93 protein-coding genes, 12 tRNA genes, 1 pseudogene and 2 CRISPR repeat arrays (1 of these 108 running past the window's edge) are annotated in these 114122 nt (G+C 62.2%); of the genes and pseudogenes, 41 read left to right on the top strand and 65 right to left on the bottom strand.

Going from position 1 to position 114122, the window contains the following annotated elements; translation table 11 throughout:
- Positions 1–941 carry the 5' portion of an MFS transporter gene (locus FYK34_RS02425; protein ID WP_149294892.1) on the bottom strand. The gene continues 496 nt to the left of window position 1, outside the view, so the window shows 941 of its 1437 coding nt (coding positions 1–941); it begins with the start codon at positions 939–941; the stop codon falls past the left edge of the window.
- A gap of 124 nt (positions 942–1065) precedes the next feature.
- Here FYK34_RS02425 and FYK34_RS02420 point away from each other — a divergent pair, with 124 nt between their 5' ends.
- The 7 genes from FYK34_RS02420 (at position 1066) to FYK34_RS02390 (ending at position 6566) form a co-directional block, all read left to right on the top strand.
- Positions 1066–1974 (top strand): LysR family transcriptional regulator, encoded by a 909-nt coding sequence (locus FYK34_RS02420; RefSeq protein ID WP_149294891.1) that lies wholly within the window; start codon positions 1066–1068, stop codon positions 1972–1974.
- Positions 1975–2000: 26 nt separating this feature from the next.
- A complete protein-coding gene (locus FYK34_RS02415) occupies positions 2001–2519 on the top strand; it encodes a methylated-DNA--[protein]-cysteine S-methyltransferase (RefSeq protein WP_149294890.1) in 519 nt (172 codons plus the stop codon).
- A 173-nt stretch (positions 2520–2692) separates the two neighbouring features.
- On the top strand, positions 2693–2956 hold the full coding sequence (locus FYK34_RS02410; RefSeq protein ID WP_149294889.1) for a hypothetical protein: 264 nt from the start codon (positions 2693–2695) through the stop codon (positions 2954–2956).
- Positions 2949–3191, top strand: a complete 243-nt coding sequence (locus tag FYK34_RS02405) for a hypothetical protein (RefSeq protein ID WP_149294888.1) — start codon at positions 2949–2951, stop codon at positions 3189–3191. The genes FYK34_RS02410 and FYK34_RS02405 overlap by 8 nt, the downstream gene beginning before the upstream one ends.
- Positions 3184–4086: a sensor histidine kinase gene (locus tag FYK34_RS02400; RefSeq protein WP_149294887.1), complete on the top strand. Its 903-nt coding sequence runs from the start codon at positions 3184–3186 to the stop codon at positions 4084–4086. Before FYK34_RS02405 ends, FYK34_RS02400 begins: the two co-directional genes overlap by 8 nt.
- A gap of 9 nt (positions 4087–4095) precedes the next feature.
- Entirely contained in the window at positions 4096–4845 is a 750-nt protein-coding gene (locus tag FYK34_RS02395) for a LytR/AlgR family response regulator transcription factor (protein WP_149294886.1), read from the top strand.
- Positions 4846–5057: 212 nt separating this feature from the next.
- Positions 5058–6566: a SulP family inorganic anion transporter gene (locus FYK34_RS02390; protein WP_231137352.1), complete on the top strand. Its 1509-nt coding sequence runs from the start codon at positions 5058–5060 to the stop codon at positions 6564–6566.
- Between the two features lie 22 nt (positions 6567–6588).
- On the opposite strand, the gene FYK34_RS02385 is transcribed toward FYK34_RS02390, so the two are convergent.
- Together FYK34_RS02385 and ggt are read right to left on the bottom strand one after the other, a co-directional pair.
- Positions 6589–7011 (bottom strand): GNAT family N-acetyltransferase, encoded by a 423-nt coding sequence (locus tag FYK34_RS02385; protein ID WP_149294885.1) that lies wholly within the window; start codon positions 7009–7011, stop codon positions 6589–6591.
- 58 nt (positions 7012–7069) lie between these two features.
- Positions 7070–8734, bottom strand: a complete 1665-nt coding sequence (ggt, locus tag FYK34_RS02380; RefSeq protein ID WP_149294884.1) for a gamma-glutamyltransferase — start codon at positions 8732–8734, stop codon at positions 7070–7072.
- Positions 8735–8909: 175 nt separating this feature from the next.
- Between ggt and FYK34_RS02375 the strand changes: the two genes are divergently transcribed.
- The gene (locus FYK34_RS02375) at positions 8910–9701 is read left to right on the top strand and encodes a substrate-binding periplasmic protein (protein ID WP_168209621.1); all 792 of its coding nucleotides are present in this window, start codon (positions 8910–8912) and stop codon (positions 9699–9701) included.
- Between the two features lie 58 nt (positions 9702–9759).
- Here FYK34_RS02375 and FYK34_RS02370 read toward each other — a convergent pair whose 3' ends face one another.
- The 5 genes from FYK34_RS02370 to FYK34_RS20380 form a co-directional block, all read right to left on the bottom strand.
- Entirely contained in the window at positions 9760–10503 is a 744-nt protein-coding gene (locus tag FYK34_RS02370) for a copper homeostasis protein CutC (protein ID WP_149294882.1), read from the bottom strand.
- Positions 10504–10626: 123 nt separating this feature from the next.
- On the bottom strand, positions 10627–11406 hold the full coding sequence (gene pflA / locus FYK34_RS02365) for a pyruvate formate-lyase-activating protein (protein ID WP_149294881.1): 780 nt from the start codon (positions 11404–11406) through the stop codon (positions 10627–10629).
- Between the two features lie 124 nt (positions 11407–11530).
- Positions 11531–13861, bottom strand: coding sequence for a formate C-acetyltransferase (gene pflB / locus FYK34_RS02360; RefSeq protein ID WP_149294880.1), 2331 nt, complete (start codon positions 13859–13861; stop codon positions 11531–11533).
- A gap of 273 nt (positions 13862–14134) precedes the next feature.
- A complete protein-coding gene (locus tag FYK34_RS02355; RefSeq protein ID WP_149294879.1) occupies positions 14135–14917 on the bottom strand; it encodes a formate/nitrite transporter family protein in 783 nt (260 codons plus the stop codon).
- Positions 14918–15130: 213 nt separating this feature from the next.
- The gene (locus FYK34_RS20380) at positions 15131–15268 is read right to left on the bottom strand and encodes a hypothetical protein (protein WP_168209620.1); all 138 of its coding nucleotides are present in this window, start codon (positions 15266–15268) and stop codon (positions 15131–15133) included.
- A gap of 705 nt (positions 15269–15973) precedes the next feature.
- On the opposite strand from FYK34_RS20380, the gene FYK34_RS02350 reads away from it, so the two are divergent.
- The 3 genes from FYK34_RS02350 to FYK34_RS02340 all read left to right on the top strand — a co-directional run bounded on the left by FYK34_RS02350 (position 15974) and on the right by FYK34_RS02340 (position 19659).
- Positions 15974–17272, top strand: coding sequence for an HAAAP family serine/threonine permease (locus FYK34_RS02350; protein ID WP_149294878.1), 1299 nt, complete (start codon positions 15974–15976; stop codon positions 17270–17272).
- Between the two features lie 177 nt (positions 17273–17449).
- Positions 17450–18856: an L-serine ammonia-lyase gene (locus FYK34_RS02345; protein WP_149294877.1), complete on the top strand. Its 1407-nt coding sequence runs from the start codon at positions 17450–17452 to the stop codon at positions 18854–18856.
- A gap of 137 nt (positions 18857–18993) precedes the next feature.
- The gene (locus FYK34_RS02340; RefSeq protein WP_196782586.1) at positions 18994–19659 is read left to right on the top strand and encodes an HAD family hydrolase; all 666 of its coding nucleotides are present in this window, start codon (positions 18994–18996) and stop codon (positions 19657–19659) included.
- Between the two features lie 3 nt (positions 19660–19662).
- Here the strand turns inward: FYK34_RS02340 and FYK34_RS02335 are convergent, their stop codons facing one another.
- A complete protein-coding gene (locus FYK34_RS02335; RefSeq protein ID WP_149294876.1) occupies positions 19663–20274 on the bottom strand; it encodes a LysE family translocator in 612 nt (203 codons plus the stop codon).
- A 10-nt stretch (positions 20275–20284) separates the two neighbouring features.
- Positions 20285–20698 carry a DUF2000 domain-containing protein gene (locus tag FYK34_RS02330; RefSeq protein WP_149294875.1) on the bottom strand — a complete coding sequence of 138 codons (414 nt, stop codon included), beginning with the start codon at positions 20696–20698 and terminating at the stop codon, positions 20285–20287.
- A 98-nt stretch (positions 20699–20796) separates the two neighbouring features.
- Between FYK34_RS02330 and FYK34_RS02325 the strand changes: the two genes are divergently transcribed.
- Positions 20797–21708 carry a LysR family transcriptional regulator gene (locus tag FYK34_RS02325; RefSeq protein ID WP_149294874.1) on the top strand — a complete coding sequence of 304 codons (912 nt, stop codon included), beginning with the start codon at positions 20797–20799 and terminating at the stop codon, positions 21706–21708.
- 129 nt (positions 21709–21837) lie between these two features.
- Positions 21838–25036: direct repeats of the CRISPR family, unit length 28 nt; unit sequence TTTCTGAGCTGCCTGTCCGGCAGTGAAC.
- Between the two features lie 37 nt (positions 25037–25073).
- On the opposite strand, the gene FYK34_RS02320 is transcribed toward FYK34_RS02325, so the two are convergent.
- The 8 genes from FYK34_RS02320 to FYK34_RS02285 form a co-directional block, all read right to left on the bottom strand.
- Complete coding sequence (locus FYK34_RS02320) at positions 25074–26150, bottom strand: ISAs1 family transposase (protein WP_149294873.1); 1077 nt, start codon at positions 26148–26150, stop codon at positions 25074–25076.
- Positions 26151–26275: 125 nt separating this feature from the next.
- Positions 26276–28528: a CRISPR direct-repeat array (repeat unit 28 nt; unit sequence TTTCTGAGCTGCCTGTCCGGCAGTGAAC).
- 170 nt (positions 28529–28698) lie between these two features.
- The gene (cas6f, locus tag FYK34_RS02315; protein WP_149294872.1) at positions 28699–29289 is read right to left on the bottom strand and encodes a type I-F CRISPR-associated endoribonuclease Cas6/Csy4; all 591 of its coding nucleotides are present in this window, start codon (positions 29287–29289) and stop codon (positions 28699–28701) included.
- A gap of 3 nt (positions 29290–29292) precedes the next feature.
- A complete protein-coding gene (gene csy3, locus FYK34_RS02310; protein ID WP_149294871.1) occupies positions 29293–30327 on the bottom strand; it encodes a type I-F CRISPR-associated protein Csy3 in 1035 nt (344 codons plus the stop codon).
- Positions 30328–30344: 17 nt separating this feature from the next.
- Entirely contained in the window at positions 30345–31310 is a 966-nt protein-coding gene (csy2, locus tag FYK34_RS02305; protein ID WP_149294870.1) for a type I-F CRISPR-associated protein Csy2, read from the bottom strand.
- The gene (csy1, locus tag FYK34_RS02300; protein ID WP_149294869.1) at positions 31300–32709 is read right to left on the bottom strand and encodes a type I-F CRISPR-associated protein Csy1; all 1410 of its coding nucleotides are present in this window, start codon (positions 32707–32709) and stop codon (positions 31300–31302) included. The genes csy2 and csy1 overlap by 11 nt, the downstream gene beginning before the upstream one ends.
- Positions 32710–33188: 479 nt before the next feature.
- The gene (gene cas3f, locus FYK34_RS02295; protein WP_149294868.1) at positions 33189–36530 is read right to left on the bottom strand and encodes a type I-F CRISPR-associated helicase Cas3f; all 3342 of its coding nucleotides are present in this window, start codon (positions 36528–36530) and stop codon (positions 33189–33191) included.
- The gene (cas1f, locus tag FYK34_RS02290; RefSeq protein WP_149294867.1) at positions 36527–37504 is read right to left on the bottom strand and encodes a type I-F CRISPR-associated endonuclease Cas1f; all 978 of its coding nucleotides are present in this window, start codon (positions 37502–37504) and stop codon (positions 36527–36529) included. The genes cas3f and cas1f overlap by 4 nt, the downstream gene beginning before the upstream one ends.
- A 180-nt stretch (positions 37505–37684) precedes the next feature.
- Positions 37685–39898, bottom strand: a complete 2214-nt coding sequence (locus FYK34_RS02285) for a glycoside hydrolase (RefSeq protein ID WP_231137351.1) — start codon at positions 39896–39898, stop codon at positions 37685–37687.
- Positions 39899–40052: 154 nt separating this feature from the next.
- On the opposite strand from FYK34_RS02285, the gene earP reads away from it, so the two are divergent.
- The 4 genes from earP (at position 40053) to serS (ending at position 44630) form a co-directional block, all read left to right on the top strand.
- Positions 40053–41207, top strand: coding sequence for an elongation factor P maturation arginine rhamnosyltransferase EarP (earP, locus tag FYK34_RS02280; protein WP_149294865.1), 1155 nt, complete (start codon positions 40053–40055; stop codon positions 41205–41207).
- 71 nt (positions 41208–41278) lie between these two features.
- Positions 41279–41842 carry an elongation factor P gene (gene efp, locus FYK34_RS02275; RefSeq protein WP_149294864.1) on the top strand — a complete coding sequence of 188 codons (564 nt, stop codon included), beginning with the start codon at positions 41279–41281 and terminating at the stop codon, positions 41840–41842.
- Between the two features lie 170 nt (positions 41843–42012).
- Entirely contained in the window at positions 42013–43344 is a 1332-nt protein-coding gene (locus FYK34_RS02270) for a replication-associated recombination protein A (RefSeq protein WP_149294863.1), read from the top strand.
- Positions 43345–43346: 2 nt separating this feature from the next.
- Positions 43347–44630: a serine--tRNA ligase gene (serS, locus tag FYK34_RS02265; RefSeq protein WP_149294862.1), complete on the top strand. Its 1284-nt coding sequence runs from the start codon at positions 43347–43349 to the stop codon at positions 44628–44630.
- A gap of 77 nt (positions 44631–44707) precedes the next feature.
- Here serS and FYK34_RS02260 read toward each other — a convergent pair whose 3' ends face one another.
- The gene (locus tag FYK34_RS02260) at positions 44708–47254 is read right to left on the bottom strand and encodes an EAL domain-containing protein (protein WP_231137350.1); all 2547 of its coding nucleotides are present in this window, start codon (positions 47252–47254) and stop codon (positions 44708–44710) included.
- A 117-nt stretch (positions 47255–47371) separates the two neighbouring features.
- Complete coding sequence (gene rimO / locus FYK34_RS02255; protein ID WP_149294861.1) at positions 47372–48688, bottom strand: 30S ribosomal protein S12 methylthiotransferase RimO; 1317 nt, start codon at positions 48686–48688, stop codon at positions 47372–47374.
- A gap of 166 nt (positions 48689–48854) precedes the next feature.
- Between rimO and FYK34_RS02250 the strand changes: the two genes are divergently transcribed.
- Both FYK34_RS02250 and FYK34_RS02245 read left to right on the top strand, forming a co-directional pair.
- Entirely contained in the window at positions 48855–49427 is a 573-nt protein-coding gene (locus tag FYK34_RS02250) for a LemA family protein (protein WP_149294860.1), read from the top strand.
- Positions 49428–49438: 11 nt separating this feature from the next.
- Entirely contained in the window at positions 49439–50341 is a 903-nt protein-coding gene (locus FYK34_RS02245; RefSeq protein WP_149294859.1) for a hypothetical protein, read from the top strand.
- On the opposite strand, the gene FYK34_RS02240 is transcribed toward FYK34_RS02245, so the two are convergent.
- Positions 50288–51652: a tetratricopeptide repeat protein gene (locus FYK34_RS02240; protein ID WP_149294858.1), complete on the bottom strand. Its 1365-nt coding sequence runs from the start codon at positions 51650–51652 to the stop codon at positions 50288–50290. The genes FYK34_RS02245 and FYK34_RS02240 overlap by 54 nt on opposite strands.
- 75 nt (positions 51653–51727) lie before the next feature.
- The gene (gene phaR / locus FYK34_RS02235) at positions 51728–52288 is read right to left on the bottom strand and encodes a polyhydroxyalkanoate synthesis repressor PhaR (RefSeq protein ID WP_149294857.1); all 561 of its coding nucleotides are present in this window, start codon (positions 52286–52288) and stop codon (positions 51728–51730) included.
- Between the two features lie 187 nt (positions 52289–52475).
- Here phaR and FYK34_RS21025 point away from each other — a divergent pair, with 187 nt between their 5' ends.
- Together FYK34_RS21025 and FYK34_RS02225 are read left to right on the top strand one after the other, a co-directional pair.
- Positions 52476–53030, top strand: a complete 555-nt coding sequence (locus FYK34_RS21025; RefSeq protein ID WP_149294856.1) for a phasin family protein — start codon at positions 52476–52478, stop codon at positions 53028–53030.
- Between the two features lie 130 nt (positions 53031–53160).
- Positions 53161–54291 (top strand): M14 family metallopeptidase, encoded by a 1131-nt coding sequence (locus FYK34_RS02225; RefSeq protein ID WP_149294855.1) that lies wholly within the window; start codon positions 53161–53163, stop codon positions 54289–54291.
- A 63-nt stretch (positions 54292–54354) separates the two neighbouring features.
- Here FYK34_RS02225 and FYK34_RS02220 read toward each other — a convergent pair whose 3' ends face one another.
- The 3 genes from FYK34_RS02220 to ygfZ form a co-directional block, all read right to left on the bottom strand.
- Positions 54355–56076, bottom strand: a complete 1722-nt coding sequence (locus FYK34_RS02220) for a hypothetical protein (RefSeq protein WP_149294854.1) — start codon at positions 56074–56076, stop codon at positions 54355–54357.
- 195 nt (positions 56077–56271) lie between these two features.
- Positions 56272–56577, bottom strand: coding sequence for an H-NS histone family protein (locus FYK34_RS02215; protein WP_149294853.1), 306 nt, complete (start codon positions 56575–56577; stop codon positions 56272–56274).
- A 96-nt stretch (positions 56578–56673) separates the two neighbouring features.
- The gene (ygfZ, locus tag FYK34_RS02210) at positions 56674–57807 is read right to left on the bottom strand and encodes a CAF17-like 4Fe-4S cluster assembly/insertion protein YgfZ (protein WP_149294852.1); all 1134 of its coding nucleotides are present in this window, start codon (positions 57805–57807) and stop codon (positions 56674–56676) included.
- Between the two features lie 109 nt (positions 57808–57916).
- Here ygfZ and FYK34_RS02205 point away from each other — a divergent pair.
- From FYK34_RS02205 to FYK34_RS02180, 6 genes are all read left to right on the top strand, one after another.
- A tRNA-Asn gene (locus FYK34_RS02205) sits at positions 57917–57992 on the top strand.
- Between the two features lie 32 nt (positions 57993–58024).
- Positions 58025–58100 (top strand) — tRNA-Asn (locus tag FYK34_RS02200).
- Between the two features lie 33 nt (positions 58101–58133).
- A tRNA-Asn gene (locus FYK34_RS02195) sits at positions 58134–58209 on the top strand.
- A gap of 84 nt (positions 58210–58293) precedes the next feature.
- Complete coding sequence (locus FYK34_RS02190) at positions 58294–59151, top strand: DMT family transporter (protein ID WP_149294851.1); 858 nt, start codon at positions 58294–58296, stop codon at positions 59149–59151.
- Positions 59152–59210: 59 nt separating this feature from the next.
- Entirely contained in the window at positions 59211–59675 is a 465-nt protein-coding gene (mscL, locus tag FYK34_RS02185; protein ID WP_149294850.1) for a large conductance mechanosensitive channel protein MscL, read from the top strand.
- Between the two features lie 212 nt (positions 59676–59887).
- The gene (locus FYK34_RS02180; protein ID WP_149294849.1) at positions 59888–60457 is read left to right on the top strand and encodes a TMEM165/GDT1 family protein; all 570 of its coding nucleotides are present in this window, start codon (positions 59888–59890) and stop codon (positions 60455–60457) included.
- 49 nt (positions 60458–60506) lie between these two features.
- Here the strand turns inward: FYK34_RS02180 and FYK34_RS02175 are convergent, their stop codons facing one another.
- From FYK34_RS02175 to FYK34_RS02115, 13 genes are all read right to left on the bottom strand, one after another.
- Positions 60507–62306: a methyl-accepting chemotaxis protein gene (locus tag FYK34_RS02175; protein WP_149294848.1), complete on the bottom strand. Its 1800-nt coding sequence runs from the start codon at positions 62304–62306 to the stop codon at positions 60507–60509.
- An 80-nt stretch (positions 62307–62386) separates the two neighbouring features.
- Positions 62387–62992 carry a methyltransferase gene (locus FYK34_RS02170; protein WP_149294847.1) on the bottom strand — a complete coding sequence of 202 codons (606 nt, stop codon included), beginning with the start codon at positions 62990–62992 and terminating at the stop codon, positions 62387–62389.
- Between the two features lie 9 nt (positions 62993–63001).
- Complete coding sequence (locus FYK34_RS02165; protein WP_149294846.1) at positions 63002–63382, bottom strand: DUF1289 domain-containing protein; 381 nt, start codon at positions 63380–63382, stop codon at positions 63002–63004.
- A 338-nt stretch (positions 63383–63720) separates the two neighbouring features.
- Positions 63721–63797 (bottom strand) — tRNA-Pro (locus FYK34_RS02160).
- Positions 63798–63827: 30 nt separating this feature from the next.
- Positions 63828–64181: a MerR family transcriptional regulator gene (locus FYK34_RS02155; RefSeq protein WP_149294845.1), complete on the bottom strand. Its 354-nt coding sequence runs from the start codon at positions 64179–64181 to the stop codon at positions 63828–63830.
- Positions 64162–64464, bottom strand: coding sequence for an integration host factor subunit alpha (locus FYK34_RS02150; RefSeq protein WP_011134908.1), 303 nt, complete (start codon positions 64462–64464; stop codon positions 64162–64164). Before FYK34_RS02150 ends, FYK34_RS02155 begins: the two co-directional genes overlap by 20 nt.
- Positions 64465–64523: 59 nt before the next feature.
- Entirely contained in the window at positions 64524–66881 is a 2358-nt protein-coding gene (gene pheT / locus FYK34_RS02145; protein ID WP_149294844.1) for a phenylalanine--tRNA ligase subunit beta, read from the bottom strand.
- Positions 66882–66900: 19 nt separating this feature from the next.
- Positions 66901–67887: a phenylalanine--tRNA ligase subunit alpha gene (locus FYK34_RS02140; protein ID WP_149294843.1), complete on the bottom strand. Its 987-nt coding sequence runs from the start codon at positions 67885–67887 to the stop codon at positions 66901–66903.
- 133 nt (positions 67888–68020) lie between these two features.
- Complete coding sequence (rplT, locus tag FYK34_RS02135; RefSeq protein ID WP_043575501.1) at positions 68021–68380, bottom strand: 50S ribosomal protein L20; 360 nt, start codon at positions 68378–68380, stop codon at positions 68021–68023.
- 12 nt (positions 68381–68392) lie between these two features.
- Positions 68393–68590 (bottom strand): 50S ribosomal protein L35, encoded by a 198-nt coding sequence (rpmI, locus tag FYK34_RS02130; protein WP_043626585.1) that lies wholly within the window; start codon positions 68588–68590, stop codon positions 68393–68395.
- 167 nt (positions 68591–68757) lie between these two features.
- Complete coding sequence (gene infC / locus FYK34_RS02125) at positions 68758–69276, bottom strand: translation initiation factor IF-3 (RefSeq protein WP_174774536.1); 519 nt, start codon at positions 69274–69276, stop codon at positions 68758–68760.
- Between the two features lie 42 nt (positions 69277–69318).
- A complete protein-coding gene (gene thrS, locus FYK34_RS02120; RefSeq protein ID WP_149294841.1) occupies positions 69319–71220 on the bottom strand; it encodes a threonine--tRNA ligase in 1902 nt (633 codons plus the stop codon).
- 183 nt (positions 71221–71403) lie between these two features.
- A tRNA-Val gene (locus FYK34_RS02115) sits at positions 71404–71480 on the bottom strand.
- Positions 71481–71616: 136 nt separating this feature from the next.
- Here FYK34_RS02115 and tgt point away from each other — a divergent pair.
- The 6 genes from tgt (at position 71617) to mutL (ending at position 79023) form a co-directional block, all read left to right on the top strand.
- Positions 71617–72732, top strand: coding sequence for a tRNA guanosine(34) transglycosylase Tgt (tgt, locus tag FYK34_RS02110; RefSeq protein ID WP_149294840.1), 1116 nt, complete (start codon positions 71617–71619; stop codon positions 72730–72732).
- A gap of 185 nt (positions 72733–72917) precedes the next feature.
- Positions 72918–73241, top strand: coding sequence for a preprotein translocase subunit YajC (gene yajC, locus FYK34_RS02105; protein WP_149294839.1), 324 nt, complete (start codon positions 72918–72920; stop codon positions 73239–73241).
- Between the two features lie 67 nt (positions 73242–73308).
- Complete coding sequence (secD, locus tag FYK34_RS02100) at positions 73309–75156, top strand: protein translocase subunit SecD (RefSeq protein ID WP_149294838.1); 1848 nt, start codon at positions 73309–73311, stop codon at positions 75154–75156.
- A 3-nt stretch (positions 75157–75159) separates the two neighbouring features.
- Positions 75160–76095, top strand: a complete 936-nt coding sequence (secF, locus tag FYK34_RS02095) for a protein translocase subunit SecF (RefSeq protein WP_149294837.1) — start codon at positions 75160–75162, stop codon at positions 76093–76095.
- A 278-nt stretch (positions 76096–76373) separates the two neighbouring features.
- Positions 76374–77021 (top strand): DedA family protein, encoded by a 648-nt coding sequence (locus tag FYK34_RS02090; RefSeq protein ID WP_149294836.1) that lies wholly within the window; start codon positions 76374–76376, stop codon positions 77019–77021.
- A 70-nt stretch (positions 77022–77091) separates the two neighbouring features.
- Positions 77092–79023, top strand: coding sequence for a DNA mismatch repair endonuclease MutL (mutL, locus tag FYK34_RS02085; RefSeq protein ID WP_149294835.1), 1932 nt, complete (start codon positions 77092–77094; stop codon positions 79021–79023).
- 24 nt (positions 79024–79047) lie between these two features.
- Here the strand turns inward: mutL and FYK34_RS02080 are convergent, their stop codons facing one another.
- The 4 genes from FYK34_RS02080 to FYK34_RS02065 form a co-directional block, all read right to left on the bottom strand.
- Positions 79048–80442, bottom strand: coding sequence for a B12-binding domain-containing radical SAM protein (locus tag FYK34_RS02080; RefSeq protein ID WP_149294834.1), 1395 nt, complete (start codon positions 80440–80442; stop codon positions 79048–79050).
- Positions 80443–80724: 282 nt separating this feature from the next.
- Positions 80725–82014 (bottom strand): NAD(P)/FAD-dependent oxidoreductase, encoded by a 1290-nt coding sequence (locus FYK34_RS02075; RefSeq protein ID WP_149294833.1) that lies wholly within the window; start codon positions 82012–82014, stop codon positions 80725–80727.
- 45 nt (positions 82015–82059) lie between these two features.
- Positions 82060–83193: an ABC transporter ATP-binding protein gene (locus tag FYK34_RS02070; protein ID WP_149299702.1), complete on the bottom strand. Its 1134-nt coding sequence runs from the start codon at positions 83191–83193 to the stop codon at positions 82060–82062.
- Positions 83194–83625: 432 nt separating this feature from the next.
- On the bottom strand, positions 83626–85452 hold the full coding sequence (locus FYK34_RS02065) for a GGDEF domain-containing protein (protein ID WP_149294832.1): 1827 nt from the start codon (positions 85450–85452) through the stop codon (positions 83626–83628).
- A gap of 154 nt (positions 85453–85606) precedes the next feature.
- On the opposite strand from FYK34_RS02065, the gene FYK34_RS02060 reads away from it, so the two are divergent.
- The 5 genes from FYK34_RS02060 to FYK34_RS02040 all read left to right on the top strand — a co-directional run bounded on the left by FYK34_RS02060 (position 85607) and on the right by FYK34_RS02040 (position 91433).
- Positions 85607–86395 carry an alpha/beta fold hydrolase gene (locus tag FYK34_RS02060; RefSeq protein ID WP_149294831.1) on the top strand — a complete coding sequence of 263 codons (789 nt, stop codon included), beginning with the start codon at positions 85607–85609 and terminating at the stop codon, positions 86393–86395.
- Positions 86396–86422: 27 nt separating this feature from the next.
- Positions 86423–87211, top strand: coding sequence for an enoyl-CoA hydratase-related protein (locus FYK34_RS02055; protein ID WP_149294830.1), 789 nt, complete (start codon positions 86423–86425; stop codon positions 87209–87211).
- Between the two features lie 67 nt (positions 87212–87278).
- Entirely contained in the window at positions 87279–88688 is a 1410-nt protein-coding gene (gene sbcB / locus FYK34_RS02050; RefSeq protein WP_149294829.1) for an exodeoxyribonuclease I, read from the top strand.
- A 122-nt stretch (positions 88689–88810) separates the two neighbouring features.
- Positions 88811–90439, top strand: a complete 1629-nt coding sequence (locus FYK34_RS02045; RefSeq protein WP_149294828.1) for a methyl-accepting chemotaxis protein — start codon at positions 88811–88813, stop codon at positions 90437–90439.
- Between the two features lie 166 nt (positions 90440–90605).
- On the top strand, positions 90606–91433 hold the full coding sequence (locus FYK34_RS02040) for an undecaprenyl-diphosphate phosphatase (RefSeq protein WP_149294827.1): 828 nt from the start codon (positions 90606–90608) through the stop codon (positions 91431–91433).
- Positions 91434–91599: 166 nt separating this feature from the next.
- Here FYK34_RS02040 and FYK34_RS02035 read toward each other — a convergent pair whose 3' ends face one another.
- The 8 genes from FYK34_RS02035 to FYK34_RS02000 all read right to left on the bottom strand — a co-directional run bounded on the left by FYK34_RS02035 (position 91600) and on the right by FYK34_RS02000 (position 97736).
- Positions 91600–92061, bottom strand: a complete 462-nt coding sequence (locus FYK34_RS02035; protein ID WP_149294826.1) for a thioredoxin family protein — start codon at positions 92059–92061, stop codon at positions 91600–91602.
- A 14-nt stretch (positions 92062–92075) separates the two neighbouring features.
- A complete protein-coding gene (locus tag FYK34_RS02030) occupies positions 92076–92543 on the bottom strand; it encodes an OsmC family protein (protein WP_149294825.1) in 468 nt (155 codons plus the stop codon).
- 69 nt (positions 92544–92612) lie between these two features.
- Positions 92613–93422, bottom strand: coding sequence for a carbon-nitrogen hydrolase family protein (locus FYK34_RS02025; protein ID WP_149294824.1), 810 nt, complete (start codon positions 93420–93422; stop codon positions 92613–92615).
- Positions 93419–94267 (bottom strand): segregation and condensation protein A, encoded by an 849-nt coding sequence (locus FYK34_RS02020; RefSeq protein WP_149294823.1) that lies wholly within the window; start codon positions 94265–94267, stop codon positions 93419–93421. Before FYK34_RS02020 ends, FYK34_RS02025 begins: the two co-directional genes overlap by 4 nt.
- Positions 94268–94328: 61 nt before the next feature.
- The gene (locus FYK34_RS02015; protein WP_149294822.1) at positions 94329–94913 is read right to left on the bottom strand and encodes a cysteine hydrolase family protein; all 585 of its coding nucleotides are present in this window, start codon (positions 94911–94913) and stop codon (positions 94329–94331) included.
- A gap of 98 nt (positions 94914–95011) precedes the next feature.
- Entirely contained in the window at positions 95012–96907 is a 1896-nt protein-coding gene (gene htpG / locus FYK34_RS02010; protein WP_149294821.1) for a molecular chaperone HtpG, read from the bottom strand.
- 123 nt (positions 96908–97030) lie between these two features.
- Positions 97031–97471: a ProQ/FINO family protein gene (locus FYK34_RS02005; RefSeq protein WP_149294820.1), complete on the bottom strand. Its 441-nt coding sequence runs from the start codon at positions 97469–97471 to the stop codon at positions 97031–97033.
- A 180-nt stretch (positions 97472–97651) separates the two neighbouring features.
- Positions 97652–97736 (bottom strand) — tRNA-Leu (locus FYK34_RS02000).
- Here FYK34_RS02000 and FYK34_RS01995 point away from each other — a divergent pair.
- Positions 97711–98187 (top strand): hypothetical protein, encoded by a 477-nt coding sequence (locus FYK34_RS01995; RefSeq protein WP_149294819.1) that lies wholly within the window; start codon positions 97711–97713, stop codon positions 98185–98187. The genes FYK34_RS02000 and FYK34_RS01995 overlap by 26 nt on opposite strands.
- A gap of 129 nt (positions 98188–98316) precedes the next feature.
- On the opposite strand, the gene FYK34_RS01990 is transcribed toward FYK34_RS01995, so the two are convergent.
- The 9 genes from FYK34_RS01990 to FYK34_RS01950 form a co-directional block, all read right to left on the bottom strand.
- Positions 98317–98390: transfer RNA gene (locus FYK34_RS01990), tRNA-Cys, on the bottom strand.
- Positions 98391–98436: 46 nt separating this feature from the next.
- Positions 98437–98512 (bottom strand) — tRNA-Gly (locus tag FYK34_RS01985).
- Positions 98513–98542: 30 nt separating this feature from the next.
- Positions 98543–98618 (bottom strand) — tRNA-Gly (locus tag FYK34_RS01980).
- Between the two features lie 21 nt (positions 98619–98639).
- A tRNA-Gly gene (locus FYK34_RS01975) sits at positions 98640–98715 on the bottom strand.
- Between the two features lie 22 nt (positions 98716–98737).
- Positions 98738–98813, bottom strand: a tRNA-Gly gene (locus FYK34_RS01970).
- Positions 98814–98835: 22 nt separating this feature from the next.
- Positions 98836–98911: transfer RNA gene (locus tag FYK34_RS01965), tRNA-Gly, on the bottom strand.
- Between the two features lie 102 nt (positions 98912–99013).
- Positions 99014–99595 carry a CDP-diacylglycerol--glycerol-3-phosphate 3-phosphatidyltransferase gene (gene pgsA, locus FYK34_RS01960; RefSeq protein ID WP_149294818.1) on the bottom strand — a complete coding sequence of 194 codons (582 nt, stop codon included), beginning with the start codon at positions 99593–99595 and terminating at the stop codon, positions 99014–99016.
- A gap of 92 nt (positions 99596–99687) precedes the next feature.
- Positions 99688–101493 (bottom strand): excinuclease ABC subunit UvrC, encoded by a 1806-nt coding sequence (gene uvrC, locus FYK34_RS01955; protein ID WP_149294817.1) that lies wholly within the window; start codon positions 101491–101493, stop codon positions 99688–99690.
- Positions 101494–101925 (bottom strand): DUF4124 domain-containing protein, encoded by a 432-nt coding sequence (locus FYK34_RS01950; protein WP_149294816.1) that lies wholly within the window; start codon positions 101923–101925, stop codon positions 101494–101496.
- A 141-nt stretch (positions 101926–102066) separates the two neighbouring features.
- Between FYK34_RS01950 and guaB the strand changes: the two genes are divergently transcribed.
- Positions 102067–103530, top strand: a complete 1464-nt coding sequence (gene guaB / locus FYK34_RS01945; RefSeq protein ID WP_149294815.1) for an IMP dehydrogenase — start codon at positions 102067–102069, stop codon at positions 103528–103530.
- A gap of 63 nt (positions 103531–103593) precedes the next feature.
- Here the strand turns inward: guaB and FYK34_RS01940 are convergent, their stop codons facing one another.
- Both FYK34_RS01940 and FYK34_RS01935 read right to left on the bottom strand, forming a co-directional pair.
- Positions 103594–104457: an AraC family transcriptional regulator gene (locus FYK34_RS01940; protein ID WP_149294814.1), complete on the bottom strand. Its 864-nt coding sequence runs from the start codon at positions 104455–104457 to the stop codon at positions 103594–103596.
- Positions 104458–104466: 9 nt separating this feature from the next.
- Positions 104467–105390 (bottom strand): LysR family transcriptional regulator, encoded by a 924-nt coding sequence (locus FYK34_RS01935; protein ID WP_149294813.1) that lies wholly within the window; start codon positions 105388–105390, stop codon positions 104467–104469.
- A 145-nt stretch (positions 105391–105535) separates the two neighbouring features.
- Here FYK34_RS01935 and FYK34_RS01930 point away from each other — a divergent pair, with 145 nt between their 5' ends.
- Together FYK34_RS01930 and FYK34_RS21145 are read left to right on the top strand one after the other, a co-directional pair.
- The gene (locus tag FYK34_RS01930; protein ID WP_231137348.1) at positions 105536–107200 is read left to right on the top strand and encodes a GMC family oxidoreductase; all 1665 of its coding nucleotides are present in this window, start codon (positions 105536–105538) and stop codon (positions 107198–107200) included.
- Positions 107197–107976, top strand: a pseudogene (locus FYK34_RS21145) (MFS transporter); the annotation flags it as partial. The gene FYK34_RS01930 and the pseudogene FYK34_RS21145, both read left to right, overlap by 4 nt.
- A gap of 908 nt (positions 107977–108884) precedes the next feature.
- Here FYK34_RS21145 and FYK34_RS01920 read toward each other — a convergent pair.
- The 4 genes from FYK34_RS01920 to FYK34_RS01905 all read right to left on the bottom strand — a co-directional run bounded on the left by FYK34_RS01920 (position 108885) and on the right by FYK34_RS01905 (position 113978).
- Positions 108885–109856 carry a fimbrial protein gene (locus tag FYK34_RS01920; RefSeq protein ID WP_149294811.1) on the bottom strand — a complete coding sequence of 324 codons (972 nt, stop codon included), beginning with the start codon at positions 109854–109856 and terminating at the stop codon, positions 108885–108887.
- 29 nt (positions 109857–109885) lie between these two features.
- On the bottom strand, positions 109886–112450 hold the full coding sequence (locus FYK34_RS01915) for a fimbria/pilus outer membrane usher protein (protein WP_168209619.1): 2565 nt from the start codon (positions 112448–112450) through the stop codon (positions 109886–109888).
- 123 nt (positions 112451–112573) lie between these two features.
- A complete protein-coding gene (locus FYK34_RS01910; protein WP_231137347.1) occupies positions 112574–113314 on the bottom strand; it encodes a fimbrial biogenesis chaperone in 741 nt (246 codons plus the stop codon).
- Between the two features lie 142 nt (positions 113315–113456).
- On the bottom strand, positions 113457–113978 hold the full coding sequence (locus FYK34_RS01905) for a fimbrial protein (RefSeq protein WP_149294808.1): 522 nt from the start codon (positions 113976–113978) through the stop codon (positions 113457–113459).
- Positions 113979–114122 lie beyond the last annotated feature (144 nt).

Raw genomic sequence — 114122 nt, 5'->3', positions numbered from 1 at the left:
AGCAGCGGACCCGCCGACATCGCCAAGCCCACTGCCGCCGTGCCCAGCCCCAGGCCGCGCGCCAGATAAAACGGGCCGACCACCAACGTCGCCATCATCACCGTCGCCACCAGGCCGCTCATCGCCATGCCGCCGCTCAGCGTCGGATCGCGCAGCATGTCCAGCCGCAGCAGCGGCGCTTCGGCCCGCCGCTGCCGCCAGATGAAGAGCATGCCCCCGGCCAGCGCCGCCGCCAGCCAGGCGGCGTTGAGCGCGCCGAAATGGCCGCGTCCAGTGGTCATCGCCATGGCGTAGGCGGTCGCGGCCAGCGCCAGCAAGACGGTGCCGGGACGGTCGAAGCCGCCCGTCCCGCGCGAAGCCACATGGCCCATCTCCGGCAGGCTGCGCCGCGCCAGCGCGTAGGCCAAAACCGCCAACGCGGCCAATAAGAAGAAGATGCTGCGCCAGCCCAGGGCCGCAACCAGCGCGCCGCCCAGCGAAGGCCCCAGCGCCGTGCCCACCGCCGACATGGCGCCCAGCCAGCCCATGGCCCGCCCGATGCGTTCCCTGGGCAGGATGTCGGCGACAAAAGCCATGCTCAACGCCATCATCACGGCCGCGCCCAGGCCTTGCGCGGCGCGGGCCGCGATCAAGGCCGGAAACGAGGCCAGGCCGGCGGCCAAGGAAGCCGCGGCAAACAGCAGCAAGCCGCCCAGCAGCAAGCGTCGCCGCCCCAGCAGATCGCCCAAGCGTCCCGCGCCGACGATCAAGGCGGTGCTGGCCAATAAATACGCCAACACCACCCATTGCACTTGCTGGAAGGACACGCCGAAGCGCAGCGACAAAGTGGGCAGCGCCACATTGGCGATGCTGGTGCCCAGCGCGGCCAACAACACTGCCAGCGACAAGCTGGCCATGCGCCCAAGCGGCGATGCGCCGCCGTGGTTCGAAATATCTTCCATGATGCGCTCCCCTAGGTTCAGATTCCGTCTCAAGCCTAGGCCCGGCATCACACCAGCGGAAGACGCATGGTTTGCACTTAATCAGTGCATGCGACGCCATATGTAACTGTGATAGGGTGAGGCCATGAACCTGCCCGACCTGAACCTGCTGATCGTGCTGGACGCGCTGCTGGCCGAAGGCAGCGTAGCGCGCGCCGCCCGCCGGCTGCGGCTCAGCCCGTCCGCGATGAGCCGCGCCTTGTCGCGGCTGCGCCAGGCCACAGGCGACCCGCTGCTGGTCCGCGCCGGCCGCGGCCTGGCGCCCACGCCGCGCGCGCTGGAATTGCGCGAGCGTACCGGCCCCTTGCTGCGCGAGGCGCTGGCCACGCTAAGCCCCCAGCCCGCGCTGGACCTGGCCACGCTGCGGCGCACGTTCACGCTGCGCGCCACCGACGGTTTCGCCGAAAATTTCGGCCCGCCCCTGCTGGCCAAACTGGCCGCCGAGGCGCCCGGCCTGCGCCTGCGTTTCGTCTTGAAGCTGGACAAGGACAGCGAAGCGCTGCGCAAGGGTGACGTAGACCTGGAAACCGGCGTCATCGGCCACACCGCCGGGCCGGAATTGATTGCGCGCGCGCTGTTCCGCGACCGCTTCGTCGGCGTGGTGCGGCCCTCGCACCCCTTGGCGCGGGGCGCAGTCAGCGCCGAGCGCTTCGCCGCCGGCCGCCACATCCTGGTGGCGCGGCGCGATCAAGGAGACAGCCGCATAGACCTGGCGCTGCAAGCCTTGGGGCTGCAGCGCGACATCGCCGTCACCGTCGGCGGCTTTTCCGCCGCGCTGGCCCTGGCCCGCGCCGACGAGCTGATCGCCACCGTCCCCGCGCGCCACACCGGCTACCTTTTGGAAGGCCTGGTCCGCTTCGAACTGCCGCTGGCCGTGCCGAAGATCACCGTCTCCATGCTGTGGCATCCGCGCATGGACGCGGACCCGGCCCACCAGTGGCTCAGAAACGCCTTGAAACAAGTTTGCGACGAGGCCGTCTCCGGCGGCGCCTAGCCATCAAACAAACGACACGCCCAACCATGCCTCCCTCTTCCCGCACGGCCGTCCACGGCCTGATCGACACCCGCTTCGGCCCGGCAGCCGCCTGGCTGAACCGCGACGGCGCGCTGACCCGGCTGATTTTCAACCCGACGCCGGAGCAGATGGCCGCGCACGGCTGCCCGCGCGACGACGCGGCGCTGGCCGAGACAGCGCGCCAACTGGCGCAATACGAGGCCGGCGAACGCCGCGACTTCGATCTGCCGCTGGCGCCCGTCGGCACGCCGTTCCAGCAACAAGTGTGGGCAGCGCTGCGGCGCATCCCTTACGGCTGCACCATGAGCTACGGCGAGCTGGCGCGCGCGCTGGGCAATCCGGACGGCGCCCGCGCCATAGGCCGCGCCAACGCCGCCAACCCCATCGCGCTGATCGTGCCCTGCCACCGCGTGCTGGGCGCGGACGGCAGCCTCACCGGCTACGCCGGCGGCCTGCCGCTGAAAGCCGCGCTGCTGCGCTTTGAGCTGGAGCGCAGCGATCCGCCCGGATTATTCCATCTTTAGCCCCTGTCACCAGGGTCCCGTCATCGTCCGCGTACAGCCTGCCGTCAATCTAGCCTCGCATTTCATCCGCGCCAAACGCAGCTCATCCTCCCGTTTGCGCAGTCCGTCGCATGCCGATATCGCCCCGGTTTCCGCTCACCTACAGTCACAACACGAACTCACAGGAGAGCATCATGAACTACCAAGATATCGCCGCGCTGTTGGACTCGATCATCCAGCTCTGCCATCATATGCCTTTGTATTTATCCAACAGTCTGCACTGGCTGTCGCAGCTGGACTGGGGCCGCGGCGCCTTGCTGCTGCTGTTGGCCATCCTGGCCTGCAATATGCTGATCGTCCCGGTCGCGCTGGCCTGGCAGGCGCTGGACTACTGCATCGCCAAACCGCTGGCCCGGCTGCACCGCCTGCCGCAACACAAGGAGGCCCATCATGGATAAGCTCGCCGCGCCGCAAACCCATGGCGACCCGCTGCTGCAAGCCCTGCGCGGATATTGGGCGCGCTATGCTGCCTATGTGAAGCAGTTGAGCTGGAAGCGCCTGCTGCTCAGCGCGCTGCCGCTGCAAATACTAGGCGCGCTGCTGCAACTGCCCGTGCTGACCCTGGCGCTGATCCTGACCTCCATCGTGGTCAAGCTGCAAGCAGGCAACGCAGAGGAGGCCGCGCATGAGTGAGCACGGCGCCAACGCGATGTCCAACAGCGATAGACAGTTGCAAAACCTGGAGCGCTACTGGTGGCTGTTCGTCGACCACGTGGCGCGCATAGGCTGGGGCCGCTTGTTCCTGGCAGCCCTGCTGATTCAAATCCTGGGCGGCATCCTCAATGTTCCGCTGCTGTCGCTGACGCTGATCCTGGTCTCCATCCTGGTCAAGATACTAGCCAGCGGCAAACGCCAGGCGGAACAACTGGCCGACCGCGCCATCGCCCGCAGCCAACAGGCGGAACAGCAAGCGGAGCTGGAAGCGCTCAAGCGCCAGCTGGCGGAAACGCGCATGAGCGCGCTGCAGGCGCAGATCGAGCCGCACTTCCTGTTCAACACCCTGTCCTCGGTGTGCCAACTGATGGAAAGCGCGCCGCAACAGGCCATCGCCATGCAGAAGGCGCTGATCCGCTACCTGCGCTCCTCTCTGCCGGAATGGCGCGACTCGCCCGGCGAGACCAGCCTGGGCCAGCAGCTGGAGCTGTCGCGCGCCTATCTGGAAATCATGCAGCTGAGGATGGAAGACCGGCTGCAGGTGCGGCTCAAGGTGCCGGAGTCGCTCTTGGCGGCCCGCTTCCCGGTGATGATGCTGCAGACCCTGGTGGAAAACGCCATCAAGCACGGCCTGGAGCCCAAGGCCGAGGGCGGCGCCATCGAGGTGGACGCCAAGGTGCTGGACGGCAAGCTGCGGCTGGCCGTGTTCGACGACGGCGTGGGCTTCCCGGAATTGCCCGGCCAGGGCATGGGCCTGGCCAATATCCGCGAAAGGCTGGCCATGCTGTACGGACAGCAAGCGGAACTGACACTGGAGGCGCCCGAAACCGGCGGCACGCTCGCCGTCATCGCCCTGCCCTTCGCCCTGACCTGAAAGAGAACCATGTCCAAGCTGACTGCCCTGATCGCCGACGACGAGCGCCTGATGCGCGAACAACTGCGCGCCGCCCTGCTGCGGGTCTGGCCTGAGCTGGAGATCGCGGCGGAGGCCCATGACGGCGGCCAGGCGGTGGAGCTGGCGCGCCGGCACCGGCCGGACATCGCCTTCCTGGACATCACCATGCCGGTGCTGACCGGCATCGCCGCCGCGGTGGAGCTGGACGGACTATGCCCGGTAGTCTTCGTCACCGCCTACGACCAATACGCCATCCGCGCGTTTGAAGAAGGCGCCGTCGATTACCTGCTCAAGCCGGTGGACGATGAGCGCCTGGCGCGCACGCGCCAGCGCTGGCTGCAACGCCGCGCCGAGGCGCCGCAACCGGATTGGCAATCCGCGCTGCAGCAACTGAGCCGCCAGCTGGAAAAGCCGGCCTATCTGCGCTGGATACGCGCCACCGTGGGCAGCGCCATGCGCATGATCGCCACCGAGGAAGTGCTGTTTTTCCAGTCGGATGAGAAATACACGCGGGTGCAGACCGCCGGCGGCGAGGCCTTGATCCGCACGCCCATCAAGGAATTGCTGCCGCAGCTGGACCCGGACGAATTCTGGCAGGTGCACCGCGCTACCCTGGTGCGGGTGGCCGCCATCGAGCAAGTACGCCGCGACGAGCGCGGCCTCCTGCTGCAGCTGCGCGGCTACGCCCAGCCGCTGGAAGTGAGCCGCGGCTACGCCCACTTGTTCCAGCGCATGTAAGCCGCCCGCTTCCCGCCCCTAAACCGCCGCTTCGACAGGGGCGGCGTTTTATTGCACAATGCCGGCCCTCCCCCCAACCGGCCAGACCGATGTAAGTCCTCTCAAGCCCGCTTGCGCCGCGCCGATCGTCCGCGCGCGCCGATCCCGCCGTTTCAGCCTTCGCGCTCCGCCATCATGAGATGGCTGGCGCATTCACCCCATGGAGACTCCGCTTGTCCCGAACCATGAGCCCCCTCGCTGTCAAAACCGACGTTCTCAGCGGCGTCACCGTCGCCCTGGCCCTGGTGCCGGAGGCCATCGCCTTCGCGCTGATCGCCCATGTCAGCCCCTTGACCGGCCTGTACGCCGCTTTCTTCATTTGCCTGATCACCGCGCTGTTCGGCGGCCGGCCCGGCATGATTTCCGGCGCCACCGGCGCGCTGGCCGTGGTCATGGTCAACCTGGTGCTGCAGCACGGCGTGGAATACCTGTTTGCCAGCGTAGTATTGATGGGCGTGTTCCAGATGTTGTTCGGCGCCCTGAGGCTGGGCAAATTCATCCGCATGGTGCCGCACTCGGTGATGCTGGGCTTCGTCAACGGCCTGGCCATCGTGATCTTCCTGGCCCAGTTCGGCCACTTCAAGACCCATGGCGCATGGATGGCGCCGCATCCACTGCTGGCGATGGCCGGGCTGATCGCGCTGACCATCGCCATCATCGAGCTGCTGCCGCGGCTGACCCGCGCCGTGCCGTCCGCGCTGGCCGCCATCCTGATCGTCAGCGCGGTCGTGGCCGGCCTGGGCCTGGAGACCAAGACCGTAGGCGATATGGGCTCCATCGCCGGCGGCCTGCCGCTGCCGCATTGGCCGCAAGTGCCGCTGACGCTGGAAACGCTGCGCGTCATCGTCCCATACTCGCTGATCCTGGCCGCCATCGGCCTGATGGAGTCGCTGCTGACGCTGAATCTGGTGGACGAGATCACCGACAGCCGCGGCCGGCCCAACCGCGAGTCGCTGGCGCAAGGCGCCGCCAACATCGTCGCCGGCTTCTTCGCCACCATGGGCGGCTGCGCCATGATAGGCCAGAGCATGATCAATATCGGCAACGGCGCCCGCCACCGCTTGTCCGGCGTGGTCGCCGCGCTCTTCCTGCTGGGCTTCATCGTGTTGCTGTCCGGCTGGATAGAGAAGATTCCGCTCGCCGCGCTGATCGGCGTGATGTTCGTGGTCTCGGCCAAAACCTTTGAATGGGGCAGCCTGCAGGCCTTGCGCCGCATCCCGCGCCAGGACGCCATCATCGTGGTGGGCGTCACCGTCATCACCGTGCTGACCGATTTGGCCATCGCGGTGCTGTGCGGCGTGATTTTCGCCGCCCTGGTCTTCGCCTGGCAGCACGCCAAGCGGATCGCCGTCCAGACGCGCGTCGACGAGCGCGGCTGGAAAGTGTACGAGCTGGAAGGCAGCCTGTTCTTCGCCTCCACGGCCCGCTTCGCCGAGCTGTTCTCGCCCAAGACCGATCCCGACCAGGTGGTGATCGAGTTCAAGCGCGCCCGCGTGGCGGACCACTCCGCGATCGAGGCCATAGACGCCCTGGCCGCGCGCTATCAGCAGGCCGGCAAGTCGCTGCGCCTGCGCCATCTCAGCCCGGACTGCCTGGCCTTGCTGGACAAGGCTAAAGGCATGGTGGAAGTCGACGCCTTCGAAGACCCGCACTACCGCATCGCGGACGACAGGCTGGACTAAACGCCCGCCACGGCTCGGACGGCTAAGCCAAACGCTTGCGATAGAAGATGCGGCTGTGGCCGGGCGGATAGTCTTCCAGCTCGGCGAAGCGCTGGTAACCCAGCGTTTCGTAAAAGCCCGGCGCCTGGAAGCTGTGGGTGTCCACCCAGGCGTTGGCGCAGCCGCGCGCTCTGGCTTCAGCCTCCGCCTCCTCCATCAGCCTTTGCCCCAGCCCTTGCCCTCTGGCCGCCGCCGGCGCGGCCAAGAGCTGGGTATATAGCCAGCCGAAGCAGGTATAGCCCCACAGGCCTCCCTCTACTTCACCAGCCGCGTTTTGCACGCTGATGACCAGCGGGCGATAGTCTCTCCCGCCTATCTGGCTCTCGTTATACGCGGCCAGCGGCGCGCCTATCGCCGCGCGGACCGCCTCGTCCGCCACATCGCTCAACACGGTGGTGTACTGCATCTGCTTGTTCTTTCTTGCTGTTGCGGAAAATCATCGCGCCCGCGCACCCGTCCCGGCCTCACTCATCCACCACGATGCCCACGCCGCGGCCGCGCGGGTCGGACGCGGTTTCCGCCTTGCCGCCGTCCACTTGCACCGCCTGGATGTCGCCCATGCGCCAGCCCTGGTCCTTCAGCGTGTAGCCCATGGCCCGGAGCTGGTCCGCCACGGGTCCGGACAACGGCGCGTATTCGTCGTAATAAATGGTGTCCTTGGGCAAAAGCTGGTGATGCACGCGCTGCGCCGCCACCGCCAGCTGCAGCGGCATGTCGAAAGCGTAGACATCGTTCAGCACCTGGAAGATGGAGGTGAAGATGCGCGAGCCGCCCGGCGTGCCGATCACCAGCGTCGCCTTGCCGTCGCGGGTGACGATGGTGGGCGTCATCGACGACAGCATGCGCTTGCCCGGCGCGATGGCATTGGCGTCCTTGCCCACCACGCCAAAGGCGTTAGCCACGCCGGGCTTGGCGCTGAAGTCGTCCATCTCGTCGTTGAGCAGGAAGCCCGCGCCCTTGACCACCACGCCGCTGCCGAAGTCGAAGTTCAGGGTATAGGTGTTGGCCACCGCGTTGCCCCAACGATCCACGATGGAGAAGTGGGTGGTCTGATGGTTTTCCAGCCCCGGCCGGATATTGGGCGTGGCGGAGATCGAGGTTGGATGGATCTCCTCGGCGCGGCGCTTCAGATAGGCCGGGCTGATCAGCTCTGCCACCGGCGTTTTGACAAAGTCCGGATCGCCCAAATAGTCGGCGCGGTCGGCGAAGACGCGCTTTTCTATCTCCGCCAGCAGGTGGATGTAGCGCGCGGAGTTCAGCGCTACGCCGGAGAAGTCCGCCGCGCGGTTCTCCTTGATGGCCAGCAGCTGGGCCAGCGCCACGCCGCCGGAACTGGGCGGCGGCGCGGTGTAGATGACGTTGCCGCGCCAGTCTATGCGGATGGGCTCGCGCCAGCGGGCGCGGTAGGTTTTCAAATCATCCGCGGTGATCAGGCCGCCGTCGCGCCGCATCTGCGCCGCCAGCAAGCGCGCGGTCTTGCCCTGGTAAAAGTCCGCCGCGCCGTGGCGCGCGATGCGCTTCAGCGTGGCCGCCAGCTCCGGCTGGCGGAAAGTCTTGCCGGCCTGCATGCCGCCGAAGTACTGGGCGAAATTGGTTTTGCCCGCAAAGGTTTTCACCGCCTCGCCGCGGTACTGGTACTGCCGATCCGCCACGGTGAAGCCCGCCTCCGCATAGCGGATGGCCGGCGCCAGCAGCTGGCTCCACTTAAGCTTGCCGAAGCGGCGATGCGCCTCCCACATGCCCATCACCGTACCCGGCACGCCCACGGCGCGGGGCCCCACCAGGCTGAGATGCGGCATCACCTTGCCGTCCGCGTCCAGATACATGTCGCGGCTGGCGGCCTGCGGCGCGGTCTCGCGGTAATCGAGGAAATACGGCTTGCCATCCTGGTAGAGCGTCATGAAGCCGCCGCCGCCGATATTGCCGGCCTCCGGATAGGTGACGGCCAGAACGAAGGCCGTGGCCACCGCCGCGTCCACCGCGTTGCCGCCGGCTTTCAACACATCGGCCGCCCCCCGGGCGCCGTAACCATCCGGCGCCGCCACCGCGCCTTGGCCGGCCACGGCCGGCAGACAGAACAGGCTCAGGCAGATGCCGCCCCAGGCGACAGGTTTGGACCAATCAAGCATGAGACTCCCCCGGCATGGATCAACATGGCTCTTTTATGCCATTAATCTTGTCATTTCGCCATGCTTTTTACCTCGCATGGGAAACACGGCTTTTGCTCAGATGCCGACACGCGGTTTATAAAGAATGGCGTATCCGTCCTCTCTCCAGGCGGGCATCCCGCCAGAAAGCGCCCGCATGGCCGTGCTCAAACTCGCCGCAAGCAGCCTGGGCCTCCTGCTGGCCTGCGCCATGCCGCAAGCCCAGGCCCAATTGCCGGCCACCATCAAGATTTGCGTGGATGTCGAGGAATGGCCGCCCTTCTTCTATTACCAGCGCCAGAATGGCCAGGCCACCGCCCGCAATATCGGCTACACGGTTGACTATCTGCAAGCCATCTTCGGCGCCGCGCGGCAAAACTACTCGATTACCCGCAAGAGCTGGGTTCGCTGTCTGGCCGATGCGAAGAGCGGCCTGTTCGACATGACGCTGGACGGCGTCAACACGCCGGAACGCGAGCAGGCTTACTGGATCAGCAAGCCTTACTACTACACGACCGGCATCTACTTCTTCGCCCGCGCTCGCCCCCAGCCGCGGGTCAACGCCATGGGCGACCTCAAAAAACTGCGCATCTGCGGTCAGCGAGGCTATGCCTATAAACGGTTTGGGGTGGAGCCAAGCGAAGTAGACACGACGGCCTATACCCTGGCGGCAGCCATGGCCCAGCTGAAAGCCGGCCATTGCGACGTGGTGCCGGAGGAAAAGGAAGTGGCGATAGGCATGGCCAAGATAGGCATGACCAATTATCTGGACCATCCGGACTTCGACTACCGCGAAGTGCCGGGCATGCCGGTATCGCACTACCATATGTTCGTCAGCCGCAAGCTCCCCTACGCCCAGGAACTGCTGAAATTGCTCGACAGCGGCATCAACGAGGAAACCTCGGCCCGGCTGCGCAAGCAAGACCTTGATCCGGTGCTGACGCCCTGACGCCGCTCGCCCAAACCGCGCCGCTGCTGAGCGGAATGCGTGACGGTATCGGCGGCGCTTAGCCGCCATTCAGCGCGGCGCGCAAGGCTCTCACCTCGTCCGCCGAAGTCTCCATCCGCATATATTCATCCATGCCCGGCGCGCCCATGCTGAGGCCGGACCGGCGGTAGCGCATGGCGCTGGCCACGGCGGCGCGAGCGGAAGCGTGGAATTCCTGGCAGCCGCTGCGCCGCGCCAGTTCGGCGATGTTGCCGGCGCGCACGCCGGCCCCCGGCATCACGATCAGGCGCTCGCCGGCCTGTTCGCGCAAACGGGACAGCAAGTCCGCGCCTTGCAGCGCCGTGGCCGCCTGGCCCGAACTGAGCAAGCGATGGCAACCGCAGGCGATCACGGCTTCCAGGGCTAGTTCCGGATCGCGCGCCATGTCGAAGGCGCGGTGGAAGGTCACGCGCATCGGCCCGGCCAGGCCCGCCAGTTCGCGCGTGCCCGGTCCGTCTATCTCGCCGTCCTCGGTCAGCATGCCTATCACCACGCCGTCCACGCCCAGCTTGCGGCACAGCTCGATATCGCGCGCCATGGTCTCGAACTCCAGCGCCGAATACAGAAAATCGCCGCCGCGCGGCCGGATCAGCGCGTTGACTTCTATGCCCAGACTATCGCGCGCCAGCGCCAACAGGCCATAGGACGGCGTGGTGCCGCCCTCCAGCAGGTTGTCGCACAGCTCCACCCGCTGCGCGCCGCCCTGCTGCGCCGCCAGACAGGACGCCAGCGAACCGGCGCAGATTTCCAGAACCTTGCTCATGCGTGCTCCTTTGCTTCTCGATTCCTGACAGACCGCGCCGCCGGCGCAATGGTGCCGCGCATCGATAAAAAAAGCCGCCAGCGCGATACGCGGCGGCGGCCAGGGAGAATGGCTCGATGAAACTCAGGTGACTTTCAGCCCGCGGCTGGCGAACAAGGCGCGCGCATGCGCGGCCTGTTCGGCTGTCGGAATGGGCGTGTCGTTCAGCTGATACTCCATGCCCAGCTGCGCCCATTTGTCCTTGCCCAGCTGGTGGAAGGGCAATACCTCCACCCTTTCCACCACAGCGCCGAGATCGGCCACGAAGTCTGCCAGCTTCTCGATGTCGGCGTCGCCGTCGGTCAGGCCCGGCACCAGCACATAGCGTATCCACATCTTCTTGCCCAGGCGCTTCAGGCGCTGGGCGAAGTCCAGCGTCGGCTGCAGCGGCTGGCCGGTCAGCGCCTGGTACTTTTCCGGGTCGGAATGCTTGATGTCCAGCATTACCAGGTCCACGTCGTCAAACCACTCGTCCGTCACGCGCTCATGCAGGAAACCCTGGGTGTCCAGCGCGGTATGCAGGCCGAAGCGCTGCTTGATCTCGTGGAACAATTCGCCGACGAACTCATGCTGCATCAAAGGCTCGCCGCCGGAAATGGTGACGCCGCCGGCGAACTTGAGGAAGCGCGCGTACGGCGCCACTTCGGCCAGCGCCTGCTCCACCGTCACCTGGCGGCCGTTGTGCAGCTTCCAGGTGTCCGGGTTGTGGCAGTACAGGCAGCGGAACTGGCAGCCCGAGGTGAAAAACACGAAACGCATGCCGGGGCCATCGACGCCGGCGCCGCTCTCGGTGGAATGCAAATAGCCTAGGGTGTCGGTGCTGACAGCTTGAGCGGTGTAGTCTGCGGCGATGGGTGGGGTCATTGCCGTATCTCCGGTGGATCTGGTGAAAAAAGCGGGGCTTTCCTTCCGGACCGCCCCGCCATTGATGCGATGGTGTTTCCGCGCGGGCAAGCCTTGCGGGCTGCCCGCCCTACCCTATTTCAGCTTACATCTTGCCGTGGAAGGTGCGGTTGATCACGTCCAGCTGCTGCTCGCGGGTCAGCTTGATGAAGTTCACGGCATAGCCCGACACGCGGATGGTCAGCTGCGGGTACAGCTCCGGGTGCTCCATCGCGTCCAGCAGGGTTTCGCGCTTGAACACATTGACGTTGACGTGGAAGCCGCCGCCGGCGATGTGGCGCTCGCCGCCTTCGCAATCGAACGGCGTGCAGTTGGCGCTGCTGAACTCGGTGGGGTGCGCGGAGCAGAAGCCGTCCAGGCAGTTGGCCAGGTTCAGGATGCGCTCTTCGGCGGTGTGGCCCAGCGCGTCAGGCGTGGCGGAAGCGGTCCAGCTGATGCCGTCCAGCGCCGAGTCGTACGGCAGCTTGGCCACCGAAGCGCCCGCGGCGACAAAGCCCTTCACGTCGCGGCCGTTCATCGGGTTCGCGCCCGGGGAGAACGGTTCGCCGGCGCGGCGGCCGTCCGGGGTGTTGCCGGTCTTCTTGCCGTACACCACGTTGGAGGTGATGGTCAGCACCGACTGGGTCGGCTTGGAATCGCGGTAGAAGTAGGGCTGGGCCTTGATGCGGTCCATGAAGGACTGGGTCAGCCACACGGCGATGTCGTCCACGCGGTCGTCGTTGTTGCCGAATGCCGGGTAGTCGCCTTCGATCTTGTAGTCGACCGCCAGGCCGTCTTCATTGCGGATGATATGGACCTTGGCGTACTTGACGGCGGACAGCGAGTCGGCGGCCACGGACAGGCCGGCGATGCCGCAAGCCATGGTGCGGACGATGTCGCGATCGTGCAGCGCCATCTCGATGCGCTCGTAGGCGTACTTGTCGTGCATGTAGTGGATACAGTTCAGCGCCTTGACGTAGGTGGCGGCCAGCCAGTCCATCATCTTCTCGAACTTGGGCATCAGTTCTTCGTAGGTCAGCACGTCGCCGGTGATCGGTTCGAAGCCCTTGGCCACCAGCGCGCCGGATTTCTCGTCGCGGCCGCCGTTGATCGCGTACAGCATGGCCTTGGCCAGGTTGGCGCGGGCGCCGAAGAACTGCATCTGCTTGCCGATCTTCATCGCCGACACGCAGCAGGCGATGCCGTAGTCGTCGCCCCAGTAAGGCAGCATCAGATCGTCGTTTTCGTACTGGATGGCGCTGGTGTCGATGGAGACCTTGGCGCAGAAGTTCTTGAAGCCTTGCGGGAAGCGGGTGGACCACAGCACGGTCAGGTTCGGTTCCGGCGCCGGGCCCAGGTTGTACAGGGTGTTCAGGAAGCGGAAGCTGTTCTTGGTCACCAGGGTGCGGCCGTCTTGGCCCATGCCGCCGATGGATTCGGTCACCCAGGTCGGGTCGCCGGAGAACAGTTGATCGTATTCCGGGGTGCGCAGGAAGCGGACGATGCGCAGCTTGATCACCAGGTCGTCGATCATTTCCTGGGCTTCTTCTTCGCTCAGCACGCCGGCGGCGATGTCGCGCTCGATGTACACGTCCAGGAAGGTGGAGACGCGGCCGAAGGACATGGCGGCGCCGTTTTGTTCCTTCACGGCGGCCAGGTAGGCAAAGTACACCCACTGCACGGCTTCGCGGGCGGTGGCGGCCGGGCGGCTGATGTCAAAGCCGTACTTGGCGGCCATCTGCTTCAGTTCGTCCAGGGCGCGGAATTGTTCGGACAGCTCTTCGCGCAGGCGCATCACGTCGTCGGTGAAGGTGGCGTTGTCCAGTTCGTGGAACACTTGCTGGCGCTCGGCGCGCAGGAAGTCGGTGCCGTACAGGGCCACGCGGCGGTAGTCGCCGATGATGCGGCCGCGACCGTAGGCGTCAGGCAGGCCGGTGATCACGCCGGACTTGCGGCAGGCCATGATTTCCGGGGTGTAGACATCGAACACGCCCTGGTTGTGGCTCTTGCGATACTTTTCCCACACTTCCTTGATCATCGGATCCAGCTTGAAGCCAAAGGCTTCCAGGCCGTTTTCGACCATGCGCAGGCCGCCGTTCGGCATGATGGCGCGCTTCAGCGGGGCATCGGTCTGCAAGCCGACGATCACTTCATTGGCCTGGTCGATGTAGCCGGCGTCATGCGCGGTGATGGAGGAGCCGCGGTCGGCGGACACATCCAGCACGCCCTTGGCGCGTTCCTGCTTCAGCAGTTCGCCCAGGGTGTCCCACAGCTTCTTGGTACGTTCGGTGGCGCCAGCCAGGAAGCTGTCGTCGCCTTCGTACGGCTGGTAGTTCAGCTGGATGAAGTTGCGGACATCGACTTTGCTCTGCCAGTCGCCGGCGACGAAATCGCGCCAGGGGTTGGCTTGAGCGGCGTTTTGAGTGATGGCGTCCATCTGGGGCCTCCTTACTTAGGCTGGGTCCGGTAACGTGTTAGATATTGAACACATACTACATTCGGAATCGAAAATTTCGTTTGACTTGGGTCAAGTAGTGCCGCGCTTCGCGCGCGATTTCGGTTCGGCTTCGCCGCGCGTGAAAACGGTGCCATACCCTTAAAATATCAATGTTTTATAGCAAAGTCGGCGCGGTGCCGCTGGCACTGCGCCGACCACATTCGAAAACGAACATTCACATGCCGTTTACTCGCATGCAAACGCCGCTGCAACTCAGACCAACTGCAATGTGTGACGTTCCAGCCGGAACACCACCAGACCGACACCCACTGCCCCGCCCACGATATTGCCCAGCGTCGCCGGCAGCATATTATGCAGGATGTCGGCCCACTCCAGGCCAGCCATGCCCTGCAGCTTGGCCAGCGCGAAAAAGGCCATGTTGGCGATGCTGTGCTCAAAGCCGGAGAAGAAGAATACGAACACCAGCAGCATGATGATCAACAGCCGCGCCGCCTCGTTGGCCAGACGCATCGGCACCCACACCGCCAGACAGATGATCCAATTGCACAATACGCCCTTCCAGAAAATTTCCATCGAGGACGCGCTCACCTTGTGCTCCACCACGCTGAACAACAGGTGATCGGCCGGCAAAGCGCCCATGCCCCCCGCGCCCGCCAGCACCGCGACAAACAGCAACACCCCGATCAGATTGCCCAGGTAAACCATCGCCCAGCTCAGGAACAGGCTGCGAGTGTGACAGCGGCCGCTGAGCCGGCCGACGGTGAAATACATCACATTGCTGGTGAACAGCTCCACTTTGCAAATGATGATGCTGACCAGGGCCACGCCGAAAAAGCCGGAAGTGGCGATGTAGTAGCCGGAATCGCCGGCCGCGAAAAACACCTGGCCCAGCTTCAGGCTGACGGCCAGCACGACGGCGATCAGCGCGCCGGCCATGGCCGCGCTGAGCAGGTAACGGCCGGGTTCGGACAGCAGCACCTTCTGCTTGCTGGCCGCTTCGTCGGCCACGTAGGCGAGTGTGGAGGAGTGGCTCATTTTCTTGCATCTCTACAGTATGGGTAAGGCGGCGTCGCCGGCGACGGCTGCGCCGTTCGCACGAAATGCGACTTCACGAAAATTTTATGTTCGTTTTAGTAAATTCGTGTTTGATAACGATCAACCCGCTGCATTCCCACCACCTCCGGCGTCAGTCTGCTGCCATCGGCGCCATGATACGCCGCCCAGCAAGGACAACCCAGCACAAAACACTCAAAGTTCTCCTATTTTTTCACACATCGCCATTTTTTCCGCCACCCAGCCGCGCTTGGCATGATCGGCGCAGCCGCGCCCCGCCGCTTGCTTCAAGTCTATGAGGCGTTCATGGGTTTCGAAATCGAATATGTTCATTTTTAATCATTATTTTTCACTTTCGAAAATTTGATGCCGAAAATCCTCTCTTTATTTGACACATTTCAACCAAAAAATTTTCCATATCAAACCATCGCCAGAATAGAACCTGTGCGATACCACTCGGCACTGCATGGCCCAAACGCTTACTCATACCTTTAAAATTCAATGCTTTACAATGCATTCACATTATCAACACTTCAAAAATCCAACTCGCCCATCCACGTTATGACGAAACAACACAGCCTGAGCCGGGCCGAAATCGAATGCTCACAACAACAGAGCAAACACTCAAATAGCGCGTCGCATCATCCGCCCAAGCATGGCAGGTTCATATTAGGTTGATTTAAAAAATATTGCTTATTCTTGCTATTTTTAAATATTTAATTCCTATAAAACAATATTTATTGGTGTTTTATTTCAAAATAAAGGCAAAAATAGCCAATCAAACTGCCTGCGCCACTGCCTTTCTCGTGTTCATTTGTTCGTTTTACGACAAATTTATATTGATTAGAATCAACTGATGTTCTTAAATGTGTACCTGCCTGACTACAAAGCCCGTAGGATGGCGACAACTCGGCAAGACAAGGCACGGCGGGCCAGCCCGCTTTGCCGGCGACACGCTCACCCCCGCCTCCCGCCCATGCAGGGACGGAAGGCTGAAAACAGAATTTCCAAAATATCGTTCGAAAAGGCACCTCGATCATGTCACAAACCATCGCTTCCACCGCTCCCCGCTCCGGCTCGTCCGGATGGACCAAGCACGACACCACCTGGATGCTCGGCCTGTATGGCACCGCCATCGGCGCCGGCGTCCTGTTCCTCCCCATCAACGCCGGCATCGGCGGCCTGTGGCCGCTGATGTTGATGGCCATCCTGGCCCTGCCGCTGACCTTCTTCGCCCACCGCGGCCTGACCCGCTTCGTGCTGTCCGGCAGCAAGGAAGGCGCGGACATCACGGAAGTGGTGGAAGAGCACTTCGGCCTCGGCGCCGGCAAGATCATCACCCTGCTGTACTTCTTCGCCATCTACCCGATTCTGTTGATGTACAGCGTGGCCATCACCAATACGGTGCTGTCCTTCCTCAATAACCAGCTGCACATCGACGTGGGCACCGGCACCGCCACCCGCGCCGTGTTCTCGCTGGCGCTGATCCTGGGCCTGATGTCCATCGTGCGCTTGGGCGGCCAGATGATCGTCAAGGCGATGAGCATCCTGGTCTACCCGTTCGTGGTGGTGCTGATGCTGCTGGCCCTGTACCTGATCCCGCAATGGAGCGACACCGCCATCCGCCACGCCGGCAGCCTGGGCGACGCCGTATCCAGCGGCGCTTTCTACAAGACGCTGTGGCTGGCCATCCCGGTGATGGTGTTCTCCTTCAACCACTCGCCCATCATCTCGTCCTTCTCTGTGGACCAACGCAAGCTGCACGGCGACGACGCCGAGCCGGCTTCCAGCCGCGTGCTGATCCGCGCCCACACCATGATGGTGCTGACCGTGATGTTCTTCGTGTTCAGCTGCGTGTTCAGCCTAAGCCCGGCCGACCTGGCCGCCGCCAAGGCCCAGAACATCTCCATCCTGTCCTACCTGGCCAACCACTTCCAAAACCCGGTGATGGAATGGGTTGCCCCTATCATCGCCATGGTCGCCATCAGCAAGTCCTTCCTGGGCCACTACCTGGGCGCCAAGGAAGGCTTCAACGGCCTGGTGATCAAGCAACTGCGCCAGAGCGGCAAGACCATCGAATCGTCCAAGCTGGACCGCTACACCGCCATCTTCATGATCGTGACCTGCTGGATCATCGCCACCATCAACCCGTCCATCCTGGGCATGATTGAAACCCTGGGCGGCCCGGTGATCGCCATGCTGCTGTTCCTGATGCCGATGTACGCCATCCAGAAAGTGCCGGCCATGAAGAAGTACTCCGGCGCCGCCAGCAACATCTTCGTGGTGCTGATCGGCCTGATCGCCATCTCCGCCATCTTCTACGATCTGATCGCCTGATCGTAAGCCAACAGGCCCCCCGCCCTTGCCGGCTGGGGGATTGGGATTCGGCCCACAGACCGCGGATTCCAGCGCTGAAACAGAGCGGCCCGGCCAGTCCGGGTCCTCCCGGCCCCCTCCCAATCGCGCTAGCGGCCTGTTCTTCTTCCAGATTCCAGCATTCAAAGAGGTAGCATCATGTTCAGCATGAGCGACATCTACAAAATCGGCGTCGGCCCCTCCAGCTCCCACACCGTCGGCCCGATGAAGGCCGGCCACCAGTTCCTGGGCGCGCTCAAGGAAACCGGCCGCTTCAACCAAGTCTCCCGCGTCCACGTGGACTGCTACGGCTCGCTGGCCCTCACCGGCAAGGGCCACTGCACCGACCAGGCCATCATCCTGGGCCTGGCCGGCAATCTGCCCGACACCGTGGACCCGGACAATTCCGCCGGCCTGATCGCCGACGTGGAAAAAACCGGCCAGCTGACGCTGGGCCGCACCCACCAGCGCGTGGCCTTCGGCATGGACTTCCATACCGCCAATCTGCCGCGCCACGAAAACGGCATGCAGATCCACGCCTTCGTCGGCGACGAAAAAGTCCTGACCAAGACCTATTACTCGATAGGCGGCGGCTTCATCGTCGACGAGGAGCACTTCGACCAATCCAGCTGCAGCGACACCCCGGTGCCGTATCACTTCGTCACCGCCCAGCAACTGATCGACATGTGCGAGGAAACCGGCCTGTCCATCGCCGCCCTGGTGCTGGAAAACGAGAAGGCCTTCCACGACGTCAAGGACACCCAGGCCCACTTCCGCCGCGTATGGGAAGTCATGAAGGGCAGCATAGAGCGCGGCATGCGCACCGAGGGCAACCTGCCCGGCCCGATGCGCATCCCGCGCCGCGCCCCGGCCCTGCACCGGATGCTGACCAGCTCGCTGACCGTGGCCAAGGACCCGATGAGCGTGATGGACTGGGTCAATATGTACGCCATGGCCATGTCTGAGGAAAACGCGGCCGGCGGCCGCGTAGTGACCGCGCCCACCAACGGCGCCTGCGGCATCGTCCCGGCCGTGCTGGCCTATTACAACCACTTCATCCAGCCGCTGGACGACGACAGCTGCCTGCGCTTCTTCCTGTCCTCCGGCGCCATCGGCTGCCTGTTCAAGCTCAACGCCTCCATCTCCGGCGCGGAAGTGGGCTGCCAGGGCGAAGTGGGCGTGGCCTGTTCCATGGCCGCGGCCGGCCTGACCGAGTTGATGGGCGGCAGCCCGTCCCAGGTGTGCATGGCGGCGGAAATCGCCATGGAGCACAACCTGGGCCTGACCTGCGACCCGGTGGGCGGCCAGGTGCAGATTCCGTGCATCGAGCGCAACGCCATCGCCGCGGTCAAGGCCATCAACGCCGCCCGCATGGCCATGCACCGCGTCAGCAGCCCCAAGGTATCGCTGGACAAGGTCATCGCCGCCATGTACGAAACCGGCAAGGACATGGACGCCAAGTACCGCGAAACCTCCTGCGGCGGCCTCGCCCTGCAGATCAAGGCGGAAAGCAAGGTCGCGCCCAGCCAAGCCATACGCTGGGTGGACGACGCGGCCTGCGCCTGACCTTAGCCTGAGCCATCAAACGCCACCCTAGCGGTGGCGTTTTTGCTGGGCAGATGCCATGATGGGCGCTCAGCAAAACCATACGCACCAGTACAGTTTAGAAAACTGTCCATGCGACTGATAACAAAGGCCTATCCGTGAACGCCAAAGCCGATTTCTGTCTGCTGTTCGATCTGGACGGCACCCTGACCCATACCGACGATCTGCACTTCGACGCCTTCCGCGCCCTGATGGCCGAGCATGGCCGCGCGCTGGATCACGACACGTTCTTGCACCACATCGTCGGCGCCACCAACGAGGCCATCATGGGCCGGCTGTTCCCGGACCTGCCGGAGCGGCACCTGGAGCTGGCCGAATGCAAGGAGCGGCTGTTTCGCGACTCCGTCACCCGGCTGACGCCGACGCCGGGCGCGCCGGAGCTGTTCGACTGGGCCGAGCGCCATGGCGTGGGCATCGCCGTGGTCACCAACGCGCCGCGCGCCAACGCCGAGCTGATGCTGGCCGGGCTGGGCCTGACGGACCGGATAGACGCGTTGGTGATAGGCGACGAGCTGGCGCACGGCAAGCCGCACCCCCTGCCCTACCAGACAGGCTTGGCCCGGCTGGGCGGCCGCGCCGAGCGCGCCTGCGCCTTCGAGGACTCCCCGTCCGGCATGCGCGCCGCCCACGCCGCCGGCATCCACAGCTACGGCATCGCCGGCGCGCTGCCGCCGCAAACGCTGCTAGACGCGGGCGCCGCCGCCGTCATCGCGGACTTTACCGCGCCCGAGCTGTGGCGCTGGCTGGAACGCGCGCTAGGCTAAGCCTCAGCCCAAGGCGGAATACAGGCCGCAGGCGATCAGACTGCAGCCGCACAAACGGGCGGGCCAGCAGCGGCCCTCGCCGGCCACGGCTTCGCCCAGCAGGCGCGCCGCCGCCACGCACAGCAGGAACACCGCCGCCACGCACAGCAGGAACACCGCCAGCACGGTCAGCAGGAACAGCGGCCCCAGCAGCAGCATCTGCCGCGCCGCATCCTGCTCCGGCCGGATGAACTGCGGAAAATACACGATCAGAAACCCGATGATCTTGGGATTGGGCAGCGTAACCATCAGCCCGCGGCGGAACGCGCCGCCGGCCAGAGGCGAGATAGATGAGCCGGCGGCCGGCGCAGCGCGCAGCAGCCCGATGCCCAGCCACAGCAAATAAGCCGCTCCCAGCCACTTCAGCGCCAGCAACAAGGCGGGCGAGGCCTGCGCCAGCGCGCCCAGGCCGCTCAAGGCCGCCAGCAACAGCATGGCGTCCGCCGCCACCACGCCCAGCGACGCCGCCGCGCCGGCCCGCCAGCCCTCGCGCAGGGCCGCGGCCACGATCACCAGCATGGACGGTCCCGGCAGCAGCGTGACCAGGGCGGTGGCGATGATGAAGCTCCAGATCATGGCATCCCCCCTAGCGCAACAGGCCCAGGCTGCCGGTCAGCTGGCGCACCCGCTTGGCCGGACCGCACAAGGCCAGGCCCTGGTACTGCAGCTCATCCTCTGCCGTGGCGGCCAGCGCCGCCGCGTACTCCTGATAACTGCGGGTGCTGCGCGTGGCGCTGATCAGCTCCACCAGGGTCAGTTCGCCGCCATGCGCGCTGGCCGCCGCGCGCAAGGCGCGCAGCTGTTCCGCGCCGCACTTCAAAATGGGAATGGGCAAGGTGGTGATGCCGCTCCTGGCCTCGCCCCGCGCGTCCAATAAATCCTCGCCTATCAGCTCAGGATGGCGGCGGCCCAGGGTCAGCGACAACACGGCCGCGGTATTGGCGATCACCCCAGCCGGCAGCTCGGGATCGACGATGATGGCGCAACGCATATCCTGCATGGCACGCTCCGGTGAATGGGAATGCATGCACTATGCGCCGGCATCAAATACGCTACAATCCAGATCAATTAAAACTGTCTGATCGAAAAAATCGAACAATGATAGACGAACTGCGCGCCCTGGCCGTCTTCGCCAAAACCGTGGAAACCGGATCGTTCCGCGCCGCCGCGCGCGCGCTGCGCTTGTCGCCCTCCGTGGTCAGCCATCATGTATCGCAGCTGGAAGGCAAGCTGGGCGCGGCGCTGCTGTACCGCTCCACCCGCAAGCTGTCGCTGACGCCGGATGGCCAGGCGCTGTACCAGCACGCGCAAGCCATGCTGCAGGCGGCGGAAAGCGGGCTCAACGCGCTGGCCGGCCGCGCGGCGGAACCGGCCGGCTCGCTCAGCGTGACGCTGCCCGCCTTCTTCGCCCGCCACCCGCTGGTGGAGAGGCTGGCCGATTTCGCCCAGCGCCACCCCAAGGTGGAATTGACGCTGGACTTCAGCGACGAAAAGCGCGATTTGATACGCGACGGCATAGACCTGGCCATCCGCATTGGCGAACTGCCGGACAGCGCGCTGAAATCGCGCCGCCTGCTAGACATGCCGCGCATCACCGTGGCCGCGCCCTCGCTGCTGGCGGAACGCGCGGCGCCGCAAACGCCGGCAGCGCTGGCGGACTGGCCCTGGCTGGGCATACGCATGCGGCCCAACCGCAAGACGCTGAGCCTGAGTGCCGGCGAAACCCAAACCTTCGCCTTCCAGCCGCGCCTGACCGTCAACAACATAGACGCCGCCTGCCGGCTGGCCATCGCCGGCTGCGGCCTGGCCACCCCGCCGGCCTTTCTGGTGGAAGACGATATCGCCGCCGGACGGCTGGCAAACGTACTGCCGGAATGGCAAGTGGAAACGCTGGGGGTCTACGCCGTCTGGCCCGCCAACGCCGCGCGAGAAAGCCTAACACTACGGCTGCTAGACCACCTGACCCGCGAAGCCGACCTCCACCGACGAAAGGAACCGCGCAGCCACTAAGCTGGCCCACAGGACACATAAGCACTGCTCCATCGCCACCGTCATTCCGTGCAAATCCCCCTGCGCATGCGGGGAACTTGCCTGTCCGGCGGTAAATGTGGCGATCCTTCTGGAACATCTGGACGCCGATTTCTGAGCTGCCTGTCCGGCAGTGAACTGGCCCTGGGGGACATCTTGAAACTGCCGGATTTTCTGAGCTGCCTGTCCGGCAGTGAACCTGACGCAGCGGTATTGGCGGCGGAAAATGCATTTCTGAGCTGCCGGTCCGGCAGCGAACCCGGTGGAGGCGTTGACGGTGAACGTTTTGCATTTCTGAGCTGCCTGTCCGGCAGTGAACACGTAATGCAGAATCTTGTTGGCCGCGGTCATTTTCTGAGCTGCCTGTCCGGCAGTGAACTCACAGAAACGGGGCAAGGCGGCGCTGATGGATTTCTGAGCTGCCTGTCCGGCAGTGAACATTGTGACACGGATGGCTGTCGCGTTTACGTCTTTCTGAGCTGCCTGTCCGGCAGTGAACGATATTGCGGTTAAGATTTTTGGTGAGTTATTTTTCTGAGCTGCCTGTCCGGCAGTGAACATTGCAGACATACTAGAGATTTCTGAGCTGCCTGTCCGGCAGTGAACATTGCAGACATACTAGGCATTGATGCAAGAGATTTCTGAGCTGCCTGTCCGGCAGTGAACGGGTTCCGGCCAGGATTGAAAACGGAGTGGCTTTTCTGAGCTGCCTGTCCGGCAGTGAACATGGAAATGTTGGTATTCGCTGGCACGAGGCATTTCTGAGCTGCCTGTCCGGCAGTGAACGTCACGCATGCCGAACGAGCGGAACAGCGAACTTTCTGAGCTGCCTGTCCGGCAGTGAACCGGTCTGCCATCTTTCAACCTGGCGCGTTGTCTTTCTGAGCTGCCTGTCCGGCAGTGAACATGCTACGGCCGGATTTTTCAAGATTTCAATTTTTCTGAGCTGCCTGTCCGGCAGTGAACATGTCGAGGTACGCGCCATTGTGGCGGGAGGTTTTCTGAGCTGCCTGTCCGGCAGTGAACATCAGCACGGTAAAGAAGCCCGACACGGTCAATTTCTGAGCTGCCTGTCCGGCAGTGAACCGACAGCTTGAGGCTCGCGATCGGGAGTGTGATTTCTGAGCTGCCTGTCCGGCAGTGAACGCGGGAACGCTGCAACGCAATATGGCGCCGAGCTTTCTGAGCTGCCTGTCCGGCAGTGAACGCCAAGCTGGTCGGCGGCGGCCACGCCTTCGATTTCTGAGCTGCCTGTCCGGCAGTGAACCGGCTGCCAGCGCGTCTTGCAGGCCGAACATCTTTCTGAGCTGCCTGTCCGGCAGTGAACAACGCCATGGTGGACGTGGCCGGCTGCCGCGAGTTTCTGAGCTGCCTGTCCGGCAGTGAACCCGAAAAAGATTTGGCTTATTGGTTTGGCAGTTTTCTGAGCTGCCTGTCCGGCAGTGAACTCAGCCAGGAGGCGATTGCAGCGCTCAATCGTTTTCTGAGCTGCCTGTCCGGCAGTGAACAACCATTGGTAGTAGGCGTAACAACGGCAATATTTCTGAGCTGCCTGTCCGGCAGTGAACACAGCCATAGCATCAATAACAAACGATGGCATTTTCTGAGCTGCCTGTCCGGCAGTGAACGATGGTTATCAGCAGTAGCCGGCACCGAATAATTTCTGAGCTGCCTGTCCGGCAGTGAACCCGCGATTGATTGACTCGTTTATCCGTCCGCTTTTCTGAGCTGCCTGTCCGGCAGTGAACCGGTTCGTAGAAGCCTCCGCGGCGGAGTTGGTTTTCTGAGCTGCCTGTCCGGCAGTGAACACGGGAATTGAGGAATACAGCGCATTCGTCAATTTCTGAGCTGCCTGTCCGGCAGTGAACCCGAATTCACGGCGTTCTAAGGATGAATGTTTTTTCTGAGCTGCCTGTCCGGCAGTGAACCTGCTGTCCGCTGGCCTGGCCAAGTCCAAGGTTTTCTGAGCTGCCTGTCCGGCAGTGAACGAGCGGTCGCCGCGACCGGTTTTCGTGTTGCTTTTCTGAGCTGCCTGTCCGGCAGTGAACATGCTGACGCTCACTGTTCCGCATCACAGCTGTTTCTGAGCTGCCTGTCCGGCAGTGAACAAACAGCAAGTGGGCGCCATGGGCGCGCAGATTTTCTGAGCTGCCTGTCCGGCAGTGAACACAATACGAGGACGGAACGAGGGAGTATTACATTTCTGAGCTGCCTGTCCGGCAGTGAACAATTCGACGTCGTCGCATGGGTGTATTCCGCATTTCTGAGCTGCCTGTCCGGCAGTGAACTAGAGCGGCTGGGCGGTGTGCCCAGTGCTTGAATTTCTGAGCTGCCTGTCCGGCAGTGAACGGTGACCTGCACGGCGTCCGCCATGACCCGGATTTCTGAGCTGCCTGTCCGGCAGTGAACAGTCCCCGCTTTTCGCGGTACTGGTTCGGCGTTTTCTGAGCTGCCTGTCCGGCAGTGAACGCGACTACTCGTCGCTGATCGACCGGCTGACATTTCTGAGCTGCCTGTCCGGCAGTGAACATCGCGCTGCTGGGAGCCGACCAGGCGCAGACTTTCTGAGCTGCCTGTCCGGCAGTGAACCTGGGCGCGTTTAACGGCAATGAACTGCTCATTTTCTGAGCTGCCTGTCCGGCAGTGAACCATCGGCGAATGCGGACACAGCGGACAGAGCGTTTCTGAGCTGCCTGTCCGGCAGTGAACGCGCCGGTTGCTAAAACGCCGCCGCCTGAGCTTTTCTGAGCTGCCTGTCCGGCAGTGAACTACCTGTTGATGGGTCTCTATTCCAGCCTGCATTTCTGAGCTGCCTGTCCGGCAGTGAACTGGAGCATCACTCGTTGCATCCACCATGCACGGTTTCTGAGCTGCCTGTCCGGCAGTGAACCTGGCATGGCCTCAGGCGTTTGATACCGGCGCTTTCTGAGCTGCCTGTCCGGCAGTGAACGACGCAGTGCGTGTTTACAGGTGCGGCGGTGCTTTCTGAGCTGCCTGTCCGGCAGTGAACAGTACAGTAACGGGTCTATAGCCCTATAGTGTTTTCTGAGCTGCCTGTCCGGCAGTGAACACGTCCCAGTTCTGGCTGGAGCACTTGCGGATTTTCTGAGCTGCCTGTCCGGCAGTGAACAGTCGTCGGCAGCCATTGCCGTCGTGGATCATTTTCTGAGCTGCCTGTCCGGCAGTGAACCGGGAAAACGTCTTCCCCTGGTTCATCTTCATTTTCTGAGCTGCCTGTCCGGCAGTGAACGGCCATGTACCGCGCAAAGCTTTGCTCCATGTTTTCTGAGCTGCCTGTCCGGCAGTGAACAGTGTGGGCGAACTCGCAGGGCAATCGCACCTTCACGTCATAAAGGCGACATGCCCAGCAACTCAGCCAAGGCCTCATCATCCCAGCCGGCACGCTTGCGTCGCACCCGCATGCTTTTCTTGGCCTGATACGGCGAACTACGCAGCAGGTTGAGCGCGAATTTCAGCAGCAGCGCAAAATTCTGCGGTCCATGATCTTCGCGCAATGGGCAGTTATCTTCCCGAAAAATCACATCCAGACACCAATGCAGGCCGTTTTCGATCGCCCAATGACGGCGCACCGCCTGCGCCAGCTCTTCCGCGCTCAACGCGCGCGACGACAAATAATAGCGCTGCTCCAGCGCCGATTGTCCGCGACCATCCAGCCGCACCGAATCCACGCGACCCACTGTTTGGCAGCCGGGCCAGGCCTGAGCGTCGACAATGCCGTCCGCCCGGGCTGTCACCACATGTTGCAACACCGTGCGGCCATGCCCTTTTTGCGCGCTGGCCACTCGCTCGGTGGGATGGTCATGCAGCGCGCACGCTACGGCCTGACGTAGCTTGGGCTGGTTCTCCTTCACCGCCAGCAAATAGTCCGCTTTACGCGCCACGATGGTCTTGGCAACCTCTTTCTGGCAGCCCATCGCATCCAGGCTGACCAGACAGCCCTCCACATCCAGTGCGGCCAGCAACGCCGGAATCGCAGTGATTTCATTGCTTTTGTCGGCGACTTTCTCCTGCCCCAGCGCCAAGCCCAGTTCGGTGGCGAAGGCGCTGACCATGTGCACCGGGCTGTGCGCGCCGCGAGCGGTGCCGCGCAGGCATTTGCCATCGATGGCGATCTGCTGGAACGAGCCCAGCAGTCCTTGCGTCCAGCTGCGGAAGGCGTTCTCGAACTGCTTGGGATCCAGCAGTCGGAACACGCGGTTGACGGTATCGTGAGAAGGAATGCCATTCTTCAACGGCAGGAAGCGCCGCAGCCAAGCTTCCTTAACCTCAGCCCACTCGACCGCCTCCACAAAGCTCTCCGCCCCCGCGAAGATGGCGCACACGGCAATCACCAGAATTTCGTCCAGCGGATGGGCGATGTAGCGCCCGGTCCTCGGCTCGGGCACCTCGGCCAAATGTTCCATCAACGTTCCCATCCCGCACCGGTAAAACCTGGGAGTTCACCTCAAGTCTGGGTGGGTTGGCAAGTCTGTTTGCTTATGACAAGAAGGTGCGATTGCCCTGGGCGAACTCGTGTCCACTTTTGTCATTTTCTGAGCTGCCTGTCCGGCAGTGAACTACCGGTTGATGGGTCTCTATTCCAGCCGGCATTTCTGAGCTGCCTGTCCAGCAGTGAACTTGCCTTGGTTGCGTCTCTACACCGAGATGGTTTTCTGAGCTGCCTGTCCGGCAGTGAACGGGCGAACCGCGGTCGGCTGGGTTGGCACGTCTTTCTGAGCTGCCTGTCCGGCAGTGAACGCCTTCCTTGCTGAAATCCGTGGCCGGGAAGTTTTCTGAGCTGCCTGTCCGGCAGTGAACATGGTAATCGCTGTAATGGCATCCCAGCCATATTTCTGAGCTGCCTGTCCGGCAGTGAACGTTGACTTGGCTGACATTGATGCAACTGACGATTTCTGAGCTGCCTGTCCGGCAGTGAACGCGCGCAAGCGTAGCCCCCATGTTTCGCACATTTTCTGAGCTGCCTGTCCGGCAGTGAACTGAAACCTACGGCCGCCGGATGCCTGGCATATGTTTCTGAGCTGCCTGTCCGGCAGTGAACGCCTTCGCCGCGCCGGCAATGACGATGTCTATTTTCTGAGCTGCCTGTCCGGCAGTGAACACTTCCCTGCGGTCAGGCCGATAGCGCAAAAATTTCTGAGCTGCCTGTCCGGCAGTGAACGCATCGCCTGTATCGCCGCCTGGCGTTTGTTTTTTCTGAGCTGCCTGTCCGGCAGTGAACATTTCACCGCTGCACAAGGTGCCATTGGTGCATTTCTGAGCTGCCTGTCCGGCAGTGAACGGAACTGGTTGGTCATCATGCGCATGGCGACTTTTCTGAGCTGCCTGTCCGGCAGTGAACTGCGTTGCTGCTGCGAAAAACGGTTATGTAACTTTCTGAGCTGCCTGTCCGGCAGTGAACGGTATAAAACGGGCTAAACAGATTGCCGTTATTTTCTGAGCTGCCTGTCCGGCAGTGAACTGTTCAAACGGGGCCGTTGGAACACTGTTCGCTTTCTGAGCTGCCTGTCCGGCAGTGAACATGTTCGAGCGCTCCGGGCCGCTGTCGATCAATTTCTGAGCTGCCTGTCCGGCAGTGAACGTAGCAGGGCGCAGCATGCGGGCCCGGATCGATTTCTGAGCTGCCTGTCCGGCAGTGAACGCGCAGGTTGGGCGTGAACAGCATGCTGTCCAGTTTCTGAGCTGCCTGTCCGGCAGTGAACGTTTGCAGCGTTTCATGGAGTGTTTGCCTGTTTTTCTGAGCTGCCTGTCCGGCAGTGAACGAAACACCAGTCGCATTAGCAACCCGCGATGTTTTCTGAGCTGCCTGTCCGGCAGTGAACATGGTATAGACATATTCGCCGCGCTTTTCGGCTTTCTGAGCTGCCTGTCCGGCAGTGAACGATATCTCCAAGGTAGCGCAAGCCAGAATCACTTTCTGAGCTGCCTGTCCGGCAGTGAACATCAATGCAGAGAGACAGGACGGCGCACAATCATTTCTGAGCTGCCTGTCCGGCAGTGAACTTAATCAGCTCCGCGCCAAACGCTGGCTTCTCTTTTCTGAGCTGCCTGTCCGGCAGTGAACCTTGGGTGGCCGCCAAAGTGAACGAGGATGAATTTCTGAGCTGCCTGTCCGGCAGTGAACTTTGCAATCGCCCACGTTGTCGGTGTTGGAGCTTTCTGAGCTGCCTGTCCGGCAGTGAACCTCGTACATACCGGAAACCTGTTTATTCATGTTTTCTGAGCTGCCTGTCCGGCAGTGAACCCTTTCCAAGTGCATCCAGATCATAGCCGGTATTTCTGAGCTGCCTGTCCGGCAGTGAACGCGCTCGTGACTGCGTTTATCGCGTTTCAGCATTTCTGAGCTGCCTGTCCGGCAGTGAACGGCGGTACCGGGGCCGGTAGCACGTTCTACATTTTCTGAGCTGCCTGTCCGGCAGTGAACTTGCTGACCGTTTGTGTAGGCCGAAATAGACATTTCTGAGCTGCCTGTCCGGCAGTGAACGATTATGCGAACCTGCGTCGGCGTCGCCATCATTTCTGAGCTGCCTGTCCGGCAGTGAACTTGGCCATCGGATTTACGGCGAACGGATTTGATTTCTGAGCTGCCTGTCCGGCAGTGAACTATCGCTATTCAATCGAACTAGGAGGCAGCATTTTCTGAGCTGCCTGTCCGGCAGTGAACGTTCAGTGCGTTGGCCGTCTGATTGAATATGCTTTCTGAGCTGCCTGTCCGGCAGTGAACGTGTTCGTCGGACCCCGCCAGCCGCTCGTAACTTTCTGAGCTGCCTGTCCGGCAGTGAACTAGAGCCTACTTCCCTTCCCAACCAAGCCAAGCAAGGGAGGTGGGGATCTTTCATGAAAAAACCCTTTTCTCGACCAATTTCGTAAATCGCTGATTTTAAAAGATTCTTTTTTTCTGTCAAAAAAAGGGTTGCCGCCAATTCAATGCGCTTGGTTGCAACCCTTTACGCTTTAAAACCCTGGCAGGGTGGCGTGGCGGCTCAGGCCGTAGGCGTTGAAATCGCCTTTAACCTCTGCCGTGGCTGCCGTCTGGGCGATGAACAGGCGGAATTGATGCTGGCCGGTGCTTTGACTGCTCAGGGTGATGAAGGGCAGGTTCAGCAGCTTGGCCTTGTCGTCGGGAATCAGCCGCAGCGCTTCGGCCTCGCTCATGCCTTTGCGCCGCATCAGCCGTTCGCGCTCTTTGGCCGGGTTGCTCTTGGCCTGTTTGCGCTGTACGCGGATGGGGCTGGCATTGGCAGGAACCGGCTGAATATTGCCCAGCGTAACGTGGTCGCGCATGCCGGTAAGCCAGTTGCGGGCCATGAAGCTGTCCAGCGCGGCGGCGCTGCCGTGCAGGCGCAGCACCTGGCCCAGGGTTGGCCGCAAAGTGCTGTCGCCTTCTCCCTTTGGCGTCAGGTCGTAGCCGGGGAAGCTTGCGCCGATGTCGCTGTGCTGCGTTGTTGCCAGTGCGCGGTGCAGTTTGGCGAACAGGGCGTTCAGCAGCAGTGGCGGGGCAAATTCCGGATCCGGCAGGATGCGGATGTCCAGATAGTGTTCCATGACTTAGCCCGCCTCACCGAATACGCCGCCGCGAATCAGGGTGGCGATGACGAAGTGCTGTTGCGCCAGATCGGGCACTTTGTCGTTCAGCACCCAGTTGTCCAGCAGGGTGTAGAAGTCGGTTTTCTGCTTGGGCTGGCGGTAGGCGCGGCCCTGGGTGGTGACGGAGCCGTAGGGCTCTATGGCGATGGGGCCGTTGCTGTCGGCTTCCGGATACCAGTTGTCTATGGTGCGGATGGCGTTGCCGATTTTTTGCGAGTGGATGGCGGCGATTTTGCGGTCTTTCTGCGTCACAAAATACAAGGTCTTGCTCTTGTCGCCACGGCCACGGTCCAGAATCAGCTCCTGGCTCGGGAACACTTCCTGCCCGGCACCCACGCTCACAAAGGCGGTGATTTGCAGCAAGACATGTTCTTCGCCGGACAGGCCGCTGGTGATGGCGCGGGTCAGCCCGGCCAGCTGGCTTTCGGCGCTGCCCGCGGCAAAGTCGCGCAGCGATAGCGCCAGCGCGTCGAATGTCCAGCTTTCGGCTTCTTTGCCATCGCTCAGGCGGGCGATGTGGACATTGACTTGCTCCGCGCCCACGCGGTTGCGCCACAAAAAGCGGCCATTGGCCAGATTGTGCGCGTAGCGGCGCGCCAGCTCGGCAAAGCCGTTGGCTTCGCGATAGCTGGCTACGGTGTCCAGCAGCTTTTGGCGGTATTCGCTGCTGTTGCAGGCAGACGGCGCGCCGGTGCCGCCCAGCACGCGCAGGGTGAAGCGCACTTTCAGGGTGTCGGCATCGTGCGGCAGCGCGGCAACGTCTACAGTTTGCAGGTTGGGGTTTTCAATCGCCGCATCCAGCTTGGCCGGGTCCTGGTCTTTGGTTTTCAGGCGGTTGGAGATGGTGCCGCGTACGGATTTTTCCTGGATGGTGACGGCAGGCCAGTGCTGGCTATTGCCTTGCTCTGCCCAGTTGCCGGCAAAAAACAGCGCATCGGACGGGTCCAGTTTGCGTTCAAAGGCGAGGACGGTGGCGGTTTTCAGGTTGGTTGTCATGTTCAATCTCCAAAAAGTCAGATGACCGTTTCTTGCGGGGCGGTATAGTGATTGCGGCAGCGATACACGCCGCTGGCTTCGTCAAAATCGGGGTGCCACAACAGATCAAAAACATCGTGCAGGCGGTGCGGGCTGCGCCATTCGCCCAACGAATACACGCTTTCCACAAAGCGGAACGGCGTGCTGTCGTCGCGGGCATTGGCCACGCTGCCTGCCGGGTGTAGCTCGGACAATGCTCCATAGCCCACCGGAATCGGCACAATCCAGCCCTCGCCCTGCTGGCGCGAGTGCTGCCAGACGGTATCGCCCTTGTCGTCAGTGACGGGGACGTGATTGAGGCGCGATTTGTCCAGCCAGGCATCCAGCAAGGTGGCATCGGGGTTGTGCTTGACCAGCCTGGCGTGATGGCTGTGCAGCAGGTCGTCACGCGAGAGCAGGGCAAAGCCCGGCAACCACTGGCGGCGAAGCTGGCGGAATTGCTTTGCCCGCTTTTCGCCCTCTTCCAGCGCCTGCAGTGTCGGCTTGGTGCGGCGGGCGGACTGGTTGGTTTGCGGTATCACGCTGCCGCCGGCGATGCGCAAGGTGGCGACGACGTCGGCAATGTTGGCCGCAATCTCGTCGCGTTTCGCTTCGTTTTCCGTCAGCGCATCCCCCGCCACGCCAAAGACAAGGGTGATGTCGAGGTGAATGCGGCCTTCTTCGACAATGGCTGCGGTGCTGCCGTCTTTGTCTATCGGGTTGCGCGTCAGATTGAAACGGTGCACGTAATCGCCGTTGGTTTGCGCCTGGTAGCCGTGGCAGATCACGCCCACGCCGTAAAATTCCAGCTCGACAGAGCCTGCCAGCTTGCGCTCCAGCGCCGTCATCAGCCCGCTAAACGCGGTGATGGAGGGCGCGCCCCAAGTGTGCTGGCTGGAAATAGCATTGGCGTTTTGCACGCGCAGGTGCGGCAGGGTTAGCAGGCCGGTGATGTTAGTCAGCATCGTTATCCCCTTTCAGCCCCTGAACTTGATTAAGCGCAGTCAGCGTGCGCTGTTGTTCATCTTGCAGAATCTGCCACTCGCGATCACCGGCCAGCTCGCGTGCCCAGTAGCGAAATTCCGCATCATTGACAGGCAGTGTCTTGTCCAGCTTGCTGTTGAGCCAGCGGGCGAAGCGTTCCGCCACTTGCAAGGGCCAGTCTTGCCACTGCCATGTCTTGTTGAAGTCTTCATCCCCGGCGGCGCGCCACGGGTCAAGCCAGCATTGCTCTTCAATCGGCAGCTTGCAGTCGGCATGCGCGCTCCAGCCTGGCGGCAGGTTGTTGATGATTTCGGCGGAATACAAGACCAGTTCGTCGAAAATCTGGTCTTGCAGTTTTTTGCGGTGATCGCGAATGGAGACGTTGTTTGGAGAGTTGTCTTCTTCTCCCTCTTTGGGCGCTTTGTAATGCTTTTGCAGCCAGGTGCGCAGTTCACGCAACAGGCGCTGCACTTCACGACGACGGCCAAAGCGGTTGAAGGCGCTATCGGCGTGGTACAGCGGGGTCAGCTCGCTGCTTTCCCATACTGGAGGCAGGGAAGCCAGCAGGTAGTTGCTGCCTTTGCGCTCGGAGTTCAATTGGGAAATATTCTGGGGCTTGGTGCCGCCTTTTTTCTCTTCGACCAAGTGCGGGTAGTCGCTGTAACCATGCGGGTGATCCGCGCCGTCACGTTTCGCCTGCCGTGCCGCCTTGGCCTCTTCACTAAAGCGGTGTTGCTGGATGGTCTGGTAAATGTGGTGAGAGAAGGCGCTGGCATACAGCGGGGACAGCAGGTGGTAATGGCTGTCGTCACAAGGATTGGGCAAGTCGTCTGGGCTGGGGCTGACCAGCCAGTACACCTGTTTGGCGCGGGTGTGGCTGCCGGGGCCGCCGTTGGGTTCGGTGATGCTGACAAAGGCATCGCACAGCGTTTGCGCTTGTTCCACGTCATCACTCAATGCGGCCAAGGCATCGGTATCGCCTGCTTGCAGGAGACTGAGCAAGGTTTGGCCGTCGTGTTCCAGCTTGAGGAATTTGTAGACATCCAGCGCGGCGGCATTGCCGACGACATCACTGGCGGAGGAGGGCGACAGGCAGTGGCTGCCCACAACATCCCGGTTTGACAAGCTGCTTGCGGGGGCAAACAGGCTGCTGCCCTTGGCATCCGGATGGATGGCCTTGAGCGTGTGGGTGACCATTTGTAGCTGACCCACCCGACGGGCGGCGTCAAGCAGCCAGGTGGCTGGTTGGTACTGGGCTTTCAGATCGTCGCGCTTGGCGTCGTCGTCGGCCAGTTTGTCGAGCTTGTCATCCCGTCGCTGAAGGATGAAGCTTGCAATTTCAGAGCGTATTCGTAAAGCCCTCGGCGAAAGGGAACTCATGATTTGCCTTTTCTCAGTTTTGATCGCGTGGCATCAAAACAAGGGATCAGCTACACTCGCAACCTGCATAAGCAAGAACTGAGTGCGCTGATCGCTTGCGCTGTTTGGATTCAGACTCTTCTGATCAAATGGCTGCTAGCCATCATGTCCTCCCTTTCTGTTTTTGCATCAAGCCCTGCAAATGGGCTGTCCCGAGGAGCAATCGAGACGTGTAGCTTTCAATGTGGCCATGAGGGTGCTGGAACACCTTCATGGCTAACTTGATGTCAGCATAGCCCTGCCTAGATTTATTGTCAACCATTAGAGGCTCAAAGTTTTTTATACAGTCTTTCGTGTTTCGACTCGCACCTCCAAGCTGCTACAATTGAATAACTACCGGTACAGGTAGCTCAGAAAATTAGCGGCTCGAAGTTGATATTTTCCGCACACACTTCACTGCCGGACAGGCAGCGCGGCCAACCTTGCAAGGTTGGCCGCATTCATTTTTTCTTGTTGAACCCCAATGCCGGATGAAACCACCAGCCTTGAGCGCTGGCGGGCAGCGTCACCGTACCGAAGCGGCGGGCGCATTGCGCCAGCGGCAAGTCCAGCTCCACGGCCAGGGTTTGCAGGGCGGCGAGATAGTCGGTTTCCGTCCAGGCGGTGATGCCCTGGCTGTGCAAGTCGCTATCGGCAATGCGGTGATGCAGGCTGCTATCTACCACCAGCTCTTTCTTTTCAAAGCGGCGCTCGCCGTCCACCAGCTTGATCAATGCAAAGTCATCCTCGTCTTCATTGGGCAGTAACAGCAGATCCACGTCTTCGCTCAAATCCAGCCGGAACGGGTGCTTGCGTTGCAGCAAGGCGCCGAGCATGGCTGCGGGCTGTTTCCAGCAGCTGCTGGCATGGATTGGCGGTGCTGGCGGCGCTTTGCCGGCGCGGGTCTTTGTGCGCGGCTGGCCGTTGTCGCCGGACATCCACATGCGCAGCCGTGCGTGTTCCAGATCGACCAGACTGGTTTTTTGATTCAGCTTTTCGCGTGCCAGCAGGCGCGGGCGGGCGTCCAGGTGGCGGTATTCTTCGGGCTGCAGGATTTGGTGCAGATTGTGTTCAGTCAGACAGAAATTGTTGTCGTGCTCGTCTTCAAAACCGGGGCGCAGATAGGCCGGTTTGCCCGGCTGAGTGAGGCTGTGAATGTTTTTTTCCAGAATCAGCACATTCACTTTGTCCCATGCCTGTGGCCGATGGCGGCGCACGCGTCCGGCCAGCTGGATCAGCGAGCGCATGGACGATGGCTCGGCGATGGTCCAGGAGTAATCGTGGTCGCGCCCCACTTCGGTGACGGGGCTGCCGAGCACGATGAAGATTTGCTCCGGCTCCGAGTGGGCATCCAGCCGCTGGCGGATGTCGGGCAACTTGAAGACGGCTTCCGACGTGGTGCGGTCCAGCGCCGCGTCCAGCCTCCGCTCTATGGCGGAGCGCAGCAGCAGCGGGTATTGCGAGTGGTAAACGCACAGGTGAATGCGCACGCCGTCCGGCGCGCCTTGCCGGTACAGGGCTTGGGCTAGCTGGTATAGCGGGCCGATATTGGCCAGCCGGATCAGGCCAAAGCTGACCCGTTTGCCGCTGGCGGGGTCGGTTTCCGCGTTGTCATGGTGCAGGCGCAGAGCCGCGTCGCGCAGGTGGATAGCCAGCGGATCGTACATGTCGCGCTCGTTGCGCGGGATGCCGCTGAGCGGCAGCAGCTCGGCGGTGCGGCGTACCGGCTGGCTGGCGAGCCAGGCGTAGCGGCGGCTGGCGAATTGCTGATGCGCGTGGGCAAACGCGCCACTATTAGCGCAATCGGCGGTGTGGGTGTCGCGTTCGTCCAGCCAGGCGCAGCTGATGTTCAGCGGCAGGCCAGGTTGGCCGCGACTGTTCTGGTAATGCTTACGCCCCGCCAGATAGGCATCAAACAACCCGCCCACCAGCGCGGGCGGCAGCGTGGCGGAGGAAAGCAGCACGCGGCTGCCCAGCAGTCCGGCCCAGTACACCAAGCGGGTGAGGGCGGGCAAATCTTCAATCGAGAAGTCGTCGGGTTCGTCTAATGCTAAGTCACTGGACATAAGCCGTAGCATGGGCGCGATTTGCCGCCCTCCCCGTTCGCTTTCCGTGGCCGGAATAAGATGGTCGATGGTGCAGACCAGCACCGGCGCGGCCAGCATGGCCTGTACCGCGTTGTCCTTTGTCAGACGCGCCAGCAGCGGGTGGTCGGGATTGCCGTCAAAGCGCACGTGGCTGGTTTCGTCCAGCAGAGTTTGCTTTGATTCAGAGCCGGTTTCTTCGGCCTGAGCCTGATAGTGCTCAAACAGCTCGCGGCTGGCAGCGCCGCCCACGCGGATGGCCAGGTCGCTGTCGTCCAGTTTCAGCTTGTCGCGGAAGGCCTGGCCGGTTTGCAGAGTGAGCGTGCGCAGGCCCAGCGCAAAGGCGCAGCGCATGCCGACAGCTGGGTCCGCCAAGCCGTACATCACCCGCGCATTGCCTAATGTTTTACCGCAGCCGGTGGAAGCCATGTTGACGATGAAAGCGCCATGCTGGCGAGCTTTGTCGCGCAGGCCGCAGGCCAGTTCATAGGCCTTGTCCTGCCAGCGGAAGCGTTCACTCTGGCTGCGCTGCCGCAGGATGCGATGGTTTGCCAGACGCGGCAAATGGCGCTCCAAGCCAGGCAGAGCGCGGCTGGCTTGCTGGCTGTGGCGTGCCACGCCCAGCAGGTGTTCGTTAAGCGTCTGGTTGAAATGGCGTTCGGGATCGTCTTTTAGCGTATTGGCAAAGGCGATGCCGGCTTCTGCTGACTTTTTCCAGCTCTGCTTGACGATCTGGCTGGAAAAGTGATGGTCGGCCAGCATCAACAGCAGGCGCGAGATGTGCATCACATACGGGTTTTCCAGCCAGTTACCGGATGCGGTAGCTTGGCGCTTGGCCAGTGCTGCGGCCAACCTTGCCACCTGTTCGCGCCAGATTTTGTCGTCCACCGGCAGGCTGTGCGGGAAGGTCCAGTACGGCTTGGCTTCGGCCTTGCTGGCGGCAGTGAGGGTTTGGTTCCACTGGCTATCTACCCCTTGCAGCCCTTTTTGCAGCAGGTCTGCGCTGATGGTTTCCCCACGCGGCGGCACTGGCAGGCGATGATGGGTGAAGATAAGCCAGGCGATGGCGGCTGCCAGTGGCGGCAGCATCTGGTCCGTAAAAGGTTTGTTGTCAGCTGCCGCAGCGTCGTAACCATCGCGCAATTTGGCTGCTTCCAGCTTTTTCTGCCACCGCTCGCCATCCATTTCATTCGGGTCTTGCAGCCTAGCCAGCCAAGTAGCGTCGTCGTCATCGCCGATAAACGCTTGCAGCAGACGCAGCGATACCCATTCGTGGCGGTACAAATTGGCAGCTAACTTTTCTTTGCTGCGCAAGCGCGTCTGAAAGGCGGCGCAGGCCTTGCCCAAGTCGTGAAACAACGCGGCCAGCGCGGTGATAAGGTGAATGTCTTCACCATGCAGCCAGTCGTTTTCGTCGTCGCTGCGCAGCACGTCGCGCTGAGCGCTGTTAGTGGGGACTGCGCCCTGGGCGTTGAAGCGACTGGCATCGCCGACGATCCACAGCAGTTCACTGTGGTCCCGCCCGCGCAGCCAGTGACAGGCGACAGCGGTATTTTTACGGGCGCTTTTACGCAGCAGGCGGCGCAAGGTTTCCAGTCCGGCCTGAGTGATGGGCGTTTGCCAAACGCGGTCTCCACGACGTTCGGCAAATTGATCGAGGATACGGCGAGTTTCGGTAAGGGCGCGCTTGTCGCATTGCGAAATCAGCAGGATGTTCATGGGCTTTTCCCGATGGATTCAGCAATGGACTTGAGCTGCTCAATCATGAAATCCAGTGCTTCGCTACGGGTGAGCTGTTCGATGCAGCCTTGGCGAAAAGTTTGCTCGTCATCACCGCTCATGGCGCTGAGGAAGGCTTGCGGCAGGACGATGGCGTCTTTGACCAAATCGGCCGCGTCAAACACCAAACCACCGCGGCGCGTTTTGCCATGCAGGATGGCTAGACCATGGGGCAGCCCCAGCACCCAGGTGGCCGTCGCACCTAGCCCATAAGCCAAATAGTTGCCGTGATCGAGAAAACGATTGGCCAGGTCTGCGCCGCTGCCGCGTTTGGCCCGGGTGAACTCGCCGTACTTCACCGCCTGCGCCGCCAGCCGAAACAACTGCTTGGTCAGGCGTGCTTCTTCGGTTAGCAAGCAGGTGTGGTCTGGCGCGTGCGCAATAGCATGGTTTGATGCATCAAGCACAGTCTCAAGGTGGGCTGCATCGATACGGAAACCGGCATCCCGCAGGTGGCGGCTATCCAGCCAGTGCTGGCGAATGCGCAGCAGCCGAGCTTGTTGCAGGGCTTTGGCTGCGTCAAGCCGTTTGTCTTCGTCAAACCAGAAGCCCACCCAGCGCTGAAGATACTCGGTGGGGCGGTATTCGCTTTGCGGCGAGAACCACGCCACTTCGAAGTCCATTTCATTGGCGCTGAATAGCGGAGTGCCGCCGCCACCACAGAATCCCACCATCACGCCGGCTTTGGCCAATTCACGCATGGCTGCTTGTGTCACTGATGTGCCGGTGCCCAGCAGCAAGGTGGTGGTATTGGCTATGGGAATATTCCAGTACAAAGACTTCTTACCAGCGTCTGTAACGTACTCTACTCGCCCTCCATTCACCAAGACTCGACAGTGTTCTAGATAATATAAATTTGCACGCTTGGAGTGCATGATGCTTTTTAAATCAGTTGGATTAAATTGACTTTCCATCACCATTACTTTGCTTAAAAACTAAAAATCATGCCAAAACATGACTAGTTCTTGGTTAAAAGCTTCACATCCACATCGGAAATTTCGAGGCTTTTTCGCAGAACTTTCGAATGAAATTTAGTTATGCAACAAAGCCCAAAAACACCACCACAAAAACGACACCGGCATTATCATCCCGCCTTAGCCGCCGGCGCAATCCAACGCCTTCAGCATCCGCGGCGGCTGGCCGTTTAGCTCGGCCAACAGGCTTTGCGGCGGCAGCGTTTGCCCTCCATGGAAAACCGGCGTCTCCGCGAAATTGGCGGTGAGGCGGCTGCCGTCGGCAAAACGGGTTTGCTGCAGCGTATGCTCCGCGTTCAACCAGGCGAAGCCGGTCATGGCCTGGGTGGCCAGTTGTTGATGCAGCGGGCGGAAGGCGTGGTCGGCGCATTGGAGCTGCGGCAGCCTGGTTTTGAGGCTGGCGGCGGACAGGTGGAACAGCGGCGGCACGTTGTACAGCCACTGCGCCAGCAGATTGTCGGCGTAGGCGTTGCGGAACTTCAGGTTGTCGTACAGCCAATGGTTGGTGGTGACGATGGAGCCATGGAAAACGGCCTGGTATAGCGGCAGACGGTATTGCGGCGCGTAGTAGAGGTCGCGGTAGGGTTGCTTCAGCGGTACTTGTTTAAAGAAAGTTTCCGGCTGGTCCGCCGGGTACCAGCGGCCCAGGTAGTAGGGCGACTGCGTGTTCTTCTGCAAATCGGGATCGCCCCAGCCCAGCACCGGCACCTGCATGCCGTGGGCGTAGGCGATGCCGCGGCTGGTCGCCGCATTGCCCATTTCGGAGCCCACCGGCACTTGATAGGCGTCCGCCACCCATTGCATGGACTGCTCATATTCCTTAGCCATCTCGGCCTCACCGGTATGGCGGCCCGGCGTGTAGTCGTCAAACACCATGCCTGTGGCGTAAGCATCCAGGAACCAGCTATTGAAGCCGACGGCGGACAGCAGCGCGCGCGTGCGCTGCTGCAGCGTGCCCCGCACGCAAGCCGGGTTGGTGTAATAGCCGGCTTGCTGGAAACCGGCCTTCTTCTTGCCGTTTTGCAGCGTGACGCCGCATTGGCGGTACACCGCCTCGCCTTGCTGCGCGGTAAGCCAGTCTTCTTGCTTGCCGGGCGGCAAGGCGGTTTCGTAGGAGTCGTAGCTGCCCATCAGGTAGCCGGCGGCCACGCCGGCCTTCACCGCCTGCGGCTGCCACAGGCCGCCTTCCCAGTTGTCCACGCCCAGCCATAGCCGCGTCAAGCCAGCATGACGCAAGGCGTCTATGGTCTTGCGCGACAGGCCGCCGCCCCAGCGCGCGGCGTCCGGTTGCAAGGCTGGGCCGAAGGTTTGTTCGGTCTCGGCGCGCAGCTTGCGGTAAGGCGCGGCCATGTCGACCCAGGCTGGCTGCGCGCCCAGCCAGCCGGCGCGGGCCTCGGCCGTCAGCGCCGAATTGACGCCGTCCAGCAAGACTTTGCGCTGATAGCGGTCCGGCCGCTTGCCCGCTTGCTGCAATGCCCGTTTGGTCTCGGCGTCGAAACGCCCGCGCAGGCGCGCGGCCAGCGGCGCGTCGCCGCGCAACCGCTTGACCAAGGCCGGCCAGTCGCGCACGTCGGCCTCGTCCAGCAGATTGTTGCCCCACAGGTAAACATGGCTGGCCCCTATCAGCTTGGCGGTTTCCGGCTGCGCCTGGATTTTGTCGGCCAGGGTCTGATAGCGGCCGGAAGACGCCAGCCATTGCCGATAGCGCTGCGCACCGGCCAAGAGATTGTCGCCAGCCAGATGCAGCAGCAGCGTCGCCGGCTGGTCTTGGTTCAACTCGTTGAAGTCATGGCTCAGGGCCAAGGCCAGGCCCTGCCCTTGTGCGGAGAAGGCCAGTCGATTGTTGAACGGGTTCAGCAGCAGCCAGTGCAGGCTATGACGCCCGTAGTCCATGCCCCATAGCGGCAGGCTGAGGTTTTCCGAAGTGTCCAGACCGTCGCCGGCGAAGCCTGGCAAAAAGTCCCGCCACAGTTTGCTCCCAGCCGGGATATAACTGCCCTCGGCCAATGGCAGCAGCAGGCCGCGCCCCATGGCCGCCGCCGGTTGCCGCAGCAGCTCTACCCGGCCAGGCGCGGCGGCGCGCAGCGTCAGCTTGAGGTCCGCGCCGTCCAGGCTGGCCTGCCAGCGGTAGCGGCCATCGTCCCATTGCCAGCCGGCCGCTTGCGCCTCGCTCTCCAGCCCCGACACCGCATGCGGCGCGACGCCTTTTGACACGACGATGGCCGGCCCGCCGGCCGGCTCCGCGCGGACGGCCAGGGTGGCCGGCTCCAGCTCCACCTTCCACTGTTCATTTTGCAGCATCACCCCAGCCCACGAGGACAGAGGCAAAACCATCAGCAAGCTCCAGCCATATTGAAAGCGCACAGCCATTCCTTTTATATGTTTCTCGATTGCATGATCGACCGGCGCGCCGGCTGAAAATTCGAAAATGGTGATATTGCCAGTCAACGCGTGGTAAGCTCGCCCGGTTTTACAAAATGACCGCACCATGACACGCCAACACTGGGACATTTTCTGCACCGTCATCGACAACTATGGCGACATCGGCGTCACCTGGCGCCTGGCGCGCCGGCTGGCGCATGGCTACAGCCTGGATGTGCGGCTGTGGGTGGATGATCTGGCCAGCTTCGCCCGCATCACGCCCGGCCTGGACCCGGCCCTGCCGCAGCAAGCGCTGGCCGGCATCGACATCCGCCGCTGGCCGCCATCCGACTTTCCGGCGGACATCGTCCCGGCCGACGTGGTGGTGGAAGCCTTTGGCTGCCGGCTGCCGGACAGCTTCGAACAGGCGATGGCGGCCAAACCGGCCAAGCCCGTCTGGATCAATCTGGAATACCTGTCGGCGGAGGATTGGACGCGTGGCTGCCACAAGCTGCCGTCGCCGCACCCGCGCCTGCCGCTGGCCAAGCATTTCTTCTTTCCGGGATTCGACGCGGCAAGCGGCGGCCTGATCTGCGAAGACGGCCTGATCGCCGCGCGCGAAGCCTGGCAGGCGGACGAAGAGGCCCAGCGCGACTACTGGCGCCGCCGCAATGTGCCGGCGCTATCGGAAAACGAGTGGAAGGTCAGCCTGTTCTGCTATGACAACCCGGCCGCCGCCAAGCTGCTGCAGGCCTGGGCCGACGGCCCGCAGCCGGTGCGCTGCCTGGTGCCGGAAGGCAAGGCGCAGGCCGCCGTGTCCAGCCTGTTCGACCACCCCCTGCAAGTGGGCGAGCATGCCCAGCTGGGCCGCCTGACGGTGGACGTGTTGCCCATGAGCGACCAGGACGACTACGACCGCCTACTGTGGAGCTGCGACTTCAACTGCGTGCGCGGCGAGGACAGCCTGGCGCGCTCGCAATGGGCGGCGCGGCCCATGCTGTGGCACATCTACCCGCAGGACGACGAGGCCCATTTGGCCAAGCTGCTGGCTTTTCTCGATCAATACTGCCAGGGCTTGCCTGACGAAGCGGCGGCCGCCATCCGCGAGCTTCATCTCGCCTGGAACCGCGACGGCGACATCGCCGCCGCCTGGCGCGCCGCCGCCCGCTGGCTGCCGGCCTGGCGCAGACATGCGGCAAACTGGCAACAGCAATTGCTGCAAGGCGGCGATCTGGCGCAAAGACTGCTGCAATTTGTCGCCGAAGTTGCCGAAATCAGATAAAATGCCACGTTTTTGTCGGAAAGCCCTTCCGGTTTTCCGCTGTTAATTCAAGAGTTTGGGACTCATACGCAATGAAAACCGCACAAGAACTGCGCGCTGGTAATGTATTCATGGTCGGCTCCGAGCCGATGGTTGTTCAGAAGGCTGAATTCAGCAAGTCCGGCCGCAACGCCTCCGTCGTCAAGATGAAGATGAAGAACCTGCTGACCGGCGCCGGCACCGAAACCGTATACCGCGCCGACGACAAGTTCGATGTAGTCGTGCTGGACCGCAAGGACTGCACCTACTCCTACTTCGCCGACCCGATGTACGTGTTCATGGATTCCGACTTCAACCAGTACGAAGTGGAAGCCGACAACCTGGGCGACACCATCAACTACATCGTTGACGGCATGGAAGACGTTTGCCAGGTAACCTTCTACGACGGCAAGGCCATCTCCGTAGAACTGCCGACCACCGTGATCCGCGAAGTGGAATACACCGAGCCGGCCGTGCGCGGCGACACCTCGGGCAAGGTTCTGAAGCCGGCCCGCCTGGTTGGCACCACCTTCGAAGTTCAGGTTCCGGCCTTCGTCAACACCGGCGAAAAGATCGAAATCGACACCCGCACCAACGAATTCAAGAAGCGCGCCTAAGCCTCTCTTGCTCGTTGTGCCCGCGAAAGCGCCCGGAAATGGGCGCTTTTGTTTTGCCTTGCCCCTCCCCCTCTTGAATCAGGCGGATGCCCTTCGTCCGCCCAGCCTCCGGCTATTGCCCCCTGCCTGCTGATATACTATCCCTCCGCCCATCCCGCCTGAAACCCGCCATGTCCGATCTTTTCTCCGTCGAACCGCAAAAACCGCTGGCCGAGGCCCTGCGTCCGCACGCGCTCGATCAGGTGATCGGCCAACAGCATCTGATCGGCCCAGGCAAGCCGCTGAGCCTGGCGGTGGCGGCCGGCAAACCTCACTCCATGATTCTGTGGGGGCCGCCCGGCGTCGGCAAAACTACTTTGGCCCGCATCCTGGCCGCCAGCTTCGACGCCGAATTCATTCCGATTTCGGCGGTATTCGCCGGCGTAAAAGATATCCGAGAGGCGGTGGAAAAAGCGCACGCCGTGCTGCAGCGCTCCGGCAAGCGCACCATTCTGTTCGTCGACGAGGTGCACCGCTTCAACAAAAGCCAGCAGGACGCCTTTCTGCCCTTTGTCGAATCGGGCCTGATCACCTTCATCGGCGCCACCACGGAAAATCCCTCGTTCGAAGTCAACTCCGCGCTGCTGTCGCGCGCCCAGGTCTATGTGCTGAACAGCCTGAGCGAGGACGAACTGAAGCAACTGTTCGAGCGGGCCCGCCACGAAGGCGCGCTGGACGGGCTGACATTCAGCGAAGAAGCCGTCTCCACCCTGACCGGCTATGCCGACGGCGACGCGCGGCGCTTCCTGAATCTGCTGGAACAAACCCGTACCGCGGCGCAGGCGCGCGGCATCGCCGACATCGACCCGGCTTTCCTGGAAGAGGTGCTGACGTTGAACGCGCGGCGCTTCGACAAGGGCGGCGACGCCTTCTACGACCAGATTTCCGCACTGCACAAATCGGTGCGTGGCTCCAATCCGGACGCGGCGCTGTACTGGCTGTGCCGCATGCTGGACGGCGGCGCGGACGCGCGCTACCTGGCGCGGCGCATCGTGCGCATGGCTTGGGAAGACATCGGCCTGGCCGACCCGCGCGCGATGCAGATCGCCAACGACGCCGCCGCCACTTACGAGCGCCTGGGCAGCCCGGAAGGCGAACTTGCGCTGGGACAAGCGGTGATTTATTTGGCGGTGGCCGCCAAGAGCAATGCCGGATACATGGCGTATAATGAGGCCCGCGCCTTCGTGAAACAGGACAAGTCCCGTCCGGTGCCGGTACACTTGAGAAACGCGCCGACCCGCCTGATGAAGGAACTGGGCTACGGCCACGCCTACCGCTACGCGCACGATGAGCCCCATGCCTACGCCGCCGGAGAGACCTATCTGCCGGAGGGCCTGGAAGACATCGAATGGTATCGCCCTGTGCCGCGCGGACTGGAAAGCAAGATTCAGGACAAACTGGCTTTTTTGCGTCAGCTGGATGCAGACGCCCAGCAAAATCCCGATAGTGAAAAACAGGAATAACCATGCTCGACATCAACTTACTTCGCAATGACATCGAAGCCGTCGCCGCCCGTCTGGCCGGCCGCGGCTACACCCTGGACACCGCCGCTTTCAATCAGCTGGAATCCGAGCGCAAATCCCTGCAATCCCGCATGCAGGAACTGCAAGCCAAGCGCAACGCCACCTCCAAGCAGATCGGCATCGCCAAGAGCAAGGGTGAAGACGTCTCCGCCATCATGGCCGAAGTAGCCACCCTGGGTGACGAGCTGAAAGCCGCCGAGCAAGCCTTCGACGGCGTGCAGGGCAAGCTGGACGCCTGGCTGATGTCCATCCCCAACCTGCCGCACGAATCGGTGCCGGTGGGCAAGGACGAGGCCGACAACGTGGAAGTGCGCCGCGTGGGCGTGCCGCGCCAGTTCGACTTCGAGGTCAAAGACCACGTGGACGTGGGCACCCCGCTGGGCCTGGATGCCGAAACCGGCGCCAAGCTGTCCGGCGCGCGCTTCACCGTGCTGAAGGGCGACATGGCCCGCCTGCACCGCGCCATCGCCCAGTTCATGCTGAACACCCACACCGGCAGCCACGGCTACGAAGAACACTACACTCCGTACATCGTCAACGACACCGCGCTCTTGGGCACCGGCCAGCTGCCCAAGTTCGCCGAAGACATGTTCAAGGTGACCCGCGGCGGCGATGAAACGGCCGCGCCGCAATACCTGATCTCCACCTCGGAAGTGACGCTGACCAATACCGTCGCCGACACCATCCTGCAAGAGAGCGAACTGCCGAAGAAGATGACCGCGCACTCGCCGTGCTTCCGCTCCGAAGCGGGCAGCTACGGCCGCGACACCCGCGGCTTCATCCGCCAGCACCAGTTCGACAAGGTGGAAATGGTGCGCGTGGAAAAACCGGAAAATTCCTACGCCGCGCTGGAAGAAATGGTGGGCCACGCCGAGAACATCCTGAAGGCGCTGGAGCTGCCCTACCGCGTGATCACGCTGTGCACCGGCGACATGGGTTTCGGCTCGTCCAAGACCTATGACCTGGAAGTGTGGCTGCCGGCGCAGAACACCTACCGCGAAATCTCCAGCTGCTCCAACTGCGAGGCCTTCCAGGCCCGCCGCATGAAGGCGCGCTACAAGGACGAAAACGGCAAGAACCAGCTGGTTCACACCCTGAACGGCTCCGGCCTGGCGGTGGGCCGCACCCTGGTGGCCATCCTGGAAAACTACCAGAACGCCGACGGCAGCGTGACCATCCCGACCGTGCTGCGCCCCTTCATGGGCAAGGACAAGATCGGCGGCTGAGCGTTGCGCCATCCATGAAAAAAGACCGGCTTCGCTAAGCCGGTCTTTTTTTATCCACCGCAGGCCAAGGACGATCTTCAGTGAGTCAACGCCGGCTGGCTGGCCTGTATCGCCAGCAACACCTCGAACTGGCTGGCCGGAATGGGCCGACTGAACAAATACCCCTGGGCGCACTGGCAGCCCAAGCCCAACAAGAAGACACGCTGCTCCTCGTCCTCCACCCCCTCGGCCACCACGTCCAGCCCCAGGCTGCGCGCGATGGAGACGATGGCGCGGGTGATGGCCGCGTCGTCGTTGTCTCGGGTGGAGTCCGCGATGAAGGAGCGGTCTATCTTCAGGCCGCGCACCGGCAGCCGCTTCAGGTAGGACAAGGAGGAATAGCCGGTGCCGAAGTCGTCGATGGACAGGTAGATGCCCAAGCCCTGCAGCCGGCGCAGCATGTCCACCATGCCGCCCGCCTCATCCATGGCCACGCTTTCCGTAATTTCCAACTCCAATTCACGGCTCTCCAATCCATGACGGCTCAGGGTTTCGGCCAGTTGCTGGGTAAAATCGCCATATTTGAGCTGGCGGCCAGACACATTGACCGCCACGCGTCCCGGCAGGATGCGGGCATCACGCCAACGGCGAATGTCGCCGCAGGCGGTGTCCAGCACCCAGCTGCCTATTTGCGCGATCAGCGCGCTTTCCTCGGCGATGGGAATGAAGCGGTCCGGCGACACCAGCCCCAGCTCGGGATGGCGCCAGCGCAGCAAGGCCTCGGCGCCGACGATGCGGCCTGAGTCCAGCGCCACCTTGGGCTGGTACCACAGCTCCAGTTCGCGCTGCGCCAGCGCGCGGTGCAGGCTGTACTCCAGCTTCAGCCGCTCCAGCGCGCGCGCGTTCATGTCGCCGGTATAGAACTCGAAGCCGTTCTTGCCGCCCTGTTTGGCGCGGTACATGGCTGTGTCCGCATGCACCAGCAGCGTATCGGCGTCGCGGCCGTCGTCCGGAAACATGCTGATGCCTATGCTGGCGGAGATGAACATCTGCTGCCCCTCCGCGCCGGACAGGGCGGTGATCGCGTCCAGGATGGTCTGCGCGCGCGCCGCCACCTGGGATTCGCCCAGCGCCCCCTCCAGCAGCATGGTGAACTCGTCGCCGGATAGCCGCGCGGCCGTCTCGCCCGGCTGCAACTGCGCCTGCAGCTGGCGCGCGATGTGGATCAGCAACTGGTCGCCGGCGTAGTGGCCCAGGGTGTCGTTGACCAGCTTGAAGCGGTCCAGGTCGATGAACAGCAGGGCCAGGCCGTGGCCGCCGGCCTCCGCCCTGTCCACCGCCGCCTGCAGCCGCTCCATGAACAGGGTGCGGTTGGGCAGGCTGGTCAGCGCGTCGTGGTTGGCCAGGAAGTGCAGCCGCTCCTCGGCCTGCTTGCGCTGGGTGATGTCGGAAAACACCGCCACGTAATGCAGGCATTCGCCGTCGGCGTCGCGTATCGCGGTGATGCTCAGATGCTCGGTGTAGAGCAGGCCGCCCTTGCGCCGGTTCACCACCTCGCCCTGCCAACAGCCGTCGCGCTGCAGCATCTGCCACATATGGGCGTAGAACTCGGGCGGCTGACGGCCGGACTTCAGCATGGCCGGCGTCTTGCCCAGCGCCTCTTCGCGGCTGTAGCCGGTGATGCGGGCGAAGGCCGGATTGACCGACTGGATCACGCCGTTGGGGGCGGTGATGATGATGCCTTCCATGGTGGACTCGAATACCTTGTCCGCCAACAGCAGGCTATGCCGCGACTGCGCCAGCGCATGATCGCGCTGGCGCAGCGCCTCGTTCAGTTCATGCAGGTATTCATGCTCGATGCCCTGCACGATGTCGTCGAAACCGAGCAGGCGCTGCAACCGGCTGTCCTCGCCGAACACCGCCAGATGGCGGATATTGTGCTGCTGGATCAGCCGCCGCGCCTGCAGCAGGCTGGCAGCATCCGGCACGCCTATCAGGGGCCGGCGGCTGCCCTCGCCCAGCGTGGCCGGCATGGCGTCCGCCGCCAGCCAGCGCAGCACGTCGCGCTGAGTGACGATGCCGTAGCCGCCATCGTCGAAACACACCGCCAGCGCGGACTGCGCGTGCTCGCGCATCTCGCGCATCGCCTGCAGCGGGGAAGCGGAGGCCGGCAGCCGCAACGCCGCTTGGCCGGGCAGGTCGCGCACCCGCTTGACGATCAGAAAAGACTCCAGGCCCTGATTGCGCACGATGTCGGTCAGGGTGACCATGCCGACGGGGGCGCCCTGCTTCATCACCAGCGCGTGGCGCAGCTGACGGTCGCGAAAGGCGCGCACCGCCTGGTCCAGCGGCATGTCGTGCGGCAGCTCCACCACGCCGGCGCTGACGGCCTGCCCGACAGGAAGCAAGGGATCGCCGCGCCCCAGCGAAGCGTCCAGCGCGTCGGCCTCGGTCCAGATGCCCAGGATTTCAGCGCTAGCCTCGTCCCGCACCACGATGGAGCTGCAGCCGGCCGCCATCATGCGACTGGCCGCCTCGCGCAGCGGCAGCGACGGCGAACAACTGAGCAGATCGCTAGAGGCGATTTCGGCTAGGGTTTGACTCGGCAAAGACAAGGACATGGCGATGGCTGCGTCATAATTCATGGCAGCCATTATACAGTTAACCCTGCTGTAATAAGGGGCAGCGGAGGCAAAAAACTGTCGGACAGAAAAAATGGCGCCGGAGAATATCCGGCGCCATTTCAGTTTGGCGAAGCGCGCTTACTTGCGCACGCCCCACAGGTCGTGCTCGCTGCAGTCGACGATTTCCACTTGGTAGAACTCGCCCGGCTGCATGCCGGCGGCGTCTTCGACGAACACCAGGCCGTCGATCTCCGGCGCGTCGGCGTAGCTGCGGCACACCGCCGTGCCTTCGTCGTCGATCTCGTCCACCAGCACCTGCAGGGTCTGGCCGACGCGGCGCTCCAGGCGGCGCGCGCTGATCTCGGCCTGCACGGCCATGAAGCGCTCCTTGCGCGCTTCCTTCACGTCTTCCGGCACCGGATCGGGCAGCTCGTTGGCCGTGGCGCCTTCCACCGGGGAGTAAGTAAAGCAGCCGACGCGGTCCAGCTCGGCCTCGCGGATGAAGGCCAGCAGCTCTTCGAAGTCTTCCTCGGTCTCGCCGGGGAAGCCGACGATAAAGGTGGAGCGGATCACCAGTTCCGGGCAGATTTCGCGCCACTTCTTGATGCGCGCCAGCACGTTGTCGCTATTGGCCGGGCGCTTCATCAGCTTCAGCACCTTCTGGCTGGCGTGCTGGAACGGGATGTCCAGGTAGGGCAGGATCTTGCCGTCGCGCATCAGCGGAATCACTTCATCCACGTGCGGGTACGGGTAAACGTAGTGCAGGCGCACCCAGATGCCGTGGCGGCCCAGCTCTTCGCACAGCTCGGTCATGCGGGTCTTGACCGGGCGGCCGTTGTGGAAGCCCATTTTGTACTTGGTGTCCACGCCATAGGCCGAAGTGTCCTGCGAGATCACCAGGATTTCTTTGACGCCGGCCTTGGCCAGGCTCTCGGCCTCGCGCAGCACGTCGTGGATGGGCCGGCTTTCCAGATCGCCGCGCATGGACGGGATGATGCAGAAAGTACAGCGGTGATTGCAGCCCTCGGAAATCTTCAGATAAGCGTAGTGCTTGGGCGTCAGACGCACGCCGATGTCCGGCACCAAGTCGACGAAGGGGTCATGCGGCTTGGGCAGGTGGGTATGCACCGCCGTCATCACCTCTTCCGTGGCGTGCGGACCGGTCACGGCCAAGACCGAGGGATGCACATCGCGCACCACATCGCCCTTGGCCCCCAGACAGCCGGTGACGATCACTTTGCCGTTTTCGTTCAAGGCTTCGCCGATGGCGTCCAGCGACTCCTCGACGGCGGAATCGATGAAGCCGCAGGTGTTCACCACCACCAGGTCCGCGCCATCGTAGGACGGGGAGATTTCATAGCCTTCGGCGCGAAGGCGGGTCAGGATCTGCTCGGAATCGCTGGCGGCCTTGGGGCAGCCCAGCGAGACGAAACCGACGCGGGGAGTCTTGTTCATGTTCAAAATCTTAGGCGTGAAGACAAAATCGCGCGATTATACAACGGTTTGCCTCGCCGCACGCATTCCTGCGCGCGGTCTTGCCATCCCGCCGCGCGACAAAATGGATTCGCCATCCGCCCTGCCGATATACTGTGCGCTAACCGAATGTTTGGAAGGCTGAACTATGCACTCGCCCCTGCTGATCGGCGCCGCGCTGGCGCTCGCGCTGTACGGCATTGTCCTCTACAACGGCCTGGTCGGCCTGAAGCACTCGGTAAGCAAGGCCTGGGCCAATATCGACGTGCTGCTCAAGCAGCGACATGACGAGATTCCCAAGCTGGTCGAAGTCTGCAAGCAATACGCCCAGTTCGAGCAGCAGACGCTGCTCAAGGTGATGGAGGCGCGCAACGCCGTCGCCAGCAGCGCCGCCGCCCATGACGCCGCCCGCCTGGGCGCTGCGGAAGGCCTGTTGCGCCGCGGCATCGCCCAGTTGATCGCCGTGGCGGAGGCCTACCCGGAATTAAAGGCCGATGAGCAGTTCGGCCAGCTGTCGCGCCGCATCAGCGCGCTGGAAGAGAGCATCGCCGACCGGCGCGAGCTGTATAACGAGGCCGTCAATCTCAACAATATGCGCATCGAACAATTCCCCGATGTCCTGATCGCCCGCCTGTTCAAGTTTGCCAGCGCCAGCCCGCTGCGCTTCGAAGCGCAGGAGACGCAGGATGTCGATCTCGCCGCGCTGTTTCGCAAGAGCTAGCCCGCCGCGCGATGTCTCAACTGTTCACCCGTCCGGGCCTGGCGCTCTTCCTGCCCTATCTGCTGGTCATCGCGGTGGGGACGGAACTGCGGTGGGTGGGCGTTTGGCGGCATGGCCTGCCGCTGCTGGCCTTGTTCGGCCTGCTCGCCTGGTGGCTCAACTATCGGCGCTACCGCCTGGTGGCCGACACCCCCACCTCCCGCATCGCCTCCGCCGCGCTGGGCAGGGCGGAGCTGTCCGGCCGCGCCTATTGCCATCCCAACGCGCCCAACTTCAGCCCGCTCTCCGGCCGCCGCTGCGTCTGGTACCAGTGCAGCCAGCGTCAGCGCGACCGCGCGGCCAGCCTGCATTGGCGATGGTCGTTTGACAAGGAAATCGAATGGGAGCATCAAACCTGCGACGACAGCTTCGTGTTGCGCGACGACAAGGCGGAAGCGCTGGTGCTGCCGGAGGCCGCCGAAGTGCAGGCCAGCCATAGCCGGAGGTGGGTGGAGGATGGCTACGAGTTCCGCGAATCCTGGATAGAAGAAGGCGAAACGCTCTACATCTCCGGCCAGCTGAGCGCACTGGGCGGTCCCGCCGGCGGCGCGGCCTTCATCCAGGATGTGGGCGCCAAGCTGGCGCAGTGGAAGCAAGACCCGCAAGCCTTGCGGCGCAGGTTTCAGTTGCCAGGCGATGGCCCGTTCTCGACCGAGGAGTGGGACGCGGTGGTTCAGGCCGCGAAACGCGAGGTGCGCGACAGCGAAACGATGCCGGCCGGGCCCAGCCTCATCCTGCAGCGCGCGCAAGATGGCCTGCCCATGCTGATTTCCACGCTGAGCGCAGCCCAGTGCGCGCGCGGCTACCGCCTGCGCGCCTGGCTACACGCCGGACTCGCCTGCTTGTTCCTGCTGCTGTGGCAGAAATTTTCCTGAGGCCTGGGCTTGGCTGCCGGGCCGACGCTCCGCGCAGACAAACTCTCCCGCCACCGGACAACCCGCCTCATCGCGCACCGGCAGCCGGTCGCGCGCCAACACGCGCCAGCCTTGAGACAGCAAAACATCTAGATAGGCCGGGGCATGCCGGTAACGTCCGCTGTGATGCAGGCGGTAATCGGCGGTCTCGTCCTCCAGACGCTCCGTGCAGAACAGCAGCAGGCCGCCGGCCTGCAAGGCGCGGCCCAAGGCCTCGAACAAGGCATCCAGCCGGCCGAAATAGGGCAGCGTGTCCATGCAGGCGATAAGCTGCCAATCGTCCCGCCCGCCGCGCAGATCGGCCAGGATATCAGCCTGGCGCAAGGCGTCGTACAGCTGCTTGCCGCGCGCGCGCGCCAGCATGCCGCCGCTGAGATCCACGCCTTCCAGGCGCAGCGCGTAGGGCCGCAAAACCTCGCCCACCAGGCCGGTGCCGCAACCTAGGTCCAGCGCGCGCAAGGCGCGCTCGGCCAGGCCCTGCCCGGCCAGACAGTCCGCAACCCATTGCGGCCCGCGGTATTCCAGCCGCGCCAAGGCCTGATCGAAACCCGCCGCGGCCGCGTCGAAAGCGTGGCTGACGTAGCCCGCCGCGCAAGCCTCAGGCGCGTCTCCGCCGCCGAATGCCGCAAGCAGGTGCGCGGCGACGGGGTCGCTAGGGTGTCGACTCAACCAATCTTGCGCCAGCGCCCTGGCCTCGTCCAACCGTTGCAGGGCGCACAAAGCCTGGGCCACGGCGATGGGTTCCATCTTGCCGGGCGGCTCGGCCAGGACGCCCTGCGCATTGCTGCGCCGCGCCTCGTCGAAACGCTGCTGCCGCAACAGCAAATCCGTCAGCAGGTAGAAGGCCTCGGGACAAGACGGATCGAGCGCGATGGCGTGGCGCAGCGTCCGTTCGGCCTCTGCGTCGTGGCCGTCCCGCGCCAGCTGCGCGCCCAGATGCGTCCAGTACACATAACAGGCGGGATCCAGCGCGGCGGCGGCGCGCCAGGCGGCGATGGACTCACTGACGCGGCCCAGGCGGGCGCACGCCAGGCCCAGGTTGAAGTGCCACTCGGCATGGCCGCCGTCGCCGGCGACGGCGGCCTGCAAAGCCTCTCTGGCCTCGTCCAGCCGTTCCTGCTGCAGCAGCAGAAAACCCAGCCAGTGCCGCGCGGCATGCCCCTGCGCGTCCTCTCCCAGCAAGTCGCGATAGGCGGCTTCCGCCTCAGCCATCCGGCCGTCCAGATGCAGGCGCTGCGCCCGCTGCAAAGCCTGCTCATTGGTCATCGCCATGACTTGCGGACTCCATGCGTGACAAAGCCGAAGGCGTGGCCGCCTTCGGCTTGCGGGTGACGCGGCCGGGCCGCCTCAGGGCTTGTTCTTGTCTTCGCTCCCCGGATAGCCGGGGAAACCGAAACCGCCGAACAGCTGCTTGGTCTGCTCCTGCATGCGGTTCTGCATTTCCAGGAACATGCCGGTGCTCTGCTCCATGTAGTTGGCCATCATGTTCTGGATGGCCGGCCCTTGCAGCTTCATGAACTCGCCCCACAAGGAGCTGTTCAGCATGGCGTTGTCGCCGTACATGGCGCGGGTTTGCTCCTGCATCTTCTGCTGCAGCTGCGAAAACAATTGCAGGTTCTTTTCCAGAAACGGACCCATCATGCCTTGCATGGCTTGGCCGTAATAACGGATGAACTGGGTCAGCACCTCGTAGCTGAACATCGGCATGCCGCCGTTTTCTTCTTCCAGAATGATCTGCAGCAACACGCTGCGCGTGATGTCTTCCTGTGTCTTGGCATCCAGCACTTGAATGTCCACGTTGTCCAGAACCAGCTGTTTGACGTCGCCCAAAGTAATGTAGGAACTGGTGGCGGTATCGTACAGTCTACGGTTCGGGTACTTCTTGATGACCCGTTTCTCAACACTCATTTAACGCTCCTGGTTTATTGTCGTGGTGTTGTGCGCTGGCAATCTAACATAAATACAACAGAATAGAGCAAATCTACTACCACGCCACCGGACCGTGTGCTACATTTCCACGTCATTGTGCATTGCACAATCCGCCCTATCCGGCACTCGTTTGACCCCATTTTCCACGCAATGGAGGTTTTACACCATGTCCTTAAGCAATGAACAGCTGAGCAAACTGTCGATGACCGGCATCGAATCCACCCTGCGCTTCGCCCAGATCGCTCTGGACAGCGCCGAACGCCTGGTCAAGCTGCAGCTGGACGTCTCCAAGCAGGCCCTGGAAGACCACACCAAGGCCGCCAAGCAACTGTCCGAACTCAAGGACACGCAGGAGGCTGTCAACCATCTGAACAAGCTGGCCACTCAGAACATCGACAAGGCCGTTAGCCACTCCCGCAATCTGTACGAAGTCGTATCGGGCGCGCAAAGCGAATTGAGCAAGCTGGCCGAAGAAAGCGTCGGCCTGTTCAATAAATCGCTGATCAGCTCCATCGAATCCTTCGCCAAGAACGCGCCGGCCGGCTCCGACGCCACGCTGAACGCGGTGAAGACCTCCATGGCCGCCGCCGCCGCCGCCGTCAACACTTTCAGCAAGGCCGCCCAGCAAGTGGCCGAGTTCACCGACAGCAGCGTCAAGGCCGCCACCAGCGCCACCGTCGACGCGGTGAAGAACTCCGCCAAGCGCGGCGCCACCGTCTAAGGCATGGCCTGACGCGAAACGCAACCCCGCCCAGCCAGGCGGGGTTTTTGTTTATTTGGATGCGCGTCGCCCTGCTACGGGGGTACAATCGCGCTTTATAGAGATTGTGCAAGCACCACGGGTTTCCCTCATGAAGATAAGCAGCAACTTCGACGCCGGCAGCATCGAGATCGTCTCCGCCGACAACCTTGACGACATCCAACTGCGCATCCGCCGCGACAACGCGGCCGAGTTCGCGCAGTGGTTCTACTTCCGCGTGCAAGGCGCTGCCTATCAACACTGCACCTTCCGCTTCCTCAATGCCGCCGACTGCGCCTATCCGCAAGGCTGGATCGACTACCAGGCCATGGCCTCCTACGACCGCGTCAACTGGTTCCGCGTGCCGACGCATTACGAAGACGGCGTGATGACCATTGAGCATGTGCCGCTGTCGGGCAGCATCTATTACGCCTATTTCGAGCCCTACTCCTACGAGCAGCACTTGAATCTGATCGGCCAGGCGCAAGGCTCCGGCCTGTGCCAGGTGTCCGACCTCGGCTCCACCGTGCAGGGCCGCGACATGAACCTGCTGACCATAGGCCACGAGGTGGAGTCGGATCTGAAGATATGGATCACCGCGCGCCAGCACCCGGGCGAGACCATGGCCGAATGGTTTGTCGAAGGCCTGCTGAACCGCCTGCTGGATCCGCAAGACCCCACCAGCCGCGCGCTGCTGGACCGCGCCACCTTTTACGTGGTGCCGAATATGAACCCGGACGGTTCGGTGCTGGGCAATCTGCGCACCAATGCCGCCGGCGCCAACCTGAACCGCGAATGGTCCAATCCCAGCGCCGAAACCAGCCCGGAAGTGCTGGTGGTGCGCGAAAAGATGCTGGAGACCGGCGTGGACCTGTTCCTGGACATCCACGGCGACGAGAACATTCCCTACGTCTTCCTGGCCGGCACCGAGGGCGTGCCTTCGTGGAACGAAAAACTGCAGCAGCAGGCAGACAGCTTCCGCCACCACTTCCTGCTGGCCAGCCCGGACTTCCAGACCGAGCACGGCTATCCGCGCAACGAAGCGGGCAAAGCCAATATGGGCCTCGCCACCAACTGGGTGTGCGAACAGTTCGGCTGCCTCGCCTTCACGTTGGAAATGCCGTTCAAGGACAACCATAACCTGCCGGACGACGACTTCGGCTGGAACGGCCAGCGCAGCCTGCGCCTGGGCGAGTCCGCGCTGTCGCCGATCTACGCCATCCTCAAGGAACTGGCGCGCTAAGCGCCGCCTGGACGGACATGAAAAAGCCGGCTCTAGCCGGCTTTTTCATGCTTGCCTGCCGGGCTACAACACCACCGGCAGCTTCTCCAGGGCCTGCACCAGCTCTACTTCGGCCATGCACCAGTCGCTGCCCTTTTCCAACACCTTGCCCAGCGCGATCTGGAAATGCTTTCCGCGCGCCGTCATGTAGTACTGCTTGCCCAGCGTATACAAGGACACAGGCAGGATCAGCGCGTTGATCAACTTGTCCCCGCGCCGGTAGGGCAGGAACAAGCTGATGTGCCCGGCTAGCCATACCTGGTCCGGCGGCAGCGTCGGATCAATCAACCTGGCGTCGGTTGGCCGCAGCGATGCCGCCAAAGGGCGCGTGGTCAGGGTCTCGATGCCAAGATAGATGCGCTCCCGGCTGGTACGCCGGATGCGCCGCACAATGCCCAGGCACCAGTTTTCCGTGCCGGACTCGCGATAGCCGATCAGCCCGCCCAGGCCCACCCATTCATTGCCCAGCACGTCCAAGGACACGCCCAAACCGGTCTGGCTGATGTTTTCCAGCGCCCATTTGGGAAACTCTCGCTCCGGCGCCGGCTCTGCCGTCTCCCCAGCCAGCGAAAGGCCGCTCGCCGCCGGCAACGGCGTCACCGATTTTTCACGCTTGCGGCTGGTGACAAAGCCGTAAATCCGGATATTGGCCGCGTCCTCATAGCTGTCCTTGTCGCCGCGCGGATTGCCAGATGTTTCCTCGTCTGGCCGCCGCACCAGCTTGTGCAGCAGGGTCAGCCTATGCGCCACCTCCACTTGCCGGTTCTTGACGGCCTGCCTTTCCGCCCGGGCGAACAATACCGGCCGCACCGCCCACTCCCGCGTCAGCATCCGCAACAAGGACGCATCCGCGCCCGGTTCAATCAGCCGTCTCAGCTCCCCGGGCACCCGCCCGGCTTCCAGCATGATTGCCCAGTTATGCAGGATTTCCACCAGTTCGGCCGTGTTCCAGTAACGGGAGGATTCGCTAGGCGCCACCATGCCGACGCGCGCCGCCGGCTTGGCGTCATTCAGCTGAACGCCAAAACTGGCCTCCGCGAAAAAAACCCGGCTCAGCGTCATCCGATTGCTGAGCAGACACAGCAGCTGGTAGGAGAAATTGAGCTGCCTGGCCGTCAGATTGCCATTGCTAAGCAGCGACATCATCTGCAGCGTCAAATACAGGTCCTGAACGGTCGTGGCATGGGAATGCTCGCCAAACAGGAAAACCGGCTGGGAGTCGAACCCGCGCTGCTCCGCCAACTGGTAAAGCTGATTTACATTCAGCCAAAATACCTCATCCGGCTGAAAGTTACGGAAAAACTGCCATCTCGCATACTCGGTCAAATAAAACAGGATGCGCGCCAACACCAGCGGCAATTGATTGACAATCTTTATTCCATTTGGGCTATCGGCAACTGCCGGCAAGGCATATTGATAGAACTCGGTGAAATGCTTGCCATAAGCCAGGATCTGGTTTCTCAGCTGGCTTTCCAGCACCTTGGGCATGCGCGCGTTCATCAGGTATTGCACACACAGGGCATCATGCAGGGCTTGCGTTTCCTGGTTCAGCATCAGCACGGCTTCCAGCGTATCCGCGGACAGCTCCAAAGACGGCGTATGCAGGCTATCCAGCAGCTCGGCCACCTTATCGTGCGCCGCCGCGCCAAATTCCTGCTTCAAGGCATCGACATGCGCCTTGGCCGACTCGGCATTCGCCAAGGGATCTGGCTTACCCTTGGCTCCCCTTGAAAAAAAATCCAGCATGCTTTCGTCCAGTTCCAACAAGCAAAAATGAAAAAGCCGACGGCTCCATGCTACTAGATTTATAGCAAGTCAGGCGAGTACTGATGGCCAAGCGCTTTCACCGCGCAAGCCAATCCGGGGCCCATCGGCCTCTTTCTGTGCGGCGGAAACAAAAAAAGCGCCGCAAAGGCGCTTTTTTCAATGATCTTCAAAACCTCAGATCATCAGATCTTCCAGCGACTTGCCGCTGTCGACCCAAGCTTGCACCCAAGCCGGCTTGCGGCCACGGCCAGTCCAAGTCTGCTCCGGGTTCTTCGGGTCGCGATACTTGGCTTCAACCGGCTTGCGCACGGCTACCGCCTTGCTCAGCACTTCTTCCACGCTCAGGCCATAAGCGCGGGCCAGTTCGAGAATCTGCTTCTTCGCCTTGGATTTTTCTTCCACTTCGCGACGCTTGATTTCGTTCTCGACATCGGCCTTAAGCGCAACCAGCTCGGTAAAATCATACTTCGACAGATCCATGAGATGTTCCTTGTTGATTATTGATTTGCGAATTACAGGCTGTAATGTAGCCAATTAGATTGGCGCAAGTCAAGAATCAAAAGAAAACATTAACCATCATTCAGATGCAGGATCAAGCGAATATGGCAATTCCAAGCAACGCAAGGAAATCTTCTGCGCTTCATCCGCAAATACGCCTGACTCCCAAGTTTGAGATTGCACGACGGCAAGTCCCTGATACCGAGATGGGGCAATCTGACAGACCGCGGCCATCATGCCAACCGACTGTTCCGGCAATTGGGGACTATATAATTTTTCACCCACGCTCAACGCCTGATCGAACTCGACAAGAAACATTCTGCGCTTCATTTTCCCCAAGTACTGGCTACGCGCCACAATTTCCTGGCCAGGGTAGCACCCCTTCTTGAAGTTCACCGCGCCTATCAACTCCATATTGGCCATCTGGGGAACGAACTGCTCCTGAATCGCCATCGTCACCCAGGCGATGCCAGCCCGAATATCATGAAGCGCCCATGCATCCTGCAAAACCGGCCGCCACGCGACCTGATCGGCCAGCTTGCCCTCCAGGCCGCTGCCGCGGCGCGAGGCAAGAAAGAAACCATCATGAGGCAAGCGAATCAAGGCGCCGTCCTCGCGCAGCGATACCTGCATTTTCTCCAATGCTTCCGCATCGTCAAAATATGCGCGCAATATATTCGCCGACTGTGGACCGGATACGCCGAGAACGAACCAATCTTCATTCAGGGCGACTTTGACCTTGGAACGCATGACAAACATGGTCAATCGCTTGGCAATGGCTGCGGCGATATCCGCCGACACCATCAGCCAATAGCCGCCCTCCTGCTTCCAGATCAGGAAGTTAGCCAGCATGCGTCCTTTTGCCGTTGAATAAGTGCTGTATTGCGCAAACTTGGCGTCGTCCAGCAGGCGGATATCATTTGACAACTGTCCTTGCAAAAACGGAGCCGCCTCCTCCCCTTCCACCCGTATCAAAGAAAAACGGTCCAGCGGCGCCAATACCGTCTCGCGCTCCACGGCATCAATCTGCTGCAAATGTTCCTCGCCGGATGGCGCGCCGCCCTCATTCACGCTGACGCCCTTTTGACGCAGCCACTGTTCCCAAAACGCATACATGGCATCACTCCACGATAGATATCGATGCGCGATCTTAACGCCAAGCACCGCCTGCGGCCAGCCGCCTGCGAGCCTCGGCAAAAAAACCTTTGCCAACAATCCCCTAGCCAGGCGCCTGATCCCGGCTGACGGATTTTTGAAAAATTTATGTCTTGAAGCATTGACACGCCAGACCGGCACCGTATATAGTTCGCCCTCACTCAATTCCCTGATAGCTCAGTTGGTAGAGCGACGGACTGTTAATCCGCAGGTCGCAGGTTCGAGCCCTGCTCGGGGAGCCAGTTAATCCTGGCGGTTTTTGAGTGTCATGTGTTCCCTGATAGCTCAGTTGGTAGAGCGACGGACTGTTAATCCGCAGGTCGCAGGTTCGAGCCCTGCTCGGGGAGCCACATCGCCTTTCAGCGCCCAATTCAAAGTTTTGTTCCCTGATAGCTCAGTTGGTAGAGCGACGGACTGTTAATCCGCAGGTCGCAGGTTCGAGCCCTGCTCGGGGAGCCAGAATACGACGAAGCCGCAGCCCACGCTGCGGCTTTTTCGTTTGTCGATTCCCTTTTACAATCGCTTCTCAACCATGGAGAAGCGATGCCGAACCAACCCCTTCCCCTCGCCGCCGGCGCCATCCTGCTATGGGCTTCGCTCGCCACCCTGGGCGCGCTGACCCGCGGCCTGCCGCCCTTCCTCGTTGTAGGCGTCAGCCTGTGCGTCGGCAGCCTGCTGTCCATCGGGCGCATGCGCGACTGGAAAGTGCCTATCCCCACCCTGCTGATCGGAATTTATGGCCTATTCGGCTATCACTTCCTGCTGTTCTTCGCCTTTCGGCTGGCTCCGGCGCTGGAAGCCAATCTGCTCAATTACCTGTGGCCCTTGCTCATCGTGCTGCTGACGCCGCTGTTCCGCCCAGGCGCCAAGCTGAACCGCCGCCACCTCATCGGCGGCGCGATGGGCTTCATCGGCGCCGGGCTGATTGTGACCGGCGGCAAGTTGGCGCTGTCGCAGCAATACCTGCCCGGCTACTTGCTGGCCATGGCCGCCGCGGTGATCTGGTCCACCTTCAGCCTGCTGCTGAGCCGGCTACGCGCTTTTCCCAGCAGCGCCATGGGCGGCTTCTGCCTGATCTCAGGCCTGCTGTCGCTGCTGTGCCACGCCTTGTTCGAACCCGCAGCCGCCCCCAGCGCCGCGCAATGGGCGACGCTGCTGCTGCTGGGCCTTGGGCCGATGGGCGGCGCCTTCTTCCTGTGGGAACGCGCCCTACGCCTGGGCGATCCGCGGCAGATCGGCTCCCTGTCCTACGCCACCCCGCTGCTGTCCACGCTGCTGCTAACCGCCAGCGGCCAAGGCCAACTCAATCCTCTGACCGGCGTCGCCATCTTGCTGATTCTGGATGGCGCGCTGCTTGGCACGTTGCAGCGGCGGCCACGGGTCCAAACGCAAGCCCATTAACTTTGCCAAGCGCATTCAACAACAGTTAAAATTTTCAATATCAAATAAAAGGAAAAGCCATGTCTGTATTGAAAGAATTCAAGGAATTCGCCGTCAAAGGCAATGTGATTGATCTCGCCGTCGGCGTGGTGATAGGCGGCGCCTTCGGTTCCATCGTCAAATCTCTGGTGGACGATGTCATCATGCCGCCTATCGGCCTGCTGATAGGCAATGTGGACTTTTCCAACCTGTTTTTCGTGCTCAAGGACGGCGCCAAGCAAGCCGGCCCCTATGTTTCCGTCGCCGCCGCCAAACAAGCCGGCGCCGTGACCTTGAACCTGGGGCTATTCATCAACGCCTTGGTCAGCTTCATCATCGTCGCCTTCGCCATCTTCATGCTGGTCAAGGCCATCAACAAGCTGAAGCGCGAAGCGCCCGCAGCGGAGGCTCCTGCCGCGCCAGCCACCAAGGAATGCCGCTACTGCCTGTCGGCCATCCCGGAAAAGGCCACGCGCTGTCCGTGCTGCACCTCTCAACTGGACTGACGCGCTTGCCTGCCGCAAGCGATTCCCCTACAATCCGCCTCGTTCTGGGGGAGTAGCCTCGGCGCGCGACAGCGCCGGCAACGGTCAACACACTTGGCGTCTGCCATGGCCGTTGCGACGAGCTTACGTTTGGCAAGACCCATGACATGCTTGCGCGCAGCGGGGCCGCCGCGCAGGTCTGTCATGGCGTATGCGCGGCCCCTGGAGTTTTCATGCAAGCCTTCCTGATTTCCACCGGCGTGGTGGCCTTGGCCGAGATCGGCGACAAGACCCAGCTTCTGGCCCTGTTGCTGGCTACCCGCTTCAAGAAACCCGTGCCCATCATCCTGGGCATTTTCGTCGCCACCCTGGTCAATCACTTCGCCGCCGCCGCCGTCGGCCACTGGCTGATGCTCAAGGTGGGGCCAGACATCATGCGCTGGGGCCTGGGCCTATCCTTCATCGCTATGGCCGCCTGGATGCTGATTCCGGACAAGCTGGACAGCGGCGATGCGCTGCGCGAGCGTTTCGGCGTGTTCGGCACCACCGTCATCGCCTTCTTCCTGGCCGAGATGGGCGACAAAACCCAAATCGCCACCATGGCCTTGTCCGCGCGCTTTCCGGAGGAGCTGTTCATGGTGGTGGCCGGCACCACGCTGGGGATGATGCTGGCCAACGTGCCGGCCGTTTTGCTGGGCGAAGTCGCGGCCAAAAAAGTCCCGCAGAAGCTGATGCACGCGATTGCCGCCGTCTTGTTTGTGGGCCTGGGCATCGCCACCCTGCTGACGCCGCTGTCGCTGTAAGCCATCCATAAAGAAGGGGGCCGCAACCCCCTTCTCTTTAAGCATTCGCTCAGCCCTGCGCCAACAAGGTGTTGGGATCGAAACCCACTCGCAGCGCCCCCCAATGGCGGCCGTTCAGATCCAGCGGCATCACCACCTCGGACAGCACCTCGCCGGTATCGCGGCTATAGGTCTGCAACAGGAAGGGCTGGGTGTTGCGCGCCGCGCGCAGTCCGGCCGGGTCATTGAAGATGCGCTTGTCGCGGCTTTCCAGCAGGTCCTTCTGCGCATCCCCGCTCAAGGGCCGGCTATACCAGCTGTTATGCGTGGGCGCATAGCCATTGCTGTCCACCGCGACGCAAAATTTGCCCCCGGGGATCATGCCGACCACTCTGTCCGTCAAGGCCTGCAGCGCCTTCTCCAGCTTGCCGTCATAACTGGTCCGGTACTTCACCGGCTGAGTGCCGGCGATAGGCTGATAGCGTTGATCGAACAGATCGACACCGCGTTGCGACTCCGCCAGCAATACCTGCAGCACCTGATCGCGCGCCGCGCGCGCGCTGTTCAAAGCCTGGTCGAAGGCCCCCTCGCCGATCACGAATTTCGACACCAGTCCCTGCACCTGCTCCGCCGCCTCGGTCAATTCGCAGGCAGCGCGCTCGGTTTCCCCCAACCGCTGGCTCACCACCTGTCCCAGCTGGTTGATCGCCACCACATGCTGGTTAACCTGCTGATTGGCATCCATGAATTCATGCATGGTGGCGGCGATCTGATTCAAGCTGCTGGCCGTCTCCTCAAAATCGCCCATCATCTTGCTGAAATGCTCGGAAGAACGCGAAATCACATCACGCGCCTGATTGGTGTCGGCGGTGATCGCCTCGGTTTCCTGTCGCGTATTCGCCACCAGGCCCAGCATGCCGTCGATATTGCCGGAAATTTCGTCCGTGGCGGTCTTGACCCGCTCTGCCAGCTTGCGCACCTCGTCCGCCACCACGGCAAAGCCGCGCCCGCTCTCCCCCGCGCGCGCGGCCTCGATCGCCGCGTTCAAGGCCAGCAGATTGGTCTGCTCCGAGACATCCTTGATCAGATCGACAATCGCCTTGATGCTGGCCGAGCGCTGGCTCAGGTCTTCCACGGTATGGTTGAAGTGGCCGACCTTGCGGCTGATGTCATGGATGCTTTCCGTCACCGCGCGCAGCTCCTGGTAGGATTCGCGCGCCACGCTGAGGTTTTCCGCCGTCGTCGACGAAATCGCGGCGGTCTGCCCCGCCACCTGCTCGGCCCCGCGCGTGCATTGATCGCTAGCCTGGCTCACCTGCTTGGCCAAGCCCTCCTGCTGCCGCGCGCTGCCGACGGAATCGCTCACATTGCGTCGCGTCACGGCGGAGTCCATGGCGATGCGCACCGTCATCCGTCGCACATTGCTGATGATTTCCCGCATTTTCAGCAAGAATCGGTTATAGGACTGCGACAGCTCGCGGATCTCGTCATATGTAATGGTGGGAATCTCGCGCGACAAGTCGCCCGCGCCCGCGCCAATCTCGTTGAAGATCTGGATGATCATGCGCAGCGGCCGCACAATCAGGTAGCGCAGATACCACACCATGAAGGCGATGAACACAAAACTCAACAGCCACAGGCCCAGCGTCCAATACAGGGCGCTGTCCACCGTGGCATCGACGCGTGCCAGCACCTGTGGCGATACGCCCGATTGCCTCACCGTCGCCCGGATATCGCTCAGCGCGTAATAGCAATAGCCGGCCATCAGCAGCTGAAACAGGCTGATGAAGAAGAAACTGCCCAACTTCTTGGTCAGGCTATTCCAGAAGCTTTTTTCCGAAAACGTGTACAGCCGCCAAAACCACTCCATTTCCGCTCCTCCTGATGCTTGCGCGCCGCTCTTTTTATAGGCCGCTATTTTTGATGAAACCGTTCGCGTCGGCTATGCCTTCACGTCCCGCAAACTTGATCCAGATCAAACAAGCGTCGTCTCCAGACCATCCAGCACTCCCGCCCGGCGAACACCGGCAGCCCTTCCGGCACAGGCTCAGCCTGTTCCAGCTCAAACCAGGGATGAAGCAAGTCGCGCAGCTCCTCGTCCTGGATGGGGAAAGGCGGCCCACGCATGCCCTCGCTCAGAAAAAACACTCCGGCCAGCACCCCGCCGCGCGCAATCAACCGCGCCGCCTGTTCCGCATAGCGGCCGCGCATTTCCCTGGGCAGCGCGCACAAAAAAGCCCGCTCGAACATGGCGTCGAAAGCGGGCACATCCAATTGGAAAAAATCCGCCAGCTGCAGCTTATCGGCAAGCGCTGGCCATTGCTGTCTGGCTTTTTCAATGGCCGTCGCACTGAAGTCTATGCCCAGCAGCGCATGCCCCAACGCCGCCAGTCCAGGCAGATCTCCCGCGCTGCCGCAGCCGGGCAGCAGGATCCGCCCCGCGGGCAAGGCCCCGAAAAAACGGCGGGCCGGCTCCGGCAGGCTAGCCCCCTCCCAGGGCGTCACGCCCTCCTGATAACGCTGCTCCCAGAACTCCACGCGCGAACTGTCTGCCATTCCTGTTTCCTATTCGCCACGACGCAACAGCCACTCGGCGGCATGCTGCGGGGTCAGTTCCACCCGATGCAATGCCTCAGTGCGGCCATCCGTCGTCAATCGGTGCAAGGCGCCGTCCTCATCCAGCCGATAGCGCACGCCGCTGGGCAACCGCCCCCATTCCATACCATCCCGGCACTCCAGCTCCAGCAAGGCCCCGCAAGCAGCCGCCACGCGCAGCAAGCGCTGCCGCTGCGGCAGCCTGCGCCACACCGCCTCGCGCTCGGCCTCCCCCATGAAGCACCATTGACTGATCTCGCCAAAAGTGCGCACGCAACCGCGGCAGACGTTATCCCCAAGAGCGGTAGAACACAGGGCAATGCACGGCGAATCGGGACGCGGATGGTTCATATGGAAAGGACAAGTCCAAAATAACGATAAAAAGCAGCCCCGACACGAAAGTAACGAGACTGCAGTGGTCGAGTATATCAGGAGAAAGAAAATGCGGAACCAATGGAATACACGCCAAAAACCGCGCGTCTAAAGCCGCTGCGGCAAGCGGCGGCATTCAGGTAATCAGCGGAAAATCGCGGATGGCTTAAATCCGCAGCAGAGGGCGCGAATGCGCCTGAGGAAATCGGCGCGATGCGATTAAAACGCGGCGACCGCAAAACCGGGCGGCACGGTTCAGCCAAACAAAAAAGCCATGCATCAGCATGGCTTAAGAATTGGATACTGCAGTGTTTTGTTGGTCGGGGTGAGAAGATTCGAACTTCCGACCCTCTGCACCCCATGCAGATGCGCTACCAGGCTGCGCTACACCCCGACTCAAGAGAAACGTATTCTAACCGATTTATTATTTTTTGCCAACACCTGAATCCAGCCATTGCAGAATGGATTCCAGCTCGGAACGCACTTCCTGCGCCGTAATCGGTCTCTCGCCGTCCCCGCCCATTCCCAAGCGCTGTCTAGCGCCTTGAATGGTGAAGCCGTCATCGTATAGCAGCTCGCGGATTTTCCGTACCAGCAACACCTCGTGATGCTGGTAATAACGACGGTTTCCACGGCGCTTCACCTGGCGCAATTGGCAGAATTCCTGCTCCCAATAACGCAGCACATGCGGTTTCACGCCGGTCAGCTCGCCCACTTCGCTGATGGTGAAGTAGCGCTTGGATGGAATCGAAGGTAGATCAGCCTTGCTTGTTAGCATGGTATTGCTCAACCATTCCCTTGAGTTTCTGGCTTGCGTGGAACGTTACCACACGGCGCGCGGTAATGGGAATCTCTTCCCCGGTCTTGGGATTACGGCCAGGACGCTGCGGCTTGTCGCGCAGCTGGAAATTGCCGAAACCAGACAATTTCACCGAATCCCCGGACTCCAGCGCCAGCCGGATCTCTTCAAAAAACGACTCGACCATGTCCTTGGCTTCGCGTTTGTTCAGACCTACCTGGTCAAACAGCAAATCGGCCAGTTCAGCCTTCGTCAAAGTCATGACATTCCCCTCAAACTTCAGAACCAATCGGCGGGCGCCCGCGCCCGCCTTCATCCCAATCAGACGCGCAGCTGCGCGCCCAGCTCCGACGCGGCATCCAGCAGCGCTTGCATCGCCGGCTCCACATCCTCGTCGGTCAAAGTGCGGCTATTGTCCTGCATCAGCACGCTAAAGGCCAGACTCTTCTTGCCTTCGGCCACGCCTTTGCCACGATAAACGTCGAACAAAGCGATTTCACTGACGATAGCCGCCCGCTTGGCATCAAATGCCGTCAACAATTGCGCCACGCTCACGGACTCGTCCACCAGCAAGGCCAGGTCGCGGCGCACCGGTTGGAGCTTGCTGACCGGCTGCGCCTTGATGCGGCTGCGGGCTGTCACCGCGTTCAGATCCAGTTCGAACAACACCGGCGCATTGAGCAGATCGTAAGCCTGCACCCACTGAGGATGCAGCTCGCCGATCACGCCGACAACCTTGCCCGCCACCAGCACCTCGGCGCAGCGGCCGGGATGGAAGGCCGGATGACTGGCCTTGCGGTAGTCGGCCTTGACCGGATGCAACAATGCCTCGACATCGGCCTTGACGTCGAAGAAATCGACGCGCTCGGACTTGGCGCCCCACTGTTCGGCCAGACGCGGTCCCCAGGCCAGGCCGGCCGCTTTTTCCGGCTGCTCGTAGCCGTCCGCGCCGCGCAAGAACACGCGCGCGACCTCGAACAAGCGCACGCGCGGCTGCTTGCGGTTGATATTGCCCGCCAGCACGTCCACCAGGCCGCCGATCAGCGACGAGCGCATCACGCTCATCTGGCTGGCGATCGGGTTCTGCAGGCGGATCGCGTTGTCGTTGCCGGCGAAGTCGCGCTCCCAGCGCTCATCGACAAAAGCGTAGCTGACCACTTCCTGGTAGTCGCGGCTGGCCAGCAGATGGCGCAGCTGATCCAGCGGACGCTTCTCTTCCGGCTGCGCCAGCATGCGCATGCCGGAGCGCGGCGCGTCGGCGGGGATATGGTTGTAACCGTAGACGCGCGCCACTTCCTCGATCAGATCTTCCTCGATCTCGATGTCGAAGCGGAACGACGGCGCCTGCACGGTGAAGATGTCGTTTTCCAGCGAGTGGGCCAGGCCCAGGCGAGACAGGATGTCGCCGATTTGCTCGGCGGACAGCGCCACGCCCAAAACCTTGGCCACGCGGGCGACGCGCAACTGCACGGCTTGACGCTTAGGCAGCTCGGCCACTTCCTCGACCACCGGGCCGGCTTCGCCGCCGCAGATGTCCAGCACCAGGCGGGTGGCGCGCTCAATGGCGTCGCGCTGCAGCGCGAAGTCCACGCCGCGCTCGTAGCGGTAGGAAGAATCGGAGCCGAAACCCAGCTCCCGCGCCTTGCCCGCGATCGCTTCCGGCGCGAAGAACGCGGATTCCAGGAAGATGTCGCGGCTTGCGGTGGTGACGCCGCTGTGCTCGCCGCCCATGATGCCGCCCATGGCCAGCGGCTTGGCGTCGTCGGCGATCACCAGATGCTTGTCCTGCAGCTCGACGGTCTTTTCGTTCAGGCACAGCAGGCTCTCGCCCTTGCGCGCTTGGCGCACGGTGATGCCGCCCTCGATCTTGGCCAGATCGAAAGCGTGCATGGGCTGTCCCTGCTCCAGCAGGATGTAATTGGTGATGTCTACGATGGCGGAAATCGAGCGCAGGCCGGAACGCTCCAGGCGCCGACGCATCCAGTCCGGCGTGGCGGCGGCGGCATTGACGCCCTTGACCACGCGGCCCAGGTAGCGGCCGCAGGCCTGGCGCGCTTCGATCTTCACCGGACGCACGTCGTCGATGGAGGGCGCCACCGGGGCGATGGCCACCGGCTTCAGTTCGGCGCCGGTCAGCGCCGCCACTTCGCGGGCGATGCCGCGGATGGACAGGCTGTCGGCGCGGTTAGGCGTGATCTTCAGCGTGAACAGCTGGTCGTCCAGGCCCAGGTAGTCGCGGATGCTCTGGCCCACCGGCGCGTCGGCCGGCAGCAGCATCAGGCCGTCCACGTCTTCCGGCACGCCCAGCTCCTTGCCGGAGCACAGCATGCCGCCCGATTCCACGCCGCGCATCTTGGTCGGCTTGATCTTGAAGTCGCCCGGCAGGATGGCGCCAGGCAAGGCGCATGGCACGCGCACGCCGACGGCGACATTGGGCGCGCCGCAAACGATCTGGATCCATTCGCCAGTGCCCACGTCGACCTTGGTCACGCGCAGGCGGTCGGCGTTCTCATGCTTGACGCATTCCTTCACCTCGGCGATGACCACGCCGCTGAATGCGGGCGCGGCAGCGACGGTTTCTTCCACCTCCAGGCCTGCCATGGTCAGCAGCTCGGACAGTTGTTCGGTGTTCAGCGCCGGATTGACCCAGCTTCTCAGCCATTGTTCGGAAAATTGCATAGTTCGGCTCCGTGCGCGATCAGTTGAATTGCTTCAGGAAGTTGAGATCGTTCTCGAAGAACAGGCGCAGATCGTTGACGCCATAGCGCAGCATGGCGAAACGGTCCAGGCCGATGCCGAAGGCGAAGCCGGTGTATTTTTCCGGGTCGATGTTGGCGATGCTCAGCACCTTGGGGTGCACCATGCCGCAGCCGCCCACTTCCAGCCAGCGCCCTTGTTCGTCCAGCACGTCGATCTCGGCCGAGGTCTCGGTGAACGGGAAGAAGGACGGACGGAAACGCACTTGCAGGTCATCGCGCTCGAAGAAGCGGCGCAGGAAATCGGTGACCACCGCCTTCAGGTCGGCGAAGGACACGCCCTCTTCCACCCACAGGCCTTCCATCTGGTGGAACATCGGCGAATGGGTAGCGTCCGAGTCCACGCGATACACGCGGCCCGGCGCGACGATCTTGATCGGCGGCTGATGGCTTTCCATGAAACGCGCCTGGATCGGGCTGGTATGGGTGCGCAGCACGTCGCCGTTTTCCACGTAGAACGTGTCTTGCATCGCGCGCGCGGGATGGTTTTCCGGGATGTTCAGCGCCTGGAAGTTGTAGAAATCGCTTTCGATTTCCGGGCCGTCGGCCACTTCGAAGCCCATGGTGCGGAACAGGCCGGCAATGCGCTCCAAGGTCAGCGCCACCGGATGCAGGCCGCCGCCCAGGGCCCCGCGGCCCGGCAGGGTGACGTCCAGCGCCTCGGCGGCCAGCTGGGCTTCCAGCTTGGCGGCGTTGAGTTGGTCGCGCTTGTCGTTATGCGCGGCCTCGAACGCCTGCTTGGCCTGGTTGATGGTCGCGCCTGCGGCCTTGCGCTCTTCCGGCGCCAGCTTGCCCAGCTGCTTCAGGAGTTCGGTCAACTCGCCGCTCTTGCCAAGGTAGCGCGCCTTGACCTGCTCGAGTTCGATCAGGTCGGCCACGCCGGCGACGGCGGACAGACCAGCTTGGAGAATCGCGTCAACGTTGTTCATCGTGTTCCACACCGCATGCGAATAAAAGGCTGATCAAATCTTGCAACAAACATGCAGGATTGGATCAACATTCTAGGAGGCGCGAATAGAAAAAAAGGGAGGCGATTGCCTCCCTTTAAGTTCGTCCGGGCGATTAAGCAGCGAGGCTTGCTTTCGCCTTTTCGACGATCTGAGCAAAAGCGGCCTTTTCGAACACGGCCAGATCGGCCAGGACCTTGCGGTCGATTTCGATGCCGGCTTTTTTCAGACCGTTCATGAACTTGCTGTACGGCAGGCCGTTTTCACGGGCAGCTGCGTTGATACGAGCAATCCACAGTTGACGGAACTGACGCTTTTTCTGACGACGGTCGCGGTAGGCGTATTGACCCGCCTTCATCACCGCCTGTTTGGCGATGCGATAGACGTTCTTCCGGCGGCCGCGATAGCCTTTCGCCAGGGCGAGGATTTTCTTGTGACGAGCACGTGCGGTTACACCGCGTTTTACGCGTGGCATATTTCAGTCTCCTTAAGCGTAGGGCATCATGGCGCGAACAGAGGCCATGTTCGTTGCATCCACCATGGTGGTGCCACGCAGTTGGCGCTTGTTCTTGGTGGTCTTCTTGGTCAGGATGTGACGCTTGAAGGCGTAGGAACGCTTGATACCACCGCTGCCCAGCACTTTGAGACGCTTTTTCGCGCTCGACTTGGTCTTCATTTTCGGCATGGAAATGCTCCTGCTGAATTTTGTTTAGATTAGACACAGGGTGGCGGTCCGGTGAACCGTTCCGCGCTTGCAACCACTGCGTCACGCTTTTGAAGCAGATCGTTGCCGACCTACAAAATCAACACGGCAGAGCGCACTCTGCCGTGTCGGAACGATGATTATACCGATTATTTCTTCTTCGGCGCAATCATCATTACCATCTGGCGGCCTTCCAGGCGCGGGAACTGTTCTACCGTGCCCACTTCCGCCAGATCGGCCTCTACGCGCTTGAGCAGCGCGAGACCGATGTCTTGGTGTGCCATCTCACGTCCGCGGAAGCGCAGGGTGACCTTGGCCTTGTCGCCTTCAGACAGGAAACGGACCAGGTTGCGCAACTTGACGTTGTAGTCGCCATCGTCGGTGCCCGGACGGAATTTGATTTCCTTGATCTGAACCTGCTTCTGCTTCTGCTTGGCTTCGTGGCGCTTCTTGGACATTTCGTACTTGTACTTACCGTAGTCCATCAGCTTGCACACCGGCGGTTGAGCAGTCGGCGAGATCTCTACCAGATCCACGTCGTTCTCTTCGGCCAGAGCCATTGCTTCACGCAGACTGACGATGCCAATCTGCTCACCTTCCTTACCAACCAGACGGATCTCGCGAGCGGTTATCTCGCCGTTGATCCGTGCTTCGCGTTCCTGAGCTATAGCTGAAATCTCCTAAATAAATGTATGCATGCCGCCGCTGAATCAGGCCTCGGGCATCTCAGCCTTGAGGCGGGCGATGAACGCGTCCAGCGTGAGCTGGCCCAAGTCCTCGCCGCGCGCGCGCACGGCAACCAAGCCGTCTGCCTTTTCCTTGTCGCCGACGATGATCTGATACGGCAACTTTTGCAGACTATGTTCGCGGATTTTATAGCCGATCTTCTCGTTTCTCAAGTCAAGATCGACGCGGAAGCCTTGTTTCTCAAGCGCTTTGGCGATGCCGGACGCATAATCCGCCTGCGCTTCGGTGATATTCATCACCACCATCTGCACCGGAGCCAACCACAGCGGGAAGGCGCCGGCGTGGTTTTCGATCAAAATCCCCAGGAAACGCTCCAGCGAACCCAGCGCCGCGCGGTGCAGCATCACCGGACGCTTGCGGCTATTGTCGTCGGCCACATACTCGGCGTCCAGGCGCTCCGGCAGCATGAAGTCCAGCTGCAGCGTGCCGCACTGCCAGGAACGTCCCAGCGCGTCCTTGATGTGGTATTCGATCTTCGGACCGTAGAAAGCGCCCTCGCCCGGCAGCTCCGTCCACTCCACGCCGCAAGCGCGCAGCGCTTCGCGCATGCCTTCTTCGGCCTTGTCCCAGGTGGACTCTTCGCCGATGCGCTTTTCCGGACGCAAGGCCAGCTTGATCGCCACCTTGTCGAAGCCGAAGCGGTCGTACACTTCCATCACCAGACGATGGAAATCCTTGGCTTCCTGATTGATCTGATCTTCGGTACAGAAGATGTGGCCATCATCCTGCACGAAGCCGCGCACGCGCATGATGCCGTGCAGCGCGCCGGACGGTTCGTTTCTATGGCAGGAACCGAACTCGGCATAGCGCAGCGGCAGATCGCGATAGGAGCGCAGGCCGCTGTTGAAGATCTGCACATGACCCGGGCAGTTCATCGGCTTCACCGCGTAGTCGCGCTTCTCCGACTCGGTGATGAACATGTTTTCGCGATAGTTGGCGGCGTGGCCGGAACGCTCCCACAGGTGGGCGTCCATCATCATCGGCGTGCGCACTTCCTTGTAGCCTTCGGCATTCAGCTTGGCGCGCATGTATTGTTCAACGCTCTGCCACAGCTGCCAGCCCTTGGGGTGCCAGAACACCATGCCCGGCGCCTCGTCCTGCAGGTGGAACAGGTCCAGCTGCACGCCCAGCTTGCGGTGGTCGCGCTTTTCCGCCTCTTCCAGCATGAACAGATAGGCTTCCAGGTCTTCCTTCTTGGCCCAGGCCGTGCCGTAGACGCGCTGCAGCATTTCGTTCTTGCTGTCGCCGCGCCAGTAGGCACCGGCCACCTTCATCAGCTTGAACACCTTCAGCTTGCCGGTGGACGGCACGTGCGGGCCGCGGCACAAATCGGTGAATTCGCCTTCGCGGTACAGGCTCAGCACCTCGCCCTGCGGAATCGACTCGATGATCTCGGCCTTGTAGGCCTCGCCTATGCTCTTGAAGTAGGCGATGGCCTCATCACGCGGCAGCTCGTAGCGCTCGACCGGGATATCCTTCTTCGCCAGCTCGGCCATCTTCTTCTCGATCGCCGCCAGATCTTCCGGCGTGAACGGGCGCTTGTAGGCGAAGTCGTAGTAGAAGCCGTTTTCAATCTCCGGCCCGATGGTCACCTGCGCCTCCGGGAACAGCTCCTTGACGGCATAGGCCAGCAAGTGGGCGGTGGAGTGGCGGATGATGGACAGGCCGTCGGCGTCCTTGTCGGTGACGATGGCCAGATCCGCGTCGCGGTCTATCAGGTAGCTGGTATCCACCAGCTGGCCATCCACGCGGCCCGCCAGCGCGGCGCGCGCCAGACCAGTGCCGATGGAAGCGGCCACTTCATGAACCGTTACCGGTTTGTCGAATGAACGGACCGAGCCGTCCGGCAAGCGAATGTCTGGCATATCAACTCCAACGAGGGCGAGAGGTTTTTATCAGCGATTCTAAAGCAAAAGGACAAAAAAAAAGTGCGGCCTGAGCCGCACTTCTTTTTTCGCATGGTATAACCCGCAAGGCTCAGCTTCCGTGAGTATGTCGGGTAGTGGTAGTTCGCAAGGCTTTCACTTGTTCACTCCATGCATTGAATTTGGTAGGCACGATTGGATTCGAACCAACGACCCCCACCATGTCAAGGTGGTGCTCTAACCAACTGAGCTACGTGCCTGTCGTCGAGGTGTGCATAGTATAAGAGCCTTCCCATCTTGGCAAGCACTTTTTTGCATTTCCGGCGCGGCGCGCGCGCTTGCTGTATACTAGCGGACTGATTTTGCTAAACAAACCCTGAAGCGACACTTCGAATAATGTTGAAGTTTACCGTACACAAAACCTCCGGCGGCGCGCGGCGCGGCACGCTGGAGCTGAACCACGGCACCGTGGAGACCCCGGTATTCCAGCCGGTGGGCACTTACGGCTCGGTCAAGGCCATGAGCCCGGTCGAGCTGAACGACATCGGCGCGCAGATCATCCTGGGCAACACCTTCCACCTGTGGCTGCGCCCGGGACTGGAGATCGTCGAGCAGTTCGGCGGCCTGCACGAGTTCATCGGCTGGGATAAGCCCATCCTGACCGACTCCGGTGGCTTCCAGGTGTTCAGCCTGTCCGACATGCGCAAGCTGACCGAGGAAGGCTGCACCTTCCAAAGCCCGATCAACGGCGACAAGCTGTTCCTGAGTCCGGAGATCTCGATGAAGATCCAGACCGTGCTCAATTCGGACATCGTGATGCAGCTGGACGAGTGCACGCCAGGCCAGGTGGACCACGCCACCGCGCAGAAGTCCTTGCAGATGAGCTTGCGCTGGGCCGAACGCTCGCGCCGCGCCTTCGACGACCTGAAAAACCCCAACGCGCTGTTCGGCATCGTGCAAGGGAACCTTTATACCGATTTGCGCCAGGAGTCGCTGGAAGGCCTGATGCAAGTCGGCTTCGACGGCATCGCCATCGGCGGCCTGTCGGTGGGCGAGCCCAAGCCGGAAATGTACCGCATGCTGACCGAACTGAAGGACATGCTGCCGGCCGAGAAGCCGCACTACCTGATGGGCGTGGGCACGCCGGAAGATCTGGTGCACGGCGTGGCCAACGGCGTGGACATGTTCGACTGCGTGATGCCGACCCGCAACGCGCGCAATGGCTGGATCTTCACCCAATGGGGCGACGTCAAGATCAAGAACGCGCGCTACAAGGACGACAAGAAGCCGCTGGACGAAGCGTGCGCCTGCTACGCCTGCCGCAACTTCAGCCGCGCCTATCTGCACCATCTGCACCGCGTGGGCGAAATCCTGGGCGCGCGCCTGAACACCATCCACAACCTGCATTACTACCAGGAGCTGATGCGGGAGATGCGCAAGGCCATCGAGGAAGACCGCTTCGAGGACTTCCGCCTGGAGTTCGCCGCCAAGCGCGCGCGCGGCGTCAACTAAGCGCGGTCAACAAAAACGGCGCGCGCGGCGTTAGTTTCACTTTCGCCGCGCTCTCCGCCGCGGGGAACCGCGACGCCCCGCCGCCGGTCCCATGCCCTTGCCGTTCTCCATGGTTGGAAAAGCCATGGAGCATGGCTACAATGGCCTGTTTGAATTCAAGCATAACGAATCTAGGAGTTTCCCTGATGTTCATCACTCCCGCTTACGCCGCCGGCGGCGCCACGCCCGCCGGTTTCGATCTGATGGGCTTCCTGCCCATGATCGTGATCTTCGTGCTGTTCTACTTCCTGATGATCCGTCCTCAGCAGAAGCGCATGAAGGAAACCCAGAAGATGCTGTCGGAAATCCAGAAGGGCGACGAAGTGGTCACCCAGGGCGGCATCATCGGCCGCGTGTCCAAGGTCAGCGAGCAATACCTGACCCTGGAAATCGCCGACAAGGTGGAAATCAATGTTCAGCGCGGCGCCGTCAGCGCCAAGCTGGAAAAGGGCACCCTGAAGTCCCTGTAAGCCCATCACGGCCGCCCCCGGAATCTTCCGCAGGCGGCCTGTTCATTTCCTACTCCAGAACTAGAACATGAACCGCTACCCTCTCTGGAAATACCTCGTCATCGCGGTGGCGCTGATCATCTCGACGATCTACACGCTGCCCAACTTCTACGGCGAGACGCCCGCGGTGCAGGTCTCCAGCACGCGCCAGTCCATCCCGGTCGACACGGACCTGATGGCGCGCGTGGAAGACGCGCTGAAGGCGCAGAACATCAACCCTGACGGCGTGTTCCTCGACACCAACACCCTGAAGGTCCGCTTCAAGGACACCGACACCCAGCTGAAGGCGCGCGACGCCATCCAGCACGCGCTGGGCGACAACTACATCATCGCGCTGAATCTGCTGCCGGCCTCCCCGGCCTGGCTGACCTCGCTGCGCGCCAACCCGATGTTCCTGGGTCTGGACTTGCGCGGCGGCGTGCACTTCCTGCTGGAAGTGGACATGAAGGCGGCCATAGACAAGGCGATGCAGCGCTACGCCGGCGACATCAAGCGCGAGCTGAAGAACAAGCAAGTGCGCTACGGCGACATCAAGCGCGTGGGCAATACGCTGGAAGTGCAGCTGCGCGACGCCGACACGCTGAAGTCCGCCCAGGACGTGGCCTACCGCGCCGTGCCGACGCTGGCCATCCGCGCCGACGACGCCAGCAGCAAGCTAATCCTGACGCTGAAGCCGGAAGAGATCACCAAGATCGAAAACGACGCGGTGAAGCAAAACATCACCACCCTGCATAACCGCGTCAACGAACTGGGCACCACCGAGCCCATCATCCAGCAGGCCGGCCCGAACCGCATCGTGGTGCAGCTGCCCGGCATCCAGGACACGGCTCGCGCCAAGGACATCATCGGCCGCACCGCCACGCTGGAAGTGCACATGGTCGAAGACGACCAGGGCAAGATGGCCGAAGCCATGGCCGGCAACGTGCCCGCAGGCTATGAGCTGCTGGACGAAGCCACCTCGCGCGGCCAGAGCAAGATTCTGCTGAAGAGCGATGTGGAGCTGACCGGCGACAATATCAACGACGCCCAACCGAGCTTCGACCAGTTCGGCGCGCCCGCCGTCAGCATCAATCTGGACAGCGCCGGCGCCTCGATCTTCCGCCAACTGACCGCTGAAAACGTCGGCAAACGCATGGCCATGGTGCTGGTGGACCGCGGCCACAAGGAAGTGGTCACCGCGCCGGTGATCCGCACCGAAATCGGCGGCGGCCGCGTGGAAATCTCCGGCAGCATGAACAGCGCCGAAGCCAACGACACCGCCCTGCTGCTGCGCGCCGGCTCCCTGGCCGCGCCGATGAACATCATCGAAGAACGCACCATCGGACCTAGCCTGGGCAAGGAAAACATCGAGAAGGGCTTCCACGCCACCTTATGGGGCTTCGCCGCCATCGTCGCCTTCATGGTGCTGTACTACGGCATGTTCGGCGTGTTCTCCGGCCTGTCGCTGGCGATGAACGTGTTCTTCCTGATCGCTATCCTGTCCATGCTGCAGGCCACGCTGACCCTGCCCGGCATCGCCGCCATCGCGCTGGCCCTGGGCATGGCCATCGACGCCAACGTGCTGATCAACGAGCGCATCCGCGAGGAGCTGCGCAACGGCGTGCCGCCTCACTCGGCCATCCAGGCCGGCTACAACCACGCCTGGCACACCATCCTGGACTCCAACGTCACCACGCTGATCGCCGGCCTGGCGCTGATGATCTTCGGCACCGGCCCGGTGCGCGGCTTCGCCATCGTGCACTGCCTGGGCATCATGACCTCGATGTTCTCGGCGGTGCTGGTGTCGCGCGGCCTGGTGAACCTGTGGTACGGCCGTCGCCGCAAACTGACCTCGCTGGCCATCGGCCAGGTGTGGAAACCGGAAAACAAGGGCTAAACCATGGAGCTTTTCCGCATTAAACGGGACATCCCGTTCATGAGCTACGGCAGGCTCACCACCGCGATCTCGCTGGTGACCTTCATCCTCGCCGTATTCTTCCTGGCCACCCGCGGCCTGAACTTCAGCGTGGAGTTCACCGGCGGCACCGTGCTGGAAGTGCAGTACCAGCAGTCGGCCAATCTGGACCAGATCCGCGACCAGGTGGACGGCCTGAAGCTGGGCGAATCCACCGTGCAGAACCTGGGCAGCAGCCGCGACGTGATGATCCGCCTGCCCAACAAGCCGGGCACCAGCTCGGCCCAGCTGTCGGAAAAAGTGATGGGGCAGCTGAAGGCCGCCGACGCCGGCGTGCAGCTGCGCAAGGTGGACTTCGTCGGCCCCAGCGTGGGCGCCGAACTGGTGTCCAGCGGCCTGACCGCGGTGATCCTGGTCTGCCTGGGCATCATGCTCTACCTGGCCATCCGCTTCGAATGGCGCTTCGCCGTGGCGGCCATCATCGCCAATATGCACGACGTGGTGATCATCCTGGGCTGCTTCGCCTTCTTCCGCTGGGAGTTCTCGCTGACCGTGCTGGCCGGCGTGCTGGCGGTGCTGGGCTACTCGGTGAACGAGTCGGTGGTGGTGTTCGACCGGATTCGCGAAAACTTCCGCAAGCCGGGCACCCGCCACATGGCGGTCAATCAGGTGATAGACAACGCCATCACCTCCACCATGAGCCGCACCATCATCACCCACTTCTCCACCGAAATGATGGTGGTGTCCATGCTGGTGTTCGGCGGCCCGGCGCTGCACGGCTTCGCCATGGCGCTGACCATAGGCATCGTGTTCGGCATCTACTCGTCGGTGCTGGTGGCCAGCCCGATCGCCCTGTGGCTGGGTGTGAAGCGCGAGCACATGATCAAGCCGGTGAAACAGAAAGAGGAAGCGGTGGTCTGACCCCCGCCCGATGAAAACTGGCCGGCTTGTCCGGCCAGTCGGCTGTTGATAGCCCTCCTCGCCTTCTTGAAGGCGAGGCTCCCTTGCAGGGCAAGGGCGGGGGATTGGGATCCAAATAGGAAGGCTGCTGAATGAGCCGCTTATTTGGCGAGGCCCGGCTATGCCGGGTCCTCTAAAATCGTACCGATTCATTTTGTCAGCAGCCTGGCCGGCTTGTCCGGCCAGTTTTTTGCGCGCCCTTCGCTCAACCCGCAGTTCAACTACGCACGGAAGCCCTCATGGAAGTCCTGACATTCCTGATCGATTTCATTCTGCACATCGACACCCATCTGGCGCAGCTGGTGGCCAACTACGGTCCGTGGATCTACGCCATCCTGTTCCTGATCATCTTCTGCGAAACCGGCCTGGTGGTGACGCCTTTCCTGCCCGGCGACTCGCTGCTGTTCGTCGCCGGCGCGCTGGCCGCCATGGGGCAGATGGACGTGCACACGCTGACCGGCACGCTGATTGTGGCCGGCATCCTGGGCAACACCGCCAACTACACCATAGGCCGCTACCTGGGCAAGGCCCTGCTGCAGCGCTACCCGCGCCTGATCAAGCCCGAATACCTGGCCAAAACCCACGCTTTCTTCGAGCGCCACGGCGGCAAGACCATCATCTTCACCCGCTTCGCGCCCATTCTGCGCACCTTCGCGCCCTTCGTCGCCGGCATCGGCGCCATGGGCTACCGCCAATTCACCGTCTACAACGTGATCGGCGCGGTGCTGTGGGTGGCGGGCTTCGTCTACGCCGGCTACTTCTTCGGCAACCTGCCCTTCGTGCGCAAAAATCTGGAGCTGCTGGTGCTGGGCATCATCATCGTCTCCTTCCTGCCCGCCATCATCGAGTTCCTGCGCCATAAGCGCGGCGCGGCCGCCCGGCAGTAAATCCGTAGTAGAATCGACAAGGCCGCCCTCGCGCGGCCTTTCGTTTTTTGATACCACCGCGACGCCGCCCATGACACGCATCCAGAAGCTCCCCGACCACCTCGTCAATCAGATCGCCGCAGGCGAAGTGGTGGAACGCCCCGCCTCCGCGCTGAAGGAAATGCTGGAAAACAGCCTGGACGCCGGCGCGACGCGGGTCAGCGTGGACCTGGCCCAGGGCGGCATCAAGCTGATCCGGGTGACGGACAACGGGGGCGGCATCGCGGCCGATGACCTGCCTCTGGCGCTGGACCGCCACGCCACCAGCAAGATCGCCTCGCTGGACGATCTGGAGTCGGTGGCCACGCTGGGCTTCCGCGGCGAAGGATTGGCCAGCGTGGCGTCAGTCTCCCGGCTGACTTTGACCAGCCGGCCGCAGGACGCCGAGCACGCCCACCAGATCATCGCCATAGACGGCACGCTGCACCCGGTGGAGCCGGCCGCGCACCCGCACGGCACCAGCGTGGAAGTGGTGGACCTGTATTTCAACACCCCGGCGCGGCGCAAATTCCTGAAAAGCGAGAACACCGAATACGCGCACTGCGCGGCCACCTTCGAGCGCATCGCGCTGGCGCATCCGGAGGTGGAATTCCTGCTGCGCCACAACGGCAAAGTGGCATGGCGGCTGCCGGCGCAAAGCGCGGCGGACCGCGTGGCCGCACTGTTGGGCAAGGACTTCGTCGCCGCCGCCATCGCGCTGGACAGCCAGGCCGGCCCGCTGGCGCTGAGCGGCTTCGTCGCCTCGCCCACTTACTCCAAGGCCAGCCGCGACGCCCAGTATTTCTACGTCAACGGCCGCTTCGTGCGCGACAAGACCGCCCAGCACGCGCTGCGCCAGGCTTATCGCGACGTGCTGCACCACGACCGCCATCCGGCTTACGCGCTATTCTTCACCCTGGAGCCGTCCGGCGTGGACGTCAATGTGCACCCGACCAAGATCGAAGTGCGCTTCAGGGAAAGCCAGGCTGTGCACCAGTTCCTGTTCCACAGCGTGCACAAGGCGCTGGCCGGCACCACTGCCGGCGCCGCGCCGACAGTGCAAGTGGGCGGCTCAGCCGAGTCGACAACGCCAGACACGGCAATCGGGCTGAGCCGCGGCGAATCGGCCTCGCTGTTCGCGAGCGCCGCGCCCGCCGCGGCGCCTCGTCCGGCATCGTTCCACTCGCCCGCGCCGCAAGCCTTCCGCTACCAACAGCAGTCCATCCCGCTGAACGTGGCGCGCGAAGCGGTGGGCGTCTACGACAAGCTGTTCGGCGGCCTGCGCGAGGAAGAGCGCGCGCAGGCCGAACCAGAGGCAGGCTCGCCGCAAGCGCCGGCAACCACCCCCGCCCTGCCCCACCCCGCCGTGCTGGCCATGCCGGCCCACGACGAAAACGGCATCCCGCCGCTGGGCTTCGCGCTGGCCCAGCTGCACGGCGTCTACATTCTCAGCCAATGCGCCGAAGGTTTGATCCTGGTGGACATGCATGCCGCCCATGAGCGTATCGTCTACGAGCGGCTGAAAACCGCGCTGGAGACCGACACCATCCCGCTGCAGCCCTTGCTGCTGCCGGTATCGTTCGCCGCCGACCGCATGGAAGTGGCCACCGCCCACGAGCACGGCGAGGACATGAAAAAGCTGGGCGTGGAGCTGGCTCCACTGTCACCCACCCAGATCGCCGTGCGCGGCGTGCCGGTATGGCTGAAGGACGGCGATCCGGTGGAACTGGCGCGCGCGGTACTGAAAGACGTGCGCGAATTCGGCCTGACCCAGGTGCTGACCGAGCGCCGCAACGAGCTATTGGCCACCATGGCCTGCCACGGCGCGGTGCGCGCCAACCGCCAGCTGACCCTGCCGGAAATGAACGCGCTGCTGCGCGACATGGAAGCCACAGAGCGCTCCGGCCAGTGCAACCACGGCCGCCCCACCTGGACCCGGCTGACCATGCGCGATCTGGACAAGCTGTTCATGCGCGGGCAGTGAGCCATGCAAGCCTGTTGATGGAAATCATAAGGCACGCATATATTTGAAGCGCACATCAATGAAGCGTGTTCTCCACTCTCTTAAATCGTCGAGAGACATATTATATGGCTTTATTACACTGCCATCTTGATGTGCCCGCACTGGCTTTTTCCACAGATTTTGCACATCCACTCCACCAATAAATAAATCATCACGTAGACACTGATCAAAAACCGGTGTTCCTGGGAAGGGAATTAAGGTCCCCACCCAGTTTCTATCCAGTTGCAGCTCATCAATCATATCCATAGTTTCCTGCAAGGTTTCATTTGTATCTTCAGGAAATCCCATAATCCAGTTACCAGCCAAACTTACTCGATGCTTCTTCAAATCAGAAACCACTTGATAAATAGTATCGCGCTTCAACCCTTTTTTTATTACATCATTACGGATATAATCTGATCCGTGCTCAGGAGCCAATAGAGCAGAAGTCATTCCAGCCTCAACCATCGCATCGATAACATCGCCTCGCAGACTGTTCATGCCAAGCCCACCGGACGTAGTAAATTGAATATCCAAACCCCGGCGAATGATTTCTTGGCAAATCCCCAAAATATGCTTATTATCTATTGTCAGATTATCATCCATAAACGTGAAGAATCTCTGACCTTTTTCATTTACCAAATACTCCAACTCATCCACAAACCGCTTTGGCGAGCGACGCCGCAGTTTCCTCCCCTGCACCATATACATATCGCAGAAATTGCATCTAAACGGGCAGCCTCGCTCTGAAATTACTGGAACAACGTTCTTCAAAACATGCCCTTTGAAATTTGAATACCCAGTCAAATCCATCTCAAAGTCTGTAAAATCGACCAAATCCCATGCCTGCATTGGAAGATTCTCGTAATCTATCCACTCTCTTTCTTCATTTACTCTTATCACACCATTAGCATCTCGATATGCGAATGATTTTATTTTTGACAAATCCACAAGGTCATTCATTGCAATGCGATTAGCCAATTCAACCATCTGAGGCTCACCCTCGCCAAGCGCAATATAGTCAAACTCAGGGCAGTTTCTAAGAATTTCCCTTGGATAAGTAGTCGCATGAATGCCTCCAGTTACCACAGGCAAATGGGGAGCAACTTTTTTAACCTCAGCCGCATAACTCCAGGCCGTAGTCATGAAGCCGGAAAATAGAAATGATATAGCAACCAAACCAGGGTCAAATTGTGAAATTGCGCTAGCGATTTGATCTAAACAGTATTGATGTGGTTCCTCTTGCTCATGCACGCGCCTATTATTTAAATCAAGAAGCTTAGGTTCATGCCCAGCCTCTCTAAGCACAGCCGCCAAGCATAACAATGCTCCTGAAGGAAGAAAATCGGTGCGACGTTCTTGGGGAGCATCCAAATATGGAGTGATCAACAAAACTTTCATTGCACATTACCTCACAACAGGATTTTACTAGGCGGGAGTATTTCCACTTCAGCCCATAAGTAGAAAAATATGGCCGTATCGCGCAAAAAGTAGGAGGGCAGTTAAAGTATGAACATTTTCACCATTTAAAATCCACCATGCAAAATGCAAACATCCATCAAACAACTTGACATCTATGCGCAACAGTCCATGCATTCATTGATTTACATCATCAGCTTTTAGATAACTATATCGGACAAATTTCAGTCAACTTGACACGCCCCCCTCTAAACTGTCCAATCATTACAGATAATCCCGCATCCGGTAGTAAGCCATCCCCAACACCAGCGCCGGGGTGCGCAAGAGCTTGCCGCCGGGGAAGTCGCGGTGCTTGATCTTGGCGAACAGATCCAGCCGCGACGAGGTGCCGGCGATCGCCTCGGCCACCACCTTGCCGGCCAGGCCGGTGATGTTGACGCCGTGGCCGGAGAAGCCCTGCAGGTAATAGACATTGCCGGACAAGCGGCCAAAGTCCGGCGCGCGGTTGACGGTGATGTCGCAGAAGCCGCCCCAGGCGTAGTCGATGCGCGCGTCCGCCAGCTGCGGAAACACCCGCAGCATGTCGGCGCGCATGGCGCCGGCCAGGTCGCGCGGCTCGCGGCCGGAGTAGCTGACCTTGCCGCCGAACAGCAGCCGGTGGTCGGCCGACAAGCGGTAGTAATCCAGCACGAAATTGGTGTCGCACACCGCCATATTGTCGGCGATCAGCGCGCGGGCGCGCGCCTCGCCCAAGGGCTCGGTGGCGATGACATAGGTGCCGGCCGGCATGATGCGCCGCTCCAGCGCCGGCACCAGCGCGCCGATGTAGGAATTGCAGGCCAGCACCACTTGGCTGCAAGACACCACGCCCTGCTCGGTATGGACCTTGGGCGCCGCGCCCTGCTCCAGCCGCGTGGCCGGAGACTGCTCGTAAATGTCCACGCCGGCCGCCAGCGCCGCCCGGGCCAAACCCAGCGTGTAGTTCAAGGGATGCAGATGGCCGGAGCGCGGGTCGAACAGGCCGCCGACATAGCGCTCGCTATTCACTTTTTCGCGCAACTCGGCGCGGCCCCACAGCTGCTGGCCGCCGTAGCCGTAGCGCTGCTCGGCCTCGCGCTGCCAGTCCTCCAGGTCTTGCAGGTGGCGGGGCTTGACCGCCACGCTGACGTAGCCGCGCTGCCAGTCGCAGCGGATGTCATGCTTGCGCACCCGCTCGTCTATGATGTCCACCGCCTCCACCGACATGTCCCATAGGGCCTTGGCGGCCTCGTCGCCCAGCTGGGCGCGCAGGCCGTCTATATCGCTGGCGAAGCCGGCGATCACCTGGCCGCCGTTGCGGCCGGAAGCGCCGAAGCCCACTTGCGAGCCTTCCAGCAGGATCACCGAAAAGCCCTTCTCGCGCAGGTTCAGCGCCGCCGACAGGCCGGCCAGCCCGCCGCCCACCACGCACACGTCGCAACGCGCCTCGCCGCGCAAGGGAGGGCGCGGGTCCCAGGCGTGGGCGGTGGCGGCGTAATACGACGGCGGATGCGGCTGATGGGCAAAGCGCAGCATAAGGTCCCCTCATGGATAAAAGGCCCTGGGATGGGCCTGAAACGCTTACATGGTCAAGACGACGGGAGTGTCGGAACGCCAGCTGACATAAACCGGCTCGTCCCAGGTGGGGGCGGTCTCGTTGGCGTCGAACCAGCGCGACGACGGCACCACGGATTTGACGATCTTGCCGCTGGCCAGTTTCACGTGATAGACGGAGTAACTGCCCAGGTAAGCGATGTCCTGCACCGTGCCGGCGGCGCGGTTGGGGCCCGGCGGCAGCGCCTGCTTGTCCAGCCGCACGTCTTCCGGCCGCACGCTGGCCCAGACATGCATGCCTTTGGGCCCGGTGATGCCGTGGTCGATGCGGATCATGCCGCCCAATTCCTGCGAGTTGATTTCCACCAGGTCCGGCTCATCCACCACCACCGCGCCCTCGAACATATTGGTCTCGCCGATGAATTCGGCGGTGAAGCGGCAGTTCGGGTATTCGTAGATCTCGGTCGGCGTGCCCACCTGCAGCAGCTTGCCCTCGCTCATGATGCCGATGCGGCTGGACATGGTCATGGCCTCTTCCTGATCGTGCGTCACCATGATGCAGGTCACGCCCACCGCCTCGATGGTGTTGACCAGCTCCAGCTGCGTCTGCTGCCTGAGCTTCTTGTCCAGCGCGCCCAGCGGTTCGTCCAGCAACAGCAGCTTGGGACGCTTCACCAGGCTGCGCGCCAGGGCCACGCGCTGCTGCTGGCCGCCGGACAGCTGGTGCGGCTTGCGGCCGGCGTACTTGCGCATCTGCACCAGGTCCAGCATCTTGGCCACCCGCTCCGCGATCTCGTCCCGGGGCACGCCATCCTGCTTCAGGCCAAAAGCCACGTTCTGCTCCACCGTCATGTGCGGAAACAGCGCGTAGTTCTGGAACATCATATTGACCGGCCGCTCGTAAGGCCGCAGGCCCTGCATGTCCTGCCCGTCCAGGATGATGCGGCCGGATGTGGGCGTTTCCATGCCGGCAAGCATGCGCAGCAGAGTGGACTTGCCGCAGCCGGAGCTGCCCAGCAGGGCGAAGATTTCGTTCCGGCGAATGTCCAGGTCGATATGGTCCACCGCCAGGTGGTCGCCGAACTTCTTCACCACCCCTGATATCCGCAGATAGGCCGCGTCCGCGGCGGCGGTCACGCTGGCCGCGCCGCGCGCGGGCATGGCTGCTACTTGTTGAGTGGCCACGATGGCTTCCGACATGATCTGACTCCCTCCGGCTCGGCGCCGCTTGTGTTGAGCGCATGCTGCGATGAAGAGGGAAGCCCTGAGCGGCCTCCCCCGGGATGAAACCCGCTTAGCGACGGACTGCCTGCACGAGGCCCCAGGCAGCGCGCTGCACGAAAAGATTAAACGAAGAATAGCCCGAGCGGGAAGGTGCAGACAGCCGCGATGACGCGGATAGGACAGCAAAGCCTGCCATGGTGTCTCCTCTTGTCTCGCTGCGTCGGCTTGCGCAGCTTTTGGCACAGCCTATGCCACGTTTAATAAATTTGACAAGAGCGACAGCAAGACCGCGGGTGGCGCCGGCTGCGGCTTGTCGCTTACAAGCCGCAGACCAGTCGGATACGGGTCATGGCGTCAGTGGAAAAGGCGTCACTCCGGCTGCGCGGCAGCCTGCGGGCGATCGTCGTGCTCCGCCTTGGCCGGCTGCCGGCGTTCGACAAACAGGCTATTGCCCGGAATCTTCTTGGCCTGTTTCTTGGCGTCGGCGGTTACCGCGCCGATCTCGTGGTGGCTCAGATACTGGCTAGGCCTGACCTTGACCACGCCCAGCGACAGTGTGGTCAAAGTCAGAAAGCTGGTTTCGCCGCAGCGGGTCACCACTTCGAAACCGCCGGCGGCGCGATGCGACTCGGAGAAATGCGGCGCGGCCTGCTCGCCAAACGCCGCCAGCATGCGGCGCAGCCTGTCCTCCCAGTCTTCAGACTGCATCAGCACCACAAAGTCGTCCCCGCCGACATGGCCGACGAAATCGCGCGCCGGGTCGGCGTGCTCCAGCAGCAGCTGCGCCACCAGTTCAATCAGGTTGTCGCCGGCGGCGTAGCCGTATAAATCGTTAAACGGCTTGAAATGGTCCAGGTCGGCATAGGCCACCACAAACGGCGTCTGCATGCCCAGCAAGCGATCTATCGTCTCGTTGATCGGCACATTGCCAGGCAGACCGGTCAGCGGGTTGGCGTAACGCGCGGCGGACAATTGCAGCTCGGTGATCTTGCGCATCAGCGCAAAGCCGGTGCCCATGCCCAGATAACGCCCGTTTTCGGTGATGATGAAGCCATCCACCAGGTAGCGCTGTTCCGCCGCCACCACCAGGCTGGACAGTTCCTGCACATTGATGTCGGCGTTCACCACCAGCGGTTGCTTGTCCATCATCAGGTGGCAGGGCTTCTTGCCATACAGCTCGCGGTTGAAAGGCTTGGCGAAGCTTTCCAGCAAGTGATGGCGACGCAGCAGGCCCACCGGCACGCCATCCTCCACCACCGGAATGGCGAAACAGTCCGGATGGTCGGCAAAGCGGCGGTAGGCGGCTTCGTTGGGCACGCGCGACTCCATCGGCGCCACCTCCATCAGCAGGTCGCGCGCCAGCGGCTGGATGCGCAGGCCCTGGCGGCGGCCGCCGGCCCAAGGCAATGTATCGTGCTGCAGCGGCAGCTCCAGCACCGGGCTGGCCTGCGGCCGCGCCAACAGATAACCCTGGCCGTAACGCACGCCCAACCGGCACAGGGTGCGCAGCTCCGCCGCGGACTCTATGCCTTCCGCCACCAAGAGCGCGCCGGACTGGCGCGAAATGTCCACCATGGAACGGACGAACTGCTCCTTCAGCGGATCCAGGTGGATGTTCTGCACGAAGTGCTTGTCCAGCTTGACGAAATCGGGCCGCAGCTCGGACCACAGACGTAGATTGGAAAATCCTTCGCCCAAATCATCCAGCGCGATGCGCAGGCCACCCTGGCGGCAGCCGTTGGTCACCTCGCGCAGGGCCAGGTAGCCGCCGTTGGGACGCGTCTCGGTCAGTTCCAGAATGATGCGCTGGGTATCAAGCCCGATCTGATGAAAAAAGGACAGAATGGAGGCGGGGCGCGAGCCCTGCACCAGCAGGGTTTCCGGGCTGGTATTCACGAACAGCAGCCCAGGCAGGCCCAATTCGGCGAAGCGTTCGGCGCAGGCGCGCAGGCAGGCCTGATCCAGCGCCAGCAGCATCTGGCAGCGCTCGGCCGCCTCGAACAGCATCATGGGAGAGTGCAGCATGCTGTCGGATGGGCCGCGGATCAGGCCCTCGTACCCCAGAATGGTCCCGGACTCCAGATCGACAATCGGCTGGAACACCGGCTGCAGCCTGCGCTGGCCGATGATTTCTTCCAGCTCGTGGCACCAGCCCGCCAGCCCTTCTTGCAGGACCGGCTCGACGCAAGTTTGCATGATTTTCTTAAACAGATGGATTTCCTTAATCCTCGTTAATCTAAAACAAAATAATGTCACTTCGATTACATAATCCATTTGCATGATGACGCTATTCAGTCAGCGTCTCGCAGTTCTAAAATGAAAGTGCAACCGTCAGCCACAGGAGCCTGCCATGCCTTACGCCCAGATCGCCGGACACCGGGCCTATTACGAGGAGAGCGGACAAGGCGCGCAGCCGCTGTTGCTGTTGAACGGCATCACCATGTCCACCGTAGGCTGGACACTGATGCAGCCGGCGCTGGAGCAGCACTTCCGCTTGCTGCGCCTGGATTTTTTGGGCCAGGGCCAGACGGACCACCCCGACGCGGCGCTTTACCAACTGGGCGAACAAGCCGATCTGGCCTGCGGGCTGCTGGACTGGCTGGGCATAGACCAGGCTTACGTGGTAGGTTTGTCTTACGGCGGCATGGTGGCCCAGCACCTGGCGCATCGCCATCCCGGGCGCCTGTCGCGCCTGATGCTGGCCGGCACCCTGGCCTGGGCCGATAGCGTGAACCACCATATCGGCGACAGCTGGATCGCCGCCCACGAGCAGGGCGGACTGGACCTGCGCTACCAGGTCAGCATTCCCTGGTTGTTCTCCAGCCGCTTCCTGGCCGCCAACGCGGCGATGCTGGACGACCTGAAAATGCTGGCCAGCCTGGTGGACTGGGACGCGGTGGTCAGGCTGATCGAAGGCGTCAAGCTGCACGACGCCCGCACCTGGCTGCCGCAGCTGCAACTCCCCGTCCATATCCTGGTCGGAGACGAAGACCGCCTGACGCCGCTATACCAGGCTCGTCTGCTGCATGAGCTGATTCCCGGCGCCGAGTTGGAAGTCCTGCCCGACGCCGGCCATGTGCTGCATATCGAATCCGCCGAGGCCTTTGCGCGCGGCATCATCCGTTTCGGCTCGCGCTGAAACGGCCACGAATCAAGGGGATACGCGATGAACGCTGAAGCCGTGCTGTTGAACGTTGACAAACAGGGCGTCGCCACGGTGACGCTGAACCGCCCCGACCTGCACAATGCGCTGGACGACGAAGCCATCAGCCTGCTGGCCGCCATGCTGGAGACCCTGGCGGAAGACAACACCGTGCGCGCCGTGGTGCTGACCGGCAGCGGCATCAGCTTTTCCGCCGGCTACGATCCGGACTGGCTGCGCCGCCTTTCCCACTTCTCCGCCAATGAGCTCAACCGCTTCGCCCAGCAAAACGCGCGCCTGCTGCACACGCTGGACACCCTGCCCAAGCCGACGTTGGCGCGGGTGCAAGGCTCCGCCTTCGGCCTGGGCATGGCCCTGGTCTCCTGTTGCGACATCGCCATCGGCGTATCGGAAGCGCTGTTCAGCCTGTCCGACGTCCGCTTCGGCCAGATTCCGGCATTGGCCATGCCCTATATGATCCGCTCCATCGGCGAGCGCGCCACGCGCCGCTACAGCATCACCGCCGAGCGCTTCAACGCCGGCAAGGCCAAACGGCTGGGCTTGCTCCATCAGGTGGTGGAAAACGACGAACTGAACGCCGCCGTCCAGCACATGCAGGGACAGCTGCTGCTGAACGGCCCTTCCGCCATGCGCGCCGCCAAGCATCTGGTGGGCGAAATCGGCCATCTGGACATCACCCCTCAGGTGATACAGCGCTGCATCGAACACAGCCTGACCGTGCGCATGAGCGACGAAGGCCGGGAAGGCATACAAGCGCTGATCGACATGCGCAAGCCCGCCTGGCTGGAATAAGGCGCGGCTGGCCCGACAGGCCGGGTCGATGCGACAATAGCGCGCATCGACCTCCCCGCTCAGCCCCATGTCCCAACACACTTTTTTCTGGCACGACTACGAAACCTTCGGCGCCGTGCCGCGCCGCGACCGGCCGTCGCAGTTCGCCGGCATCCGCACCGATGCCGAACTCAATGAAATCGGCGAACCGGTCATGCTGTACTGCCGCCCCGCCCCCGACTACGTGCCCACGTTGCAAGCCACGCTGCTGACCGGCATCACGCCCCAGCGCTGCCTGGAACACGGCGTGGCGGAACACGAGTTCGCCGGCGTGATAGAACGCGAGCTGGCCACCCCGGCCACCATAGGCGTCGGCTACAACTCGCTGCGCTTCGACGACGAAGTCACGCGTTTCCTGTTCTGGCGGAATTTGATCGATCCTTACGCCCGCGAATGGCAAAATCACTGCGGCCGTTGGGACCTGCTGGACCTGGTGCGCGCCACCTACGCGCTGCGGCCGGACGGCATCGTCTGGCCGCAACACGAGGACGGCCGCGTCAGCTTCAAGCTGGAACACCTGTCCGCCGCCAATGGCCTGGCCCACGAGGCCGCGCATGACGCCTTGTCCGACGTGCGCGCCACCATCGCGCTGGCGCGCCTGATCCGCAACAGACAACCCAAGCTGTTCGATTATTACCTGAGCCTGCGCAAGAAGGACGCGGTCAAGGTGCAGCTCTCCTTGCATGACCCCAAACCGGTGCTGCACGTCTCGGGCATGTATGGCGTGGAGCGCGGCAACCTGGCCCTGGTTTGGCCGCTGGCGGCCCACCCTACCAATGCCAACGAAGTCATCGTCTGGGATCTGGCCCATGATCCGGCAGAGCTTCGCGGCCTCTCCGCCGAAGACATCCGCCTGCGCCTGTTCAGCCGCGCCGAAGCGTTGCCGGAAGGCATGCAACGGCTGCCGATCAAGACCATCCATATCAATAAGTCGCCATTCGTCGTTGCCAATCTCAAGGTGCTCAGCGATGAAATGGCAACGCGCTGGGGACTGGATCTGGCGGCGCAGTTCCGCCACGCCGAGGCCGCGCGGGATTTGCCCGATCTGTCCGCGCTATGGCGCAGGGTCTACCAGCGTGAAGCGAACGAGCCGCAAGACGTGGACGAAAACCTGTACGGCGGCTTCGTCTCCAACAACGACCGCAAGGTGCTGCAAAAGATGCGCAGGCTGTCCGCTCCCCAGCTGGCAGGAGAAATGGCCCTGTTCGAAGACCCGCAATTGGCCGAACTGCTGTTCCGCTACCGCGCGCGCAATTTCCCGGACACCCTGTCCCGCAATGAGACGCAACGTTGGCAACACTGGTGCCAAGCCAGGCGCGCCGCCGCCATGCCAGCGTTTCTGCACGAAATGGACGAGTTGAAACAGGCCGGCCTATCCCTGGAGCAGCAGGCTTTGCTGGACCAGGTGGCCGACTACGTCTCCCGCCTGCCAGGCTAGCCCGCCGCACGGCGCGGCACTCCGCCGCGCCGCCCTTCTAAGCATTTGTCCTTATGAATCCACGCCTGAGGTTCGACTAAAACTATTGATATGTAAACTCTTTTTCGATTCAGGAGGCTGGCATGCTGCATCAGTTCACCGTCAGACAAAAGCTGCTAAGCGGATTCGCCCTGCTGATCCTGTTGCTATGCACCGTCGTCTTCATTGCCTACAACAAGCTGCAGACAATCCAGGACCATGTGGCCCAGATCAAGGATGACCGCTATCCGAAAATCCTCATCGCCAACCGCATTGCCCTGAACCTGACGGCCATCGGCCGGGAAATGGGAGAGGCCATCCTAGCCAGCACGCCGCAGACCCAGGATCAACATCTGCGCCGCATCGACGCGCTGCGCGAAGTCGTGCGCACCGACATGGTCAATATGGAGCCCTACCTGCGCCTGCCGGCCGGCCGCGCGCTGTTCGCCAAGGTACAGGCGGCCCAAGACCTGCAGCGACCGCTGTTCGACCCGCTTTACGCCTTGATCCGCGCCCGGCAGGCGGATGCCGCGCGCGAATTTCTGGATGGCAAATTCGGCCCGGCCAATGAAGCCTACATCGCCGCGCTGGAAAACCTGCGCGACCGGCAGCAGGGCCGCTTACAGCACTCCCTGGTAATCGCGCATGACTCCAGCCAGCAGGCGGTGATCATCCTCTTGTCCACGGCGCTCGCCTCCCTGCTGCTAGCGGTTGCCGTCGCCCTGCTGATCTCCCAACTGATCACCGCGCCGCTGCGCAAATCCGCCGACCTGGTCCACCAAATCAAACAAGGCAATCTTTCGGGCAGCGATGAGCCGATTCCGCATGCCCGCGACGAGGCGATGCGCATCGCCCGCGATATCCAGGAAATGCGGGAAGGGCTGCGTCAGATGGTGCAAAGCATCCAGGACAACGCGCATCAAGTGTCAGACTCGGCGCGCGCGCTGTCCGGCATGGCCCAGCAGGTAGCGTCGGGCGCCCAGACCCAGGCCGAGGCCACCTCCTCCGCCGCGGCCTCCATCGAGCAGCTGACCGTCAGCATCAACCAAGTGGCGGACAATTCCAGCGAGGCGTCGCAACAGGCGCAGGCGGCGGGCCAGCTGGCCAACCGCGGCGGCAGCGAAGTACTGGAATCCGTAGGCAAGATCCGCTTCGTCACCACATCGGTGGATGACACGGCCAAACAGATGAACAGCCTGACGCGCGAGGTGCAACAGATAGGCAATATCGTGACCGTCATCCGCGACGTGGCGGACCAGACCAATCTGCTGGCCCTGAACGCCGCCATCGAGGCCGCCCGCGCCGGAGAAACCGGCCGCGGCTTCGCCGTGGTGGCGGACGAAGTGCGCAAGCTGGCGGAACGCACCACCACATCCGCGCAGGAAATCACCACGATGATAGGCTCCATCCAGCAGGGGGTAGGCCAGGTGGTGCACAGCATGGGCCAGAGCCTGGATTGCGTGGAGGGCGTATCCGGCACTGCGGAGCAAGCCTCGCTGTCGATGAAGGAGATTGAAAACAGCGCCGATACCATCATCCGCACCATACACAGCATCAGCGGCGCCCTGAGCGAACAGCGCAGCACCAGCCTGAGCCTGGCGCAGGACATGGAAAAAGTGTCGCGCATGGCCGAGGAGAACAACTCCACGGTACAGGAGCTAGCCACCACATCCAGCCAGCTCAATGCCTTGTCGGCCAATCTGCAAAGCGTGGCCACCCGCTTCCGTCTCTGACTCCGTCCACCTCCCGCCCAAACGAGCCGCGCCTTACGCGCGGCTCTATCGTATTGGCACTATTGCACATGTAATGCCACGACATCCGCAACAAGCCGTCAGCCATATGACGTTTTATCTTTTATAATCGCTCCACCTCGATAACAACCCACGCATCCGACACGCCATGGACCCGATTCTGTTGTTCCACTCCCTGATCATGGGACTGGTGGAAGGCATCACCGAATTCCTCCCCATTTCCTCTACCGGCCACCTGATTCTGACCGGAGACCTGCTAGGCTTTCTCGATAAAGAAAAACGAGACGTCTACGAGATTTTCATCCAGCTGGGCGCCATGCTGGCCGTGGTCTGGGAATACCGCGCCAAGATAGGCCGCACCATGGCCGGCGCCGTCCGTCCCGGCGGCGAGCGCAATCTACTGCTCGGCATCGTCATCGCCTTCATCCCCGCCGCCATCGCCGGCCTGCTGTTCTCCAAGCAGATCAAGGCCGTGCTGTTCAACCCGGTCTGCGTCGCCATCGCCTTCATCGTCGGCGGCCTGATCATCCTGTGGGCGGAAAAACGCGAACATAAGGTGACCGTGCATACGGTGGACGACCTGAGCCTGAAAGACGCGTTGAAAGTGGGCCTGTGCCAATGTCTGGCGCTGATTCCGGGCACCAGCCGCTCCGGCGCCACCATCATCGGCGGCCTGTTCCTGGGGCTGTCTCGCAAGGCGGCGACCGAGTTTTCCTTCTTCCTCGGCATCCCCACCCTGGGCGCGGCTTCGCTGTATAGCCTGTACAAGCAGCGCGAGGCACTGAGCGCGGACGACATCGGCGTGTTCGCCGTAGGCTTCATCGCCTCTTTCGTTTTCGCCTTTCTGGCCATCCGCGCGCTGCTGCGTTTCATCTCCACTCACAGCTTCGCCGTATTCGCCTGGTATCGGATCGCCTTCGGCCTGATCGTGCTGGCCAGCTGGCAGACCGGCCTAGTCAATTGGAACGCTGGCTGAAAACCCGTGAAGCGTGGTTCCCCGACAAGCTCAGCATCATCGTAGCGCGGGTTGGCCAGAGGCCATGATCCTGAATGATGCGATCAAGCGGAAGATGGGCTGGAACCCATAGCAAAACAGGGCGTCATCCTCATCCCAGGATGACGCCCTGTTTTATCAGGCCACGTTAGGGTTTAGCCTGACGGCTCACGCGTTCGAAGAACTCGTAGATGCCGGTTTCGCTCATGCGGCGCGCGTCGGCCAGTTCGCCGGCTCGGGTGGCGTAGATCACCTTGTTGTCCGGCGACAGCACCACGGCGGCCGGTATGCCCTTGGCGATGGGATGGCCGTATTCGGCGTCGATGTCCAGGTTATGATCGAAATTGCCGACATCCACCTTCATCACCTTGAATTCGCGCGCCATCAGCTCCGCGTTCTTGCCCGTCTTCAAGGCCGCGTCCAGCGCGCGGCAGTCTGGACACCAGTTGGCGCCCAAAATCAACAGCACGGGATGATGGCTTTGCTGAGCTGCGGCCAGCGTCTGTTGCAATTCCGCCTTGGCGTCGGCCTGCTCGTCGTACGGCAGGTCAGCGGCCAGCGCGGCGGCGCTAGCCAGCAACAGGGTCAGCAGGATCAAAAACTTGCGCATGATGGTCTCCACTATCAAGCCAGCCGGGGCTGGCACAGCACTTCGGTTTTCACGGAATGGGCGATGAAACACTCGGCGTGAGCCGCATGATGCAGTTGCTCGACTTGCTCAGGCGTCGGCAGCGCCTCGCCTGAAAAAGCCGCCTTGGGCTGCAGAATCACCCGCGACACCCAGGCCTTGCCCGCTGCGTTGCGACCCATCTCGCCGACGGCGAGGTCGTGATATTCATCCACGCGGAAACCGGCGCGCGCGGCCAGGTCCAGGAACCACAGCATGTGGCAACTGGACAAGGCGGCGATGAAAGCCTCTTCCGGATCAACTGCGGCGGGATCGGAGTACGGCACGGGCACCACATGTGGCGAGGATGAGCCGCTTACCTCCGCGCCGCCGTCGAATTTCAAAACATGCTTGCGGCTATAGCGGCGGTCCAGAAAATCCTGCCCGTCGCGCCGCCATAACACCTCCGCCTGATGCTGCGCCATTCGTCCTGCCCCTGATCAATTTCACGGCAAAAATAATAGCACGGCAATGACAAAAACATAGACAGACGCTCAGCGATAATATGCGGGCCGTAGCGCGCTCTCGCCCCACACCCCGTCCTGTCCCGCGCGCCAATGCCGCAACGCATCCAGATCCAGCTCCGCCATCAGCAGCGTCGGGCCGTCGTCCGCCCACGCCAGCAAACGGCCGCGCGCGTCGATCAGGCAACTGGCGCCGTCTTGCAGCGGCGCCGGATAGTTGCACAGCGCGACGGCGAAACGGTTTTCCAACGCGCGCCCGCGCAACTGCTGCAGACGCGCGTCGCCGATTTCGGCATCCGCGCGCATCGCGCAGGCGTTGGGCACCAGCACCAATTCCACCCCTTTGCGCATCAACGCGCGTCCGGCTTCGGGAAACTCGCGGTCGAAACAGATCATGGCGCCGACGCGAACCGTCTCTCCGCCCAGCGGGACATCGGCGCAGGCAAAACTCTCGCCGCCCTGCAGCGCCGTCTCCGTTCCGTCGGTGAAAGCGCAGATATGAATTTTGTCGTATTGCAAAACGACCGCACCGTCCGCGCCATACAGGCGCAGCCGGTTGCGCAGCGCGCCGCGATGGCGGGCCAGATAGCTGAAGCCTATGGCCAGCCCATGCGTCCGGGCCAGACCGGACACCTCCGCCAGCATGGGCTCTTCATCACTCCAGGCATGGGCGGCGTTCATCCTTTCCGGCGCGTAGCCGATGGACCACATCTCTGGCAGCAACAGCAAATGCGCGCCATCCAAAGCCGCGCGCTCGCACCACTGTCTCAGTAACGACAGGCGACGCGAGGGGGCGTCCGGCGCCGCTTGCTGCGCCAGGGCCAGCCGGACCACGCTCATACCAGCGCGATCCGCACATAGATGGGCTGGTAGGGCGCGTCCTGGCTGACTTTGACCATGCCCTCCTTCACCAGCTCCAGCACGGCGATGAAGTTGACCACCAAGTGGGCGACGCCCTTGTCGACATCGAACAATTCCTCAAACGGCACATATTCCTTGCCGTCCAGGTAGCGCAGAATCCAGCTCATCTGCGCGCGCACCGACAGCTCGTCCTTTTCCACCTTGTGATGGCGGCGGTGCTTGGCGCGCGACAGGATGGCCATCCAGGCTTGGCGCAAATCGGCGGCGCCGACATCGGGCAGCCGCTGCTCGGCCGACTGTTCGATCAGCACCGCCAGCCAGGCGAAGTCGCGGTCGGCCTGCGGAATCTTGTCCAGCTCCAGCGCGGCCAGCTTCATCTGCTCATATTCCAGCAGCCGACGCACCAGCTCGGCGCGCGGATCGTCCGGCTCGCCGTCCTCGTCCAGCTGCGGCCGGGGCAGCAGCAATCTGGATTTGATCTCGATCAGCAGCGCCGCCATCAGCAGATATTCCGCCGCCAGCTCCAGCCGATCCTGCCGCATCGCGTCGATATAGGACATGTACTGAGCCGTGATCTCGGCCATGGGGATGTTCAGCACGTCGAGATTCTGCTTGCGGATCAGGTAAAGCAGCAGATCAAGCGGGCCTTCGAAGCTCTCCAGGATCACCTGCAGCGCGTCGGGCGGAATGAACAGGTCTTGCGGCACCTCCAGCACCGGCTGGCCGAATACGTGCGCGATGGGCACGCTGGGCGGCAGCTCCGGCGCGGTGAGTTGGAAGTCGGCGGCTTGGTCTGCGGCGGGGGTTGCGGGTGCGTCACTCATGAGGACAAGGATACCAGTTCCTTGACCCGGCCGCGCTCCAGGCCATGAGCGCCCCATGAAATCAGGAATGCTCCAGCGCGGCCAGCACGTCTTGGCTGGTCAGTACACGGCAGTATTCGCCATCGAGATTGGCCAGGCTCATTGCGTGCACCTCTTCCGCACGATGGTGACGCCCCTGCCAATCGGTTTTGTCGAAAGTAAAGCAGCCATCCTCGGCCAGCCAGACTTTAAATCCAAGATTACCGGCCATTCTCACTGTGGCCTCGACCGAGTTGCTGGTACTGACGCCGACGACGATCAGCTCCAGCCAGCCCTTATCGCGCAGCAAGGCTTCCAGATCTGTTCCGATGAAGGCGCTGTTGGTCTGCTTGGCGATGACCGTCTCGCCCGGCAGCGGCGCGACCTCTGGCTTGAATGCATGGCCCGCCTGGCCTGGCCGATATGTTGAATTTGTCTCGGTGGAGTCATGGCGGATATGAATCAACGGCAGGCCGCGCTGACGCCAAACGGCCAGCAGATGACCACACACCTGCTCCGCCTGCGGATGATTGCGCGGTCCCCAGTTGGGATGGTCGACAGCCTGCTGCATATCGATCAGCAGCAAAAGAGGCGCGGCGGCAAATTGCGGCTGAAGGGGCGGCTTCATCGCAGATTCCAGACAATGAAATCGACATGATAGCAAGCCGCGCATGAAAAAACCGCCGCGCCTGGCGGCGGGGCGGTTTTGGCGGAAACGGCTGCGGTTTAGGCCGACAGCTCCAGCATCAGCTTGTTGATGCGCTTGACGAAGGAGGCCGGGTCTTCCAGCTTGCCGCCCTCTGCCAGCAGGGCCTGGTCGTACAGCACGGCGGCCAGATCGCCGGCGCGGACCTCGTCGGACTCCTCGGCCAAGCGCTTCACCAGCACGTGTTCCGGATTGATTTCCAGCGTCGGCTTGCTGCCTTCCACCTTCTGGCCGGCGGCCTTCAACATGCGTTCCAGGTGGGCGCTCATGTCATGCTCGCCGGCCACCAGGCAGGCCGGGCTTTCCACCAGGCGGGCGGTGGCGCGCACTTCCTTCACCTTGTCGCCCAGCGCCTTCTGCACTTTCTCCACCACCGGCTTGGAAGCCTCTTCCACCTGCTTTTGCGCTTCCTTGTCGGCTTCGTCTTCCAACTTGCCCAAGTCCAGCGCGCCCTTGGCGACAGACTGCAACTGCTTGCCTTCAAACTCGAACAAGGAGCCCACCACCCACTCGTCGACGCGGTCGGTCAGCAGCAGCACCTCCACGCCCTTCTTCTTGAACACTTCCAAGTGCGGGCTATTCTTGGCGGCGGCCAGCGTATCGGCGGTGATGTAGTAGATCTTGTCCTGGCCTTCCTTCATGCGGCCGATATAGTCGGCCAGCGTGACGCCAGGCTCCTCGCCTTCGGAGGCTGTTGTGGTGAAGCGCAGCAGCTTGGCGATGCGCTCCTTGTTGGCGAAGTCCTCGCCCACGCCTTCCTTCAGCACCTGGCCGAATTCCTTCCAGAACGCGCCGTATTTTTCCGGCTGGTTGGCGGACAGGTCTTCCAAGAGACCCAACACTTTCTTCACGCAGCCGGCGCGGATAGCGTCGATGTCCTTGCTCTCTTGCAGGATTTCGCGCGATACGTTCAGCGGCAGGTCGTTGCTGTCGATCACGCCGCGCACGAAGCGCAGGTAATGCGGCATCAGCTTTTCGGTGTCTTCCATGATGAAGACGCGGCGCACATACAGCTTCACGCCCTGCTTGCGCTCACGGTCGTACATGTCGAACGGCGCGCGCGACGGGATATACAGCAGTTCCGTGTATTCCTGGCGGCCTTCCACGCGGGCATGGCTCCAGGCCAGCGGCTCGGTGAAGTCGTGGGCGACGTGCTTGTAGAATTCCTGATACTGCTCTTCCGTGATGTCGCTCTTGGAACGGGTCCACAGCGCGGAGGCGGAGTTGACCACCTCCAGCTCGTCGCTATTGCTCACCTCGCCGTCTTCGCCGTAACCGGCGCCCTTCTTCATTTCGATCGGGATGGAGATGTGGTCGGAATACTTGCGGACAATGCCCTTCAGGCGCCAGTCGTTCAGCAGCTCGTCTTCGCCTTCTTTCAGGTGCAGCACGATCTCCGTGCCGCGGCCGGCCTTTTCCACCTGCTCCAGCGTGTATTCGCCCTCACCGTGGGATTCCCAACGGGTGGCCACGGCTTCGCCGGCGCGGCGAGTCGTCAGCGCCACCTTGTCGGCGACGATGAAGGCGGAGTAGAAGCCGACGCCGAACTGGCCGATCAGGTTGGCGTCCTTCTTGGCGTCGCCGGACAGCTGCTCGAAGAAGGCCTTGGTGCCGGACTTGGCGATGGTGCCGATATTGGCCACCACTTCGTCGCGGCTCATGCCGATGCCGTTGTCGGCGATGGTGACGGTGCGGGCATCCTTGTCGAAGGTGATGCGAATCTTCAGCACCGGATCGTCCTCGAACAGCTCCGGCTTGGCCATGCCCTCGAAGCGCAGCTTGTCGGCAGCGTCGGATGCATTGGAGATCAGTTCACGCAGGAAGATCTCCTTGTTGGAGTACAAGGAGTGGATCATCAGCTTCAGCAGCTGTTTTACTTCGGTCTGAAAACCCAGGGTTTCTTTCTGTGCACTCATGGTCGTCAATGTGATTGAGGTTGGCGATAGCCGGGAGATGGTGTTCGTTCTCCGCTTTTCAAGCCCCATGATGCAAAAAGCCCTGTCAGGCGACAGGGCTTTCTTGCGTCGGGCGGGCAAGCGTCAGGACTCAGCCTGGCCTTCTTGCGGCTGCGCCGCCTCAACCGCGGCGGGCGCGACAGCTTCAGGCGCCGGCGAGGTTTCCGCAGCCGGCGCATTCTTCGGCTGCATCTGCAGCTCGGCGGCGCGCTTTTCCTCGGCGCTGACTTCGCCTTGCGGCTTGCCGGCCAAGTCGAAGCGTTTGCCGCCGCGCGCCAGGGATTTCAGGTAACGCGGCTTGCGGCAGTGGTTGGCCACCACGCGCGAAATCAGGGCCGGTTCGAACTGGGGCAGCGAGGCAATCAGGCTCTCATGGATACCGAGCGCCAGGGGACGAAACTGGCGGAACACGTCGAACTTGCCGTAGATGTGATCCGCAATCATCTCGGTCTGCTTTTTCTTGGACAGGCTTTGAACAGCAGACTTGAGAGCAGCACCGAGTGCCGTTTCAGTATTTGGCTTCATGAACTTCTATCTAGATCCATTGATGCAAAGACAGCGCATGCTGCCCAATCAAGAGGCGTGATGCAACCGGCCACTTGTCCAGTTTAGACGATGCGCGCCATACGGCGTCATTTTAATGCGTCCCGGTTAAATCCAGTCGGCATCGGCACGAGGCAAACATCGCGTCGCCCTCGTCATTGATGGTGCCCCGGGCCGGGGTCGAACCGGCACAGCCGAAGCCGAGGGATTTTAAGTCCCTTGTGTCTACCAATTTCACCACCGGGGCTGACAAAGCAGGGGATTGTAGCCCAGAGCAAGGTGGACTGACAATGCATATTAAATATCAAGCCCATCATCAGGCCTGGCGACGCTTCAACCACCCGCCAGAACGCGCAATCAAAATGCGTCGCACTGACAAATACGCCCCGATTTTATCAGGGCATGCGTTTGATTTTAAAGCATTGCCATTTAATGAAGTGGTGAACTTTAGCGACAAAGGCCTGGACTGTCAACGACGCGTCAACACCCATTCCAAAGTTAAAGCATGGCCCATGCATAAAATCATTACGATCATTCGCCTGAAATATTTTATAGGCATGACAGTAAGCAATACTTATGGCACAGAAACCTATATATGTTATCAACAATGCGGCAATAAAACGAGGCCGCTCATTTTTGCTCTAATTCTGAGTCGCGTAGGCGCATGTCAAGCGCCAAGCGCGCTTGGCCGGCTTTGATCAACCCAACAAGAGAGCCGGTTTGACGCCGGCACCAAAAGAACATCCATGCTTTGCGCCAGCATGCCAGAAACAGCGCGCAAGGCCGAAACAAAAACCCCGTAAGTCTTTGACTTACGGGGTTTTATCTGGAGGCGGGGGTCGGAATCGAACCGGCGTAGACGGATTTGCAATCCGCTGCATAACCACTTTGCTACCCCGCCGCTTAAGCGGCTGATTGACCGTATGATATCCGATCAATCTGAATTTTGGAGCGGGAAACGAGGCTCGAACTCGCGACCTCAACCTTGGCAAGGTTGCGCTCTACCAACTGAGCTATTCCCGCATGGCAAATCTAATTGTTCAAGTTTGATGCTGGAGCGGGAAACGAGGCTCGAACTCGCGACCTCAACCTTGGCAAGGTTGCGCTCTACCAACTGAGCTATTCCCGCATTGCAGATTTCAAACTTGTTTGGAGCGGGAAACGAGGCTCGAACTCGCGACCTCAACCTTGGCAAGGTTGCGCTCTACCAACTGAGCTATTCCCGCATCACAAATGATTTCAAGCTACTGGAGCGGGAAACGAGGCTCGAACTCGCGACCTCAACCTTGGCAAGGTTGCGCTCTACCAACTGAGCTATTCCCGCATCGCAAATTGTTTCAGGCTACTGGAGCGGGAAACGAGGCTCGAACTCGCGACCTCAACCTTGGCAAGGTTGCGCTCTACCAACTGAGCTATTCCCGCGCTGCGTAACTTGCTACAACGCTTAACTTGATCTCGCTGCCGCTTCGTCAGTGGCGGCGAGAGACTGCGAATTATAGAGATTTGATCCGCGCTGTCAACACCTCAAACATCTATTTTTTTCCCCGCAAACTCCTTGGCCGCCATCTGCAGGTAATAAACCATTGACCACAAAGTCAATATGACAGCAAGGTACATGGAAAAATTTCCCAGCCAGCGCGCATCCAGGCCCGGCAACAAGGCGCCGTCGTATAGCAACAGCGTGATCGCCAGCATTTGCGCGGCGGTTTTCAGCTTGCCGATATAGGCCACCGCCACGCTGCTGCGGCTGCCCATGCCCGCCATCCATTCGCGCAGCGCCGAAATGGTGATCTCGCGGCCGATGATGATCATCGCCATCCAGCCCTCGGTGCGGCCCAATTGCACCAAGAGGATCAAGGCGGCGGCGACAATCAGCTTATCCGCCACCGGATCGAGGAAGGCGCCGAAGGCAGACGTCTGGCCCAGTTTGCGCGCCAGATAGCCGTCCAGCCAGTCGGTGGCGGCGGCCAATGCGAAAATGCCGGCCCCTACGGCGTTGCGGCTATGCAGCAGCAAGATGGAGTCCGGCAGAAAGAACACCGCCACGCAGATCGGAATCAGGGCCACCCGGATCCAGGTCAGTAAAATCGGCAAATTGAAGGGCATTGGTCTTGGTCTTGTCGCTTTCAGGCTCGTCTACAACGCCGCCGCCGCCCCGAGCCTGGATCAGGGGCGGCGACCGCTTGCCATCACATCATCTAATGCAGCGCATTGTAAATCTTTTCCGCCAGCGTCCGGCTGATGCCATCCACCTGCGCCAGATCGTCCACGCTGGCCGCCGCCACGCCGCGCAGACCGCCAAAGCGCGTCAGCAGCTGCTGGCGGCGCTTGGCGCCGATGCCCGGAATGTCCTCCAGCGTCGACGAGGTCCGCGCCTTGGCCCGCCGCGCGCGGTGGCCGGTGATGGCGAAGCGATGCGCCTCGTCGCGCACGGTCTGGATCAAATGCAGCGCGGGATGATCCTGGCGCAATTGTAGCGTCTTTTCCAGATAGGGCAGGATCAGCGTTTCCAGGCCGGGTTTGCGCTCCTCGCCCTTGGCGATGCCGACGATGGGCAGATTCAGCCCCAGCTCGCCCAGCACTTCCAGCGCCACCCCCACCTGGCCCTTGCCTCCATCAATGAAGAGGGCGTCCGGCAATCGCCCTTCACCTTGCGCCAGTTTGCCATAGCGGCGTGACAGGGCCTCGCGCATGGCCGCGTAATCGTCGCCCGGCGCGGCGGTGGTGATGTTGAAGCGCCGGTATTCGGTGGGTTGCATCGCGCCCTTGTCGTACACCACGCAGGACGCCACCGTGGCCTCGCCCATGGTGTGGCTGATGTCGAAACATTCGAAGCGCGCGGCGTCTTCCAACTCCAGCGCCTCGTTTAATTGCGCCAGGCGCTGCGCCTGCGTGGCCTTGCTGCCCAGCTTCTGCATGATGGCCAGCTCGGCGTTTTTCTGCGCCATTTCCAGCCACACCCGCCGCTCGCCTATCGGATTGCTTACGATGTAAACCTTGCGGCCGGCGCGCTCGTGCAGAAACTGCTGCAAGGCCTCGTCCAGTTCGCCGCTCGCCACCAGCGCCGCCGGCACCGCAGCCTGCTGGTAATGCTGGGCGACAAAGGCCTGCAGGATTTCGTCCGGCGTGTCGGCTTCGCCGCCCACCGGGAAATGGCTCTTGTCGCCCAGGTGGCGACCGCCTCGTATCATCACCAAATTGACGCAGGGCAGCCCATCGCGCATGGCCGCAGCCACCACGTCGCAGTCCTGCTGGCTCTGGTTGCTGGCGACGAACTGCTTTTCCTGCACCCGCGCCAGCGCCTGAATCTGGTCGCGCAGCTCGGCCGCCTGTTCGAATTCCATGGCCTCGGCCGCCGCCGCCATGCGTTGGGTCAGCGCGTCTATCAGCTCGCTCTGCCGGCCATTCAGAAAAGCCACCGCGCTGGCCACGTCGGCCGCGTACTCGTCCTTGCTGATATGTTCCACGCAGGGGCCGGAGCAGCGTTTGATCTGGTAAAGAAGACAGGGGCGGGAGCGGTTGGCGAACACGGCGTCCTCGCAGGTGCGCAGGCGGAACACTTTCTGCAGGATCTGCATGCTCTCGCGCACGGCGTAACCGTTGGGATACGGTCCGAAATACTGGTTGGGTTTCTTGGGCTCGCCGCGAAAATAAGCCATCTGCGGAAAATCGTGGTCGCTGAACATCAGATAGGGATAGGACTTGTCGTCGCGGAACAAGATGTTGTAGCGCGGCGCCAGCGCCTTGATCAGATTGTTTTCCAGAATCAGCGCTTCGGCCTCGGAGCGTGTGACCGTGGTCTCGATATTGGCGATCTGTTTCACCATCAGCCGGATGCGCGGGCTGAGGTCGTTTTTCTGGAAATAGGAGCTGACGCGGCGCTTCAGGTCTATCGCCTTGCCCACGTACAGCACCTTGCCGTCCTGATCCAGCATGCGGTAAACGCCGGGCAAGGACGGCAGATTCTGCAGCACGTTCTGATAATCGAATTCGCTTGCGGCCACTTATTTATTGCACCAGGTCTGCACGTCTTTCTGGGCCTGGCGGATCATCTCGTTGCGCTGGGCATCGGTGGCCAACGCGGTGGAACCCTGCAGGCGGATGCGCCCATTCAGCTGCAGCGAAGACAGACGCTCCTTCGCCGTCTTGCAGTTTTGCGCCTTGATCTTGGCGTTGGCCTCGGCCATGGCCGCGCTGTCGGACGCGGCCGTTTTGGCTTCCTGCCTTTTCTCCGCCTTCTTTTCCTGCGGAGGCGCAGAGGCCGGCAGCGGCGCCGGCGTTGCCTTCACATTTAGCCGGCGCGCGTTGACATTGGGCGGCGGCTGATCGGAATACACTTTTTTTCCGCTGGCGTCGGTCCAGGTATAGACCTCGGCCGAGGCGACGGCCGGCAGCAGCAAAACCAGCAAAAACGTCCATACTACAGATGACTTCATCGTCCTATCTCCGCAACCCTTTGGCTGTATGTTCCGGATTGTAAGGCCTGCCCCCCGGCCGCGCAAAACCAGGCTGCCGCTTGCTTTTGCAGAACGTCCGCCTATCCGGTACAATGCGGCTTTGCCGCCTAAGGAAACGCGATGCGCATCATCGAGAAAGCCTACACCTTCGACGACGTCCTCCTCGTCCCGGCCCATTCTGAAGTTCTGCCCCGCGATGTGGAACTCTCCACCAAGCTCACCCGCAACATCACGCTGAAGCTGCCGCTGGTATCCGCCGCCATGGACACCGTGACCGAAGCCCGCCTCGCCATCGCCATGGCGCAGGAAGGCGGCATCGGCATCGTGCACAAGAACATGAACGCCGAAAAGCAGGCTGCCGAAGTCTCCAAGGTGAAGCGCCATGAAAGCGGCGTGGTGAAAGACCCGATCACCATCGCGCCGGACATGCTGGTGCGCGACCTGGTGCTGCTGACCCGCCAATACAAGATTTCCGGCCTGCCGGTCATCGAAGCCGGCAAGGTGGTGGGCATTGTCACCAACCGCGACCTGCGCTTCGAAACCCGCCTGGACCAGACCGTCGGCTCCATCATGACCCCGCGCGAGCGCCTGATCACCGTCAAGGAAGGCGCCAGCATCGACGAAGCCCGCGAGCTGATGCACACCCACCGCCTGGAGCGCGTGCTGGTGATCAACGACGCCTGGGAGCTGAAGGGCCTGATCACGGTCAAGGACATCATCAAGACCAGCGAACACCCGAACGCCAACAAGGACAGCCAAGGCCGCCTGCGCGTGGGCGCGGCGGTGGGCACCGGCGCCGACACCGAGGCGCGCGTGGCCGCGCTGGTGGCCGCCGGCGTGGACGTGATCGTGGTCGACACCGCCCACGGCCACAGCCAGGGCGTGCTGGACCGCGTGCGCTGGGTCAAGGAAACCTACCCGCAGGTCGACGTGATCGGCGGCAACATCGCCACCGCCCAAGCGGCGCTGGATCTGGTCAAGGCCGGCGCCGACGGCGTCAAGGTCGGCATCGGCCCCGGCTCCATCTGCACCACCCGCATCGTAGCCGGCGTGGGCGTGCCGCAACTGACTGCAATCCATAATGTGTCCGAGGCGCTGAAGGGCACCGGCGTGCCGATGATCGCCGACGGCGGCATCCGCTTCTCCGGCGACATCGCCAAGGCGCTGGCCGCCGGCGGCAACGCGGTCATGCTGGGCGGCATGTTCGCCGGCACCGAGGAAGCCCCGGGCGAAGTGGAGCTGTATCAAGGCCGCTCCTACAAGTCCTACCGCGGCATGGGTTCGCTGGGCGCCATGAGCCAGGGTTCTGCCGACCGCTATTTCCAGGACAGCTCCAACGCCGCCGACAAGTTCGTGCCGGAAGGCATCGAAGGCCGCGTGCCGTACAAGGGCCCGATCGGCCAGGTGATCCACCAGCTGGTGGGCGGCCTGCGCTCGTCCATGGGCTACCTGGGCTGCCCCACCATCGCCGACCTGCACGAAAAGGCGCAGTTCGTCGAAATCACTTCGGCCGGCATCCGCGAGTCCCACGTCCACGACGTGCAGATCACCAAGGAAGCGCCGAACTACCACGTGGACCGCTAAGCCGGTTCACGCTGGAAAACAAAAGCCCGCGTCAGACGACGCGGGCTTTTTTGCGCCCAGCGCTCACGCCAGGGACAGCATCAGCCGGGTGCGCAAGGCGGTGGGCGGATTGTCGTACGGCGAATTCAAATACTCTTCCACGCACGGCACTTCGCCGGGCACGCGCCCGCTGCCGGGCAGCCAGTGCCGGTACAGCCAGGACCAAGTCGTGGACAACTCCGCGTACGGCCCCTGGTGCGTCACGCAGGCGTATTCTGCGGCGGGGATCTCGCCCCACTCGAACCCATCCGGCAGCGGCCGCCCTTCCCACCCACTCGGCACCATCACGCAGGCGATGGAGCGCAGCTTGGCCTCCTCCGTCTGTTCCGGATCATCCAGGTATATTCCAAACACGCGCCCAGGCTCGTCGCCGACCGCGCAGCCCGGGCTGATGGCCTGCAAAGCGCCGAAGGCCTGGCCGATCTCCATATAACTGCCCACATGGCGGCGCATCAGCACCGTCAGCCCCTTGTCCTGTTTGATCAATGTCACTTCATGCATCACGGCCTCCCAGTTTTGCCTAGCAATGAACGCCCTGCGCTGCCGGTAACGGCCCGGACTCTCGCCATAAGCCCTGGCGAAGGCGCGGACGAAAGCCGCGGCGCCGCCGTAGCCGGCGCGTGCCGCCACCCTAGACAAAGGCAGCGAGCCGCCGGCCAACTGCCCAGCCGCGCGGTGCAGCAACAACCGCTGCCGGGTTTCGCCCACCGTCTCGGCCATCAAGCCGCGATACACGCGATGGAAGTGATAAGGCGACAGGCAGGCCTCCTCCGCCAGCCTTTCCAACGATGCCGGGCCGTCCAGATGACGCCACAGGTAGTCCAGCGCCCGCAGCATCCGCCACAGGTACGGCGAATCCGGGCCGCCGTTGCGATAAAGCGTTCTCATGAAGTGAGCCTATACCGCGTCGATTGATCCATTTAGCTGAATTGGCTGTTGCAGCAAGAGCCACTGCATGCGCTGGCACAGCTCCACCACGTAGTCCCACACCACGCGGTAGCGCAGGGTGCGGCGGATATTGCTGCGCCCGCTGATCCAGTAGGAACGGATGATGCGCAAGTCTGGCAGGATGTGCTGCAAGCGCGGATCGTCATAGGTCATGTAATACGGCAGCACCGCGATGCCGCCATCGGTCAGCGCCGCCTCCTTTTGCGCCACCACGCTGGTGCTGCGCAAGGGAATGCGCGGATGGCGGCACAGGCCGTGGTGGAACATCAGCTCGCGCGAGAACAGCAAGTCGTCGACATAGCCCAGGATGGCGTGGCCGTTCAAGTCCTCGCGCTCATGGATGGCCGGCTGGGCAGCCAGATAGGAAGGCGTGGCGTACAGGCCCAGACAGTAGTCGGTGAGCTTGCGCGTCACCACCAGATTAGCCTGCGGCCGCTCCAGGGAAATGGCGATGTCCACCTCGCGGCTGGTCAGGCTGACGAAGCGCGGCACCGCCACCAGATCGATCTCTAAATCCGGATAGCGCGCCATCAAGGCTGGCATGTGCCGCGCCAGAAACAAGGCGCCCAAGCCCTCGGGCGCGCCCAGCCTCACCACGCCGCTGACCTCGGCCGGCCCCTTCCGGGCGCCGTCCAGCATCTGCGAGGCGGTGTTCTCCAAAGACTCGGCCAAAGGCAAGAGCTGGCGTCCCGCCGCCGTCAACGTGTAGCCGTCCGCCTGCTGCAGAAACAAGGGCTGGCCCAGCACCCGCTCCAGCGCGGCGATATGGCGCGCCACCGTGGCATGCGTGGTGCCCAGTTGCTTGGCGGCCCCCAGCAATTTGCCGCAGCGCTGCAAGGCCAGGAAAAAGCGGACATCGTTCCAGTCGAACATGGTCTTCCCGCAACAAGATTGTGCGCCCGCACACGAAAAAGCGGCCCGGCGGGCAGAATGTTGTTCAAAAATTAACATACGTTGTTTCCCGCTGGCTATTCCCACTCGTCCGCGCTTCGGTTTAGATGGCTGGCAAGACAACGACATGAGCTGCGCCATGTTCAGCGGTGAATTCGACTACATCATTGTCGGCGCCGGCAGCGCCGGCTGCCTGCTGGCCAACCGCCTATCCGCCGACCCCGCCAAGCGCGTGCTGCTGCTGGAGGCCGGCGGCAAGGACAACTATCCGTGGATACACATCCCGGTCGGCTACCTGTACTGCATCGGCAACCCGCGCACCGACTGGTGCTATCAAACGGTGGCGGAAAGCGGCCTGAACGGCCGCGCGCTGGGCTACCCGCGCGGCAAGGTGCTGGGCGGCTCCTCCGCCATCAACGGCATGATCTATATGCGTGGCCAGGCCGCCGACTACGACCACTGGGCCGAGCTGGGCAACCGCGGCTGGAGCTGGCGCGAGGTGTTGCCGTACTTCCTGGACATGGAAGATCACTTTGATGCCGGCCGCCCCCTGCATGGCCACGGCGGCGAATGGCGCGTGGACAAGCAGCGCCTGTCCTGGGAAATTCTGGATGCCTTCCGCGCCGCCGCGGCGCAACAAGGCATCGCACCGGTCGACGACTTCAACACCGGCGACAACGCCGGCTGCGGCTACTTCGAGGTCAATCAGAAGAACGGCCTGCGCTGGAGCAGCGCCAGCGCCTTTCTGCGGCCGGTGCGCCAGCGCGCCAACCTAACCATCGCCACCGGCGCGGAGGCTGAGCGGCTGATTCTGGAAAACGGCCGCGCCGCCGCTATCGCATTTATGCAACATGGCCAGCGGCAGCGCGCGCGTTGCCGCGGCGAAATCATCCTGGCCGCCGGCGCGATAGGCTCGCCGCTTTTGCTGCAGCGCAGCGGCATCGGTCCCGCGCCCTTGCTCCAGCGCCACGGCATCGCGCCGCAGCGCATCCTGCCCGGCGTCGGCGCCAATCTGCAAGACCATCTGCAACTGCGCACCGTGTTCAAAGTCTGCGGCGCGGCCACCTTGAACCAGCGCGCGGCCACCTGGAGCGGCAAGCTGGCCATGGCCTGGGAATATTTATGGAAACGCAGCGGCCCGCTGTCCATGGCGCCCAGCCAGCTCGGCGCCTTCGCCCGCAGCGGGTCGGACGTCAAGCGGCCGGACCTGGAATATCATGTGCAGCCGCTGTCGCTGGAGCGTTTTGGCCAACCCTTGCACCGTTTCCCGGCATTCACCGCCTCGGTCTGCCAGCTGCGGCCGCTCAGCCGCGGCCATGTCTCCATAAGCGGCCCCGACCTCGCCGCGCCGCCGCTGATCCAGCCCAATTACCTGAGCCATCCCGAAGACCAGCGCGTGGCCGCCGCCGCCATCCGGCTGACCCGGCGCATCGCCGCCTCGCCCGCGCTGGCGCGCTACCTGCCGGAGGAGTATCGCCCCGGCCTGGCCTACCAGGACGAGGAGGCGCTGATCCATGCCGCCGGCGATATCGGCACCACCATTTTTCACCCGGTGGGCACCTGCAAAATGGGCCACGATCCGCTGGCCGTGGTGGACGAACGGCTGCGCGTGCACGGCATCGCCGGGCTGCGCGTGGCGGACGCCTCCATCATGCCCGTCATCACCTCGGGCAACACCAACAGCCCCACCCTCATGATCGCCGCCAAGGCGGCGCAGATGATTACGCAGGACAACCAGCAAGCGGCGCCGATCCGGACGCCCGCCCCACCCGCAAAGGAGACTTCGACATGAGCAACAGCATGGCAACGACGGCAGGCGCCGTCGGCATCAGCCGCGCCGAACGCAAGGTGATTCTGGCCTCGTCGCTCGGCACGGTGTTCGAGTGGTACGACTTCTTCCTGTACGGCGCGCTGGCCGCCATCATAGGCAAGCAGTTCTTCGCCGGGGTCAACGACACTACGGCCTTCATCCTGGCGCTGATGACCTTCGCCGCCGGCTTCCTGGTGCGGCCCTTCGGCGCGCTGGTATTCGGCCGGCTGGGCGACATGATAGGCCGCAAATACACCTTCCTCGCCACCATCGTCATCATGGGCCTGTCCACTTTCCTGGTGGGCGTGCTGCCCGGCTACTCTACGCTGGGGCTCGCCGCGCCGCTGATCCTGGTGGGCCTGCGCATGCTGCAGGGGCTGGCGATAGGCGGGGAGTATGGCGGCGCGGCCATCTACGTGGCCGAGCACGCGCCGGACCACAAGCGCGGCGGCTACACCAGCTGGATCCAGACCACCGCCGGCGCCGGCCTGCTGCTGTCGCTGCTGGTGATCCTGGCTTGCCGCAAACTCACCGGCGAAGCCTTCACCGAGTGGGGCTGGCGCCTGCCTTTCCTGATTTCCATCGTATTGCTGGCCATTTCCACCTGGATCCGGCTGTCCATGCAGGAGTCGCCGGCCTTCCTGAAAATGAAGGAAGAAGGCAAACACTCCAAGGCCCCCATCACCGAGGCCTTCGGCAACTGGGCCAACCTCAAGCTGGTCCTGATCTCGCTGTTCGGCTTCAACGGCGGCCAGGCGGTCACCTTCTACTGCGCGCAGTTCTACTCGCTGTTCTTCCTGACGCAAATCCTCAAAGTAGACCCGCAGACCGCCAATCTGATGCTGATCGCCTCCCTGGTGATCACCACGCCGCTGTTCCTGTATTTCGGCCACCTGTCAGATCGCATCGGCCGCAAGCCGGTGCTGCTGGCCGGTCTGGTGCTGGGCCTGGCACTGACCTTCCCGGCCTTCCGCTGGCTGACCGACTTCGCCAATCCCGAGGTGGCCGCCGCCCAGACGCGCGCCCCAGTGGTGGTGGTCGCCGATCCCGCCAGCTGCCACTTCCAGTTCGATCCCATAGGCAAGGCCAAGCTGAACACGCCTTGCGACCAGGCCAAGGCGCTGCTGGCCAAGAACGGCGTGCCGTACAAGCAGCAAGCCGCGCCGGCCGGCGTGACGGAAATTCACATCGGCGGCGTGGTGCAGCAAGGTTTCGACAAGCAAGCGCTGCAGGACGGTTTGAAGGCCGCCGGCTATCCGGAAAAGGCTGATCCAGACAAGATCAATCATCTGATGGTGATCCTGGTGCTGGTGCTGCTGTCCATCATCTCCGCGCTGACTTACGGCCCGTTGGCCGCGATGATGGTGGAGCTGTTTCCCACCCGCATCCGTTACACCTCGATGTCCCTGCCCTACCACCTGGGCAATGGCTGGATAGGCGGCCTGATGCCGACTGTGGCGTTTTCCCTGGTGGTCTACACCGGCGACATCCTGTACGGCCTGTGGTACCCCATCGTGGTGTACGGCATGAGCCTGATCGTCAGCCTGCTGTTCCTGAAGGAAACCTTCCGCAACGACATTCACCAGCACTAGACGGCCTGGACTAGCCGATAAGCACACAGCCGCCCGTTACCGGGCGGCTGTGTGCTTGTCGGACAAGGCGCGAGCTATTGATAAACCATGGTGAAAGTCACCGAGGTATTGGCCTTGCCCCCGGTCACCTTGCTGCCGGTCTGATAATAGGTGGCCTGCAAAGGAATGGTGTAGGAGCCGCCGCGCCATGGCTGATAGCTATTCAACGAGTATGGCGTGCCCAGCTGCAGAGGATAGCCATTGCCATCCTTCAGCTGGATGGCGACGCCGCCGGCGCTGGAGGAGGCATCCAGCGCCACCACGCCGGCGCTGTAATTGAGCACCTGGGTGGTGGCGTCCACTTGATACTGGATGGCGTTCATGCCGCTAGGGCAATTATTGACCGCGATATTGAACCCCACCGCTGCGGGCTTCATCGGCTGATTGATGCCGATAAAATCCTGCAGGGTGCGTTGACCCAGGTTAACCGACACATTGGGCGTGGAGCAGGCCTGGGTCGTGATGGTGACGCCACCGGTGGGCAGCGCGTTATACACATTGAGATCGGTATCGGCCACCATGCGGACACCGGGCAAATTCGACGCGCTGACATAACCCGACGAAACCGGTCCGGTGACGATCAACTGGTAGGTCAGCTGCGGGCTGCCCAGATAGTAAGTCGTACGGCCATTGAGGTAGCCGTTATAGGGCAACACATCCGAGTCCAAATGCAAGATGCGCACGCCAATACCCGGCACGCCGGTCTGATAAATGCCATTGCCGACAGGGGCCAGCGGCGCAGGACTGAATGTCCACGAGACCGGCGCCGAGTTATAACCGCAATTCAACACGCTGTTGCTGGATGGATTCCACTCGAAGGTGGCGATGATGCTGCCCACCGCCATATCGCGCGGTACCGCGTAGCTACCACTCAGGGCAATGGTCGGCGTCATCGGATAGCGGCCATTGATCAATTGGCAGTTCCAGCCCGCCCAGGCAGGCAGCATGGCCAGCGCCAGCAGCAAGCCCAAGCAGCAGCGACGCCAATTCTTCACTCTTGCATGCATCTGAATCTCTTTCCTGGTCTGTCAACGGCTCACCGGCCGCTGGAAGCATCCGCCTGCGGCGTCGACGCGATGTCGCACGGGGCCTCGACACGGGCGAAACCGCTGCGTTGAGTCTTGGCCGACACGGGCGGCAACTGATAATGGAAACCGCAACTGCGCCCCTCGCCCTCGCCCCACTTCGCCCTCAGCGCCTGGCCTTGCTCGCCGCGCAAGAAAACCCAGCCGCCCTGCCCCACCAGGGCAACGGCATGGCCCTGCGCATCCAGCACGGCAGAGCCTACCGGAATCGACTGGCCGTCAGGCAGCTTCAGCCGCACCAGCATGGCCTGTCCCAGCACGGTGGGAAATTTCAACATGACAATGGAGCCTGCGCGCGGCACCACATCGGAAGAAGTGAGCTGCAATTCGACATTGTCGCCCAAGCCCTTGGGATCCAGCGAAACCTCGTTGGCGCGATACGGCATCAGGCTGGGCACCACGGCGTAGCCGCTGCCGTCCACCGTCACGCCGCTGGCGTTGCCGACAACCGCGCCCTCCGCGCCCTTGGCCTCGATCACGGCGAAGGAGTCGCCCAGCGTCTGCGCCGGCGTGACGCCTCCCGGGTGGAACACCAGGGCGCCGGACATGCCCAGCGACTGTTGGCTGCTGCCATTGCCGCCGCTGGCCGCGGCATTGAAGGTGGCCGCCGAATTGGCGTACTGCACCGATGCGCCGCCGCTGCTGGCGGAAGCGCCGCCATTATGCTGATTGCTGCCAAAAACGTTGTAGCTGAAGTTATGCTGCTCGCCCGCCGTGCCGCTGAGAGAAAGCTGGCCGCTGCGATTCTGCGCGCTGTCCGACGCGTAGCTGGCGGACAGTTGTGGCGCGGAGGCGCTCTTGCCCAGCGGCAAGCTTAGGCTCAGCAGGTACTGTGTGCTTGCCAGTCCCAGCGAGTTGAGCGTGCGGCCGGCGGAAAAGGACACGCTGCCCCAGGACAGGCGCTTGGCGTAACCGGCCTGGTAGATCACGTCGCTGCTGGCTCGATTCCAGTAGTTTTGCGCGGAACCGGTCAAGAACAGCCGGCCCAGATTTCCCGGCAGCGGCTGGTCCACGTTCAACTGGAAACGGCTGCGCTGGCGGTTGACGACGGCGCCGTTATCCAGATTGGCAAAATCGGACAGCTCCAGATAGCCGTCCGTGGAGTAGCGGTAGGCCGCCACCGTGAAGTTGGTCAGCGTGGACGGCAGCAACTTGCTGTACGTCACGCTGTAACTCTGGCCGCTCATCTTGCTGGCGTGAAGACCGGCCGGGAGACCGCTGGCATTCGATTGCGCCGCATCGACGGAAAACGCGCCGATGCGGGTATTGAAAGCCATGCCCAGCATCAGCTGCTGGTAGCGCTCGCTGACGATGGCGCCGCCATAGCCGGTCAAGCTGTTGTTCAATCCTCGCTGATACGTGCCCTGCAGGAAATCGGGCACGCGGTTCAGGTTGTCATTGCGCAAACGGCCTGCCAGCAGGCTATAGCGGCGGGCGTCTGGGCGAAGCAGCTGCGGCACCGAGGCATACGGCACCACAAACTGCTTGATCCGACCGTTGGACTCGGTCACGGTAACGTTCAGGTCGCCGGCATAACCGGTATTGTACAGGTCGTCTATCTTGAATTCGCCGGGCGGCACCGTGGTCTCGTAGATCAGCGTGCCGTTCTGGCGCACGCTGACGCGGGCCTGGGTATCCGCCACGCCGCGCACCACCGGCGCATAGCCCTGCAGCGACTCCGGCTGCATGCGGTCGTCGGACTGGATCTGCACCCCGCGGAAGGACACGCTGTTGAATAGATCGGACGGCGTCAGGCTATCGCCTATCGTCAATTGGGCGCGCCAATCCGTCAGATCATGCTGCGCATAGGCGGAGCTGCCCTGGTAGCTGCGCAGGCTGCCCTGGCCGCCGCCCAATTCTTGCTGACTCAACGCCCCGCTGTAGCGCAGCCGCCACCCTTGCACGTTGAGCCCTGCATTGGCGCTGACAAAGTACTGACTGCGGCTTTGTCCGGCGTTGGCATATCGATAGGTGTTGGCGTTGTAACTAAGAAAGCCCGCCAACGGCGCGCCGGCATCCCAGTATTGCGGATCGACATAACCGCGCGCCTGGCCGCGCAGATACCGCTGGGGGATGCTGACCTCAAGCTTCAGCTCGGACAGGTCAAAGTTCTGCCGGCCTCCCGGCACCACTGCCGGCAGCGGTGCGCATGCGCCATCCGTCACAGGCTGTGCCGCGCCCGAGGACGGCAGCTTGGAAAAATCGACGCCCAGCGCCTCCATCATGACGCGCGTCAGGCAAGGCACAACGTCCGCGCCCTGCTGGCTCAAGGTCACATCGCGTCGGCCCAGCCAGGATTGATTGACATAGACATCGGCGCGATAGGTGCCGGGCACGGGCTGGTTGCCCTTGTCGAAGCGGGACAAATCCAGCGCTTTGCCGTCCGTTGTCTTGCCAAAGAACGCCGGGTTGAACTGAGTTTCACCGCTGGACGGCGCGCTCGGCGCCGCGGCGGCATCGGCCGCCCATGCCTGTCCGCTGAAAACCGCCAGCAGCAAGACTGATAACGGTTTCATGGCCTTGCATCCCGCACGGTTTCGTCTCGGATCAACCAGGTTAGTCATGATAATTTAAATTAAAAGTTTAAATTAAGCGTGAGAGGGGGCCTCCCGTGCCCACGGGCTCTCTAGCGCAATGGTTTACAACTTCAGCTCGACTTGATGACCGACAGGCGCGCCATAGTCGTTGATGGTTTCAAACTTGACCACCACCGCGCCGTCAGGCTGGCTGGCCAGGCCCTTCAGCTCGAAGTCGGCGCTGGCTTGCGGGTTGATCATGCCGCCATCGCTCTTGTACTCGCGGCCATGCCACAACAGCGCAGTTTGATTAAATGAAACATGGTAGCCGCTGCCATTGTGTCCCCGCAGCGCATAGCCTTTGCCGGAGGCATTCTTGACCAGCTGCCATTCGATCTTGCCCGCCGCCTCGTCCGGCGTGCCGGGCAAGCCTACCGGGCGATAGAAAATCTTCAGTCGCGAACGAAATGCGATCTGCAAGTAATTGTGCGCTTCGTCCGTCTTCTGCGGCAGCGGCGGCACGTCCAGCACATTCAGCCAAAACAGGGACTCGCGATCCTGCGGCAGGGCGTCCTGGGTAAAAGTCATGCGCAAGGTCTGCGACTTGCCGGCATCGACTCGGAAAATTGGCGGCATGATGACAAAAGGCGCATCGGCGGTATCGGGGGTGGACTTCGGATTACCGCGATCCGTCCAGGCCTGAACCAGCGCCGGTTCCGGCCCCGGGTTGCTCAGCTTGATGGTGACCTCGCGCGCGTCGCTGCTATACACCACCCGCGTGCCGGTGATCACCACATTGGCTTGCGCGGGCTGAAACGCCACGCAGCTCAGCATGGCCAAGCCGGCCAAGCACCGTTTCATCATTCTCATTTCTTATCCGTCTCACATCCGTCCTGGGCGCCAAGCGCCTGACGGGCCAACATAATCGGCATAAGCGGCCGGCATCGCGCCGGCCGGCCTGCCCCGAGCAGCGGCTTGACGCCGCCGTCCGGAATTATCCTCGAAATCAGTTGTACTGCATCGAGAACATCACGCTGGTGTTAACCGCGCCGGCGCTGGCGGCGCCAGTCGCCACGTATTGGGCGTAGTAATTCAGCGTGGCCGCATTATTGGTGATGGAAACCGATTGCGAAGCGCTGTTGTTGGTGATGTTGATCGGCTGGAAGCTGCTATTCAGCAAGCCCACTTGCACGTTGGCAGCACCGCCATTGGCCTGGTTCACCAGATTGCCCGTGCTTTGATCCACGGTGGAGCCAAGCTCGAACAGGGTCTTGGCAGTGGTGCCGGTACACTGGCTCAGATTCAGCACGAAAGGCGTGGTGCCTGCGGTAGCACCCTTAACGGCCAGCGCGCTCTTGGAAACGGTGGGCAGGGTGACGTTCACGGTCGCCAGGGTACCGTTGGCCGTGCCATTCACTTGGCAGGTATTGCCGTTGATCTGTCCCGTGATCTGAACCACGCCATCAGCCGCGTAGACCGCGCCAGACATGCCCAAACCGACACACATCGCCAGAACCAGCTTCTTCATTTCATTCGCTCCATTTAACAAAAATGCGGACATGCCATCCGCCGGGATAGGATGCCGCCCTCGGGCGGCGTTCTCTCATGCCGCGGCACCCAAACCCCAGGAAAGCCGCGCGTCATTTCAATCTTTACGAATCTAGCCCAAACG

Source organism: Chromobacterium paludis, assembly GCF_008275125.1.
GTDB lineage: Bacteria > Pseudomonadota > Gammaproteobacteria > Burkholderiales > Chromobacteriaceae > Chromobacterium > Chromobacterium paludis.
Note: the sequence above shows the minus strand (reverse complement) of the source record. Positions and strands in the feature narration are given on the sequence as shown.

What these genes read in the sequence shown, in the direction of transcription:
- FYK34_RS02025 (WP_149294824.1), bottom strand. Translation starts at nt 93,422, where the DNA reads ATGAGCGTGGTCCGGCTGGCCCTGGCGCAGCAAGCGGCGCCGGACGCC.
- cas6f (WP_149294872.1), bottom strand. Translation starts at nt 29,289, where the DNA reads ATGGAACACTATCTGGACATCCGCATCCTGCCGGATCCGGAATTTGCC.
- FYK34_RS02220 (WP_149294854.1), bottom strand. Translation starts at nt 56,076, where the DNA reads ATGCTGGATTTTTTTTCAAGGGGAGCCAAGGGTAAGCCAGATCCCTTG.
- pgsA (WP_149294818.1), bottom strand. Translation starts at nt 99,595, where the DNA reads ATGCCCTTCAATTTGCCGATTTTACTGACCTGGATCCGGGTGGCCCTG.
- FYK34_RS01930 (WP_231137348.1), top strand. Translation starts at nt 105,536, where the DNA reads ATGAGCTGCGCCATGTTCAGCGGTGAATTCGACTACATCATTGTCGGC.
- FYK34_RS02040 (WP_149294827.1), top strand. Translation starts at nt 90,606, where the DNA reads ATGGACCCGATTCTGTTGTTCCACTCCCTGATCATGGGACTGGTGGAA.
- FYK34_RS01910 (WP_231137347.1), bottom strand. Translation starts at nt 113,314, where the DNA reads ATGATGAAACGGTGCTTGGCCGGCTTGGCCATGCTGAGCTGCGTGGCG.
- mscL (WP_149294850.1), top strand. Translation starts at nt 59,211, where the DNA reads ATGTCTGTATTGAAAGAATTCAAGGAATTCGCCGTCAAAGGCAATGTG.
- FYK34_RS02355 (WP_149294879.1), bottom strand. Translation starts at nt 14,917, where the DNA reads ATGAGCCACTCCTCCACACTCGCCTACGTGGCCGACGAAGCGGCCAGC.
- FYK34_RS02165 (WP_149294846.1), bottom strand. Translation starts at nt 63,382, where the DNA reads ATGAACCATCCGCGTCCCGATTCGCCGTGCATTGCCCTGTGTTCTACC.
- FYK34_RS02225 (WP_149294855.1), top strand. Translation starts at nt 53,161, where the DNA reads ATGAAGATAAGCAGCAACTTCGACGCCGGCAGCATCGAGATCGTCTCC.
- FYK34_RS02020 (WP_149294823.1), bottom strand. Translation starts at nt 94,267, where the DNA reads ATGAGTGACGCACCCGCAACCCCCGCCGCAGACCAAGCCGCCGACTTC.
- efp (WP_149294864.1), top strand. Translation starts at nt 41,279, where the DNA reads ATGAAAACCGCACAAGAACTGCGCGCTGGTAATGTATTCATGGTCGGC.
- FYK34_RS01940 (WP_149294814.1), bottom strand. Translation starts at nt 104,457, where the DNA reads ATGAGAACGCTTTATCGCAACGGCGGCCCGGATTCGCCGTACCTGTGG.
- FYK34_RS02415 (WP_149294890.1), top strand. Translation starts at nt 2,001, where the DNA reads ATGCCTCCCTCTTCCCGCACGGCCGTCCACGGCCTGATCGACACCCGC.
- secD (WP_149294838.1), top strand. Translation starts at nt 73,309, where the DNA reads ATGAACCGCTACCCTCTCTGGAAATACCTCGTCATCGCGGTGGCGCTG.
- FYK34_RS01935 (WP_149294813.1), bottom strand. Translation starts at nt 105,390, where the DNA reads ATGTTCGACTGGAACGATGTCCGCTTTTTCCTGGCCTTGCAGCGCTGC.
- FYK34_RS02080 (WP_149294834.1), bottom strand. Translation starts at nt 80,442, where the DNA reads ATGAAAGTTTTGTTGATCACTCCATATTTGGATGCTCCCCAAGAACGT.
- serS (WP_149294862.1), top strand. Translation starts at nt 43,347, where the DNA reads ATGCTCGACATCAACTTACTTCGCAATGACATCGAAGCCGTCGCCGCC.
- FYK34_RS01920 (WP_149294811.1), bottom strand. Translation starts at nt 109,856, where the DNA reads ATGCATGCAAGAGTGAAGAATTGGCGTCGCTGCTGCTTGGGCTTGCTG.
- FYK34_RS01950 (WP_149294816.1), bottom strand. Translation starts at nt 101,925, where the DNA reads ATGAAGTCATCTGTAGTATGGACGTTTTTGCTGGTTTTGCTGCTGCCG.
- FYK34_RS02035 (WP_149294826.1), bottom strand. Translation starts at nt 92,061, where the DNA reads ATGCGCAAGTTTTTGATCCTGCTGACCCTGTTGCTGGCTAGCGCCGCC.
- phaR (WP_149294857.1), bottom strand. Translation starts at nt 52,288, where the DNA reads ATGAGTGTTGAGAAACGGGTCATCAAGAAGTACCCGAACCGTAGACTG.
- FYK34_RS02215 (WP_149294853.1), bottom strand. Translation starts at nt 56,577, where the DNA reads ATGGATCTGTCGAAGTATGATTTTACCGAGCTGGTTGCGCTTAAGGCC.
- FYK34_RS02090 (WP_149294836.1), top strand. Translation starts at nt 76,374, where the DNA reads ATGGAAGTCCTGACATTCCTGATCGATTTCATTCTGCACATCGACACC.
- mutL (WP_149294835.1), top strand. Translation starts at nt 77,092, where the DNA reads ATGACACGCATCCAGAAGCTCCCCGACCACCTCGTCAATCAGATCGCC.
- FYK34_RS02375 (WP_168209621.1), top strand. Translation starts at nt 8,910, where the DNA reads ATGGCCGTGCTCAAACTCGCCGCAAGCAGCCTGGGCCTCCTGCTGGCC.
- FYK34_RS02410 (WP_149294889.1), top strand. Translation starts at nt 2,693, where the DNA reads ATGAACTACCAAGATATCGCCGCGCTGTTGGACTCGATCATCCAGCTC.
- FYK34_RS02065 (WP_149294832.1), bottom strand. Translation starts at nt 85,452, where the DNA reads ATGCAAACTTGCGTCGAGCCGGTCCTGCAAGAAGGGCTGGCGGGCTGG.
- FYK34_RS02395 (WP_149294886.1), top strand. Translation starts at nt 4,096, where the DNA reads ATGTCCAAGCTGACTGCCCTGATCGCCGACGACGAGCGCCTGATGCGC.
- FYK34_RS02320 (WP_149294873.1), bottom strand. Translation starts at nt 26,150, where the DNA reads ATGGAACATTTGGCCGAGGTGCCCGAGCCGAGGACCGGGCGCTACATC.
- FYK34_RS02140 (WP_149294843.1), bottom strand. Translation starts at nt 67,887, where the DNA reads ATGAACAACGTTGACGCGATTCTCCAAGCTGGTCTGTCCGCCGTCGCC.
- FYK34_RS01915 (WP_168209619.1), bottom strand. Translation starts at nt 112,450, where the DNA reads ATGAAACCGTTATCAGTCTTGCTGCTGGCGGTTTTCAGCGGACAGGCA.
- pheT (WP_149294844.1), bottom strand. Translation starts at nt 66,881, where the DNA reads ATGCAATTTTCCGAACAATGGCTGAGAAGCTGGGTCAATCCGGCGCTG.
- csy2 (WP_149294870.1), bottom strand. Translation starts at nt 31,310, where the DNA reads ATGCTGACTAACATCACCGGCCTGCTAACCCTGCCGCACCTGCGCGTG.
- rimO (WP_149294861.1), bottom strand. Translation starts at nt 48,688, where the DNA reads ATGAACAAGACTCCCCGCGTCGGTTTCGTCTCGCTGGGCTGCCCCAAG.
- FYK34_RS02030 (WP_149294825.1), bottom strand. Translation starts at nt 92,543, where the DNA reads ATGGCGCAGCATCAGGCGGAGGTGTTATGGCGGCGCGACGGGCAGGAT.
- FYK34_RS02155 (WP_149294845.1), bottom strand. Translation starts at nt 64,181, where the DNA reads ATGCTAACAAGCAAGGCTGATCTACCTTCGATTCCATCCAAGCGCTAC.
- FYK34_RS02385 (WP_149294885.1), bottom strand. Translation starts at nt 7,011, where the DNA reads ATGCAGTACACCACCGTGTTGAGCGATGTGGCGGACGAGGCGGTCCGC.
- secF (WP_149294837.1), top strand. Translation starts at nt 75,160, where the DNA reads ATGGAGCTTTTCCGCATTAAACGGGACATCCCGTTCATGAGCTACGGC.
- FYK34_RS02240 (WP_149294858.1), bottom strand. Translation starts at nt 51,652, where the DNA reads ATGGCGATGACCAATGAGCAGGCTTTGCAGCGGGCGCAGCGCCTGCAT.
- yajC (WP_149294839.1), top strand. Translation starts at nt 72,918, where the DNA reads ATGTTCATCACTCCCGCTTACGCCGCCGGCGGCGCCACGCCCGCCGGT.
- FYK34_RS02060 (WP_149294831.1), top strand. Translation starts at nt 85,607, where the DNA reads ATGCCTTACGCCCAGATCGCCGGACACCGGGCCTATTACGAGGAGAGC.
- FYK34_RS02350 (WP_149294878.1), top strand. Translation starts at nt 15,974, where the DNA reads ATGTCACAAACCATCGCTTCCACCGCTCCCCGCTCCGGCTCGTCCGGA.
- FYK34_RS02405 (WP_149294888.1), top strand. Translation starts at nt 2,949, where the DNA reads ATGGATAAGCTCGCCGCGCCGCAAACCCATGGCGACCCGCTGCTGCAA.
- FYK34_RS02070 (WP_149299702.1), bottom strand. Translation starts at nt 83,193, where the DNA reads ATGCCCGCGCGCGGCGCGGCCAGCGTGACCGCCGCCGCGGACGCGGCC.
- FYK34_RS20380 (WP_168209620.1), bottom strand. Translation starts at nt 15,268, where the DNA reads ATGAACATATTCGATTTCGAAACCCATGAACGCCTCATAGACTTGAAG.
- cas3f (WP_149294868.1), bottom strand. Translation starts at nt 36,530, where the DNA reads ATGAACATCCTGCTGATTTCGCAATGCGACAAGCGCGCCCTTACCGAA.
- FYK34_RS21025 (WP_149294856.1), top strand. Translation starts at nt 52,476, where the DNA reads ATGTCCTTAAGCAATGAACAGCTGAGCAAACTGTCGATGACCGGCATC.
- rplT (WP_043575501.1), bottom strand. Translation starts at nt 68,380, where the DNA reads ATGCCACGCGTAAAACGCGGTGTAACCGCACGTGCTCGTCACAAGAAA.
- FYK34_RS02015 (WP_149294822.1), bottom strand. Translation starts at nt 94,913, where the DNA reads ATGAAGCCGCCCCTTCAGCCGCAATTTGCCGCCGCGCCTCTTTTGCTG.
- pflB (WP_149294880.1), bottom strand. Translation starts at nt 13,861, where the DNA reads ATGGACGCCATCACTCAAAACGCCGCTCAAGCCAACCCCTGGCGCGAT.
- guaB (WP_149294815.1), top strand. Translation starts at nt 102,067, where the DNA reads ATGCGCATCATCGAGAAAGCCTACACCTTCGACGACGTCCTCCTCGTC.
- rpmI (WP_043626585.1), bottom strand. Translation starts at nt 68,590, where the DNA reads ATGCCGAAAATGAAGACCAAGTCGAGCGCGAAAAAGCGTCTCAAAGTG.
- FYK34_RS02330 (WP_149294875.1), bottom strand. Translation starts at nt 20,698, where the DNA reads ATGCAGGATATGCGTTGCGCCATCATCGTCGATCCCGAGCTGCCGGCT.
- earP (WP_149294865.1), top strand. Translation starts at nt 40,053, where the DNA reads ATGACACGCCAACACTGGGACATTTTCTGCACCGTCATCGACAACTAT.
- csy3 (WP_149294871.1), bottom strand. Translation starts at nt 30,327, where the DNA reads ATGACAACCAACCTGAAAACCGCCACCGTCCTCGCCTTTGAACGCAAA.
- FYK34_RS02170 (WP_149294847.1), bottom strand. Translation starts at nt 62,992, where the DNA reads ATGGCAGACAGTTCGCGCGTGGAGTTCTGGGAGCAGCGTTATCAGGAG.
- FYK34_RS02245 (WP_149294859.1), top strand. Translation starts at nt 49,439, where the DNA reads ATGTCTCAACTGTTCACCCGTCCGGGCCTGGCGCTCTTCCTGCCCTAT.
- FYK34_RS02190 (WP_149294851.1), top strand. Translation starts at nt 58,294, where the DNA reads ATGCCGAACCAACCCCTTCCCCTCGCCGCCGGCGCCATCCTGCTATGG.
- sbcB (WP_149294829.1), top strand. Translation starts at nt 87,279, where the DNA reads ATGTCCCAACACACTTTTTTCTGGCACGACTACGAAACCTTCGGCGCC.
- FYK34_RS02400 (WP_149294887.1), top strand. Translation starts at nt 3,184, where the DNA reads ATGAGTGAGCACGGCGCCAACGCGATGTCCAACAGCGATAGACAGTTG.
- FYK34_RS02260 (WP_231137350.1), bottom strand. Translation starts at nt 47,254, where the DNA reads ATGAATTATGACGCAGCCATCGCCATGTCCTTGTCTTTGCCGAGTCAA.
- ggt (WP_149294884.1), bottom strand. Translation starts at nt 8,734, where the DNA reads ATGCTTGATTGGTCCAAACCTGTCGCCTGGGGCGGCATCTGCCTGAGC.
- FYK34_RS02150 (WP_011134908.1), bottom strand. Translation starts at nt 64,464, where the DNA reads ATGACTTTGACGAAGGCTGAACTGGCCGATTTGCTGTTTGACCAGGTA.
- FYK34_RS02075 (WP_149294833.1), bottom strand. Translation starts at nt 82,014, where the DNA reads ATGCTGCGCTTTGCCCATCAGCCGCATCCGCCGTCGTATTACGCCGCC.
- pflA (WP_149294881.1), bottom strand. Translation starts at nt 11,406, where the DNA reads ATGACCCCACCCATCGCCGCAGACTACACCGCTCAAGCTGTCAGCACC.
- FYK34_RS02270 (WP_149294863.1), top strand. Translation starts at nt 42,013, where the DNA reads ATGTCCGATCTTTTCTCCGTCGAACCGCAAAAACCGCTGGCCGAGGCC.
- cas1f (WP_149294867.1), bottom strand. Translation starts at nt 37,504, where the DNA reads ATGGAAAGTCAATTTAATCCAACTGATTTAAAAAGCATCATGCACTCC.
- FYK34_RS02055 (WP_149294830.1), top strand. Translation starts at nt 86,423, where the DNA reads ATGAACGCTGAAGCCGTGCTGTTGAACGTTGACAAACAGGGCGTCGCC.
- thrS (WP_149294841.1), bottom strand. Translation starts at nt 71,220, where the DNA reads ATGCCAGACATTCGCTTGCCGGACGGCTCGGTCCGTTCATTCGACAAA.
- FYK34_RS02005 (WP_149294820.1), bottom strand. Translation starts at nt 97,471, where the DNA reads ATGAAGCCAAATACTGAAACGGCACTCGGTGCTGCTCTCAAGTCTGCT.
- FYK34_RS02345 (WP_149294877.1), top strand. Translation starts at nt 17,450, where the DNA reads ATGTTCAGCATGAGCGACATCTACAAAATCGGCGTCGGCCCCTCCAGC.
- FYK34_RS02175 (WP_149294848.1), bottom strand. Translation starts at nt 62,306, where the DNA reads ATGGAGTGGTTTTGGCGGCTGTACACGTTTTCGGAAAAAAGCTTCTGG.
- htpG (WP_149294821.1), bottom strand. Translation starts at nt 96,907, where the DNA reads ATGAGTGCACAGAAAGAAACCCTGGGTTTTCAGACCGAAGTAAAACAG.
- FYK34_RS02420 (WP_149294891.1), top strand. Translation starts at nt 1,066, where the DNA reads ATGAACCTGCCCGACCTGAACCTGCTGATCGTGCTGGACGCGCTGCTG.
- csy1 (WP_149294869.1), bottom strand. Translation starts at nt 32,709, where the DNA reads ATGAGTTCCCTTTCGCCGAGGGCTTTACGAATACGCTCTGAAATTGCA.
- FYK34_RS02250 (WP_149294860.1), top strand. Translation starts at nt 48,855, where the DNA reads ATGCACTCGCCCCTGCTGATCGGCGCCGCGCTGGCGCTCGCGCTGTAC.
- FYK34_RS01905 (WP_149294808.1), bottom strand. Translation starts at nt 113,978, where the DNA reads ATGAAGAAGCTGGTTCTGGCGATGTGTGTCGGTTTGGGCATGTCTGGC.
- tgt (WP_149294840.1), top strand. Translation starts at nt 71,617, where the DNA reads ATGTTGAAGTTTACCGTACACAAAACCTCCGGCGGCGCGCGGCGCGGC.
- FYK34_RS02370 (WP_149294882.1), bottom strand. Translation starts at nt 10,503, where the DNA reads ATGAGCAAGGTTCTGGAAATCTGCGCCGGTTCGCTGGCGTCCTGTCTG.
- FYK34_RS02180 (WP_149294849.1), top strand. Translation starts at nt 59,888, where the DNA reads ATGCAAGCCTTCCTGATTTCCACCGGCGTGGTGGCCTTGGCCGAGATC.
- FYK34_RS02285 (WP_231137351.1), bottom strand. Translation starts at nt 39,898, where the DNA reads ATGGTTTTGCCTCTGTCCTCGTGGGCTGGGGTGATGCTGCAAAATGAA.
- FYK34_RS02045 (WP_149294828.1), top strand. Translation starts at nt 88,811, where the DNA reads ATGCTGCATCAGTTCACCGTCAGACAAAAGCTGCTAAGCGGATTCGCC.
- FYK34_RS02335 (WP_149294876.1), bottom strand. Translation starts at nt 20,274, where the DNA reads ATGATCTGGAGCTTCATCATCGCCACCGCCCTGGTCACGCTGCTGCCG.
- FYK34_RS02325 (WP_149294874.1), top strand. Translation starts at nt 20,797, where the DNA reads ATGATAGACGAACTGCGCGCCCTGGCCGTCTTCGCCAAAACCGTGGAA.